Origin of the sequence: Allobosea sp. (assembly GCF_035944895.1) — a bacterium.
Taxonomy (GTDB): domain Bacteria; phylum Pseudomonadota; class Alphaproteobacteria; order Rhizobiales; family Beijerinckiaceae; genus Allobosea.
The window spans coordinates 108,504-221,928 of record NZ_DASZAT010000016.1; the positions used below are offsets into that span (position 1 = coordinate 108,504).

General features: G+C 67.3%; 104 protein-coding genes and 1 pseudogene (2 of these 105 only partly in view). 49 read left to right on the forward strand and 56 right to left on the reverse strand.

All coding sequences use genetic code 11. From position 1 onward, the window contains the following. The 4 genes from VGV58_RS27610 to VGV58_RS27625 all read left to right on the forward strand — a co-directional run. Positions 1–945: the 3' portion of a cation diffusion facilitator family transporter gene (locus tag VGV58_RS27610; RefSeq protein ID WP_326877271.1), read on the forward strand. Its footprint begins 510 nt before the window's first position; 945 of the gene's 1,455 nt are visible here — the last part of the coding sequence; its start codon lies beyond the left edge, outside the window; its stop codon occupies positions 943–945. A gap of 74 nt (positions 946–1,019) precedes the next feature. Then, complete coding sequence (gene pepN / locus VGV58_RS27615) at positions 1,020–3,659, forward strand: aminopeptidase N (RefSeq protein WP_326877272.1); 2,640 nt, start codon at positions 1,020–1,022, stop codon at positions 3,657–3,659. A gap of 453 nt (positions 3,660–4,112) precedes the next feature. After that, positions 4,113–6,314, forward strand: coding sequence for a PAS domain-containing sensor histidine kinase (locus VGV58_RS27620; protein ID WP_326877273.1), 2,202 nt, complete (start codon positions 4,113–4,115; stop codon positions 6,312–6,314). A gap of 245 nt (positions 6,315–6,559) precedes the next feature. Beyond that, a complete protein-coding gene (locus VGV58_RS27625) occupies positions 6,560–8,206 on the forward strand; it encodes a GGDEF domain-containing protein (RefSeq protein ID WP_326877274.1) in 1,647 nt (548 codons plus the stop codon). Between the two features lie 13 nt (positions 8,207–8,219). Here the strand turns inward: VGV58_RS27625 and VGV58_RS27630 are convergent, their stop codons facing one another. The 4 genes from VGV58_RS27630 to VGV58_RS27645 form a co-directional block, all read right to left on the reverse strand. Then, positions 8,220–11,177, reverse strand: a complete 2,958-nt coding sequence (locus tag VGV58_RS27630; RefSeq protein WP_326877275.1) for a bifunctional [glutamine synthetase] adenylyltransferase/[glutamine synthetase]-adenylyl-L-tyrosine phosphorylase — start codon at positions 11,175–11,177, stop codon at positions 8,220–8,222. Between the two features lie 43 nt (positions 11,178–11,220). Further along, the gene (locus tag VGV58_RS27635; RefSeq protein ID WP_326877401.1) at positions 11,221–12,702 is read right to left on the reverse strand and encodes a HAMP domain-containing sensor histidine kinase; all 1,482 of its coding nucleotides are present in this window, start codon (positions 12,700–12,702) and stop codon (positions 11,221–11,223) included. Between the two features lie 16 nt (positions 12,703–12,718). After that, on the reverse strand, positions 12,719–13,402 hold the full coding sequence (locus VGV58_RS27640) for a response regulator transcription factor (protein ID WP_326877276.1): 684 nt from the start codon (positions 13,400–13,402) through the stop codon (positions 12,719–12,721). A 191-nt stretch (positions 13,403–13,593) separates the two neighbouring features. Next, a complete protein-coding gene (locus tag VGV58_RS27645; RefSeq protein ID WP_414644141.1) occupies positions 13,594–14,832 on the reverse strand; it encodes a trypsin-like peptidase domain-containing protein in 1,239 nt (412 codons plus the stop codon). Positions 14,833–15,027: 195 nt separating this feature from the next. Between VGV58_RS27645 and VGV58_RS27650 the strand changes: the two genes are divergently transcribed. Continuing rightward, the gene (locus VGV58_RS27650; RefSeq protein WP_326877277.1) at positions 15,028–15,543 is read left to right on the forward strand and encodes a hypothetical protein; all 516 of its coding nucleotides are present in this window, start codon (positions 15,028–15,030) and stop codon (positions 15,541–15,543) included. Between the two features lie 6 nt (positions 15,544–15,549). Here the strand turns inward: VGV58_RS27650 and VGV58_RS27655 are convergent, their stop codons facing one another. From VGV58_RS27655 to VGV58_RS27740, 18 genes are all read right to left on the reverse strand, one after another. Then, positions 15,550–16,014: a cytochrome c-type biogenesis protein gene (locus VGV58_RS27655; RefSeq protein ID WP_414644149.1), complete on the reverse strand. Its 465-nt coding sequence runs from the start codon at positions 16,012–16,014 to the stop codon at positions 15,550–15,552. Positions 16,015–16,016: 2 nt separating this feature from the next. Then, positions 16,017–17,999, reverse strand: coding sequence for a heme lyase CcmF/NrfE family subunit (locus VGV58_RS27660; protein WP_326877279.1), 1,983 nt, complete (start codon positions 17,997–17,999; stop codon positions 16,017–16,019). Positions 18,000–18,009: 10 nt separating this feature from the next. After that, positions 18,010–18,483, reverse strand: a complete 474-nt coding sequence (gene ccmE / locus VGV58_RS27665) for a cytochrome c maturation protein CcmE (protein ID WP_326877402.1) — start codon at positions 18,481–18,483, stop codon at positions 18,010–18,012. A 41-nt stretch (positions 18,484–18,524) separates the two neighbouring features. Continuing rightward, positions 18,525–19,628, reverse strand: a complete 1,104-nt coding sequence (gene ccmI / locus VGV58_RS27670; protein WP_326877280.1) for a c-type cytochrome biogenesis protein CcmI — start codon at positions 19,626–19,628, stop codon at positions 18,525–18,527. 76 nt (positions 19,629–19,704) lie between these two features. After that, on the reverse strand, positions 19,705–21,081 hold the full coding sequence (locus VGV58_RS27675) for an ATP-binding protein (protein WP_326877281.1): 1,377 nt from the start codon (positions 21,079–21,081) through the stop codon (positions 19,705–19,707). 7 nt (positions 21,082–21,088) lie between these two features. Further along, positions 21,089–21,751 carry a response regulator transcription factor gene (locus VGV58_RS27680; RefSeq protein ID WP_326877282.1) on the reverse strand — a complete coding sequence of 221 codons (663 nt, stop codon included), beginning with the start codon at positions 21,749–21,751 and terminating at the stop codon, positions 21,089–21,091. Between the two features lie 46 nt (positions 21,752–21,797). Next, positions 21,798–22,124, reverse strand: coding sequence for a PepSY domain-containing protein (locus VGV58_RS27685; protein WP_326877283.1), 327 nt, complete (start codon positions 22,122–22,124; stop codon positions 21,798–21,800). Between the two features lie 52 nt (positions 22,125–22,176). Continuing rightward, a complete protein-coding gene (locus VGV58_RS27690; RefSeq protein ID WP_326877284.1) occupies positions 22,177–26,103 on the reverse strand; it encodes a baseplate multidomain protein megatron in 3,927 nt (1,308 codons plus the stop codon). Continuing rightward, positions 26,103–26,549, reverse strand: a complete 447-nt coding sequence (locus VGV58_RS27695) for an NlpC/P60 family protein (RefSeq protein ID WP_326877285.1) — start codon at positions 26,547–26,549, stop codon at positions 26,103–26,105. The genes VGV58_RS27690 and VGV58_RS27695 overlap by 1 nt, the downstream gene beginning before the upstream one ends. Beyond that, entirely contained in the window at positions 26,546–27,436 is an 891-nt protein-coding gene (locus VGV58_RS27700) for a DUF2163 domain-containing protein (RefSeq protein ID WP_326877286.1), read from the reverse strand. Before VGV58_RS27700 ends, VGV58_RS27695 begins: the two co-directional genes overlap by 4 nt. Before the next feature lie 10 nt (positions 27,437–27,446). Further along, on the reverse strand, positions 27,447–28,088 hold the full coding sequence (locus VGV58_RS27705) for a DUF2460 domain-containing protein (RefSeq protein ID WP_326877287.1): 642 nt from the start codon (positions 28,086–28,088) through the stop codon (positions 27,447–27,449). A gap of 33 nt (positions 28,089–28,121) precedes the next feature. Further along, the gene (locus VGV58_RS27710; RefSeq protein ID WP_326877288.1) at positions 28,122–28,730 is read right to left on the reverse strand and encodes a phage tail tape measure protein; all 609 of its coding nucleotides are present in this window, start codon (positions 28,728–28,730) and stop codon (positions 28,122–28,124) included. Then, positions 28,723–28,965: a phage tail assembly chaperone gene (locus VGV58_RS27715; protein ID WP_326877289.1), complete on the reverse strand. Its 243-nt coding sequence runs from the start codon at positions 28,963–28,965 to the stop codon at positions 28,723–28,725. The genes VGV58_RS27710 and VGV58_RS27715 overlap by 8 nt, the downstream gene beginning before the upstream one ends. Further along, positions 28,962–29,315 carry a gene transfer agent family protein gene (locus VGV58_RS27720; RefSeq protein ID WP_326877290.1) on the reverse strand — a complete coding sequence of 118 codons (354 nt, stop codon included), beginning with the start codon at positions 29,313–29,315 and terminating at the stop codon, positions 28,962–28,964. The genes VGV58_RS27715 and VGV58_RS27720 overlap by 4 nt, the downstream gene beginning before the upstream one ends. An 11-nt stretch (positions 29,316–29,326) precedes the next feature. Beyond that, the gene (locus VGV58_RS27725; RefSeq protein WP_326877291.1) at positions 29,327–29,737 is read right to left on the reverse strand and encodes a phage major tail protein, TP901-1 family; all 411 of its coding nucleotides are present in this window, start codon (positions 29,735–29,737) and stop codon (positions 29,327–29,329) included. A 20-nt stretch (positions 29,738–29,757) separates the two neighbouring features. Beyond that, a complete protein-coding gene (locus tag VGV58_RS27730) occupies positions 29,758–30,168 on the reverse strand; it encodes a DUF3168 domain-containing protein (RefSeq protein WP_326877292.1) in 411 nt (136 codons plus the stop codon). Next, entirely contained in the window at positions 30,165–30,509 is a 345-nt protein-coding gene (locus VGV58_RS27735) for a phage head closure protein (protein WP_326877293.1), read from the reverse strand. Before VGV58_RS27735 ends, VGV58_RS27730 begins: the two co-directional genes overlap by 4 nt. Continuing rightward, the gene (locus VGV58_RS27740) at positions 30,509–31,078 is read right to left on the reverse strand and encodes a head-tail connector protein (RefSeq protein ID WP_326877294.1); all 570 of its coding nucleotides are present in this window, start codon (positions 31,076–31,078) and stop codon (positions 30,509–30,511) included. The genes VGV58_RS27735 and VGV58_RS27740 overlap by 1 nt, the downstream gene beginning before the upstream one ends. Before the next feature lie 75 nt (positions 31,079–31,153). On the opposite strand from VGV58_RS27740, the gene VGV58_RS27745 reads away from it, so the two are divergent. Further along, positions 31,154–31,927, forward strand: coding sequence for a S1 family peptidase (locus VGV58_RS27745; protein WP_326877295.1), 774 nt, complete (start codon positions 31,154–31,156; stop codon positions 31,925–31,927). Between the two features lie 135 nt (positions 31,928–32,062). Next, positions 32,063–32,860, forward strand: a complete 798-nt coding sequence (locus tag VGV58_RS27750) for a S1 family peptidase (RefSeq protein WP_326877296.1) — start codon at positions 32,063–32,065, stop codon at positions 32,858–32,860. Positions 32,861–32,866: 6 nt separating this feature from the next. On the opposite strand, the gene VGV58_RS27755 is transcribed toward VGV58_RS27750, so the two are convergent. The 11 genes and pseudogenes from VGV58_RS27755 to VGV58_RS27805 form a co-directional block, all read right to left on the reverse strand. Further along, positions 32,867–34,108 (reverse strand): phage major capsid protein, encoded by a 1,242-nt coding sequence (locus tag VGV58_RS27755; protein ID WP_326877297.1) that lies wholly within the window; start codon positions 34,106–34,108, stop codon positions 32,867–32,869. 60 nt (positions 34,109–34,168) lie between these two features. After that, positions 34,169–34,669, reverse strand: a pseudogene (locus VGV58_RS27760) (HK97 family phage prohead protease); the annotation flags it as partial. Continuing rightward, positions 34,666–34,836 carry a hypothetical protein gene (locus tag VGV58_RS27765; RefSeq protein WP_326877299.1) on the reverse strand — a complete coding sequence of 57 codons (171 nt, stop codon included), beginning with the start codon at positions 34,834–34,836 and terminating at the stop codon, positions 34,666–34,668. The gene VGV58_RS27765 and the pseudogene VGV58_RS27760, both read right to left, overlap by 4 nt. Further along, positions 34,833–35,033 carry a hypothetical protein gene (locus VGV58_RS27770; RefSeq protein ID WP_326877300.1) on the reverse strand — a complete coding sequence of 67 codons (201 nt, stop codon included), beginning with the start codon at positions 35,031–35,033 and terminating at the stop codon, positions 34,833–34,835. Before VGV58_RS27770 ends, VGV58_RS27765 begins: the two co-directional genes overlap by 4 nt. Next, positions 35,030–36,202: a phage portal protein gene (locus VGV58_RS27775; RefSeq protein ID WP_326877301.1), complete on the reverse strand. Its 1,173-nt coding sequence runs from the start codon at positions 36,200–36,202 to the stop codon at positions 35,030–35,032. Before VGV58_RS27775 ends, VGV58_RS27770 begins: the two co-directional genes overlap by 4 nt. 32 nt (positions 36,203–36,234) lie before the next feature. Next, the gene (locus tag VGV58_RS27780) at positions 36,235–37,578 is read right to left on the reverse strand and encodes a DNA-packaging protein (protein WP_326877302.1); all 1,344 of its coding nucleotides are present in this window, start codon (positions 37,576–37,578) and stop codon (positions 36,235–36,237) included. Then, complete coding sequence (locus tag VGV58_RS27785) at positions 37,472–37,882, reverse strand: hypothetical protein (RefSeq protein WP_326877303.1); 411 nt, start codon at positions 37,880–37,882, stop codon at positions 37,472–37,474. Before VGV58_RS27785 ends, VGV58_RS27780 begins: the two co-directional genes overlap by 107 nt. Before the next feature lie 167 nt (positions 37,883–38,049). Further along, complete coding sequence (locus tag VGV58_RS27790) at positions 38,050–38,532, reverse strand: hypothetical protein (protein ID WP_326877304.1); 483 nt, start codon at positions 38,530–38,532, stop codon at positions 38,050–38,052. Positions 38,533–38,562: 30 nt separating this feature from the next. Then, the gene (locus VGV58_RS27795) at positions 38,563–39,144 is read right to left on the reverse strand and encodes an LOG family protein (RefSeq protein WP_326877305.1); all 582 of its coding nucleotides are present in this window, start codon (positions 39,142–39,144) and stop codon (positions 38,563–38,565) included. Beyond that, positions 39,141–40,523, reverse strand: coding sequence for a M20/M25/M40 family metallo-hydrolase (locus tag VGV58_RS27800; RefSeq protein ID WP_326877306.1), 1,383 nt, complete (start codon positions 40,521–40,523; stop codon positions 39,141–39,143). Before VGV58_RS27800 ends, VGV58_RS27795 begins: the two co-directional genes overlap by 4 nt. Before the next feature lie 88 nt (positions 40,524–40,611). Continuing rightward, positions 40,612–42,147, reverse strand: coding sequence for a helicase HerA-like domain-containing protein (locus tag VGV58_RS27805; protein ID WP_326877307.1), 1,536 nt, complete (start codon positions 42,145–42,147; stop codon positions 40,612–40,614). Positions 42,148–42,297: 150 nt separating this feature from the next. Here VGV58_RS27805 and VGV58_RS27810 point away from each other — a divergent pair, with 150 nt between their 5' ends. The 4 genes from VGV58_RS27810 (at position 42,298) to scpA (ending at position 47,843) form a co-directional block, all read left to right on the forward strand. Beyond that, complete coding sequence (locus VGV58_RS27810; protein ID WP_326877308.1) at positions 42,298–42,684, forward strand: DUF2267 domain-containing protein; 387 nt, start codon at positions 42,298–42,300, stop codon at positions 42,682–42,684. Positions 42,685–42,931: 247 nt separating this feature from the next. Continuing rightward, positions 42,932–44,857: a methylmalonyl-CoA mutase subunit beta gene (locus tag VGV58_RS27815; RefSeq protein WP_326877309.1), complete on the forward strand. Its 1,926-nt coding sequence runs from the start codon at positions 42,932–42,934 to the stop codon at positions 44,855–44,857. Further along, positions 44,854–45,681, forward strand: a complete 828-nt coding sequence (thiD, locus tag VGV58_RS27820; protein WP_326877403.1) for a bifunctional hydroxymethylpyrimidine kinase/phosphomethylpyrimidine kinase — start codon at positions 44,854–44,856, stop codon at positions 45,679–45,681. Before VGV58_RS27815 ends, thiD begins: the two co-directional genes overlap by 4 nt. Then, entirely contained in the window at positions 45,678–47,843 is a 2,166-nt protein-coding gene (gene scpA, locus VGV58_RS27825; RefSeq protein ID WP_326877310.1) for a methylmalonyl-CoA mutase, read from the forward strand. Before thiD ends, scpA begins: the two co-directional genes overlap by 4 nt. A 28-nt stretch (positions 47,844–47,871) precedes the next feature. Here the strand turns inward: scpA and VGV58_RS27830 are convergent, their stop codons facing one another. From VGV58_RS27830 to VGV58_RS27850, 5 genes are all read right to left on the reverse strand, one after another. Continuing rightward, on the reverse strand, positions 47,872–48,129 hold the full coding sequence (locus tag VGV58_RS27830; protein WP_326877311.1) for a hypothetical protein: 258 nt from the start codon (positions 48,127–48,129) through the stop codon (positions 47,872–47,874). A 106-nt stretch (positions 48,130–48,235) separates the two neighbouring features. Then, on the reverse strand, positions 48,236–49,024 hold the full coding sequence (locus VGV58_RS27835) for an ABC transporter permease (RefSeq protein ID WP_326877312.1): 789 nt from the start codon (positions 49,022–49,024) through the stop codon (positions 48,236–48,238). After that, positions 49,021–49,923 (reverse strand): ABC transporter permease, encoded by a 903-nt coding sequence (locus tag VGV58_RS27840; RefSeq protein WP_326877313.1) that lies wholly within the window; start codon positions 49,921–49,923, stop codon positions 49,021–49,023. The genes VGV58_RS27835 and VGV58_RS27840 overlap by 4 nt, the downstream gene beginning before the upstream one ends. Next, positions 49,920–51,095, reverse strand: a complete 1,176-nt coding sequence (locus VGV58_RS27845) for an ABC transporter ATP-binding protein (protein ID WP_326877314.1) — start codon at positions 51,093–51,095, stop codon at positions 49,920–49,922. The genes VGV58_RS27840 and VGV58_RS27845 overlap by 4 nt, the downstream gene beginning before the upstream one ends. Then, positions 51,092–52,186 carry a polyamine ABC transporter substrate-binding protein gene (locus VGV58_RS27850; RefSeq protein ID WP_326877315.1) on the reverse strand — a complete coding sequence of 365 codons (1,095 nt, stop codon included), beginning with the start codon at positions 52,184–52,186 and terminating at the stop codon, positions 51,092–51,094. Before VGV58_RS27850 ends, VGV58_RS27845 begins: the two co-directional genes overlap by 4 nt. 153 nt (positions 52,187–52,339) lie before the next feature. Between VGV58_RS27850 and VGV58_RS27855 the strand changes: the two genes are divergently transcribed. Beyond that, positions 52,340–53,071 carry a DUF3750 domain-containing protein gene (locus VGV58_RS27855; protein ID WP_326877316.1) on the forward strand — a complete coding sequence of 244 codons (732 nt, stop codon included), beginning with the start codon at positions 52,340–52,342 and terminating at the stop codon, positions 53,069–53,071. Between the two features lie 442 nt (positions 53,072–53,513). Here the strand turns inward: VGV58_RS27855 and VGV58_RS27860 are convergent, their stop codons facing one another. After that, positions 53,514–54,356 (reverse strand): lytic transglycosylase domain-containing protein, encoded by an 843-nt coding sequence (locus tag VGV58_RS27860; protein WP_326877317.1) that lies wholly within the window; start codon positions 54,354–54,356, stop codon positions 53,514–53,516. Then, complete coding sequence (locus VGV58_RS27865; protein ID WP_326877318.1) at positions 54,353–55,636, reverse strand: cystathionine gamma-synthase family protein; 1,284 nt, start codon at positions 55,634–55,636, stop codon at positions 54,353–54,355. The genes VGV58_RS27860 and VGV58_RS27865 overlap by 4 nt, the downstream gene beginning before the upstream one ends. A gap of 139 nt (positions 55,637–55,775) precedes the next feature. Between VGV58_RS27865 and VGV58_RS27870 the strand changes: the two genes are divergently transcribed. From VGV58_RS27870 to VGV58_RS27880, 3 genes are all read left to right on the forward strand, one after another. Next, positions 55,776–56,234, forward strand: a complete 459-nt coding sequence (locus tag VGV58_RS27870; protein ID WP_326877319.1) for an Lrp/AsnC family transcriptional regulator — start codon at positions 55,776–55,778, stop codon at positions 56,232–56,234. Between the two features lie 32 nt (positions 56,235–56,266). Beyond that, on the forward strand, positions 56,267–56,827 hold the full coding sequence (locus VGV58_RS27875) for a GNAT family N-acetyltransferase (protein ID WP_326877320.1): 561 nt from the start codon (positions 56,267–56,269) through the stop codon (positions 56,825–56,827). Positions 56,828–56,973: 146 nt separating this feature from the next. Then, positions 56,974–59,406, forward strand: coding sequence for a penicillin acylase family protein (locus VGV58_RS27880; protein WP_326877321.1), 2,433 nt, complete (start codon positions 56,974–56,976; stop codon positions 59,404–59,406). Positions 59,407–59,445: 39 nt separating this feature from the next. On the opposite strand, the gene VGV58_RS27885 is transcribed toward VGV58_RS27880, so the two are convergent. Together VGV58_RS27885 and VGV58_RS27890 are read right to left on the reverse strand one after the other, a co-directional pair. Further along, positions 59,446–60,447 (reverse strand): alpha/beta hydrolase, encoded by a 1,002-nt coding sequence (locus tag VGV58_RS27885; RefSeq protein ID WP_326877322.1) that lies wholly within the window; start codon positions 60,445–60,447, stop codon positions 59,446–59,448. Between the two features lie 120 nt (positions 60,448–60,567). Next, positions 60,568–61,674 carry an alpha/beta hydrolase gene (locus VGV58_RS27890; protein ID WP_326877324.1) on the reverse strand — a complete coding sequence of 369 codons (1,107 nt, stop codon included), beginning with the start codon at positions 61,672–61,674 and terminating at the stop codon, positions 60,568–60,570. Positions 61,675–61,800: 126 nt separating this feature from the next. Between VGV58_RS27890 and meaB the strand changes: the two genes are divergently transcribed. Next, the gene (gene meaB / locus VGV58_RS27895; protein ID WP_326877325.1) at positions 61,801–62,775 is read left to right on the forward strand and encodes a methylmalonyl Co-A mutase-associated GTPase MeaB; all 975 of its coding nucleotides are present in this window, start codon (positions 61,801–61,803) and stop codon (positions 62,773–62,775) included. Between the two features lie 62 nt (positions 62,776–62,837). Then, positions 62,838–64,214: a TIGR03808 family TAT-translocated repetitive protein gene (locus VGV58_RS27900; protein WP_326877326.1), complete on the forward strand. Its 1,377-nt coding sequence runs from the start codon at positions 62,838–62,840 to the stop codon at positions 64,212–64,214. 3 nt (positions 64,215–64,217) lie between these two features. Here VGV58_RS27900 and VGV58_RS27905 read toward each other — a convergent pair whose 3' ends face one another. The 3 genes from VGV58_RS27905 to VGV58_RS27915 are packed head-to-tail and all read right to left on the reverse strand — an operon-like array spanning position 64,218 to position 67,573. After that, positions 64,218–64,835, reverse strand: a complete 618-nt coding sequence (locus VGV58_RS27905; RefSeq protein ID WP_326877327.1) for a ParB-like protein — start codon at positions 64,833–64,835, stop codon at positions 64,218–64,220. Then, entirely contained in the window at positions 64,832–66,508 is a 1,677-nt protein-coding gene (locus tag VGV58_RS27910; RefSeq protein WP_326877328.1) for a SulP family inorganic anion transporter, read from the reverse strand. The genes VGV58_RS27905 and VGV58_RS27910 overlap by 4 nt, the downstream gene beginning before the upstream one ends. Positions 66,509–66,559: 51 nt before the next feature. Continuing rightward, positions 66,560–67,573: an asparaginase gene (locus VGV58_RS27915; protein WP_326877329.1), complete on the reverse strand. Its 1,014-nt coding sequence runs from the start codon at positions 67,571–67,573 to the stop codon at positions 66,560–66,562. Positions 67,574–67,729: 156 nt separating this feature from the next. Here VGV58_RS27915 and VGV58_RS27920 point away from each other — a divergent pair, with 156 nt between their 5' ends. After that, positions 67,730–68,569 carry an alpha/beta hydrolase gene (locus tag VGV58_RS27920; protein WP_326877330.1) on the forward strand — a complete coding sequence of 280 codons (840 nt, stop codon included), beginning with the start codon at positions 67,730–67,732 and terminating at the stop codon, positions 68,567–68,569. A gap of 49 nt (positions 68,570–68,618) precedes the next feature. Continuing rightward, on the forward strand, positions 68,619–68,855 hold the full coding sequence (locus VGV58_RS27925) for an Lrp/AsnC ligand binding domain-containing protein (RefSeq protein WP_061964496.1): 237 nt from the start codon (positions 68,619–68,621) through the stop codon (positions 68,853–68,855). Between the two features lie 3 nt (positions 68,856–68,858). On the opposite strand, the gene VGV58_RS27930 is transcribed toward VGV58_RS27925, so the two are convergent. Beyond that, the gene (locus VGV58_RS27930) at positions 68,859–69,845 is read right to left on the reverse strand and encodes a LysR substrate-binding domain-containing protein (RefSeq protein ID WP_326877331.1); all 987 of its coding nucleotides are present in this window, start codon (positions 69,843–69,845) and stop codon (positions 68,859–68,861) included. A gap of 172 nt (positions 69,846–70,017) precedes the next feature. Between VGV58_RS27930 and VGV58_RS27935 the strand changes: the two genes are divergently transcribed. From VGV58_RS27935 to VGV58_RS27955, 5 genes are all read left to right on the forward strand, one after another. Continuing rightward, a complete protein-coding gene (locus VGV58_RS27935; protein ID WP_326877332.1) occupies positions 70,018–71,619 on the forward strand; it encodes an ABC transporter substrate-binding protein in 1,602 nt (533 codons plus the stop codon). A 144-nt stretch (positions 71,620–71,763) separates the two neighbouring features. Beyond that, positions 71,764–72,741, forward strand: coding sequence for an ABC transporter permease (locus VGV58_RS27940; protein WP_326877333.1), 978 nt, complete (start codon positions 71,764–71,766; stop codon positions 72,739–72,741). Next, positions 72,738–73,667: an ABC transporter permease gene (locus VGV58_RS27945; protein WP_326877334.1), complete on the forward strand. Its 930-nt coding sequence runs from the start codon at positions 72,738–72,740 to the stop codon at positions 73,665–73,667. Before VGV58_RS27940 ends, VGV58_RS27945 begins: the two co-directional genes overlap by 4 nt. Positions 73,668–73,669: 2 nt before the next feature. Continuing rightward, positions 73,670–74,653 carry an ABC transporter ATP-binding protein gene (locus VGV58_RS27950; protein ID WP_326877335.1) on the forward strand — a complete coding sequence of 328 codons (984 nt, stop codon included), beginning with the start codon at positions 73,670–73,672 and terminating at the stop codon, positions 74,651–74,653. Further along, complete coding sequence (locus VGV58_RS27955; protein WP_326877336.1) at positions 74,650–75,666, forward strand: ABC transporter ATP-binding protein; 1,017 nt, start codon at positions 74,650–74,652, stop codon at positions 75,664–75,666. Before VGV58_RS27950 ends, VGV58_RS27955 begins: the two co-directional genes overlap by 4 nt. Before the next feature lie 20 nt (positions 75,667–75,686). Here VGV58_RS27955 and VGV58_RS27960 read toward each other — a convergent pair whose 3' ends face one another. The 3 genes from VGV58_RS27960 to VGV58_RS27970 are packed head-to-tail and all read right to left on the reverse strand — an operon-like array spanning position 75,687 to position 78,357. Then, positions 75,687–76,073, reverse strand: coding sequence for an LCCL domain-containing protein (locus VGV58_RS27960; protein WP_326877337.1), 387 nt, complete (start codon positions 76,071–76,073; stop codon positions 75,687–75,689). Next, positions 76,070–77,329 (reverse strand): vWA domain-containing protein, encoded by a 1,260-nt coding sequence (locus VGV58_RS27965; protein WP_326877338.1) that lies wholly within the window; start codon positions 77,327–77,329, stop codon positions 76,070–76,072. The genes VGV58_RS27960 and VGV58_RS27965 overlap by 4 nt, the downstream gene beginning before the upstream one ends. Beyond that, a complete protein-coding gene (locus VGV58_RS27970) occupies positions 77,326–78,357 on the reverse strand; it encodes an AAA family ATPase (protein WP_326877339.1) in 1,032 nt (343 codons plus the stop codon). The genes VGV58_RS27965 and VGV58_RS27970 overlap by 4 nt, the downstream gene beginning before the upstream one ends. A gap of 292 nt (positions 78,358–78,649) precedes the next feature. Between VGV58_RS27970 and VGV58_RS27975 the strand changes: the two genes are divergently transcribed. The 5 genes from VGV58_RS27975 to VGV58_RS27995 all read left to right on the forward strand — a co-directional run bounded on the left by VGV58_RS27975 (position 78,650) and on the right by VGV58_RS27995 (position 86,440). Continuing rightward, positions 78,650–80,944 carry an NADP-dependent malic enzyme gene (locus VGV58_RS27975; protein ID WP_326877340.1) on the forward strand — a complete coding sequence of 765 codons (2,295 nt, stop codon included), beginning with the start codon at positions 78,650–78,652 and terminating at the stop codon, positions 80,942–80,944. Positions 80,945–81,117: 173 nt separating this feature from the next. After that, a complete protein-coding gene (locus VGV58_RS27980) occupies positions 81,118–82,749 on the forward strand; it encodes a peptide ABC transporter substrate-binding protein (protein WP_326877341.1) in 1,632 nt (543 codons plus the stop codon). A 48-nt stretch (positions 82,750–82,797) separates the two neighbouring features. After that, positions 82,798–83,718 (forward strand): ABC transporter permease subunit, encoded by a 921-nt coding sequence (locus tag VGV58_RS27985; protein WP_326877342.1) that lies wholly within the window; start codon positions 82,798–82,800, stop codon positions 83,716–83,718. 3 nt (positions 83,719–83,721) lie between these two features. Beyond that, positions 83,722–84,843, forward strand: a complete 1,122-nt coding sequence (locus tag VGV58_RS27990) for an ABC transporter permease subunit (RefSeq protein ID WP_326877343.1) — start codon at positions 83,722–83,724, stop codon at positions 84,841–84,843. A gap of 1 nt (position 84,844) precedes the next feature. Continuing rightward, positions 84,845–86,440, forward strand: coding sequence for an ABC transporter ATP-binding protein (locus tag VGV58_RS27995; protein ID WP_326877344.1), 1,596 nt, complete (start codon positions 84,845–84,847; stop codon positions 86,438–86,440). Between the two features lie 145 nt (positions 86,441–86,585). Here VGV58_RS27995 and VGV58_RS28000 read toward each other — a convergent pair whose 3' ends face one another. After that, entirely contained in the window at positions 86,586–87,701 is a 1,116-nt protein-coding gene (locus tag VGV58_RS28000; protein ID WP_326877345.1) for a branched-chain amino acid ABC transporter substrate-binding protein, read from the reverse strand. A gap of 81 nt (positions 87,702–87,782) precedes the next feature. Between VGV58_RS28000 and VGV58_RS28005 the strand changes: the two genes are divergently transcribed. Both VGV58_RS28005 and VGV58_RS28010 read left to right on the forward strand, forming a co-directional pair. Beyond that, positions 87,783–88,430 carry a CGNR zinc finger domain-containing protein gene (locus tag VGV58_RS28005; protein ID WP_326877346.1) on the forward strand — a complete coding sequence of 216 codons (648 nt, stop codon included), beginning with the start codon at positions 87,783–87,785 and terminating at the stop codon, positions 88,428–88,430. A gap of 103 nt (positions 88,431–88,533) precedes the next feature. Beyond that, positions 88,534–89,391, forward strand: a complete 858-nt coding sequence (locus VGV58_RS28010) for a D-amino-acid transaminase (RefSeq protein WP_326877347.1) — start codon at positions 88,534–88,536, stop codon at positions 89,389–89,391. A gap of 119 nt (positions 89,392–89,510) precedes the next feature. On the opposite strand, the gene guaD is transcribed toward VGV58_RS28010, so the two are convergent. Further along, positions 89,511–90,827, reverse strand: a complete 1,317-nt coding sequence (gene guaD, locus VGV58_RS28015) for a guanine deaminase (protein WP_326877348.1) — start codon at positions 90,825–90,827, stop codon at positions 89,511–89,513. Positions 90,828–90,944: 117 nt separating this feature from the next. Between guaD and xdhA the strand changes: the two genes are divergently transcribed. From xdhA to VGV58_RS28080, 13 genes are all read left to right on the forward strand, one after another. Beyond that, complete coding sequence (xdhA, locus tag VGV58_RS28020; protein ID WP_326877349.1) at positions 90,945–92,420, forward strand: xanthine dehydrogenase small subunit; 1,476 nt, start codon at positions 90,945–90,947, stop codon at positions 92,418–92,420. Continuing rightward, positions 92,413–94,761, forward strand: coding sequence for a xanthine dehydrogenase molybdopterin binding subunit (gene xdhB / locus VGV58_RS28025; RefSeq protein WP_414644145.1), 2,349 nt, complete (start codon positions 92,413–92,415; stop codon positions 94,759–94,761). Before xdhA ends, xdhB begins: the two co-directional genes overlap by 8 nt. Continuing rightward, complete coding sequence (xdhC, locus tag VGV58_RS28030) at positions 94,758–95,624, forward strand: xanthine dehydrogenase accessory protein XdhC (protein ID WP_326877350.1); 867 nt, start codon at positions 94,758–94,760, stop codon at positions 95,622–95,624. Before xdhB ends, xdhC begins: the two co-directional genes overlap by 4 nt. Next, on the forward strand, positions 95,608–97,164 hold the full coding sequence (locus tag VGV58_RS28035) for an ABC transporter ATP-binding protein (RefSeq protein ID WP_326877351.1): 1,557 nt from the start codon (positions 95,608–95,610) through the stop codon (positions 97,162–97,164). The genes xdhC and VGV58_RS28035 overlap by 17 nt, the downstream gene beginning before the upstream one ends. Continuing rightward, on the forward strand, positions 97,157–98,233 hold the full coding sequence (locus VGV58_RS28040) for an ABC transporter permease (protein WP_326877352.1): 1,077 nt from the start codon (positions 97,157–97,159) through the stop codon (positions 98,231–98,233). The genes VGV58_RS28035 and VGV58_RS28040 overlap by 8 nt, the downstream gene beginning before the upstream one ends. After that, positions 98,230–99,153, forward strand: coding sequence for an ABC transporter permease (locus VGV58_RS28045; protein WP_326877353.1), 924 nt, complete (start codon positions 98,230–98,232; stop codon positions 99,151–99,153). The genes VGV58_RS28040 and VGV58_RS28045 overlap by 4 nt, the downstream gene beginning before the upstream one ends. 30 nt (positions 99,154–99,183) lie before the next feature. Continuing rightward, a complete protein-coding gene (locus tag VGV58_RS28050) occupies positions 99,184–100,257 on the forward strand; it encodes a BMP family ABC transporter substrate-binding protein (RefSeq protein WP_326877354.1) in 1,074 nt (357 codons plus the stop codon). 267 nt (positions 100,258–100,524) lie between these two features. After that, a complete protein-coding gene (locus VGV58_RS28055) occupies positions 100,525–101,694 on the forward strand; it encodes an ABC transporter substrate-binding protein (protein ID WP_326877355.1) in 1,170 nt (389 codons plus the stop codon). Positions 101,695–101,859: 165 nt separating this feature from the next. After that, positions 101,860–102,786, forward strand: a complete 927-nt coding sequence (locus VGV58_RS28060) for a branched-chain amino acid ABC transporter permease (protein ID WP_326877356.1) — start codon at positions 101,860–101,862, stop codon at positions 102,784–102,786. Further along, entirely contained in the window at positions 102,783–103,775 is a 993-nt protein-coding gene (locus VGV58_RS28065) for a branched-chain amino acid ABC transporter permease (protein ID WP_326877357.1), read from the forward strand. The genes VGV58_RS28060 and VGV58_RS28065 overlap by 4 nt, the downstream gene beginning before the upstream one ends. Beyond that, entirely contained in the window at positions 103,768–104,517 is a 750-nt protein-coding gene (locus VGV58_RS28070; RefSeq protein WP_326877358.1) for an ABC transporter ATP-binding protein, read from the forward strand. The genes VGV58_RS28065 and VGV58_RS28070 overlap by 8 nt, the downstream gene beginning before the upstream one ends. Before the next feature lie 3 nt (positions 104,518–104,520). Then, positions 104,521–105,219 carry an ABC transporter ATP-binding protein gene (locus VGV58_RS28075; RefSeq protein WP_326877359.1) on the forward strand — a complete coding sequence of 233 codons (699 nt, stop codon included), beginning with the start codon at positions 104,521–104,523 and terminating at the stop codon, positions 105,217–105,219. A gap of 15 nt (positions 105,220–105,234) precedes the next feature. Then, positions 105,235–105,693, forward strand: a complete 459-nt coding sequence (locus VGV58_RS28080) for a cupin domain-containing protein (RefSeq protein ID WP_326877360.1) — start codon at positions 105,235–105,237, stop codon at positions 105,691–105,693. A gap of 45 nt (positions 105,694–105,738) precedes the next feature. Here VGV58_RS28080 and VGV58_RS28085 read toward each other — a convergent pair whose 3' ends face one another. After that, complete coding sequence (locus VGV58_RS28085) at positions 105,739–106,107, reverse strand: hypothetical protein (protein WP_326877361.1); 369 nt, start codon at positions 106,105–106,107, stop codon at positions 105,739–105,741. Positions 106,108–106,305: 198 nt separating this feature from the next. Between VGV58_RS28085 and VGV58_RS28090 the strand changes: the two genes are divergently transcribed. Then, positions 106,306–106,686: a PilZ domain-containing protein gene (locus VGV58_RS28090; protein ID WP_326877362.1), complete on the forward strand. Its 381-nt coding sequence runs from the start codon at positions 106,306–106,308 to the stop codon at positions 106,684–106,686. A gap of 7 nt (positions 106,687–106,693) precedes the next feature. Here the strand turns inward: VGV58_RS28090 and VGV58_RS28095 are convergent, their stop codons facing one another. Beyond that, positions 106,694–107,935 carry a flavin-dependent oxidoreductase gene (locus tag VGV58_RS28095; protein WP_326877363.1) on the reverse strand — a complete coding sequence of 414 codons (1,242 nt, stop codon included), beginning with the start codon at positions 107,933–107,935 and terminating at the stop codon, positions 106,694–106,696. 282 nt (positions 107,936–108,217) lie between these two features. Here VGV58_RS28095 and VGV58_RS28100 point away from each other — a divergent pair, with 282 nt between their 5' ends. From VGV58_RS28100 to VGV58_RS28110, 3 genes are all read left to right on the forward strand, one after another. Next, positions 108,218–108,490 (forward strand): HU family DNA-binding protein, encoded by a 273-nt coding sequence (locus tag VGV58_RS28100; protein ID WP_066468590.1) that lies wholly within the window; start codon positions 108,218–108,220, stop codon positions 108,488–108,490. 118 nt (positions 108,491–108,608) lie between these two features. Then, positions 108,609–109,784 carry a vWA domain-containing protein gene (locus tag VGV58_RS28105; protein ID WP_326877364.1) on the forward strand — a complete coding sequence of 392 codons (1,176 nt, stop codon included), beginning with the start codon at positions 108,609–108,611 and terminating at the stop codon, positions 109,782–109,784. A 103-nt stretch (positions 109,785–109,887) separates the two neighbouring features. Beyond that, positions 109,888–110,487 carry a hypothetical protein gene (locus tag VGV58_RS28110; RefSeq protein WP_326877365.1) on the forward strand — a complete coding sequence of 200 codons (600 nt, stop codon included), beginning with the start codon at positions 109,888–109,890 and terminating at the stop codon, positions 110,485–110,487. A 6-nt stretch (positions 110,488–110,493) separates the two neighbouring features. On the opposite strand, the gene VGV58_RS28115 is transcribed toward VGV58_RS28110, so the two are convergent. From VGV58_RS28115 to VGV58_RS28125, 3 genes are all read right to left on the reverse strand, one after another. Further along, the gene (locus tag VGV58_RS28115; protein ID WP_326877366.1) at positions 110,494–110,916 is read right to left on the reverse strand and encodes a universal stress protein; all 423 of its coding nucleotides are present in this window, start codon (positions 110,914–110,916) and stop codon (positions 110,494–110,496) included. Positions 110,917–111,139: 223 nt separating this feature from the next. Further along, positions 111,140–111,460 (reverse strand): 2Fe-2S iron-sulfur cluster-binding protein, encoded by a 321-nt coding sequence (locus VGV58_RS28120; RefSeq protein ID WP_326877367.1) that lies wholly within the window; start codon positions 111,458–111,460, stop codon positions 111,140–111,142. A gap of 201 nt (positions 111,461–111,661) precedes the next feature. Then, entirely contained in the window at positions 111,662–111,997 is a 336-nt protein-coding gene (locus tag VGV58_RS28125) for an Hpt domain-containing protein (RefSeq protein WP_326877368.1), read from the reverse strand. A 261-nt stretch (positions 111,998–112,258) separates the two neighbouring features. On the opposite strand from VGV58_RS28125, the gene VGV58_RS28130 reads away from it, so the two are divergent. Then, positions 112,259–113,425, forward strand: partial view of an apolipoprotein A-IV repeat region-like domain-containing protein gene (locus VGV58_RS28130; protein ID WP_326877369.1) — the beginning only. 5,241 nt of this gene lie beyond the right edge of the window; 1,167 of the gene's 6,408 nt are visible here — the first part of the coding sequence; its start codon is at positions 112,259–112,261; the stop codon falls past the right edge of the window.

Here is a 113,425-nt window from a genome sequence, read left to right on the forward strand (position 1 = left end):
TTCGCCACCGATTTCGTCGGCACGGCGCTGGTGCTGCTTGGCCTGATCCTGACGCGGATGGGCGTGCCGATGGCCGACAGCGCAACTGCGCTGGCGCTCGCCGTGTTCATGATCGCCACCGCCATCAAGCTCGGGCGGCGCACGGTCGATACGCTGATCGACGCCGCGCCGAAGGGCGTCGCCGACCGTTTGCGCGAGGCGGCGCAGGGCGTTGCCGGCGTGGTCAATGTCGAATGGCTGCGGCTGCGGCCGGCCGGCGGCGTCGTGCAGGGCGAGATCGGCATCCAGGTGTCGCGCACGCTGCCGCTCGACCGCGTCAGCGCGATCAAGGACGACCTGCTGCGGGCATTGGCCGTCGTCGAGCCGGATTCGGCGCTGACCGTCACCGCCAACCCGGTCCAGGTCGACGACGAGACGGCGCTGGAACGCGTGCTGCTGATCGCGCTGAAGATGAAGGTGCCGGTGCACCATGTCAGCGTCCACACCATCGGCGAGCGGCTCGCCGTCTCGCTCGACATGGAGGTCGACGCGCTTCTGCCGCTCGGCGAGGCGCACGAGGTCGCCACGCGGCTGGAGAACGCGATCCGAGCCGAATTCGGCGGCGAGACCGAGGTCGACACCCATATCGAACCGATGGAGACCGGCCAGCCTTCCGGGCATAACGCGCCCTGGGAGGTGGTCGAGGCGATCGGCAAGGCGATCGCCCAGGAAGCGGCTCGCCTGGCCGAGACGGGCGGGCCGATCCGCGACATCCACAGCGTCCGCGTGCGCGAGACCCGCAACGGCCTCGTGGTCAACTATCACTGCCGCGCCGATGCGGCGCTCGATGTCGCCGCTGTTCACCTCGCTGTCGACAAGATCGAGCGCAAGGTTCGCGAAGCCCGGCCGGATGTCTGCCGCCTGGTCAGCCATGCCGAGCCGGCCGTGACGCCCGGCAAGCCCTAAGATCTGCCCTGACGGCTTCCGCCGTCACCCCGGGCCTCATAGATAAGAGCGACTGAAGGAAGCGAGCCGAGCCCATGCGCGCCGAAGACGCCCCGCTGATCCGCCTCGAGGACTATCGCCCCTCGGACTGGCTGATCGACACTGTCGATCTCGATATCGTTCTCGATCCGACGCGGACCAGGGTGCGCTCCCAACTGCAGTTGCGGCCAAACCCGGCCGGCCATGCCGGGGCGCCGCTCGTGCTCGACGGCGACGAGCTGACACCCGATTCCATCCTGCTGGACGAGGTCCCGCTCGACCCTTCCCTTTACTCCCTCTCGCCGCAGGGGCTGACGATCCAGGCGCCGCCGGCGCGGGCCTTCTCGCTCAGGATCGAGACGACGCTCGACCCCGGCGCCAATACCAAGCTGATGGGGCTCTACCGCTCCAGCGGCGTCTACTGCACGCAATGCGAGGCCGACGGCTTCCGCCGCATCACCTATTTCCTCGATCGTCCCGACGTGATGAGCGTCTACACGGTCCGTCTCGAAGCGGCGAAGGCGCAGGCGCCGGTGCTGCTCTCCAACGGCAATCTCGTCGCAGCGGCCGAGTTGCCCGGCGGCGAGCGCCATTTTGCCGTCTGGCACGATCCCCATCCGAAGCCGGCCTATCTGTTCGCGCTGGTCGGCGGCAAGCTCGACCATGTCCGGCAGCCTTATGTCACCGCCGACGGCCACAAGGTCGAGCTCGCGGTCTATGTCGAACCGGGCAAGGCCGGGCGCGCCGGCTGGGCGCTCGACAGCCTCGTGCGTTGCATGCGCTGGGATGAGCGCGTCTTCGGCCGCAACTACGATCTCGACGTGTTCAACGTCGTCGCCGTGTCCGACTTCAACATGGGGGCGATGGAGAACAAGGGCCTCAACATCTTCAACGACAAATACGTGCTGGCCGACCCGCTGACGGCGAGCGATGGCGACTATGCCTCCATCGAGGCGATCATCGCGCATGAGTACTTCCACAACTGGACCGGCAACCGCATCACCTGCCGCGACTGGTTCCAGCTCTGCCTGAAGGAAGGGCTCACCGTCTTCCGCGACCAGGAATTCTCCTCCGACGAGCGCTCGCGCCCGGTGAAGCGCATCGCTGATGTCCGCACCCTGCGCTCCACGCAGTTCTCCGAGGATGCCGGGCCCCTCGCCCATCCGGTCCGGCCGCGCGCCTACAAGGAGATCAACAACTTCTACACGCCGACGGTCTACGAGAAGGGCGCGGAACTGATCCGCATGCTCAAGGTACTGATCGGCAAGGACGCCTTCGCGCGCGGCATGGATCTCTATTTCGAGCGCTGCGACGGCACGGCTGCGACGATCGAGGAATTCCTCGACTGCTTCGTCGAGGCCTCCGGCCAGGATCTCGCCCATTTCGCCGGGTGGTACGAACAGGCGGGCACGCCGACCGTGGTCGCTTCCGGCAAATACGATGCGCAGGCGAAGAGCTATACGCTGCAGCTGGCGCAATCGACGCCGGCGACGCCCGGCCAGTCCGAGAAGAAGCCGGTGGTCATTCCCGTCGCGCTCGGCCTCGTCGGCAAGGGTGGCGACCTGCCGCTGATCAGCATCTCGCCGGCGCTGAAAGCCGGTGGCGTGATGGTGCTCGACCAACCCTCGCTGTCGGTGACCTTCACCGACCTGCCGGAAGCACCGACGCCGTCGCTGCTGCGCGGCTTCTCGGCCCCTGTCCGGCTCGAGCTCGACCTCGGCGACAGTGAGCTGCTGCGGCTGTTCAGTGCCGACAGCGATTCCTTCAACCGCTGGCAGGCGCTGCAGACGGTCGCGACACGGGCGCTGGTACGAGCCGGCAAGGGCGATGGCTCGACACTCGATGCGACCGCGACCGACCTCGCCAAGGCGCTCTCCAGCCTCCTCGCCGGCCCGGCCCTCGCCGATCCCGCCTTCGCCGCGCAGGTGCTGCGCTTGCCGGCTCCGGCCGACATCGCTCGCGAGATCGGCCGCGATGTCGATCCGGATGTCGTGCATGGCGCCCATCGCCGGCTCTCGGCTGCGATCGGCGCCGCGGTTGCGAACCAGCTTGCGGCCCTGCGCCAAGACCTCGCCGATCGGGGCCCCTATTCCCCGGCGGCGGCTCCGGCCGGACGGCGCGCCTTGCGCAACGAAGCGCTCGGCCTGATCGCACTGGGGGCTCCGGCCGAAGGTGCGCGGCTGGCGCTGGCGCAGTTCACCGAGGCCGACAACCTGACCGACCGGCTCGCGGCACTCGCCGCGATGACGCTGATCCCCGGAACCGAACGTGAGGATCTGATCGCCCGCTTCGGCGAGCTCTATGCCCGCGAGCCGCTGGTTCTCGACAAATGGCTGATGGCGCAGGCGCTGATCGCGGAGGACGGCACGCTCGCCCGTGTGAAGGGGTTGATGAGCCACTCCGCCTTCTCGCTCGGCAATCCGAACCGGGTGCGCGGCCTGATCGGCGGCTTCGCGGCGAACCTGACCCAGTTCAACCGCGCCGATGGCGAAGGCTATGCCTTCGTCGCCGACATCGTCATCGCGCTCGACCGGACCAACCCTCAGGTCGCCTCACGCCTGCTCGGTTCGTTCAAGAGCTGGCGCATGCTGGAGGCCGGCCGCCGGGCCAAGGCCGAGGCTGCGCTGCGCATGGTTGGAGCGACGCCCAACCTGTCCCGCGATGTCTCCGATATCGCCGCCCGCTCGCTAGGTTGAGCCGACGGTCAACGCGCTTCTTCTCCCTTTCGCCCTACGCGAAGGACCTATCGTGCAGGCTCCTCCCCTCCCCCTTGCGGGGAGGGTTTTCCCGCGCCTTCCACGGGCCCTTTTTGGCGCTTCGCCGCCCCCTGGGAATCGCCCGTTAACCGCCTGCTCAGCCAAAGGTTAACGAAGTCCTGCGCGCGCAGGATTCAACCGATTCGTCACCACAACCAGCGCGCGCAAAACAGCTTCGAGGGTGTAGTTTCCGCTAGACAAAGCGAGTCCTGCGGATTCAACTGGCTGTGATTCGGGGATGCGGCACGTCTCTCGATCTTACTGTCGGTACATCGCTTCCGAAGGGGGACGGGCATGACGCGTGCAGACGCGGCTTGCGCACACGTGCGCGCAAATTCAGTTCTGGGCGTAGCACGATCCCTGACGCATCCGCTTTATCAGCGCTTCGAGCAGATGGAACCGACCTTCCGGAAAGTCATTCCGGCACTTGTCGCAGGCTTCGTCCTGCTCCTCGCCTTCGGCGCCTACATCCAAACCTCGGCCCTGCGCGATGACGCGCTCGACGATGCCGCGGTCGATCTCGAAGCACTTTCCGCATTGCTTGCGCGTGAGATCGATCTTGCCTCGAAAGACGACAAGCGCCCGGACCGCGCCCTCGCCCCCCTGACGACCAAGCATATCGCCGGCCGCGGCCGCATCGTCTATGTCAGCGACGCCGCCGGCCGGCTGGTCGCCAGTGAGCCGGCGATTGGCACAAGCGAGCGCAACCTGGTCGACGTGCTCGGCCCCGGGCAGGCATTGACCGTCTTCGCCGACCGCGCCGGCGTGATGCCGATCACGCTTCCTGGCGGGATCGAGACACTCGCCACCGTGCGCAACCTCGCCGCCCCGCTCGGCCAGGTCGCTGTGCTGCATCCGGTCAAGCGCGCGCTCTCGATCTGGGACGAGCGCCGACGCTCCATCCTCGTTCTGTTCGGCTCGGCCGCGATCGTGCTCGCCGGTATCACCGCCGCCTTCGTGCTGCAATCGCGCCGCGCCCGCGCCGCCGATGAGGATTGCGACTGCGTGCGCGACCGCATCGACACGGCACTGAGCCGTGGCCATTGCGGCCTGTGGGACTGGGACCTCGCCAAGGGCCGGATGTACTGGTCGGATTCGATGTACGCCATGCTCGGCTATGACCGTGCCGGCGAGTTCATGTCCTTCGGCGAGGTCAATGCCTTCATCCACCCCGAGGATGCCGACCTCTATGGCCTGGCCGATGCGGTCAGCCGCGGCGAGACCGACCATCTCGACCAGGAATTCCGCGTCCGCAACGCCTCGGGCGAATGGGTCTGGCTCAAGGCGCGGGCCGAGCTCGTCACCGACCGGCGCACCGGCGCGCAGCATCTCGTCGGCATCGTCGTCGACATCTCCGAGCAGCGCCGCATGGCCGCCCGCACCGCCACCGCCGACGCCCGCCTGCGCGACGCGGTCGAGGCGATCTCGGAAGCCTTCGTGCTCTGGGACGCCGAACAGAAGCTCGTGCTCTGCAACGCCAAATACCAGCAGTTGCACATGCTGTCGCCCGAGCTGGTGCGCACAGGCACGACCTATGAGCAGATCATGAGCCACAGCGCCCAGCCGAGCATCGACCGCGAGCCGGTCCGCAGCGTGCGCGCCGGCTCCGGCAGCCATTCCTACGAGGCAAAGCTCTCGGACGGGCGCTGGCTGCAGATCAACGGCCGCCGCACCAAGGATGGCGGCTCGGTCTCGGTCGGCACCGACATCACCATGCTGAAGCAGCAGGAGGAGCGCCTGACCCGCTCCGAGCACGAGCTGCTCAAGACCGTCACCGACGTCAAGGCCTCGCGCCAGAAACTCGAAGCACAGGCGCAGCAGCTCGCGGAACTCGCCGAGCTCTATCTGGAGCAGAAGGCCGCCGCCGAAAGCGCCAACCGCGCCAAGTCCGAATTCCTCGCCAACATGAGCCATGAGCTGCGCACGCCGCTCAATGCCATCCTCGGCTTCTCCGAGATCATGGATGACGGGCTGTTCGGTCCGCTCGGCTCCGAGCGCTATGTCGAATATGTCCGCGACATCCGCTCCAGCGGCGGCTACCTGCTCGCCGTGATCAACGACATCCTGAACATGGCCCGGATCGAGGCCGGCAAGATCGAGCTCGAAAAGACCGATGTCGCGCTGGATCTCGTGGTCGGCGAGGCGATCAGCTGCCATCGCGAGGAGATCACCCGCAAGCGGCTCTCCCTCACCAGCGAGCTCGGCAGCGACATGCGCCTCGAGGCCGATGCGCATGCCCTCTTCCAGATCGTCGGCAACCTCGTCGACAACGCCATCAAGTTCACGCCCGAGGGCGGCCGGATCGCGGTCCGGCTCAAGCCGGCGCCGGGCGCCCTCAACCTCTATGTCGAAGATAGCGGCATCGGCATCCCGCGCGAGAAGCTCGGCCGGATCGGGCGCCCGTTCGAGCAGGTCGAGGGCGATCTCATCCGCAGCCATGGCGGCTCCGGCCTCGGCCTTGCCATCGCCCGTTCGCTGGCGGAACTGCATGGCGGCTCGCTGCGTGTCCGCTCGATCATGGGTTCGGGCACCATCGTAATGGTCCACCTGCCGCTTCGGCAGGACGCCGGCAAGGTCGTGGCGGAGGCCGCCTGAACCTGGCGCCCGGCGCTGCAGCCGCCATCAAGAAGGCATAAAACGTCGCGACCTTCTTAGATGCGGCTTAACCGCGCCCCTTGACGAAGCCTAAACCGCCCTGCGGCAAGCCTCGTTCTGCGATGCTCATATCGGCGGCCAGCCGGAGCGTCTCCTCGAGTTTTGGATCGATGCAGGGCAAGTTCGACAGCGACCGTCCACCAGCCTCCCAACACGCCGGCACAGCGCTCGGACGTTCGGCAGCCGTGACGATCGCCTTCCTGTCCGTGATGATCGCACTCGTCATCTCGGGGTTCATCTTCATCAGCTACCAGGAGGCGAAGGTCGAGGAAGAGCGCAAGAGCACGCGAACCTTGCGTGTGGCGCGCCAGGCCGTGATGGAAACCGGTGCAGCGGTCGCCGAGCTGATGATCCGGCGCGACAGCGAACCCAACCTGCTCAGATACGCGCAAACACTCAACCGGTTGAACACCTTCGCCGATGACAGCTTCCCCGCAACCGCCTTGCGCGGAAGCGACGAAATACCGACCCCCGTGATCATCACCGCACTCAAGGCCGGCTGGGCCGATGTCGTCTCCGCCGTCGCCGCGAAACAGCCCGAGATCGCGCAATCGCTCTACGGTGCTCGCGGAATCGAACGCCACGTCACGGTCCTGACCCGGGCGATCCTTGCGGATCTGACCAGGAAAGAAGCGCTCGAAGCCTCGTTCAACGCCAACATCGAGCGCGCAACGAGTATCGTGCTCGGACTTCAGATCATGACGGGCGCTTTCTGCATCCTGGCCTTCATGGGCGCCTCGCGCAGCAGCGCACGCGATGCCAGGACTCGCGACCTCGCCGTCGCCAATGCGAACGCGTCGCGCGAGCAGGTTTCGCGCCTGTTCGGCATGACCGAGATGCTGCAGAGCGCGCTCGACCACACCGACGCCAATGCCGTCCTGCGCGCGACGGCCGCCGAGCTCATCCCCGACCTCGGCGGGGCGCTCTACGTCTTCAACAACTCGCGCGACCGGCTGGCGCTCTCGACGACATGGGGACGGGAGGAGCTCGAGGCGCTGCCCGACTCCATCGGGCTGCAGCAATGCTGGGCCCTGAAGCGCGGCAAGCCGCATATGAACCGTCCCGGCTCGCATAACCTCTGCTGCGAGCATCACATCGTCAGCGACCGCGCCCTCGAAATCCCAATGATCGCCCGCGGCGAAATCCTCGGCCTGCTGCAGCTCTATTGCAGCGGCGCCGAAGCGGACCGGCGGCTCGAAGGGGCGGCCGGCATCGGCACTGCGCTTGCCGATGCAATGTCGCTCGCGCTCTCGAACATCGCGCTGCGCGATAAGCTGCGCAGCCAGGCACTGCGCGATCCACTGACCGGGCTCTATAACCGCCGCTACATGGAAGACGCGCTCGAACGGGTGGTGCGCCTCGCCGAACGCGAGCGGACCGAGGTCTCGGTGATCATGATCGACCTCGACCACTTCAAGCGCCTCAACGACCAATACGGCCACGCCAAGGGTGACGCCGTGCTGCGCGATTCCGCGGCGGCGATCATCAACCAGCTGCGCGAGACCGACATCGCCTGCCGCTATGGCGGCGAGGAGCTGATCGTCGTGCTGCCCAATTGCGGGCTCGACATGGCGGCGCAGAAGGCCGAGCGCATCCGGGCCAGCATCGAAGCCCTATCGGAACCGAATGGAGCGCAGGTCTCGGCTTCGCTGGGCGTCGCCTGCGTCCCCGCGACCTCGAACTCCAGCCGCGATCTGCTGGCCCATTCCGACGCAGCGCTCTATCGCGCCAAGCAGGAGGGCCGGAACCGGGTCGTACGTGCGCCATCGCACAAGACCAAGGGGGCGCGGATGGAGCAGAGTGGCGGCGCCGACTCGCTGGCGGCGGAGTAGAACGCAGCGCTGGTCAGGACGGCGCCCGTCCCGTCCCCAGGAGGCGCCGGAAGATCGCCCGCACGGCGCTGCGGGTTTCGTCGAGCTCGGCCTTCAGCACCTTGGCATCCGGCAGGCCAACCGCCGTCGCGATCCGGCTCAGAACACGCCCCGGCACCGCCTTGGGATCGAAGCTCTCCTCCACCGCGAAACGCTGCCAGAGCTGGACGTCGCCGATGAAGCGGGCCGCACTCGCGAGCCGCTCGGCGTCGGCAGTGGCGATGACTCCGGTCTCCCGCGCCGCGGCGAAGACGCCCGACGTGGTGCGGGCAAGCAGTTGCGGATGGCCGTGGCCATGGGCGAGCACAAGGTACTGCGCCAGGAAGTCGAGATCGGTCAGCCCGCCGGCTGCGAGCTTCAGGTCCCAGGCGTCGCTCTCGCCCTTCTCCTTGGCGATCAGCGCCCGCATCTCGGCGACGGCGGCCGCGACCTTGGCCGGCTCGCGCTTGCGCAGCAGGATCTCGCGGATCGCGGCTTCGACCTTCTCCCGCAGGCCGGCATCTCCAGCGACGACCCGGGCGCGGGTCAGCGCCATCTCCTCCCAGATCTCGGCCTCGCCCTGGTGATAGGCGGTGAAGCCGCCGAACTGCGTCGCCGCCGGGCTCTTGTTGCCGGCGGGTCGCAGGCGCATGTCGACCTGGTAAAGCGTGCCGCGCCGCGTCGGCACGGTCAGCGCCGCGACGAAGCGCTGGGTGAAGCGGACATGCCAGGTCACCGGATCGAGCGGACGCCTGCCGTCGCTGACCTCGGCATCCTCCGGCCGGTCGTAAAGCAGCATCAAATCGAGATCGGATGACGGGGTGAGCTCGCCGGCACCTAGCCGCCCCATGCCGAGCACGACAGCTTCCGCCCCCGCCACGAGGCCATGGTCGGCGGCCAAGGCGGCGCGGGTATCGTCGAAAGCAACGCGGATGCTGGCAGCGGCTGCTGCGGCATAGCCCTGCGCCGCCTGCTCGGCATTGATCACGCCGGAGAGCAGCCTGGCACCGACCAGGAAGTTCTCCTGCCTTGCGGCGTCGCGCATGCGGTCGAGCCCGTCCTCGACACTGGGCGGCGGCGTGCCGACCACAGCGCGAACGCGCTGCGCCACCCGCTCGGCATCGTGGCGCGGGGCGCTGAAGGCGGGGTCGATCACCGCGTCGAGCACATGCGGATAGAGCGCCGCGACCTTGGCAAGGCGCGGGGCGCTGCCGAGGATCTCGGCGAAGAGTTGCAGCAGCGCATCATGCGAGCGCAGCAGGGTTAGGAGCTCGACCGCGGCCGGCATGCGCACGAAGGCGTTGTCGAGATGGGCCAGCGCGCCATCGGGGTCGGTGGTGCGGCCGAGCGCAACGAGCAGCGCCGGCGTCAGCTCGGTCAGCACCTCACGGGCGCGAGCGCTGGTAACGGCGGCGCGGCGGCCGAAGTGCCAGCCGCGCACCGTCTCGGCCGCCGTCGCCGGCTGGCGGAAGCCGAGTTTGCCGAGGGTCGCCAACGTCTCGGGATCGTTCTCGGTACCGGTGAAGGAGAGCGAGCCGGCTTCGCTGGCGAGGCTGGGCGCGTCCTCGAACAGCAGGGCGTAATGGCCCTCGACGCGCCTGGCATGCGCCTCCAGATCCTTGCCGAAGGCCTTGGCCGAGGGGTAGCCGCAGAAGCGGGCGAAGGCGTCGAGATCGACGGCATCCGTCGGCAGGGTCTGCGTCTGCTCGTCATGGCGCATCTGCAGCCGGTGCTCGATGGTGCGCAGCCAGCAATAGGATTCAGTCAGCTCATCGCGGGCCTGCGGGCTGATCCAGTTCTCTTTCGTCAACTCACCGAGCATTTCGAGCGTACGAGGCCCGCGCAAGGCCGGACGCCGGCCGCCGAAGACGAGCTGCTGGGTCTGGACGAAGAACTCGATCTCGCGGATGCCGCCGCGGCCGAGCTTGACGTTGTGGCCGGGCAGGCTGAGCGTCTCGAAGCCCTTCACCGACTGGATCTGGCGCTTCATCGCATGGATGTCGGCGATGGCGGCGAAGTCGAAATACTTGCGCCAGATGAAGGGGGCGAGGTCGGCGATGAAGCGGCGGCCGAGCTCGATGTCGCCGGCGACCGGGCGCGCCTTGATCATCGCGGCGCGTTCCCAGTTCTGGCCGACTGTCTCGTAATAGGCGTAGGCCGTCGGCAGGGCGACGGCGACATGGGTAGAGCCGGGATCGGGCCGCAGGCGCAGATCGACGCGGAAGACGTAGCCGTCAGGCGTGCGCTCCTGGATGATGCGGGCGATCTGCTGGGTGAGCTTGACGAAGAAGCTGGTGGGCTCGGCGACGCCGGCGGCTTCGGCCATCTCCGGGTCGAAGAAGACGACGATGTCGATGTCGGAGGAGTAGTTCAGCTCACCGGCGCCATGCTTGCCCAGCGCCAGCACGACAAGGCCCGAGCCCTTGCCGGGCTCGGCCGGGTCGGGAAGCTCGATGCGGCCGAGGCCGGCAGCCTGGTGCAGCGCGTGCTCGCTGGCGAGCTTGACCGCCATGTCGGCGGTGGCGCTGAGCGCGGCGGTCACAGTCTCCACCGTCCAGACGCCGCCGATATCGGCGAGTGCGAGCAGGAGCGCCATCGCCTGCCGGAAGCGACGGAGTTCGCGCATCAGGTCGGCGGTCGCCGTCTCCGCCGTGGCGAAGGCGGCGATGCCGGAGAGCAGCGCGTCACGGCGCTCGCCGGGATCGGTGGTCAGCGAGGTGAGGAGCCCTTCCGGATCGCGCCGCATGATCTGGGTAAGGAAGGGCGAGTGCGCGAGGATGCCGGCGACCAGAGTTGCCGAAGCCTCGTTGGCTGTGAGATGCGCAACCAGCCGCTCGCCGGCATCGGCATCGAACAGGCGCTCGATCAGCTCCTCGCGCCAGAGCGCCTCGACCTTGCCGCGGGCCGGCAGGACAGGCGCCGCCTTCAGGCGTTCGCATAAGGGCTCGCCCACACTGACCTCCGCGTCGACCGGCTGAGCGAGCCTTAGCCCTTCGTCAAGCCGACTGGAACCCTGCCCCATCCGGTTGCGATGTCGAGCCCGCAGGCACCTCTGCGGGCTGCCTGTCCACAGAAGGCGCGGCAGGCAGCGACATCACGACATCGAGCCCAGGTGCGTTGTCCGACAGGCGGATCGCACCGCCATGCAGATGCGCGACGGCAGATGCCAAGGCGAGCCCGAGCCCGAAGCCCGGCTTGCTGCGGCTCTGGTCGAGCCTGACGAAACGCTCCAGCACGCGGCCGCGATCGGCCTCGGGGATGCCGGCGCCATGATCGGCGACACCGAGCTCGACCATGTCACCGACACGCCGCGCCGTCACCACGACCGTCGCCGGCGCATCGCCCTCCGGCTTGCCGTATTTCAGCGCGTTGTCGATCAGGTTGGCCAGCGTCTGGCCGATCAGCTCGCGATTGCCGGTGAGCGACAGGCCGGGCTCGACGGACGCCGACAGGGTGAGACCTGCCTCCTCCGCCAGCGGCTCGTAGAGCTCGGAGAGCCCGTCGACGATCTCGGCGAGGTCGAGCGGGGCCATGCTGTCGCTGAGCTGGCGGGTTTCGAGACGGGCGATCATCAAGAGCGCGTTGAAGACGCGGATCAGCCCGTCCGCCTCCTCAATCGCTCCGTCGAGCGCGCTGCGCAATTGCTCGGGCGATTGCGCCGTGCGCAGCGCCTCCTCGGCACGGTTGCGCAGGCGAGTCAGCGGCGTCTTGAGGTCATGGGCGATATTGTCCGTGACCTGCTGCATGCCGCTCATCAGCTCGCCGATGCGGTCGAGCATGGCGTTGAGGTTCCCGGCCAGCCGGTCGAGCTCGTCGCCTGTGCCGGCGATGGCCAGCCGGCCCTTGAGGTCGCCGGCCATGATCGAGCGGGCGGTATCGTTCATGCCGTCGATGCGCTTCAGCACGCGCCGCGCCACGAACCAGCCGGCGAAGCAGCCGAGCACGACGACGAGCAGGACCGACCAGCCGGCGGCACGCTTGATCACGACGCGCAGGCGCTCGCGCTCCTCGACATCGCGCCCGACCAGCAGGCGAAAACCCGCCGGCAGCATGAAGACGCGGACGATGGCGTGGTTGGTCTGGTCCAGCGCTTCCGAGGAGCGGGCATATTCGATCTCGCTCTCGCCCTGGCGGTCGAGCGTGCCCGGCGGCAAGGCCTCGATATTGCCGGCGATGCGCTCGCCCAGCGGGGTGGTGACGAGATAGAGCGAGGCGCCGGGCCCGCGCGAGCGCCGCTCGATGACCTGGACGAGCCGCCTGATGCCGCCGAGGCGTTGCTGCTCGGCCAACCCTTGAATCTCCGCGTCGATGGTCGAGCGGATCTGGTCGTCGAGCAGATTCTTGGCGTTCCAGGCGACATAGCCCAGCACGAAGATGGCGAAGGCCGCGAAGACGACGAGATAGATCGCCGTCAGCTTGAAGGCCGTGGTGCGGACGAGATGCGGCAGGAAGCGCAGGCGGCCGGTCGGCTGCTGCACTTCCCCCGCCCGGCCGTCAGCGAGCTGTGTCACGGACCATGTATCCCGCGCCGCGGATGGTGTGGATCATCGGGTGCTCGAAGCCCTTGTCGACCTTGGCGCGCAGGCGCGAGACATGGACGTCGATGACGTTCGTCTGCGGGTCGAAATGGTAATCCCAGACGTTCTCGAGCAGCATGGTGCGGGTCACGACCTGCCCGGCATGCTTCATCAGATATTCGAGCAGACGGAACTCGCGCGGCTGCAGCACGATCTCCTCGCCGGCGCGGGTGACGCGATGCGCCAGCCGGTCGAGCAGGAGATCGCCGATGCGATAGGTCGTCGGCTCGGAGGCCGGCGCCGCTCGGCGGCGCGAGAGCACTTCGACCCGGGCGAGCAACTCGGAGAAGGCATAGGGCTTGGGCAGATAGTCGTCGCCGCCGGCGCGCAGGCCCTTCACCCGGTCGTCGACCTGGGCAAGCGCGGACAGGATCAGCACCGGCGTGGTCTCGCCCTGCTCGCGCAGGGAGCGGATCACCGAGAGCCCGTCCATGCGCGGCAGCATGCGGTCGATGACGAGCACGTCATAACCGCCGCCCTGCGCCATGGCATAGCCCTCGAGCCCGTCCGGGGCATGGTCGGCAACATGGCCGGCCTCGCGAAAGGCCTTGACCAGATAGGCTGCCGCTTCGGCGTCGTCTTCAACGATCAGGAGTCGCATGGCGGCACGCTACCTCATCAAAACGAAAAGCGGCAGGCCGGAGGTGACGATCCGACCTGCCGCCGTGACGGCTGGTATTCCCGGCAGGGGGCGACGTGACAACCGGGAGAAACCATCCGCCCGGAACATGCTCTTGCAAGGTGGACTGACGCTACGCGCCCGAGCATGCCCCGACTTCGATGGGCCCCAGGTCAGGCCGCCGGCTGGCGACCGACCTCGAACGAGACCTCACGCTCCTTGCCATCGCGCCAGATCGTCAGGCTGGTCTTGGCGCCGGGCGCGAAGGTCGCGATCTTCTTCGACAGCTCGCGCGCATCGGCGATCTTCTCGCCGTTGACCGCGATGATGGTGTCGCCGCGCTTCAGTCCAGCCTTGGCGGCAGGACCGTTGGCCTGCGCCTCGGCGATCAGGGCGCCCTTGGCATCCTTCAGGCCGATCGCGTCGGCAACTTCGGCGGTGACCGGCTGGATCTGCACGCCGATGAAGCCGCGGGCGACCGAGCCATGCTCCTTGAGCTGCTCGACGACGCTCTGCACCGTGGCCGCCGGGATCGCGAAGGCGATGCCGACATTGCCGCCCGAAGGCGAGTAGATCGCGGTGTTGACGCCGACGACCTCACCCTTCTGGTTGAAGGTCGGACCGCCGGAATTGCCGCGATTCACCGCCGCATCGATCTGCAGGAAGTCGTCATAAGGGCCGGAGCCGATATCGCGTCCCTGGGCCGAGACAATGCCCGCAGTCACGGTGCCACCGAGGCCGAACGGGTTACCGACCGCCAGAACCCACTCGCCGATGCGGGGCTTGCCCGAGGCGAGCTGGACGAACGGATAGTTGCCGGACTCGTTGACCTTGAGCAGCGCGAGATCGGTGCGCGGATCGGTGCCGATCACCTTGGCCGAGAGCGTCTTGCCGCCGTCGGTAACGAGCTGGACCTCAGCCGCATTGGCGACGACATGGTTGTTGGTGACGACATAGCCGTCCTGGCTGATGAAGAAGCCCGAGCCCTGCGAAAGCTGCACGCGCGGCTGTTGCTGCTGCGGCCCACGCGGGCCCATGCCCTCCTCGCCGAAGCGGCGGAGGAAGCGCTCGAGCGGATGGCCGGGAGGCAGCCCCTCGATGCCGGCCGGGCCGCCCTCGTCATTGGCGCTGGCGACGACCTTGGCCTTGACGCGGACGGAGACGACGGCCGGCTTGACCCGATCGACGACGTCGGCGAACGACGGCAGCTGCGTCTGCTGCAGGCCCGAGAGCTGGACCGGCTGCGCATTGGCGGCGCCGTGGGTATTGAGGAAATTGTCGGCGAGGCCGGCCATCAGGCCGATGCTGAGCGTCGCAGCGCCGGCGACAATGGCGCCGCGCTTCAGGATCGAGCGGGCGGTGGCCGGCGAGCGGGTCGTGGTGTCGGGGGTATTGTTCTCTTGGGTGGTCATGGTTCTCACCTCGATGCGGGAGGCAGGGCCTTCCCTGCTTCGTGAGATGGACCATGACGGGCAGCGCCTTACCTGGATTTCGCCCGACGATGACAGTTTTGTAAGGTTGGCGCGCCGCCCGGGCGAGAGCCAGCTTGACGCCGGCGCGGCCACAATGCTCCCTACGGTCGATGCGCGCGATAAGAGCAGGCCGACATGAAGCACGCGATTGGATATATGGCCCTCGCCGCATTGCTGGCCGCCGGGGAGAGCGCCCTGGCTCAGGACATGCCGGCCTATGAAACCGGAGTGCGCCTTGCGCAGCGCCGCGGCTACGACAACGCCGACTGCTATGGACGGGTCTTCGCCAAGTATGCGGTAGTGGTCGAAAACCCCAACGGGAGGAGAAGCTGGTTCGCCGCCTCGACACCGGCCTACAACGCCGAGCAGCAACGCCGCTGCGGCGTCGACAGGCTAGGCGATCTGAGGCAGAGGCGACAGCAATCGGCCCCCGTCACATCGCAATATCGCGGCGGGGCGTACCAAGCCGGTCTCAGGATCGCTGCCGCGCGCGGCTATTCCGGCCCGGCCGCCGCTTGCTTTGCGCGGGTTTTCGCCAACCAGGCCAGCGTTGGCCCGTCTTCGCTCCGCGCCGGCCAGATGACATGGGGCGCCTATCTCACGCCGTCGATCAGAGGCGAAATGCACCGTCAGTGCGGCATCTCGGTCTGAGTCTGCTCAAGAATCGCCGCGCTTCATCAACTCGTCCAATCTCGCCTGCTCCTCGGCCGTCAGCGCGACGCTGGCCGGCGCGACACCACGGTTGCGCCGGCGCCAGAGGAAGACAGCTCCGAACAGCACGATCAGGAAGGGCGCGGCCCAGAGCGCGATGGTGCGCGCATTCATCGGCGGGCGCAGCAGGACGAAGTCGCCATAGCGCGCCACGACGAAATCGATCACGGCCCGGTCGCTGTCGCCGGCGGTGAGCCGTTCGCGCACCAGGATGCGCAGATCCTTGGCGAGCGGCGCGTCGGAATCGTCGATCGACTGGTTCTGGCAGACCAGGCAGCGCAGGCCGGAGGAGATCTCCCGCGCGCGCTGCTCCAGCGCCGGGTTCTTCAGCACCTCGTTCGGTTGCACGGCAAGGGCCGGCGCCGAGACGGCCAGCAGCCCCGCGAGGAGGAGCGGAAGCCTACGCATCAGGCTCATTCGGCGGCCTGCGGAAATGCAGCCGGCGCCGCCACGCGCCGCGGCGCGGCCAACCGGAAGCGCCGATCGGTGAGCGAGAGCGCACCACCCGCCGCCATCACCAGCGCACCGATCCAGATCAGCAGGATCAGCGGCTTGTCGTGCAGCTTGACCGCGATGGCGCCGCTGGCGTCCGGTTCGCCGAGGCTGATATAGGCCTGCCCGAGCCCGACGGTACGGATGCCGGCCTCGGTGGTCGGCATGGCGCGGGCCGTGTAGATGCGCTTCATCGCCTCGACCGGCTTCAGCTCGCGGCCATTGGCGAGGATACGGAAGCGGGCGGCGTCCTCGCGATAATTCGGCCCGGTGCGCGGCGTCACCGCCTCCAGCGTCACGGTGTAGCGGCCGCTGGTCAGACTCTCGCCGACCTTGAGCATGCCGATCGACTCGGTGCCCCAGGCCACGGCGGCGATGCCGATCACGCTGATGCCGACGCCGGCATGGCCGAGGGCTGTGCCCCAGGCCGAGCGCGGCAGGCCCTTCGCCCGCGACAGCATCGCCGACGCGCCGCTGGCGCGGCCGACGATGCGTTCGCCGACCTCCCAGAACGCCCCGACGACGAGGAAGACGCCGAGGCCGATACCGAGCGGCGCCAGCACCGGGCCGCCACGCACGAAGGCGAAGATCGCCAGCGTCGTAATGACGCCGAGCCCGAAGGCGACCTGGGCGCGCTGGGCGGCGCCAAGCAGATCGCCACGCTTCCAGGCCAGGGTCTGGCCGATCGGCAGTAGCAGCAGGAGCGGCACCAGCAGCGGCACGAAGGTGGCGTTGAAGAAGGGCGGGCCGACCGAGATCTTGTCGCCGGTGACCATCTCCAGCACGAGCGGATAGAGCGTGCCGATGAAGACGGTGGCGCAGGCCGTCGCCAGGAAGAGGTTATTGACGACGAGCGCGCTCTCCCGCGAGACCGGCGCGAACAGGCCGCCCTGCTTCAGAAGTGGCGCGCGCCAGGCGAACAGCGCCAGCGAACCGCCGATGAAGGCGATCAGGATGCCGAGGATGAAGAGGCCGCGCTGCGGGTCGCTGGCGAAGGAGTGCACCGAGGTCAGCACGCCCGAGCGGACGATGAAGGTGCCGAGCAGCGAGAGCGAGAAGGTCAGGATCGCGAGCAGGATCGTCCAGACCTTGAGCGCGTCGCGCTTCTCCATCACCACGGTCGAGTGGATCAGCGCCGTGCCGGCGAGCCAGGGCATCAGCGAGGCGTTCTCGACCGGGTCCCAGAACCACCAGCCGCCCCAGCCGAGCTCGTAATAGGCCCAGTAGGAGCCCATGGCGATGCCGAGCGTCAGGAAGGTCCAGGCCAAAAGCGTCCAGGGCCGGACGGCTCGGGCCCAGACCGCGTCGATCTTGCCCTCGATCAACGCCGCGACGGCGAAGGCATAGGTGATCGAGAAGCCGACATAGCCGACATAGAGCAGCGGCGGATGGATCGCGAGGCCGAGGTCCTGCAGGATCGGGTTGAGGTCCTGCCCCTCGCCCGGTGCCGGGACAAGCCGGCGGAACGGATTCGAGGTCAGCAGCGTGAAGGCGAGGAAGGCGACGCTGACGCTGCCTTGCGCCGCAAGCGCCCCGGCCCGCAGCTTCGGCGGCAGCGAGCGGCGCGACAGCGCGACCAACGCGCCGAACAGCACGAGAATGAGGACCCAGAGCAGCATCGAGCCCTCATGGTTCCCCCAGACGGAGGTCAGCCTGTAGATCAGCGGCTGCGTCGAGTGCGAGTTGGCGGCGACGTTCTCGACCGAGAAATCGGACGTCACATAGGACGCCATCAGGCAGCCGAAGGAAATCGCGACCAGCAGGAAATTGGCGATCGCCGCCGCAGGACCGACCGAGGCCAGGGCCGGATCGTTCCGGGCCACGCCCCAGAGCGGCACGATCGTCTGGACGACCGCGACGCCGAGCGCCAATGCCAGGGCGAAATGACCGATCTCGACGAACACAGGCGCGGCCCTATTTCGTGGCCGGCGCGGCAGGCGCGCCGGGCTTGGTTTCGCCGGGCTGCCAATGGCCCTGCTTCTTCAGCGCGTCGGCGACCTCGCGCGGCATATAGGTCTCGTCATGCTTGGCGAGCACGGAATCGGCACGGAACCGTCCCGGCCCCTCGAGCACGCCTTCGGTGACCACGCCCTGCCCTTCGCGGAAGAGATCCGGCAACAGGCCGGTATAGCTGACGAGGGTTCGGGTCTTGCCGTCAGTGACCGCGAAGCTGACGCGCTGATTGGCGCCGCGCTCGACCGAGCCGGTCTCGACCAGGCCGCCGAGGCGCAGGCGCGTGCCGGGCGTGAGGCCCTTCTCGACGATCTCGGTCGGGCCATAGAAGAAGACGATCGAATCCCGCAGCGCATAGGCGACGAGCCCGGCGGCAAGGCCGAGGACGACGCCGACCGAGGCGATCACGACGAGGCGACGCTGCTTGCGCGTCAGGCGCTTGCGCGGTGGCGTGACAGGGATACCGGCCTGAATGGTCATCGCGACGCCTCCGGGAGGCCGAGTTCGGTACGCAAGCCATCGAGAGCGGTCGCTGCCGCCTGATCGGACGCCAGACGCTGGCGAGCTGTGGAGAGCGATCTCTGCGCTGCCTCGCGATCTCCCAGGACGGCCTGCGAGCGGATCAGGCGAGACCAGTCGGCGAGGCTGCCGCCGCCCTCGGCGAGCCGGGCGGCAAGACCGTCGACCATGCCGCGGATCGCACCCATACGCTCAGCCTCCGGCAGGCTGGCGATCACATCGGCCGGAGCGGCAGGACGCTCCAGCCCTTCGAGACGAGCCCGGACGGTAGCGGTCCAGGGGGCGTCGGCCGGCGCTTCGGCGAGCAGAGCCTTGAGCGACGCGATCGCGGCCGGCAACTGCCCGTCCTGCTCCTGCGCGATCGCCATGAAGAACCGAGCCCGCGGATTGGCAGGATCGAGTTTCAGCGCCTCCGCGAGGCTTTCGCGCGCAGCCGCCGTGACGACGCCGCCCGCAGCGAGGATCTGGGCCTCGGCCTGGCCGCCCAATCGCTCGGTCGTCGCGCCGTCATAGCGGACCGCATTGGCGAAGGCCTTGGCGGCATCCTCGAAGCGGCCCTGGCGGAGATAGACGGGAGCGAGCACGTTCCAGCCCTTGCCGTCGGTGGGGTTCGCGGCGAGATGCGCCTCGATCCGCGCCAGTGCCAGCTCGAAATCCTGTGCCGGATTGCCCTTCATCCGCGCTGCGAGCGGCTGATCAGGAACCGTCGGCGAGCCATAGGCGCCATAGATCAACAGGGCCAGCAAGGGCACGCAGGACAGCGCGATGGCGGACGCCGCGCGGCGGCGTCGCAGTGCCGGCTCGCTCTCACCGGCGGGAACGGTCTCCGATGCCGTCTCGCGCAAAAGCCTGCGCGCGGCCTCGGCCTTGGCGGCCTCGGCTTCGGCGGCGCCTATCAGCTTGCGGCCGAGATCGCGATCGATCTCGGCAAGCTGGGCGCGGTAAAGCGCGGTCGCTCCGGCCGTGTCGGCGGAGAGTGCCGGCGCCCGGCGGCCGAGCGGCCAGAGCACCGCCATGACCGCAGCCCCCGTCATGGCCGCGAAGATGATCCAGATCAGCATTCGCCGTTCATAGCCGTTCGAAGGTGCCGGTTCATGTCCGAAGATGGCGACAAAGGGTCACGCGGGCAATGCGACGTCAAACCGCCGGCAGGACGAGACGGGCGCGCAGACCGCCGAGCGGCGAGCGCTCCAGCGAGAGACCGCCGCCATAGAGCTTGGCGAGATCGACGACGATCGAGAGGCCAAGCCCTGAGCCCGGTGTCGTCTCGTCGAGCCTGCGGCCGCGTTTGAGGACTTCGGCCATCGCCCCGTCGGGCAGGCCTGGCCCGTCATCGTCGATCAGCAGGACGAGGCGCCCTTCCGGAGCCTGCGCTTCCGGCACCAGGCTGACCTGGACTTCGGTACGCGCCCATTTGAAGGCGTTGTCGAGGAGGTTGCCCAGCATCTCCTCGAAATCCTGCTTCTCGCCGCGAAAGCGGACGCTGGCGGGCACGGTGTGGCTGCCATCGATCGCCCTGCCCTGCGCGATCTTCTCGAAGGTGCGGATCAGCGCGTCGAGCGAGGGAGAAATCTCGCAGATGCCGCCGAGCGCACCCGACAAGGCCGCGGCCCGGGCCCGGTCGAGATAATACTGGACCTGGTCGCGCATGATCGCGGTCTGGTGGCGGACCGTCTGGGAGAGGACGCCCTGGCTCGCCTCGGCCTCGTTCTGCATCACGCTGAGCGGCGTCTTGAGCGCATGGGCGAGATTGCCGACCTGGGTGCGGGCGCGCTCCAGGATCTCGCGATTGGCGTCGATGAGCTGGTTGAGCTCACCTGCAAGCGGGGCGAGATCGGGCGGATAGCGCCCAGCGATGCGGGTGCTCTCGCCGGTGCGCACCGTGCCGACCGCCGAGCGCAAACGCGCCAGCGGACGCAGGCCGAAGCGGACTTGCGCGATCGTCGAGGCGACAAGGGCAAGCCCGAGGAAGAGGAAGGTCAGCGTCAGCGCAAAGCGGAAATCGCGGATATCGCCGTCGATCTCGTCGGCGGGCGCGGCGACCCCGACGGTAAAGCGGCCATCCTCGCCGACATCGATCTCCCGTTCGAGCACGCGCAGACGCCGCTCGTCGGGCCCCGAGATGTAGCTCTCGCGCAGGCCGCGCGGATTCGGCTGCAGGTTCTGGTCGAGCAGTTTCGGCAATTGCCCGCCGACCAGGGAGCGCGAGGTGCGCACGGCCGGGCGCTCGCCGTCGAGCCGGATGATCTGCCAGTACCAGCCGGAGAGCGGCAGGTCGAAGCGCGGCTCACCGAGATCGCCAATCGCCTGGCGCTCGGCCTCGGGCGGCGCGGCGAGATCGGCGACCAGTTCCTTGATGTAGACGCTGAGGCGCTCGTCGAAGCCGCGCTCGGCCGAGCGGCGGTAGAAGGTCGTAAGGCCGAAGCCGGCGAGGATCAGCACCAGCGCGCAGCAGATAGCGGCCGAGATGAAGAGCCGGGCACCGAGCGAGAAGCGCTGCCGCGTGACCGGCATGGCGCCCTCAGGCTTTCGCGGCAGCGATATAGCCAAGGCCGCGTACGGTCTCGATGACGTCGACGCCGAGTTTTTTGCGCAGGCGGCCGACGAAGACCTCGATCGTGTTGGAATCGCGGTCGAAATCCTGGTCGTAGAGATGCTCGACCAGCTCGGTACGCGAGACCACACGGCCCTGATGATGCATCAGATAGGCAAGCAACCGGTATTCGTGCGAGGTGAGCTTGATCGGATTGCCGTCAACGACGACGCGGCTGGCGCGGGTGTCGAGGCGAACCGGGCCGCAGATCAGCTCGGCTGTCGCATGGCCGGCCGCACGGCGCAACAGCGCGCGAACGCGAGCCAGCAGCTCCTCGATGTGGAAAGGCTTCACGACATAGTCGTCGGCGCCGGCATCGAAGCCGGAGACCTTGTCGCTCCAGCGGTCGCGCGCGGTCAGGATCAGCACCGGCATGGTCTTGCCGGCCCGCCGCCAGCCCTGCAGCACGGCGACGCCATCGACCTTGGGCAAGCCCAGATCGAGAATCACCGCATCATAGGGCTCGGTCTCGCCGAGATAGAGGCCTTCCTCACCGTCGAGCGCCTTGTCGACGGCATAGCCGGCATTCTCCAGCGCATTGACGATCTGGCGGTTGAGGTCCTTGTCGTCCTCGACGACGAGCAGTCGCACGGCGGCTTATCTCCGATTGGCGGATCAGGAACGGGAAATAGCGGAACTAGCGGATATCCGCCACCTTGCCGGAGGCGCCGTCGAGCGTGACCCGGGCGACGCGGCCGTCGCGCTTCATCGTTGTCACCACATAGACGAACTCGTCGCCCTGGCGGCAGAGCCTGATCCGCAGGACTTCGCCAGGCGCAGCCTCGCGGGCATGGCGGGAGGCCACCGCCGGCTGCATGACCTTGCCGTCCGACACAGCCTCCCGCGTTTCCTGGGCGGACAGGCAGGAGATCGGCGGCGCGGCATCGACCGGCTCCACCGGTGAGGCGGTAGCGGTCACCAGCGCAAGAATCGCGACATTGGGGTCGAGCAGCATCATCGCCATTGGGCTAGCCCGGTACGCGTGAATGCGCCATGAACATCAGCGTGAAGCTAGCTCAGCGCACGACGATGTGTCCACGCCGAGACTGGCCGAGCCCGGCGACAACGCTGAGTTGCGCCAGCTCGACGTCCAATGTGGCCTGCGGACTGCCGAAATCTGCGAGTTCCTGCGCCGCTTCATAGACCACCGTCGGTGCGCTGACATCGACGATCCTGACGACCTCGCTGCCGGCGCGGATGGTCACGCGATAACGCTCGATCTCCTCGCCGAGCGGCACCTCGACCGCCTCCCAGGAATCACCGCCGACGCGGCTGCGCCGGACCCAGCTCAAGGCAATGCCGGACGGTACGCGTCTGGCCCGCGGGCGCACCGGGGCGAGTGGCCCCAGCGGCGCTGTTCCGACGGTGGCGGAGAGCTCGCGCATCGAGGCCGACGCGACATCGGCATTGGGCGGCCCGATCCGGTAGCGCAGATGCCGGCCGACATCGTCGAGACTCGTGGTCAGTGAAACCGCCGCACCGTCGAGGACGACCACGCGCGCTCCAGCCGCCAATGTCCGAGCTGCCGCCGCCTCCGAACCGCCGAGTCCACGCACCATCTGCGACAGCCGGAATGTCCGTGCACCGATCAGTTCGACCCGCGCCGCCGTCACGATCTCGACCTGCCCGGCAGGATCGATGAAGGCGAGCGCGTTGGCACCGGCGAGCGCCTCCTCCGCCGCGACCGAGGCAAGACCGCCGCCACGCAGACGGATATCGACGAAGGCATGCCGGTCCGTCCGCCAGAGGGGACCGGGCCTCAGTGCGGTCAAGGTCTCGCCCATGATCGAGGGTGCCGCGACGATGCCAGCCAAGGTGAACGGCATGCCCTCGGTGGCGCGCCAGATCGCAAGCCCGCCGGGCCAGGGATCGGCGAAGGCAGCGAGCGATTGCAAGGGCGGCGGCGTGTCCCGCACGATCGGCAGGTCGAGGATCAGCGCATCCGGTCGGCCTGCGATCCGCGGCGTCACCTTCGGTGGGCGTGTCTCGGCCGCTCCCGACGCCGCACCGCGATAGATTGCGGGCTCGACAGAACGCGCATTGGCGCGCCGCGTCGGGCCATCGCTGATGCGCGTCAGCCGGAACAGGCGCGGCCGGCCAGCGACCTCCAGCGAGACGACGTCACCCGCCTCGAGGTCGATACAGCGTGGCGATAGATCCAGCTCGAGCGTTTCGCGGCCCGCCCAGATCTCCTGCAACCGTTGATCGGCGAGCCTTTGCCCTTCGGCCCGGCGCGTGACCATCGGGAGTTCGACGGCATTTTCCCGCCGCGCGGCCCCGGCAAGACGGCGCGAGCGCGCCGTCACCTGACGGTAGTCGTTGTTGCCGTCGACATGGACGAGCCGCAGCTCGCGCGGCAGTTCGCTCTCCTGTGCCCGGCGCAATTCGAAGGGCTGGCTGTTGCGATCGAGCACGAGATCATCGCTCGACAAGGCGCGCGCGATCGTCGCGGCGCGACCGCGGAAGGCGAGCCTGCCGGACGAGATGACGGCATCGAAGCCGAAGGCTTGGGCGAGCGGCTCGAGCGCCTGGCGCGCCGAGATCGGCCGATCCAAGACATAACCGTCGGCGAAGCCGTCGATCGCGAGTTCGTCCGGCGCAGGCAGGCCGTAATCGGTCAGGAGCGCCCGGACCAGCCGGTCGAGCGTCACGCCTTCGAGACGGCCGTTGATCCAGTGGCCGGTCTCGTAATTCGCTCCGTCGGCCCAGACCGACGTCAGATCCGGGAAAGCCGGGAACGGCCTGGCGTCCCAGGTCCAGACGAAGACGTTTGCCGGATCGACCATGCGCGGGCCGAGCGATAGCCAGGTCGGATTGCGCTGCGGATCGAACCCAGGAAGTGCGGGATCGAAGCCCGACAGGATCGCCTCGAGACCGCGTGCCTGAACGAGGTCGTCACGTGCCTTCGTCGAGAAATGCGGATAGCCGCCATCGATCGATTTCGGATCGGGAAAGACATTCGGCGAATTGCCGCCCTTGTCGACGGCGGGCACACCGATTTCGGTCAGCCAGATCGGCTTCGAGCCGGGCAGCCAGCCGGTCGCGCCGATCTCCATGCCAGCGAAGCGCTCGACATGCTGGTTTGACCACCAATTCGGCAGGTCCTTCGGGCGAAAGATCCAGGGCTTGCCGAAGGCGCCATCGGTGATCGGCAGGCGCGCCTGCGCGTAGCGGCCGGACAGGCTGGAATAATACCAGTCATAGCCTTCGCCTGACGTCAGGCCATTGCGCAGATAGTCGACATCGGCGGGGCCGCGAGCGATAGCGAGGTCAGCATGATCGGGCGTGTCGCGCCAATCGGAGAGTGGCGCGTAATAGTCGATGCCAATCGCGTCGATATGCAGGCTCGCCCAGAGCGGATCGAGCGGAAAGCGCACCTCCAGCCCGCCATCGGTGACGTGGGCGCCGTATTCGGTCCAGTCGGCGGCATAGGTCAGCTTGGTCGGCGGCGGCAGGACGGCACGGACCTCGGCGGCGAGCGCGACCAGGCCGGCGACCATCGGATAGTGGCCGGGCGCGCCGCGCACCCGCGTCAGCCCGACGAGCTCGGAGCCGATGATGAAGCCCTCGACGCCGCCGGCCGCCTTGGCGAGCATCGCGGCATGCAGTACCGCACGGCGGAAGCTCCACTCGCCGGGTCGCGCGCAGACGACCCTGTCGCCGCCGAGCGAGAAATCCGCGGCCGTGGCCGACCCCAAGAAGCTCGCGATCTGCCCGGTCGCGATCGGCGTGCCGTCGGGAGACCAGGGCTGCCCCGGAGCAGGCGAGCAGGTGATGCGGCCGCGCCAGGGATAGGGTGGCTGCGAGGCGTTGCCGGTGTGCGGGTCGACCAGTGCGTTGCCGGCCGGCACATCCATCATCACGAAGGGATAGAGCACCACTTCAAGCCCGTAGACATGGCGAAGCCGCCGGATCAGTGCGATCACGCTCTCGTCCGAGGGCGTGCCGCCATAGGCCGGCTTGCCGTTTGACTGGCTCACCAGGCGCGCGCTTGCCCGGTCGAGTCCTGCGGCCGACCAGGGCATGTCCGGCGTATTCTTGTCGGCGATCTCGACGCGCGGCGCGACCGTGCAATGGTCGGCGCGCAGATCGTCGCCGAACCAGCTGACGACGAGGGAGATGCGCCGCAGATTCGGACAGAGCGCCAGCAGATGTGTGATCGCACCGTCGATATCGGTGGTGCTGTGCAATTGATGCCGGTTCTCGGCGATGCTGACGCCGGCTTCGGGCTCCTGGTTGACCAGGGTCGGCTGGTAGATGAATTCGCTCGCACCCGGGATCAGCGTCACCGCCCGGATCATCTGGCCTAGGCCCGGCACCGCGCGCACGACCTCGAACGAGAATTGCGGCACGCGATTGCCGTAGTCGGCGAGCGGGAAGCGCTCGAACACGACATAGGCCGTGCCGCGATAGGCTGGCGCGGCGCCGGCTTCCTTGGCCGCGATCAGCGGATCGGGCTCCTGGTTCTCGAAGCCGCGATGGATGCGCAGCCCCACGGTGTTGAAGTCGATTTCGCGCCCATTGGCCCAGATGCGGCGCACGAAGGCGATCGGCCCCTCGCAGACCGCGACCGCGAGATTGGCGTAGTAGCTGTAAGTGGTTTCGTAGGTCTTCTGCGCCTTCTGCCCGCCCTTGCCTCCGGCTTTGGAGCGGGTGACGGTGGTCGTCACCTCCTCCTCGAAGCGCGTCGCCCAGATCAGCTGGCCGCCGAGCCTGGCCCGGCCATAGACACGCGGGATCGGCGCGCCCTCGGTCGAGGCGAGGCCGTCGATCTCCTTGAGGCGCGGGCCTTCGACGATGCGGGTACCGCCCCCGCCGAAGAGGCTCTGGTCGAGGCTCGCGCCGGCGATCGCGCCAAGCGAACGGCCGATCATGGCACCGAACGGGCCGCCGACGGCGGCGCCGAGTACCGAGCCCGCGACCTGCAGAACGAGCGTGGCCATCAGGCGTCGAGCTCCGGAAAGGCGAAGACATGGCTGAGGTGGCGGCGCCACCAGCCGGTGAAGGCGACTTCGCCGACCGCGGCGCCGTCATGAGCGTGCAGGATGCGGTCCGGCTCGGTCAGGACGGCGCAATGCGCCGCCGGCAGATGCGCCCGCCAGCGGAAGAGCAGCACGTCGCCGGGACGTGCCTCCTCCGGCTTGAGTAAGACCAGATGACGTTCCGCAGCCTGCGCCAGCGTCTCGCCCGAGCCCTGCTGCGCCCAGTAAGGCGAATAAGGCGGCGTCGGCTCCGGCTCGCCGCCATAGAGATCGCGCCAGACGCCGCGCACCAGGCCGAGGCAATCGCAACCAACGCCGCGCAACGAGGCCTGGTGGTGATAAGGCGTGCCGAGCCAGCCGCGCGCTGCTGCGATGACACGCACCCGTGTCGCATCTGCGCCGGTCATCGGAACAGGCTCCCGCCATCGAACGGCCCCGCGCCGGGGTCGCCCGCCCCGGTGCCGCCGATGATGAAATCATTGCCCGGCAAATGCGGGAAACCGCGGAAGTTGGCACCGTTGCCGAACTTGTCACGGCAGGTGGCGAAACGCTTGTCGCAGCCTGGGAACGCCGTGAAGACATCGCCGGCAGCGATCGGGCGCGGCGCAGCCTGCCAGAGCTGCAGGATGACGGCGCCGTCGGCATTGCGATGGCTACGAATCTCCGTGGAGAAGCCTGTGTTCTGACCCGCCGCGAAAACCAGCCGCCCGCCGCTGAAATGCCCGTCCTGGAACCCGCCGAGGACCGGCGCCGTGATCGTGAGCCGGCCATCCGTGACAGAGACCGTTCCAAGCGCCGGAAGCGCCACGGCGCCGCAGCGGGTATCGCCGAGATCGGCGGAGCAGCCTGCGGTATAGAGCCGGCCGCGCTCCTCGTCGAAAGCTTTGCCGAGACCCCGGACCTCCGCGGTGAAACTGCTGTCGCTGCGCTTCACCTCGCCGACGAAGCCGGCCTCCAGCAGAGCGCGCTGGCTCGGATCGGCCCAGTTCACCAGCCAGAGCGCGACACGGGCGTCGTCATAGAGGCCGCGCGACAGGTCCTCCTCGCTGAGGCCGCTCGCCGCCAGGGCCCCGATCACCTCGCCACCACTGGTCGCAAAGCCGAGCTCCGAGCTGGCTTCTGCGGCTTCCAGCCCGGCGTTCGCGCGAAACAGGATGCTGTCGAACGAGAGATCGCGATCGTGATCGGTGAAGCCGAGCACCGCGCCGTCGCGGCGGGTCAGGCTCCAGCACCGGCAAAGCGTGGTCGCCTCGCCGGCGACATGCGCGGCGAGTCCCGGGGATAATGTCCGCATGACGAAGCCTTCAGTCGGCGATCTCGACGATCGGGATTCTGGGAATGTCGCCGGCCTCGAAGGCCGACAGGTCGACCTCGATCGCATCGATGTCGAAGCGAACGGGCACGTCGAAGGCAAAGCCGGCGCTGACGACCGAGCCGGCCGGGGGAGCATGGCCGACCGCGAAGGTGATCAGCCCGCTGGCATGATCGCAGGAGACGACCGCCGGCTGCGGCTGCGCCGCGCCGTCGACGGCGATCAGCACCGTCCCCGCGACCGGCTTGGCGATGCGGCGGACATAGGGCGCGTGCAGGCCGCCATAGAGCTTGCAGAGCTGGAAGACGCGCGTCGCGCCGTCGCCGACGCCGATCTGCTGGTCGTTTGCCACGGGTGTCGCCGAAGGCGCGCAGCTCTTCCAGTCGAGCCGATCGCGCCAGCGGAAACCGTAGAGCCGGCCGCGCCGCTCCTCGAAGAAGGCGACGACCTCTGCCAAGCCGTCGAGCGTGCGGATGCCGAAGCCGGCATCATAGCGCCGGCGCGAATGGGCCCAGCGGCTGTTGCGGACCTCCCGGCCCGAAGCCAGCGTCACGACCTGGGTCAGCCGCTCCGGCCCACCGCGGGCGCCGCGCGCGATCCCTGCGGGAAAGCGCACCTCATGGAAGCCGCTCATGCCGCTTCTCCCTGTCCAGTCATGGTATGCGAATCAGAGCGCGCGATTGCCGCGCGCCACGGCCCGCGCGATCGCCGCCGAGACCTGGGCCTCGGAACGGCGGAAACTGTCGGCATCGGGCGTCGAGACCTGAACGGTGACGCTGACCGGGCGCCGATCACCACCACCGCCGGCCCGCACACCGAGCTTGCCGTCTGGGCCACGCGACAGCGGCATGATCGCCTCCGCCCCGCGCTCGCCCATCAGCCCGAGCCCGCGCCCCATGGCAAAATAGGAGGGTGCAGAGACGACGCCGCCATCGGCAAAGAAGGAGACCGGCGAGCTGCCGCCCCCGCCGCCAATGCCGCCGGTGAAGAGCCCGGCCAGGCTGTTGATCCCGGAGCCGAGCCAGCTCGATATCGTGTTCTGCAGCGGCTTCAGCGCCGATTTCAGCAAGCTCTGGCTCAGCGACGTGCCGATGCTGCGCAGCACGTCCTCGAAGCGCTTGCCCTCGATGATCCCACTGGCGAACGCATTGGTGATCGACTTGCCGAAGGCTTGCGCCGATTTTGACAGGCTCTGGGTCAGCGTGTTCAGCGAGCGCAAGCCGCCGACATCGAACGAGGAGGAGGACGAGGAGAAGGAATCGTCTTCGTCAGCCATCGGCGCGGCCTTTCCAATCATCGTCACGGGAAACGGGGTCCGGGTGGGCCTGCATCAGCGCGTCGAGCGTCGTGCGCGACGGCGCTTCGGCCTCAGGCGGGCGATAGGCCTCGATCGCGGCAAGAATCTCGTGCGGGCTCGCCGCCCAGAAGGCATCCGGCGTCCAGCGCAGGCGCCCGAGCCCGAAGGCCATCACCTCGCGCCAAGGGAAGGGAAACGCCGCCGGAGCCTTCAAGCCGCCGGCGGCGACGGAGGGCGGACATCCGTCCCCTCGTCCGACGGCGCGAAAGTCACGTCGAGCAAGGTGATCGCGGCCGCGATGGCGCCGTTGAGCCCACCATCGAAGGACAGCGCCGCGACCTCGTCCGTAGCCAGCGTGCCGCCGGCGCCGCGAAGCCCGGCGGAGAGGATGCGCGTGATGTCGCGGGCCGAGAGCCTGCCGGCGGCGAAGCGCTCGCCCAAGGCTGGCAAGTTCTCGACCGAGAACGCGTCCTCCAGCTCGGCGAGCGCGCCGAGGGTGAGCCGCATCGGCAGCGCTCGCCCCTCGACCATCAGAGCGATTTCACCCCTGTAGCGATTGACCATGGGGCCTCTCCTCAGGCGAGCGTGAAGGAGAGCTGACCCGCCGATTCCAGCGAGAGCTCGAAGGTCACCTCGGCGGCATGGTCGCCGCGATATTCGAGTGTCGAGAGCTGGAACGGCCCGGCGATCACGCCGAAATCGGGGACGATCACCTGCCAGTCGCGGATGGCGCCGTCGAAGAAGATCTGGCGTACCAGCGCATCCGAGGCCTCGTCCTTGAAGATGCCGGCGCCGCTGATGCTGGCGCGGCGCATGCCGGCTCCGGCCAGCAATTCGCGCCAGCGCCCGGCCGACTCGGCATGGGTGACGTCGACCGCCTCGGCATTGAAGGCGATCTGGCGGGCGCGCAGGCCCGCCACGGTGACGAAGCTGCCGCCGGCATCAGCGGCCTTGAGCAAGAGATCCTTGCCTTTCTGGGCAGGCATGGGCGGTCCTTTCCTGGAGGTCAGAGCGCTTCGGTGACGGCCCGGAAGGTCAGCGTCACCGTCGGCAGATGGGTCTTGGGATCGCGGGCAAGCTTCGAGGACAGCCAGCCGAGATTGATCAATCGATGGCCTTCCGGCGCGAGCGCCGCGCCCTCCAGGCTGGCGACGATGCGGGCGGCTACCTCGAGCGCCTTGCGCGAGGAGGCGCTCTCCCCGGCCCAGACGACGAGCGAGAGCTTCTGCTCGCAGCCGCGGTCGCTGCCGGTCGACCAATCCTCGGCCGTGACCTCGCCATGGACGACGTAGAGCCCGCTCGCGGCACGCGGCGGCTCGTCGTGGATGCGTCCGGCACCGATCAGTGCCGTCAGCCCGATGTCGGAGGAAAGATGCGCGTGGATGGCGCTCCGCAATGGGAGGATGGCGTCGCTCATCGGCTCACCTCCTCGACCAGGCAGACAAGACGCCGGCGGCCGCCATCGGGATCGCCGACCGCGTGGATGTCGAAAACCTGGTCGCCATCGCGCAGGCGCTGGCCGGCATCGACGCCGGCACGCCAGCGCAGGGTGATGCGGTGGCTCGCCGCCTGCTCCGGCCGCTCGCCGCGCCAGCGCTCATTGCCCGAGAGCCATTCGACCTGTGCCCAGACCGCAGCGACAGTCTCGAAGCCTGTGAGCCGACCGCCGGCACCGTCCGGCGTCTCGACGGGGGCCTCCAGCAGCAGCCGACGGCGCAATGCGCCAACGGGGCGCGTCTTGCCGGCCTCCCTGATCATCACAGCCTCACGCGACGAAACGGGGCGACGAGCGCAGCGATCTCGGCCGGCAGCCGGGCGGCGTCGCGGCTGACCACGTCGCCGCGATGCTCGAACCAGCGGCAAGCCAACCGGAGCACGGCCTGCCGCAGCGGCGCCGGGACCGTGTCGCGCGTCGCGCCGAAGCCGGCGACGAGGTCGATCTCGATCGCGGCACGCGCACGACCGGGCGACGAAACCGGGCCGACGATCGCGATCAAGGGCGGGTCGGAGCCTTCGACCAGCATCAGCGAAGACGATGCAACGGCCAGCGCAGGACCACTCGCGGGATAGGCGCGCGCCACCGTGAGGCTGCGCACCGGCGAGAGCGGCAGGCGGATCTCGCCACTTTGCGGCCAGGCATCGAGGACGATTCGCCAGCCCTGCTCGATCAGCAGACGGCCGGACGCCGCCTCGATCATCAGCCTGGCCGCCGTGATCAAGGTACCGAGCAGCTCGTCCTCGTCGGCAGCGAGGATGCGCAGGAAATCCTTGGCTTCCGACAGCGAGACCGGCTCGATGGCCGGCGGCGTCAAAGCGAGCGGCGTCATGATCTCTCCTCTTTTCCGGTTTGAACGGCACCGGCGATGCGCTATCGAGCCCAGCCCGACAGCGGAGACGGCTCGATGCGTGGCAGAACGGCGATTGCTCTGGCGGCCCTGGCGACGGCATCTGCCGCGGCCTACCCCGCCTCGGCCGTGGTCGGCGGGCGCGAAGGCGGGCCTGTCGCCGGTGCGACCGTGATGGTTCTCAATGCGCGCGGCGGCGTCTGCACCGGCATCGTGCTATCGCGCCGCGCCATCCTCACCGCCGCCCATTGCGCCGATGCCCGCATCGACCTGCGCATCCACTGGCGCGAAGGCGGCGAGCCGGTCCTGGTCGAGCCGGCGGCGATCGCGCTGCATCCGGAATTCAACGCCAAATCCGTCACCAACCGGCAGCGCTCGATCGACCTCGCCTTGGTCAGGCTCAGCACGCCTTTGCCGGCGCGCTTCTCGACCGCGACGCTGGTCGATGGCGGCCTGCCGCGCGCCGGCTCGCCGGTGACGCTCTCAGGCTACGGCGTCGCGCGTGAGGGCGATGCAAAGACGACCGGCACCTATCGCTCCGCCGCGCTTGCCACCGTCGAGCCTTACGGACCCGGCAAGATCCTGCTCTGGGCCTCAGATCCGGCGACCGGCGGCAAGCGCCCGGGCGCCGGAGCCTGCCAGGGCGATTCCGGCGGGCCGATCGTCGCAGGCTCGGACGGCGTCGTCGCCGTCTCGAGCTGGTCGACCGGCCCCTCCGGCAAGCAATGCGGCCTGCTCAGCCAGGGCGTGCTGGTCGCGCCGCAACGCAGCTGGATCGACCGGACGCTGTCGGGCTGGGGCGAGAGCGCCGACTGGGCTACCGCCCCCTGACATCCCGATCACGCGAAGAGCACTGGACTGCGGCGCAGCAAACCCTAGACTGGCACCATGGCAATGACGGCCTCGACCAAGATGACTTTGAAGCGCGCAGCGACCGTCGCAATCGCTTTTTGTACCGCGCTGCAAATGACCGTACCGGCTCAAGCCGTGATCGGCGGCGTGACCTCGCGCGCGGTTGACGGCGTGCGCGCCTCGACCTTGCGGGTCGAAACCAGCCGCGGCGAGCTCTGCTCCGGCGCTGCGATCTCCTCCGAGCTCGTGCTGACGGCAGCCCATTGCCTGATGACCGGCGGCTCGGTGCGCGTGATCAGCCTCGACAAGCGCTTCCGCAATCGCACTCATATCGTCGCAGCGGTCCTGCCGCATCCGACCTTCGTGCCCGGCACGACGCCGCGTACGCAGCCCGGCGCGGACCTCGCGCTGCTGCGCCTCGCCACGCCGCTGCCGGCCGACATCCAGCCGCTGACGCTCGGCAGTGGCCTGTGGCAGGGCGAGACCGTCACCATGGCCGGCTTCGGCCTCGCCTCCGAGACGAACAAGAAGACTGCGCGCACGCTGCGCGAAGTCACCCTGGTCAACGCCGGCAACTACACCACCGCCAACACGGTCAAGGTCGCGGTCGATACCGAGAACCGAGGCGAGATCCTCGGTGCCGGCGCCTGCCGCGGCGATTCCGGCGGACCGGTGCTGCGAGGCCCGCCCGGATCGCGCGATCTCGTCGGCATCGTTTCCTGGTCGAGCGGGCCGCTGAGCTCGCGCGTCAAGATGATCTGCGGCGGCTTCACCGCGATCACCCCGATCAACGATCATCGCGCCTGGATCGCCGAGGCGAGCGAGCGGCTGCTCAATTACGGCGACGAACCACGCCGGGCGAGCGAAGATGCACGCCCGAGCGCGAGCTACAGCTGGTGGTTTGGCCGCTAGCGCGGATCAGGCCGAGAACTTCAGCCCCTTGATCGCGGCGAAATCCTGCACGCCGCCGCCGACGCGCTTGGTCGTGTAGAACAACACATGCGGCTTGGCGGAATAGGGATCGCGCAGGATGCGCACACCCGCCCGGTCGACGACGAGATAGCCACGGCGGAAGTCGCCGAAAGCGATCGAAACCGAATCCGTGGCGATGTTCGGCATATCCTCGGCCTCGACGACCGGGAAGCCGAGCAGCGTCGCCTGAGCGCCCGCCGCGGCCGGCGGCTGCCAGAGATACTGGCCGGTCGAGTCCTTGAACTTGCGCACCGCGGCTTGCGTCTTGCGGTTCATCACGAAGCTGGCGTTCTGGCGATAGCCGGCCTTCAACGCATAGACGAGATCGACCAGGATGTCGGACGGGTTCGAGGCGGCGAAGGCGCCGGCGACGCCGGTCTTCAGCGTGCCGATATTGCCCCAGCTCCAGCTCGTGTCGGCCACGGTCGGATAGGCGAGGAAGCCCTTGGGCTTGTCGACGCCATCACCGTTGACGAAGGCAGCCCCCTCCTGCTCGGCGAAAGCGCTCTCGACCTCCTCGGCGATCCACTGGTCGATATCGACGATGGCGTCGTCGAGCAGGGTCTGCGTCGCCGCCGGCATGGCGTAGAGCTCCATTGCCGGGAAGGAGAGCTCGGCCAAAGTCGGCGTGCCGGTCTGCGGACGCGCCGCCGTCTCCGCTACCCAGCCGGAGGCCGGACCGGTGGTCGAGAACGCCTTCTTGTAGGTGCCGGAGGAGATGGTGCGCACCGTCGCGATCGAACGGATCGGCGACACCGTCGCGAGGCGACGCAGGATCTCGCCCTCGACGGCCGAGGGCGCGAGATAGCCGCCATCCGGACCGGAACCGGCCGAAAGGGCCTTGGCCTCCAGCCGCTTCAGCCCGGTCGCCTCGCCATGTCGGACGTAAGCCGCGAAGGCGGCTTTGTGTTCAGCCACGGCCGGATCACGATCCTCGCTCGCGCCCAGAGCCGGACGGCGGCTGTCGAGGCTCAGCCGGTCGAGCCGGCGGCGGGTCTCGTCGAGCGCATCGTCGAGGCGGGCGAGCTTCTCGCCGGTGAGCACGTCGCCGCCCATGCGGGTCTCGAGCTCGGCCAGGCGCTCGTCATTGGTGGCGCGATAGGCCTCCAGCGTGTAGCGCAGATCGTCATAGATGGCGGCGGCCTCGCCGATCGCCTTGGTCTCGGGAGCCTGGTTCAGCGCAGTCATGGAATCTCCTGTGGTTCTGCGGCTTCAGGTGGATTTTCAGGCAAAGGCGGAATGGCAGGGCGGGCGCAGCGCCTTGACGACGCTGACCCGGGCCTGCGGCAGCATCGGGAAGGTGACGAGCGAGATCTCCCAGAGGTCGACCTGCTCCAGCCGGCGCAGGCCGGTGCGTGGCTCGCTACGGGCGCGCTGCGAGCGAAAGCCGATGGAGAGCCCGTCGACGGCGCCGTCGCGCATCAGCGCATGCAGTTCGCGGGCCCGCGCTACGGCGAGCGAGAGCCGGCCGCGGACATAAAGGCCACGCGAATCCTCGCGCAGCTCGAGCCAGCGGCCGATCGGCTGCGTCGGATCATGCTGCCAGAGCATCCGGATGCCAGCAGCTCCGCGGCGGGCGAGACTATCGCGGAAGGCACCGGGCTCGACCACGTCCTTGCCGAGATCGGCGATGCGGAACAGGCTGGCATAGCCCTCGAAAGCGCCGTCCGGCTCGATCCGGGCCAGCGGCTGCGCCAGAAACTTGGCTTCGCGTGCCAACACGGGATAGCCGGGAGCAAAGGCTTTCATCGTGCCCCTCCCCGCCCGCCACGGCCGGTGGCGTCGAGCTGCCCGAGCGTCTCGAAGAAGCGGCCGAACACCTCGCGCGGCGGACGGACGGGACGCGGCGCGGCCACGCCCGATCTGACAGCGGCCGGAGCCGGCCTGGGCGGCGATTTGCCACCGGTCTTGCTCATGAATCCCCTCCCTCATAGCGGGCGTTGAAGCGGGCTAGTTCACGCACGAACTCGTCGAAGCGTCGGTTGGCGGCGATCAGCTCGCGCAAAGCGAAGAGGGCGAGGCCCGAGGCACAGAAGGCCCAGAGCAGCAGCGCGAGATGGCCGAGATCGCCGCGTGCGACGATCCCCGCCGCGGCTTCGTCGAACGGACTCATGACGACACCTCCCCGCGGCCATAGCCGACCGCCTCGCGTTTCTCGTCCTCGCTGAGGAAACCGGCGGCAGAGACCCGTCGCCAGAGCGATTCCCGCTCATCCGCCAGCGCCTCGACCGCATCGAGATCGGGCTCGAGGCTGAGCGCATCGCCGAAAGCCGGGCCGAGCCATTGCGCCAGCGACTGCGCAGTGCGCCTGACCAGCGGGATCAAGGTCTGGCGCCAGAAGGCGCGGTTGGCCTCGGCGAAATTGGCGTGGGTGTTGTCGCCGGGCTGGCCGAGCAGCAAAGGCGGCACGCCGAAGGCGAGCGCGATCTCGCGCGCCGCGACGCCCTTGGCGGCGACAAAGTCGAGCTCGGCCGGTGACAGCGACAGCGGCTTCCAGTCGAGCCCGCCTTCGAGCAGGAGCGGGCGCCCGGCATTGCGCGCGCCCTGGAAACCGTCCTCCAGCTCCTGTTTCAGCCGCTCGAACTGGGCTTCGGTCAGCGTGCCGCCTTCGGGGCCGTCATAGACCAGTGCGCCGGACGGCCTGGCAGCATTGTCGAGCAGCGCCTTGTGCCAGCTGCCTGCAGCATTGTGGACGTCGAGCGAGCAGGCGGCCGCCTCGACCGGCGAGAGGCCGTAATGGTCGTCGACCGGATGGAACAGCGACAGGTGCAGGATCGGCGGCAGCGCGCCCTCGTCCTGGCGGAAGCGGATCGTCTGCGCGCCGACGGTATAGTCATAGGCCTCAGGCCAGCCGTCGCGACCGGGAACGACCCGCATCCGGTCGGGCCGGAGCGCATAGAGCTCGCGCGGCTCGCGGCCGATGCTCGCAGCCTCGACATAGGCATTCCCGGCGACGAGCAGATGGCCATAGAGCATCTCGCGGAAGGCGATGCCGCCCTGGCGCGGATTGGGCCGCTCGATCAGCGCCAGCGCCGGATGCTCCGGCATCTCGCGCCCGCCGACCTTGGCGATCAGCTGCGTCTGCGCCGCCGCCTCGGCGATCAGCCGGACGCAGCGATGCACCACCGGATTGCGCTGATAGCCCTCCCTTGCGAGGGCGCCATAGTCGCGCGGCGTCCAGACCGGGCGACCGGCCTCGTGCAGGGCGATCAACGGCCCGACGCGCGAGCGCTTCTGTTCCGGCGCGGCAGGGCCGCGCAGGCTGCGAAGGAAATTGAGCATGGATTTCTCGCTATTGTTGCGATCGCCGGGCGCTAAAGCCCCCTCACCCGCGGCCGGCCCTTCGGCCCGAGCATCAGATGCGTCAGTGCCCAGACCAGTGCGTCGAGCCGGTCGGGCGAGCGGCCGGAACTCAGACCGGTCGGCCCAAAGTCACACATCTCGTCCTCCAGCGCCGGAAAGGCGCCGGCATGGCGCACGCGCCCCTGCGCATAGAGCGCCGCCACCGGTTCGGCCCTGAGGAATTTTCCGCGCGAAGCCCTGACCGGCGTCACCGGCACGCCCGGATCGACCTCGCGGATGACGCTTGTCGCCATCTCGCCGCCCTGGTTGACCTCGACGACCAGCACATCGGCCTCAAGCCGGCGATAGATCGCGACGGCGGCAGCGGCCCATTCATGCGGCCTGGCGCCGGCGAGCGTCGCATCCGCCAGCACATGGCCGAGGCCGTCGCGATCAATGCCGGCCGCGACGAGCCCGCAAGAATCTGCCCGCTTCGACGAGGAGGCCGGCGGATCGATCGCCACAACGATCCGAGCCAGCGGCGGTGCTTCCCGCTCGCGACAGTCCTCGATCAAGGCTCGGCTCCAGAGCGCGTCGGCGCTCTCCTCGACGATCTCGCCTTCGAGCTCCTGCCGGCCGAGCCGCGTGCCGCCATAGGCTTGGCTCACGCTGTCGAGGAAGCTCTGTGCCAGGTTGAAGCGGTTGGCACGGGTTGCCGCGCGACTGACAGCGACGCGCGGGTCGTCGAGCAGCCGCTTGATCAGCGGTAGCGGGCGCGGCGTTGTCGTCACCACCTGGCGTGGTCGCTCACCGAGCCTCAAGCCGAGCTGAAGCATGTCCCAGGTCTCCTGAAGGTTCGGCCATTTCGCCAGTTCGTCGGACCAGGCCGCGCCGAATTGCGGTCCGCGCAAGCCTTCCGGGTCTTCGGCTGTGAACACCTGCGCGATCGCGCCATTGCCCCATTCGAGCCGGCGCCGCGACGGCGACCAGACCGGCTTCTCCCAGCGATGATGGATTGCCAGCAGCCCGGAGACGCCCTCGATCATCACGTCACGAACTTGAGCCTGCGTCTCACCGACGAGGGCGATGCGGCCGACGGGTTCACTGGCGATCGGAGCCAGCCCCAGCGCCATCCCTCTGACCCATTCGGCACCGGTCCGTGTCTTACCGGCGCCACGACCGCCAAGGACAAGCCAGGTCCACCAAGGCGGCAGGCGACGGGACTTCTGGTCGGGCCGCCCGTAGTAGGTCCACTCCTGATCGACGAGCCTAACCAGCTCCGGGGGTAGACCCGGCAGCAGCTTGAGGAACAGCTTCACCTGCGTGGTCGGCGATAAGGCGTTCCATGCGTCGTGCCAGCTCTCGGCGAAGCTCATCGACCCGGCGCAATCCTTCGGCGGGGCTGGGGTCATCGTCGGCCTTTCCTCCCTCCCCCGCTGCGGCAGAATCCAGCGCGACCAGCTCGCGTACGGTGCGGGCCAGGGTCGCCAGCGTCTTGGCGTCGGTTTCGCTCGCGGCGGTGCCGGCCGGCAATTCGGCCAGATGCGCCTCATGCGCTTCGAGCTGCGTCTGCGCCGCCTTCCAGAGCTTGCCGATCACGGCCTTGCGGCCGCCGCTCCGTGCAGGCTTGCGCTTCGCCGCCGGCCGGGCTGGGGCGCTCTCATCAGTCTCATCGGTCATCGGAAACCTCGGCCCGGCCCGGACACGCAAAAGCCGCCGGCTGGGCAGCGCGGCGGCTTCGTTCGTCTCAGGCGCAATTCGTGAGCGTTCCTGATCTCTATCCGATCAGCGTCACGATGTCAAGGACAAAATTCCTATCTCATTTTCAGATTGCATGGTGTGGCTTGTCACGCTGGCCGAGAGGGTAGCGGCCCGAGCGGGTTCCATTCGACACCAGCCAGCAGCATATTCAAGCGCATTGCCAAATTGAGAACGTAAGCTGACCGCTCAATGTCCCTGTCGAGATTATCGATATTATAGGGCTTCTGCTTTTTGCCTGACATTATCGAATAATCACCATCGGCCGATGCGACACCTAGTCCGTGCGCAAGGAAATTGCGATCCTCGGCCCACAAGCGACATACACTGGACAGCTCTTTGATCAGCAGAGTTTTCTCCTCAGAAACGCTCTTGCGCCCAGCAGACTTTACAAGAAGATCAACCTTCTTCCGCATATCGAGAACCAATGTAAGATCGATCTGATCCTCCGGATCCGATATCTTGAAAACAAAATTCAAGCAGTACCCAACAAAATTATCAGCAGCACCCCAGTTCAAAACGATCTTTCCTACCTTCGCAAATTGCTCCTCTGAAAGACCATGATGATACAAAGTCGCCCCCCTCCAGCATAAACAAAGGCATCAAACCTCCGTCTTCTCCACCCATTTGATCTGGGTCTGCGGCTTGTAGGCCTCCATCTTGTCGAGCAGCGCCGCCGGGTCGGTCTCCATCATCGCCATGTCGCGATGGGCCTGCCACATGAAACCGGCCTTCGTGGTGTTGTCGAGGAAGGCGGCGAGCGCATCGTAGAAGCCGTCGATATTGAGAAAGCCGAGCGGCTTGCCGTGGATGCCAAGCTGGCTCCAGGTCCAGATCTCGAAGATCTCCTCGAAGGTGCCGATGCCGCCCGACATGGCGATGAAGCCATCGGAGAGCTCGGCCATGCGCGCCTTGCGGATGTGCATGGTCTCGACCACCTCGAGCCGGGTCAGCTTGTTGTGGCCGACCTCCTTCTCGCGCAGCGCCCGCGGGATCACGCCATGGACCTCGCCGCCGGCTTCGAGCGCGGCATTGGCGACGATGCCCATCAGGCCGACGGCACCACCACCATAGACCAGCGTCAGGCCACGCCGGGCGATGGCAGTGCCCATGGCGCGGGCGCCCTCGGCATGGACGGGATCATGGCCCGGGCTCGAGCCGCAGAAGACACAAACGGATTTCATGAGGCGAGTTCTTGCAAGATGCGGGCCCAGGAGCGCTGGCCCTTGTGGAAGGAGGAGAGGTCGTATTTTTCGTTCGGCGAATGGACGCGGTCGTCGTCGAGGCCGAAGCCGACGAAGAGCGTGTCGAGCCCGAGCGTGCGCTTGAAGTCGCCGCCCACCGGGATCGAGCCGCCGCTGCCGATCGAGACGACACGGCCACCCCATTCCTCTGCGAGAGCCTTGCGCGCCTTCTGCAGCACGGGGGAATCGACCGGTACGGCCAGCGCCGGCGAGCCGGAATGGCTGATGAACTCGGCGGTCACATCCTCCGGCAGGCGCTCGCGCACGAACTGGTGGAAGGCGGCGGTGATCTTCGCCGGGTCCTGATCGCCGACGAGGCGGAAGGAGACCTTGGCCGAGGCCTTGGCCGGGATGACGGTCTTGCTGCCCTCGCCGGTATAGCCACCCCAGATGCCGTTGACGTCGCAGGTCGGGCGCGACTGGATCTGCTCGATGAGCATGCGGCCCTTCTCGCCGATCGAATGCTTCAGCCCGATCTGCCCGAGGAATTCCTTCTCGGTCAGGTTGAGATCGGCCCATTCGGCCTTCTGCGCATTGGTCGGCTCGTGCACGCCATCATAGAAGCCGGGGATGGTGATCCGGCCGGTTTCGTCATGGATCTCGGCGACGATCTTGGTCAGCACATGGATCGGATTCGCGGCCGCGCCGCCGAACAGGCCGGAATGCAGGTCGCGGTCGGCCGCGCTCAGGCGCACCTCCTGGTAGACCATGCCACGCAGCGTCGAGGTGATCAGCGGCGTGACGCGGTCCCACATGCCGGTATCGCAGACCAGCGCGAAATCGGCCTTCAGCTCGGCGGCGTTGGCCTTGATGAAGCCCGGCAGGTTGACCGAACCGGATTCCTCCTCGCCCTCGACCAGGATGGTCAGGCCGATCGGCAGGTCGCCGGTCTCGGCGAGCGTGGCGCGGATAGCCTCGATGAAGGTCATGACCTGACCCTTGTCGTCGCAGGCACCGCGGGCAAGGATCACCCTGCGCCCGGGCTCGATCTCCTTGACGGCCGGCTTGAACGGGTCGTTGTCCCAGAGCTCGAGCGGATCGACCGGCTGGACGTCGTAATGGCCATAGAACAGCGCATGCGGAGCGCCGGGCTTCGGGCGATGCGCCAGCACGACAGGATGGCCGCCGGTCTCGCGCAGCTCGGCCTTGAAGCCGAGGCCTTCAAGATCGGCGCGCAGCCATTCGGCCGCCTGGCGAGTCTGCGGATCGAAGGCCGGATCGGTCCCGATCGAGGGGATTTCGAGCCAGGACGACAGGCGCGTCAGCGAAGCATCGAGATCGGCGTCGAGGCGGGAGAGGATGGCGGGAAGCTGGGACATGGCGCTCACTGGAGGCTGATTCCGGTGGCGCCATCATGCCCAGTCGCGCGTCGGATGCCAGCCATCCGCGCGCATGACGGCAGACCGATTACCGCCGCCCGCCGGTCAACGACCCGAGCACGCCGCGCAGGATGGCGGTACCGACCTGCCGGCCGATCGAGGTTGCGGCCGAACGCGCCGCCGAGGTGATGATCTTCTCGGTCATGCTCTGCGGCAGCGGGCCGCCGCGGCTGCCCGGACCGGTCTTCGGACGCTCCTTCGGACCGCCGAGCCAGCCGCCGATCGTGTCGAGGATGCTGCCGCCCCCTTCGGTCGAAGCCTCGACCGGCGAACCGTCGGGCTTCAGCCCCTTGCGCTTCATCAGCTCTTCATAGGCCGACTCCCGGTCGACCATGGTGTCGTACTTGCCGGTGAAACCGGAGTCGCGCATGCACTGCGCCCGCTCCTGCGGCGTGACCGGGCCGACCTGCGCCATCGGCGGGGCGATCAGCGCACGCTCGACCATGGTCGGCGAGCCCTTGCCTTCCAGCGTCGAGACCAGGGCCTCGCCGACGGCGAGCTGGGTGATCGCCTGCTCGGTGTTGATCTTCGGGTTCTGCCGGAAGGTTTCGGCCGCAGCCCTGACCGCCTTCTGGTCGCGCGGGGTGAAGGCGCGCAAGGCGTGCTGGACGCGGTTGCCGAGCTGGGCCAGCACGGTGTCGGGGATGTCGAGCGGGTTCTGCGTGACGAAGTAGACGCCGACGCCCTTGGAGCGGATCAGGCGCACCACCTGCTCGACCGCAGTCAGCAGCGCCTTTGGCGCGCCGTTGAAGAGCAGGTGCGCCTCATCGAAGAAGAAGACGAGCTTGGGCTTGTCGAGGTCGCCGACTTCCGGCAGCTGCTCGAACAGCTCGGAGAGCAGCCAGAGCAGGAAGGTGGCGTAGAGCCTGGGATTGGCCATCAGCTTGTCGGCGGCCATGATGTTGACGATGCCGCGGCCGTCGCGGTCGGTCTTCATCAGGTCGTTGATGTCGAGCGCCGGCTCGCCGAAGAACAGGTCGCCCTTCTGGTTCTCCAGCACGAGCAGAGCGCGCTGGATGGTGCCGACCGAGGCGGAGGTAACGTTGCCGTATTTGGTCGTCAGCTCCTGCGCATTCTCGGCGATGAAGGACAGGATCGCGCGCAGGTCCTTCAGGTCGAGCAGCAGCAGCTTCTGCTCGTCGGCGATGCGGAAAGCGATGTTGAGCACGCCTTCCTGAGTGTCGTTGAGGTCGAGCAGGCGCGCCAGCAGCAGCGGCCCCATCTCCGAGATCGTGGCGCGGACCGGATGGCCCTGCTCGCCGAACACGTCCCAGAACACGGTGGTGAACTGGTCGGGCTGGTATTTGAGCTTGAGTTCCTCGGCGCGCTTGACGAAGGGCTGCTTGGAATTGCCGGGCGCGGCGATACCGGAGAGATCGCCCTTGATGTCGGCGGCGAAGACCGGCACGCCGTGCTTCGCAAACCCCTCCGCCAGCACCTGCAGCGTCACCGTCTTGCCGGTACCGGTCGCGCCGGTGACGAGGCCGTGGCGGTTGGCGAGCTTGAGCAGCAGCACCTCCGGCTTCTCGCTCTTGCCGATCAGGATCGTGCCGTCATCCGCCATGGTCGCGCCTGTTCCGTTGCCATAAGGTCGTGGACAGGGTGTAGCGAACCGAGACGTTGGGCGGAAGCATGAAGATCGCTTCCATCGCCGATAGTTTATGTATAAACTATTTTCAGAGCATCAGTAGGCTCGTCATAAGAGGACCGCACAATGGAAGAACTGATCTCCCGCATCATGGCTGCTTCGGGCCTTGACGAGTCGCTGGCGAAGAAGGCGATCGGCATCATCCTCGCCTTCCTGCAGAAGGAAGGCCCCGCGGCCGAGATCGGCCAGCTGATGGCGGCGCTGCCGGGCGCACAGGAGCTTGCCGAAGCCGAAGGCGGCGCCAAGGGCGGGCTGATGGGTGCGATCGGCGGCCTGATGGGTGGCGGCGGGGGCGTGATGGCGCTCGGCGGCCAGCTGATGGGCGCCGGCCTGTCGATGGGCCAGATCCAGAGCGTCTCGAAGGAGATGTTCGCCGTCGGCCGCGAGCAGGCGGGCGAGGACACCATGGGCGCGATCGTCGGCGCGATCCCGGGCCTCGGCCAGTTCGTCTGAGTCGACGTATCCAGCACGAGATATGATGACGCCGCCCCTATCGGGCGGCGTTTTTGTTTGCGGGCATAGGAGTTCCCTGTCGCGGGGATAGGCATTTCGGCACGGCTTTCCGACCAAGGGGGCATTTGCGTTCGCGCCGAGCCGTGGCAATCAGGACTTCGCGGTTGCACAATGGGCCGCCAACCGGCGTGTGTTCCACCGCCTGACGGAAATGGCGGGAGGAACGCGTGCAAGGAGTTCGCTGCTGATGACCTCGACAGTCCTCGCCGACCTGCCCTTCATGGACGCCTTCGCCACGCCGGGCGAAGCGCAGTGGCGCGCCGCGGTCGACAAGGTGCTGAAGGGCGCCGATTTCGAGAAGAAACTGGTCGGGCGGACGGCTGACGGTGTCCGGATCCAACCGCTCTACGAGGCCGCCGCCGAACAGGGCAGCCGCCCGCTGCGCGCTGAGGCCGGCCGCTGGCGCGTCGCGGCACGCGTCGATCATCCGGATACGACCGAAGCGGCCAAACTCGCCCTCGCCGAGCTGGAAGGCGGTGCCGATTCCCTGACTCTCGCTTTCGCTGGCGCGCCCGCGGCGCGCGGCTTCGGCCTCACGGCAACGACGGTCGAAGCGCTCGATGCAGCGCTCGACGGCGTGATGCTCGACCTTGTCCGCATGCGCATCGACCCTGCCCCCGGCGGCCGCAAGCAGGCGCTGCTCCTGGCCGATCTGGTCGAGAAGCGCGGCCATGCCCCCTCCTCGCTCCAGATCGATTTCGGCATGGAGCCGATCGGCGTTCTGGCGAGCTCCGGCGCGCTCGCCGTGCAATTGCCCGAGCTCGGCAAGCGCATTGCCGAGACCATCGTCACGCTGAAATCCCGTGGCTTCACGGGCCCGTTCCTCGCCGCCGATGGCCGGATCTGGCATGAGGCCGGCGCGACCGAGGCGCAGGAGCTCGGCGCCGTGCTGGCAACTGCGGTGACCTATCTGCGCCTGCTGGAAGCTGAAGGACTACCGCTTGCCGAGGCACGCGACGCCATCTCCTTCACCCTCGTTGCTGATGCCGACGAGTTCGTCACCGTCGCCAAGCTGCGGGCCGCGCGCCTGCTCTGGGACCGGGTGCAGCGCGCCTGCGGACTCGATCCTAAGCCCGTCTTCATCCATGCCGAGACCGCCTGGCGCTCGCTGACCCGGCGCGACCCTCACGTGAATCTGCTGCGTGGCACCATCGCTGCGTTCTCGGCCGGTATCGGTGGCGCGGATTCGATCGGCGTCCAGCCCTTCACCGCCGCGCTCGGCCTGCCCGACGGCTTCGCCCGGCGCATTGCGCGCAATACCCAGCTGATCCTGCTCGAAGAGGCCAATCTCTGGCGCGTCGCCGATCCGGCGGCCGGCGCCGGCGGCTTCGAGGCGCTGACGCAGGCGCTGTGCGAGCAGAGCTGGCGCAAATTCCAGGACCTTGAGGCGGAAAGCTCCGGGGACCTGACCGGCATCGTCGGTGCGCTCGCCAACGGCCATATCCAGAAGGGTCTCTCGCGCGAGCGCGACGCGCGGACCAAGGCGATCGCGACCCGGCGCGAACCGATCACCGGCACCAGCGAGTTCCCGAACCTGTCGGAAGCCTCGGTCTCGGTGCTGGCGCCGCCGCCCGCTGCTTCCACCGAACGCACCGGTAGCGGCGATGCGATCACCGTCGAGCCCCTGCCGAGCAGCCGCCTGGCCGAGCCGTTCGAGGCGCTGCGCGCCAGCGCCGACATCGCCGAAGCCGCCGGCGAGCGGCCGAAGGCCTTCCTCGCCACGCTGGGCTCGATCGCCGGCTTCACCGCCCGCGCCGGCTTCGCCCGCAACCTGTTCGAGGCCGGCGGCATCGCCGCACCTTCCGGCGACGGCTTCGCCAAGGCGGGCGCGACCGATCTCGACGCGCTCGTCGCGGCTTTCCGCGCTTCCGGCGCAAAGCTCGCCTGCCTGTGCGGCTCCGACGAAGCCTACGCCGCCGAAGCGACCCTCACCGCGACGACACTGACGGCAGCCGGCGCGACGGTCTGGCTCGCCGGCCGTCCCGGCGAACAGGAGGCGGCGCTGCGCGAGGCTGGGGTGACGAACTTCGTCTTCGCCGGCTGCGACGCCATCGCGGTGCTGCAGGATGCGCTGGCGATCGCCATATCCCCTGTCAGCACCAGCAAGGGATAAGCATGCCGATCGCCCTCACCATCGCCGGCTCCGACTCCAGCGGCGGCGCCGGCATCCAGGCCGACCTCAAGACCTTCGCCGCGCATCAGGTCTATGGCGCCAGCGTCATCGTCGCGCTGACCGCGCAGAACACCACCGCGGTGACTGCGATCCATCCGGTGCCTGCCGATTTCGTCGCCGCGCAGCTCGACGCCGTCTTCGACGATCTCAAGGTCGATGCGGTCAAGATCGGCATGCTCGCCACCGCCGAGCTGATCGAGACCGTCGCCGACGGGTTGGAACGCCACAACGCCAAGAACATCGTGCTCGACCCGGTGATGATCGCGGCCTCCGGCGGACGCCTCTTGCAAGAGGACGCGATCGAGGCGCTGAAGCGCCGCCTGCTGCCGCTCTGCACGATCGTCACGCCGAACCTGCCCGAGGCGGCTGCCCTGCTCGGCACCGCCATGGCGGAGACGGAGGACGCGGCAGCCCAGCAGGCAGAGGCGCTGCTCGCGTTCGGCCCGGCCAATGTCCTGGTCAAGGGCGGCCACGGCACCGGTGACGACAGCGTCGACATCCTGATCGGCAAGGACGGTCGCCGCGAGCGCCTGGTCGCGCCGCGCATCGCCACGCAGAACACCCACGGCACCGGCTGCACGCTCTCCTCCGCGATCGCCTCGGGCCTTGCCCATGGCATCGCCCTCAACGAGGCAGTGGCACTGGCCAAGCGCTACATCTCGGCCGCGATCGCGGCCTCGGACGCGGTCAAGGTTGGCCACGGCCACGGGCCGGTGCATCATTTCCACCATTGGTGGGACAGGCCAGACGGGAGCAAGCCATGACCGCGATCCCGGATTTCACGAAGCTCGCCTTCGCCGACACGGCAGGCGCCGCGGCCACTCCGCAGAGCACGGGCGAGCTCTGGCAGACGCCGGAGGATATCCCGGTCAAGCCGCTCTACACGGCCGCGGATCGCGACGGGCTGCCCTTCGTCGACACGCTGCCGGGCATCGCGCCCTATCTGCGCGGCCCCTACCCGACCATGTACGTCAACCAGCCCTGGACGATCCGGCAATATGCCGGCTTCTCCACGGCCGAGGACTCGAACGCCTTCTACCGGCGCAACCTCGCCGCCGGCCAGAAGGGGCTCTCGGTCGCCTTCGACCTCGCCACCCATCGCGGCTATGACAGCGACCATCCGCGCGTCGGCGGCGATGTCGGCATGGCCGGCGTCGCGATCGATTCGATTTACGACATGCGCACGCTGTTCTCCGGCATCCCGCTCGACCAGATGAGCGTGTCGATGACGATGAACGGCGCCGTCCTGCCGGTGCTGGCGCTCTACATCGTCGCGGCGGAAGAACAGGGCGTGCCGGCGGCCAAGCTCTCGGGGACCATCCAGAACGACATCCTCAAGGAGTTCATGGTCCGCAACACCTATATCTACCCGCCCTCGCCCTCGATGCGGATCATCGGCGACATCTTCGCCTACACCTCGGCGAACATGCCGAAATTCAACTCGATCTCGATCTCCGGCTATCACATGCAGGAGGCCGGAGCGACGCAGGACCTGGAGCTCGGCTACACCCTCGCCGACGGCGTCGAATATATCCGCGCCGGCCAGCAGGCAGGTCTCGGTGTCGATGTCTTCGCGCCGCGGCTCTCCTTCTTCTGGGCCATCGGCATGAACTTCTTCATGGAGGTGGCGAAGCTCCGGGCGGCCCGTCTGATCTGGGCCAAGCTGGTCAAGGATTTCGGGGCGCAGAACGAGAAGTCCCTGCCGCTGCGCACCCATTGCCAGACCTCCGGCTGGTCGTTGACGGCGCAGGACGTGTTCAACAACGTGCCGCGCACCATGATCGAGGCGATGGCGGCGACGCAGGGGCACACCCAGTCGCTGCACACCAACGCCCTCGACGAGGCGCTGGCGCTGCCGACCGACTTTTCCGCCCGCATCGCCCGCAACACCCAGATCGTGCTGCAGCAGGAGAGCGGCACAAATCGGATCATCGATCCCTGGGGTGGCTCCTATTATGTCGAGCGGCTCACCGCCGAGCTCGCCGCCAAGGCCTGGGGCCATATCCAGGAAGTCGAGGCGCTTGGCGGCATGGCCAAGGCGATCGAGGCCGGCATCCCCAAGCTCAGGATCGAGGAAGCCGCCGCCAAGACGCAGGCGCGCATCGATGGGCGCCAGCAATCGATCATCGGCGTCAACATCTACAAGCCCGAGAACGAAGCGGCGATCGACGTGCTCAAGGTCGACAACGCCTCGGTCCGCGCCCAGCAGCTAGACAAGCTCCGGCGGCTCAAGGCCGAGCGCAATGAGGCGGAGACGCAAGCCGCCCTCACCGCTCTCACCAACGGCGCGCAGGGCAACGGCAACCTGCTCGACCTCGCGGTCAAGGCGGCGCGGGCCAAGGCGACGGTCGGCGAAATCTCGCTGGCGATGGAAAAAGTCTTCGGGCGCCACCGCGCCGAGATCAAGGCAATCTCGGGCGTCTACAAGCGGGAGGTCGGCGAGATGAACCCTGCCGTGACGCGCGTGCAGTTGATGTGCGAGGCCTTCGAGGAAGCCGACGGACGCCGCCCGCGCATCCTCGTCGCCAAGATGGGCCAGGACGGACACGATCGCGGCCAGAAGGTGATCGCCTCGGCCTTCGCCGATCTCGGCTTCGACGTCGATATCGGCCCGCTCTTCGCCACGCCCGACGAGGCGGCGCGACAAGGCGTCGAGAACGACGTCCACATCATCGGCGTCTCCTCGCTGGCGGCGGGCCATCTGACGCTGGTGCCGGAGCTCAAGGCTGCACTCGCCAAGGCGGGCCGGCCCGACATCATGATCGTGGTCGGCGGCGTGATCCCGCCGCAGGATTTCGATGCCCTGATTGCGGCCGGCGCCTCGGCAATCTTCCCGCCCGGCACGGTCATCGCCGATGCGGCCGAGAAGCTGCTGGAGGAGCTCAACCAGCGGCTGGGCTACACACAGAAAAGCGCGGCGGAGTGATCCGCCGCGCTGCGCTCATTTTCAGGCCTCACCACTCGCGCCAGCGGCGATAGTAGCGCGGCGGCGGAGGCGGCGGTGGGCCGTAGAAGCGCGGGCCGTCATAGTGGCGGCGCCAGCGCGGCACGCCCCAGTAGCCATAGGTGGGCGGCGCGCGCCAGCCATAGCCGGGACCGTCATAATAGGCCTGCTGGATCAGGACACCGGCCTGCGCCTCGCTGGGCGATGCCGCGCTGATCCCGAGCGCGGCGGCAGCGATGAGGCCGGCAGAAGCGAGAGTGCGAAACATCGTGATGTCTCCTTGTGCCGGAGCGGAAAGGCTTCCCGCTCTGGCACGCACTATCGCGCTCTCAGGCTGAACCGGTTTTGAGCGGGATGTTCAGCGGGCGTTTAGCTCAGCGCCCCGCCAGCGCGTCCCGCTTCATCAGCAGCGACGCCCCGATCACCGCGACAGCCACCGCCGCGATCATGATCGTGCAGGCGGCGTTGATCTCGGGCGTTACACCCAGCCGGATCGCCGAATAGAGCCGCATCGGCAAGGTCGTCGCGCCCGGGCCGGTGGTGAAGCTCGCGATGACGAGGTCGTCGAGCGAGAGCGTGAAAGCCAGCATCCAGGCGGCGGCGACCGCCGGCCAGATCAGCGGCAGCGTCACCGTCCGGAAGGTTTCAACCGGGGTCGCGCCGAGATCGCGCGCTGCCTCTTCGAGCGAGCGATCGAAGCCGGCGAGCCTAGCCTGCACGACGATGCAGGCGAAGCCGAGGCTGAAGGTCGCGTGGGCGATGACGACAGTCCAGTAGCCGCGCTCGACATCGCCAGCGACGAAGAGCAGCAGCAGCGACAGGCCGGTGATCACCTCCGGCATCACCAGCGGCGCCATCACCATGCCCGAGAACAGAGTGCGCCCCACGAAGACCCGGTAGCGCGCCAGCGCCAGCGCCGCCAGCGTCCCCAGCACCGTCGCCAAAGTCGCCGAGACCAGCGCGACCCGGATCGTCAGCCAGGCTGCGTCGAGCAGGGGTTCGTTGCGCAGAAGAGCGCCGTACCAGTGCGTCGAGAAGCCGCCCCAGACCGTCACCAGCCGCGAGGCATTGAAGGAATAGGCGACCAGCGCGACGATCGGCAGGTAGAGGAAGGCGAAGCCAGCGACGAGCGCGGCGAGATGGAAGGCTCCAAAGCGCCTCATCGGGCCGCCCCCCTCGCCCGCTGCAGCAGCATCAGCGGCAGGACGAGGACGACGAGGAGCACGATCGCCACGGCCGAGGCCAGCGGCCAGTCGCGGTTCGAGAAGAACTCGTTCCAGAGCACCTTGCCGACCATCAGCGTGTCGGAACCGCCAAGCAGATCGGGGATGACGAACTCGCCGATCGCCGGAATGAAGACCAGAGCCGAGCCGGCGAGGATGCCAGGGATCGAGAGCGGCAGAGTCACTGTCAGGAAGGTTGTCAGCGGCGGCGCGCCGAGATCGGAGGCCGCCTCCAGCAAGGCGCCGTCGAGCTTCTGCAAGGTCGAAAACAGCGGCAGCACCATGAAGGGCAAATAGGAATAGACCATGCCGATCAGCACAGCCGCGTCGGTGTTGAGCAGGCGCAGGGGCTCAGCTGTCAGCCCGATCCCCATCAGCGCCATGTCGAGCAGGCCGTCTGGCCGCAGGATGCCGATCCAGGCGTAGACGCGGATCAGGAACGAGGTCCAGAACGGCAGGATGACGAGGACGAGCAGGATGCCCTGCCAGCGCTTGGGCGCCAGCGCCATCGCATAGGCGAGCGGATAGCCGATCGCGAGCGCGATCAGCGTGGTCAGCGCCGAGATGCGTAGCGAGGAAAGATAGCTCTGCCAGTAGAGCGGGTCGTCGCCGAGCAGGCGGAAATTCTCGATATCGAGCGCGCCGAGGAACTCGCCAAGCCGGCTGAAGCCGGGGAAATGCGGCGCATAGGGCGGCTGGTCGGTCGCAGCGTCCGAGAGCGCGATTCGGAGCACGATCACGAAGGGCGTGAGGAAGAAGGCGATGAGCCAGAGATAGGGAATGGCCGCCACCAGGAGACCGCGCCCCGTCCCACTGGCTCGGGGAACCGGCGTGCTCACGACGCCAGCACCATGCTGGCCTCGACGTCCCAGGAGAGCCAGACCTTGTCCTCCCAGGCGAAGGGCCGCTCGATCCGCCGCGTGCGATTGGTCAGCGAGACCTTGAAGAGCTTGCCCCCCTCGCCGCCGACCATGACCTGGACCATGGTCATGTCGCCGAGATAGCCGATGTCCCAGATCTCGCCCGCGACCTTGTTGACGCCCTGCGCGGGCTCGTCATGGCTGAGCGCGATCTTCTCGGGTCGCAGGCCGATGGTGAGCGCATCACCCGGCCGGCAGCTCGGCGCATCCTCGTCGAGCTCGATCACGCCGACGGGCACGTTCTCCAGCGTGATGAGGTCACCTTCCACAGTGGTGACACTGCCCTCGATCAGGTTGATGTCGCCGACGAACTCCGCGACGAAGCGGCTGGACGGCGCCTCGTAGATCAAATCGGGCGGCGCGATCTGCCGCAACCGGCCATGATCCATCACCGCCATGCGATCGGCCATGGTCATGGCCTCGTCCTGGTCGTGCGTGACGACCATGAAGGTCAGGCCGAGATCGGCCTGCAGGTCCATCAGCTCGTATTGCGTCTCTTCGCGCAGCTTCTTGTCGAGCGCGCCGAGCGGCTCGTCGAGCAGAAGCAGCTTGGGCTGCTTGACCAAAGCGCGGGCGAGCGCGACGCGCTGGCGCTGGCCGCCGGAGAGCTGGTCCGGCCGGCGCTTCTCCATGCCCTTGAGGCGAACCCGCCCGAGCATCGCCTCGACGCGCGCGGCGATCTCCGCCTTGGGCAGGCCTTCGCGCTTCAACCCATAGGCGATGTTGTCGCCGACCGAGAGATGCGGGAACAGCGCATAGGACTGGAACATCATGTTGACCGGCCGCTGGTGCGGCGGCACGGCGGTGATGTCGACGCCGTCGAGCAGGATCTCGCCCTCGTCGGGCTGCTCGAAGCCTGCGAGCATGCGCATCAGCGTGGTCTTGCCGCAGCCGGATGGGCCCAGCAGCGCGAAGAACTCGCGCTGATGGATCGCAAGCGACAGCCGGTCGACCGCGACCACCGCGCCGAAGCGCTTGGTAACATTGCGGAACTCGACCAGCGGCTTGGCCGCGGGATCGTTCCAGGGCTGGAAGTCGCGCCGGACACTCCCCGGCGAGGCGCGCCTTCCACCCGCCTCCGGCCTGTTCACCTGCCGCTCTTGACGCGGGTCCACAGCCGGTTGACCACCCGCTGCGTCTTCTGGTCGTAAGGCGTGATCGTGTAGAGGCGGCTCATCACCGCATCGGTCGGATAGATGCCGGGATTGTCGCGGACCTCGGCCGAGAGTAGCGGCTTCGCGGCGAGATTGCCGTTGGCGTACTGGATGAAGTCCGAGTTCTTCGCCGCCATCTCCGGCCGGTTGACGAAGTCAATGAACTGCAGGGCCGCGTCGGGATTGCCGGCATCCTTCGGGATCACAAAGGAATCGAACCACATCAGCGCGCCTTCCTTCGGGATCACATAATTGATCTCGACCTTGTTCTTGGCCTCGACCGCGCGCTTGCGAGCCTGCAGCACGTCGCCGGAGTAGCCGACCGCCAGGCAGATATCGCCATTGGCGAGCGCATTGATGTATTCTGACGAATGGAATTTCTGGATGTGCGGGCGGATCTTGCGCAGCAACTCGCCGGCTTTTTCGAGGTCAGCTTCCTTCTTCGAATCGGGATCGAGCCCGAGATAGCGCAGCGCCGCCGGGAACATCTCCTCGACCGCGTCGAGCACATGCACGCCGCAATTGGACAGCTTCTTCAGCTTCTCCGGATCGAAGACGATGCTCCAGCTGTCGATCACGGCGTCGTTGCCGAGCCGTTCCTTGATCTTGGCGGTGTTGTAGCCGATCCCGGTGGTGCCCCACATGTAGTTCACGGCGAACTTGTTGCCGGGATCGTATTTGGCCAGCCGCTGCTTGATCTCCGGCCAGGCGTGCTTGAGGTTTTGCACCTTGGCGGTGTCGATCGGCGTGTAGAGCCCGATCGGGATGTGTCTCGGCAGGAAGGAAGCGGTGACGACGACGAGGTCGTAGCCGGTCTTGCCGGCGAGCAGCTTGGTCTCGACCGTCTCCATCTGGTCGAAGGTGTCGTAAACGACGGTGATGCCGGTCTCTTTCTTGAAGGCGTCGAGCACCTCCGGATTGACGTAGTCCGACCAGTTGAAGATGCGCAGTTCCTTGTTTTCCTGCGCCCCAGCCGGGCCTGCCGCAAGAGCGAGCCCGAGAGCCGCCGCAGCGGCCAAGCTATGCATAACCGACGTCAAAGTGCGCAATCTGCCCCTCCTTTAGATTTCGCGGGCGCACGCTAGCAGCTTGCTGCAAAGCCTCAACCTCGATTTCGTGATCGGCGACGCTCCGTCGCGCCTTGTTGCGGCCCCGCCTCGCCCCCTATTTTCCGCAAAAGAATGATCCGGCGGTTTTTCCTGTTCTTCGCGCTCGTCTTCCTGCTGCCCCTCGGCACTCACGCCGCGTGGTGGCAGTTGCAGCCGCTTGCATCCGACTGGGCCCGCGCCGATTGGTCGAGCGCCGCGCTCCTCCCAGCTCCCAGCATTCAACCCGATGCGACCGTCCATATCTTCGCCGCCCGGGTCGGTCGCTGGCGCGGCGTCTTCGCCCACCATTCCTGGGTGGTGGTGAAGGAGAAGGACGCACCGGCCTATACCCGGTTCGATGTCGTCGGCTGGGGCAATCCGGTGCGCGTCAACGTCCGCGTCGCCGATGGGCGCTGGTACGGCAATGCCCCTGAGCTGGTCGGGGAGATCAAGGGCGCAGCGGCCGAGGCCCTGATCCCGCGCATCCGCGACGCCGTGAAGAGCTATGGCTACAGCGACTACGGCTCCTATGCCGCCTGGCCTGGGCCGAACTCGAACAGCTTCGTCCAGCATGTCCTCGCCGAGGTGCCTGAACTCGGCCGGGCCCTGCCGCCGACCGCGATCGGCAAGGACTGGCGCGAGAGCGGCCTCTATGCCGGCTTCACGCCGAGCCGCACCGGCCTGCAGGCCTCGCTCTACGGGCTCGCTGGCCTCACCTTCGGCTGGGTCGAGGGCGTCGAGATCAACCTGCTCGGGCTGGTCGCGGGCTTCGACCTGCAGCGGCCGGCTCTGAAGCTGCCCGGCTGGGGACGAGTGGGATGGTGAAACGAACGATTTAGTACCGTTGGGTGAGTTGCGGCTTTCAAGTCGGCGGTCATTCAGGTCTTCTCAATTTCCGCAACCTATCGACGGAATAATTGATGGAATCAATAAAGTCACTCAAACTGATTTTCTGTTGATGGTCCGCACTGATATAATCTAACTCAATGTCAAATTGACCCTGCCCCTTCTCTTGTGAAATGATATAATAATTTCCATTAGGGCACATAACTTCAGCTATCAGATCCTCAAAAGCGACATCCGAACCAATTACTACCTGAAATCCTTCCGGTATCTTTTCAGACATACTTCCCCCAATATGGTTACAACCCCTAAATTATCTCACTCGCGATCCGATTAAAGCAGAATGATGCCGTCATCGGGAGCCATCAACAAAACCTACCCCGCTCAGCTATTCCCTCTACGCATAACCTCAAAATGACCAACGCTAGTTCCGCAGCACCAGGCAGGCCCCGCCCGCCTGCCGCAGGCGATTGCACGCCAATGTCGCCTCGCGCAGGCTCTGTGCCGGCAGCCTGACGCGGTAGAAGCGGCCCCTGCCCCGGCCCGGCACGGCCGAGCCCAGGATCATGGTCGGCTTGCCCGCCAGCAGCGAGGCGAAGCGCGCCGCGACACGCTGATAGGAGGCGATGGCGCGCGCCTTCGAGATATTGCCGGCGAGCTGCACGCCGAACGGCCCATAGGCACCCTCGACCAGCACGGCTGGCGCGGTGATGCGGATCGAGGCGACCGTGGCGAGGCAGTCGGTCTCCTCGCGTGTCGCCGGCGGCGGCGTCTCGCCAGCGCCGAGCCGCCATTCCTCGACGGGGCGTCCGGTGATGAAGCGGACATAGGCCTGCGTCTCATAAGGCAGCATGCCGCCGCGCTCGACCCAGCGCGCGACGCGGTTCGGCCCACCATTATAGGCGGCGGCAGCGAGACCGAGATTGCCGAACTGGTTCTTCAACGCTGAGAGGAAGGCGGCCGAATGCGGGATCGCCGCCTCGGGATCGAACGGGTCGGCGAGGCCACGCTCATTCGCCGTGCCCGGCATGAACTGGGCGATACCCTGCGCCCCCGCTGGGCTGACGACGTTCGGCCGGAAGCTGCTCTCGCGCCAGATCAGCCGGGTGAAGAAGGCGACCGGCAGGTCATGCGTCTTCGCCGCGCCTTCGATCAGGCGGCAGATGGTCTGGGCCACGCTCTCGGTCTGCGGCTCGGCGGAAGCCGGGCCGCCGAGCAGCGTGGCGGCGAGCGCCGCGACGAGGATGCGGCGCCGCCCTGCTCTCACGCGGCGTCGAGCGCCTGGGCGAGATCCGAGATCAGGTCCTCGATATTCTCGATGCCGACCGAGATGCGGATCAGCGCGTCGGTGAGGCCGATCTCCTCGCGCAATTCGCGGGCGACGCCGGAATGGGTCATCGCCGCGGGGTGAGAAACCAACGTCTCGGTACCGCCAAGGCTGACCGCGAGCTTCATGATCTGCAGGTTGTCGAGCACGGCGAAGGCTTCCTTCTCGCCGCCCTTGACGTCGAAGGCGAAGGTCGAGCCGGGCTGGGTGCATTGCCGGTCGAACACGGCCTTGCGCGGATCGCCCTCGGCGAGGTCGCCGAGATAATGCACCTTGGCAATCTTCGGGTGCTTGCGCAGATAGTCGGCGACCTTGCGACCGTTCTCATTGGCGCGGTGCATGCGGATGTCGAGCGTCTCGAGCGAGCGCATCAGCATCCAGCAGGAGTTCGGATCGAGCTGCGTACCCAGCGAGCCGCGCCAGCTCTTCACCTGCCGCACCAGCGCCTTCGAGCCGCTGATCGAGCCGCCGACGAGGTCGCTATGGCCGCCGACATATTTGGTCAGCGACAGCAAGGTGAGATCGGCGCCGTGCTTCAGCGGCTTCTGGAAGATCGGCCCGAGCATGGTGTTGTCGACCACGACCGGCGGGCGATGCCCCTGCGATTTTTCCAGCTCGTCGGCGATCGCCTTGCAGGCCGAGAGATCTACGAGGCCATTGGTCGGGTTGGCCGGGGTCTCGACCAGGATCATCGCGACGCGGCCTTTGGCGGCGGCATCCTGCGCGACCTTGCGCATCTGCGCGACGTCGACGCCATCGGTGAAGCCGAAGGGCGTGACGCCGAAGGCGCCCATCTGGTTCTTCAGCAGAGTCTCGGTGCCGCCATAGAGCGGGCGGCTGTGGATGACGGTGTCGCCCGGGCGCAGGAAGGCGAAGCAGGTCGTCGCGATCGCCGCCATGCCGCTGGCGAAGACGGCGCAGGCCTCGGCCTCGTCCCAGATCGCCAGGCGATCCTCGAGGATCTCCATGTTCGGGTGGTTGAAGCGCGAATAGACCAGGCCCGACTTCTCGCCCGGCTTGAGCTGGCGGCGGCCGGCCGTCAGATCGAAGAAGTCCTTGCCCTGCTGGGCGTTCTCGAAAACGAAGGTCGAGGTCAGGAAGACCGGCGGCTTGAGCGCGCCTTCCGACATGGCCGGCGAATAGCCATAGCCCATCATCAGGGTCTCGGGATGGAGCCGGCGATTGGCGATCCGGTCCTTATGGTAGCTGTCGTCGCTCATGACTTACCTCCTCGCCGGCCGGCTCGGCCCCGCGACGCGAGCCTAGGACGATCCTAAGACCATTGCATGAACGATCATCCGTGCTCTAGAGCAAGATTTTGCAGCTTCCTGCTCGCTTGAGCGCCCAAAGGAGCAGATCATGCTCGATACGATCGACCGCCGCATGCTCACCCTCCTGCAGGAGGATGGCCGCATCACCAATCAGGACCTGTCGGAGAAGGTCGGCCTGTCGCCGACACCCTGCCTGCGCCGGCTGAAGCGACTGGAAGAGACCGGCGTCATCAAGGGCTACTCGGCGATCGTCGATCCCAAGGCCTATGGGCTGCCCTTCAGTGTCTTCGTCTCGGTCCGGCTCAGCCAGCAGAATACGGAGCAGATCGCCGAGTTCGAAAAGGCGGTCGAGAACTGGCCCGAAGTGGCCGAGTGTTATCTGATGACCGGCTCGCAGGACTATCTGCTGCGCGTGCTGACCGACGGTATCGAGGGCTATGAGCGCTTCCTGAAGCAGAAGATGACACGGCTGAAATGCGTCCAGTCGGTCGAATCCAACTTCGCCCTGGCGACGATCAAGAAGCGGGTCGGCCTGCCGCCGCTCTAAAAGCATAATCGAGACAAGAAGGCCGCAACGCCGTGGATATCAGAATTGAAACCTCGCGCCTCATTCTGCGCCCCTGGAGCGAAGCAGACATCGAGCAGCTCACGCTGGGCCTGAACGATATCGAGGTCGCAAAGTGGCTCGCCTTCGTTCCGCACCCCTACACGACCTCGCACGCCATGGACTGGGTCAAACGATGCCAGCAGATTGCGAGCGCAGGCACCGAGCCGACCGCCTACGAATTTGCGATCGAACTCAGCTCCGAGCAGCGTGTGATCGGCGGGATCAGTCTCAACAAGATCGATCGGAGGGCCGGGACGGCTGGCGGTGGAATCTGGATCGCCAACGGCTATCACGGGCGCGGCTACGGACGCGAAGCGTTCGGGGCGAAGATCCGGTTCGCTTTCCGCGACCTCGGTTTGACGAAGCTGGTCAACGGCTACTTCGACGGCAACGAGAGCTCCTGGGCGATGCAGCGCAAGCTGGGCTACCGGCCAGCCGGCGAAGTCGCCAGCCGCTGCATGGCCGACGGGCGGCCGACGATCGAGCATGTGACGACGTTGCTGCGCAGCGACTGGGAAGATCGCGAGGACTGACCGTCCAACCTCGCAAGGAACGATCCAGATCACATGCCGGCGCGGCAGGGCCGCCATGTGACCGCGAGCGGTGGCCAGCCTCCGCTCTCCCCCTAAGCTCCTCCGGCAAGGTCTGTCGCCAAAGACGGGCCGCACGGAGGAACACCATGAGCAGAGCAGATCGCGCCCACAGCGCAGCGTCGCTGTTTGCCATTGCCGCCGTCACCATCGCCGGATGCCTGCCCGCGAAGGCCGAGCTGTCGAGCGCTGTGAAGCGCTCCGAACAGACGGTCGCCGGTTTGCAGGGACCAGCGGAGCTGATCCTCGATCAATGGGGCGTTGCCCATATCTACGCTGCCTCGTCCCGCGATGCCCTCTTCCTGCAAGGCTACAATGCGGCGCGCGACCGGCTCTGGCAGATCGACCTCTGGCGCAAGCGCGGCCTCGGGCTGCTCGCCAAGGATTTCGGCCCGTCCTATGTCGCGCAGGATCGCGCCGCCCGGCTCTTCCTCTATCGTGGCGAAATGGACAAGGAATGGGCCGCCTATGGCCCCGACGCCAAGGCCTATACCGACGCCTTCGTCGCCGGCATCAATGCCCGCGTCGACGAGGTGCGCGCCGGCAAGCAGCCGCTACCGCTCGATTTCCGCGTCTCCGGCACTTTGCCGGATCGCTGGAGCGCCGAGGACGTGGTGCGCATCCGCAGCCATGGCCTGACCCGCAACGTGATGTCCGAGGTAGTCCGCGCCCGCGTCGCCTGCGCCGCCGGCATCGAGGCCGACCGCTTCCGCCGTGTGCTGGAGCCGGCGGTGAAAGCGAAGGTACCTGACGGGCTCGATCCCTGCGCGATCAAACCGGATATCCTCGACGACTACAATCTCGCGACCCGCGATGTCACCTTCGCCGCCCCGGGCGAGAAGCGCGCCGCGCTAGACCGTGATGCCATCTTCGCCGCCGCCGGTGACAGTGTCTCGACCATCGGCTCGAACAACTGGACGATCGCGGCGAGCCGCACTGCGACCGGCCGGCCGATCCTGGCGAATGACCCGCATCGCGCCCATGGCGTGCCGTCGCTGCGCTATGTCGTGCATCTCAACGCGCCCGGCCTCTCGGTCATAGGCGCCGGCGAACCGGCCCTGCCGGGCATCTCGATCGGCCATAATGGCGAGATCGCCTTCGGGCTGACGATCTTCGCGATCGATCAGGAAGACCTCTACGTCTACGAGATCAACCCGGCCAATCCGAGCCAGTATCGCTATGGCAGTGGCTGGGAGGAGATGAAGACGATCAGCGAGACGATCGAGGTCAAGGGTGAGGCGCCGCGCCAGATCGACCTGAAATTCACCCGCCACGGCCCGGTCATGAAGGCCGAGCCCGAGGAGAAGCGTGCCTTCGCCATCCGCACAGTCTGGTTCGAGCCGGGAACCTCGGCCTATTTCAATTCGGCCGAGTACATGACGGCGAAGGACTGGGCCGGCTTCAAGAAGGCCATGGCCGAATGGGGCGCGCCGTCCGAGAACCAGGTCTATGCCGACAACAAGGGCAATATCGGCTGGATCGTCGGCGGACGCGCACCGCAGCGGCCGAACCATGATGGCCTGATGCCGGTGCCCGGCGACGGCCGTTATGAATGGACCGGATTCCTGAAGGCCGGCGAGCTGCCGGAAACCTACAATCCGACCGAGGGCTTCTTCGCCACCGCCAACGAGATGAATATCCCCAAGGATCATCCGCTGCTCGCCAAGCGCATCGGCTACGAATGGTCTGATCCCTCGCGGATCAACCGGATCAAGGCCGTGCTCGGCAGCAAGAACAAGGTGACGCTCGCCGACGCGATGGCCCTGCAGAACGACGACAATTCGGAGAATGCCCGCAAGCTCGCCGCATTGCTGGCGCCGCTGTCATCGGACGATCCGGTCACGGCCGAAGGCCTGAAGCTGATCAAGGGCTGGAACCAGGAGATCGCAGTCGACAGCGCCGCTGCAGCCTTGTCCGAAGTCTGGATGAGCAAGCATCTGGGTCGGGCGCTGACGGCGAAGGCCGTGCCCGAAAAGGCGCGCAGCGTCATCGGCCCGCTCGATGTCGCGGCGGTCGTCGCCTATCTGGAAGAGCCCGACAGCGCGCTCGGTGCCGATGCGAAGGCGGCCCGCAACGCCCTGCTGCTCGAGACGCTGAAAGCGGCGATGGAGGAGTTGCGCCAGACGCTTGGCCCGGATGTCGCGGGCTGGAACTGGGGCAAGATCCATCACGCCCAGTTCGATCATGCCCTGTCGCCGCTCGCCAGCAGCCCGGACCGAGCGCAGCTCAATGTGGGCCGGCTCGCTATGGCCGGCTCGGCCTTCAGTCCGCGCGCAGCCTCCTACCGTACCTCGGACTTCAGGGTGATCGCGGGTGCCTCGTTCCGCATGGTGCTCGACGTCGGCAACTGGGACGAAAGCCGCTTCATCAACACGCCCGGCCAATCGGGAGACGCCTACAGCCCGCATTACCGCGATCTGGCGCCGCTCTGGGCCGCCGGCGATTATGCGCCGCTGCTCTATTCGCGCGAGGCGGTCGAGAAGGCGGCTCGCTCGGTGATTGCACTCAAGCCGGCCGGCTGAGCTGGCAGGAACCGGGGACGGAGGCTCAGGCCTCCGTTCTCAGGAGCGCGCCCGGTCGATGGCGCGGCGCACCACCTGCGTGACCTCGCTGTTCGACAGGAAGAGGTCGTGGCGCAGCAGGCTCCAGCCGCGGCCGGCCGTGTCGGCGACGCGCACCCCGAGCTGCTCCAGCCGCTCGCGGTCCGCGGCACCTGCGCGGGCGACGCCGCCGGCGATGCGCGAGGAAACGGCGAGCGCCCTGTCGCCGGGATCGATGATCACGGTCATGCGCTGGGCGATCGGGCCGAGCTTGGGCACGGTCTGCTCGAAGGCGTCGATGTCGACATCGGGCGAGGCCAGCACGACAGCGCCGATCCGGTCGGAGAGTCCCTCGAAATCGCGCAATTCGCGCAGGCCTTCCAGGGCCAGGAAGCTGCCCATCGAATGCGCGACGATGTTGATCCGCCCAATCGTCGGGTTGGCGACCAGCGCCTTCAGCGTCTGGACGAAACCGTCGCGCGACCAGAGCGCACTTTCGCGGTCATAGGCATAGGCGAGCAGGCCGCCGCCGGACGGCCAGGTGAACAGCGCGGTCCGGCCCTCGAAAGCGAGCGCATGCGAGAGCTGGCCGGCACTGCGCGCGGCCGATTCGAAGGTCTCGTTGAAGCCGTGGACATAGAGCAGCACGTCGCGACCGGTCGCAGCGTCCGAGAAGGCGCGAGCGGCATCGCTCGCACTGCGGCGGGTCACGCCGAGCACGGCCCAGTCGCCACTGACGACGGAACTCACCTGCGCGGCGACACCGCGGCCCGGCGCCGACAGCCTGACCTCAGCGAAGGTCAGCCCGCTGCCACGCTCGGAACCGAAATAGGGCGCGCGATCGCCGGTCGGCCTGCGCGTGGTCGCAACCAGCAGCTGCGGCTCCTTGCCGAAGCTCGACGAATCCGCCGGCCCGATGAACGGCGAGACGGAGGCCTCGCTCTGCGCGCAGCCGGCCAGTCCCGCCCCGAGCAGGGCGACGAAGGAGCGGCGTGAAACGGCATATCGCGAAGGCGAGGTCACTGGCGAGATCCAGGAATTGGGGGCGTGCGGACCTTCTGGCCGCGAATCCTTAAGGCCAGACCAACGCGGCCAGAATGGGGCGGTTACTGCATCGGTCAGAATTCGATGCATAAACGACAGCTACTCGTCACGTGCGACGAAGGATGGCGAGGCCTTCGCGTCGAGGCCGAGCATGCCGCTCCCCGCCCCGCCGTCCATGCCGTCGGCGCTGAGCCGTTTTCCGATCATCTCGACGATCCGCGGTGTGGTCGCGAACTTGCCGTGATTGTAGTCGTCGCTGGCGCGATCGCCCGACAGGTCGATGATCGTCGCCCCAGCCTTGCGCAGATCGGCGACGACGTCCGTATCCTTCTCCGAGATCGCGCCCAGCCTTTTCTTGTCCCCGGCGAACTGGCGCGAAAAGTCGAGCGCCCGATCATCCGAAGAAACGAAGACGGTCACCGGCCGCCTGATCGCAGCGAGCTGGGTCTTGAACACGTCGAGATCGATGTCGGGCGCCGCCAGCATGACATTGCGCAGCTTGCCGCCGAAGCTGCCGTCGCCGCGGATCGCCGCCTGCCGCAGGGTCTCGACCGTCAGCAGCGTCCCCATCGAATGCGCAAGGATGTCGAAGCGGTTGGCGCCGAGGTCGCGGGAGATCGCGCGAAGACCGGTCTCGAGCGCATCGCGGGAGAAGTCGGCGCTATCACGGTCGTAGGGGTAGGCGAAGATCTGCGCGCGCGATGGCCAGGTGAACAGCACCGGCACGCCCTTGAAGCCGGAATCGGTGACGATCTGGGCAAAGCGGAAGGCGGCGTCGGCGAAATTGGTGTTGAAGCCGTGGACGAAGACCAGCACCTCGCGCTCGGCCTGCGGGCGCCGGGCGACGTCCGCCCTCACCTGCTTCAGTATCTCCGGCTCGGTGAGCCGCTCGACGGCGCTGACGGTGAAATGGCTGGCCGGATCGCCGGCGCTGGTGACGCTGCCCGGCAATTCGACCTGACCGATCTGGTGAGCACGCGGCACGCTGATGTCGAGCCGGGCGAAGGCGACTGCCGGGCTGCGCTCGCCGCTGAAATATTCGGGCTGCCTGGTCGAAGCGCGCGAGGTCGCGACGAAGATGCGGACGGTGCCGACGGTGTCCCCGGGCTTCACGGCCGACACCACCAGCGAACGCGGCGGGCCGCCGCAAGCGGCGAGCGCGAATGACAACAGCGAGACCAGAACCAAGGACCGCAAGCCGGACACGCGACACGCTCTCCACACCCCGCGCGACTCGTCCCACCGTCCCCGCCGCTTGGCAAGAGCATGGATGATGCCAAGACCGCCAAAAGCCTCGCTTCCGCTACGGGCGCTCTCTTGCTACCAGCGGGCATGGTCGATCTCATGGCGCTCGGCGATGCGATTCTCAGGGGCGAGCGCGCGGCGCTGGCCCGAGCGATCACGCTTGCGGAGAGCCGGCGCGCCGACCATCGCGAGCAGGCACAGGCCCTGCTCTCCCAGCTCCTCCCGCATACCGGCAAGGCGATCCGCGTCGGCATCACCGGCGTGCCCGGCGTCGGTAAGTCGACGACGATCGACGCGCTCGGCAGTTATCTGACTGGCCAGGGCCACAAGGTCGCGGTGCTCGCGGTCGATCCGTCCTCGACGCGCAGCGGCGGCTCGATCCTCGGCGACAAGACCCGGATGGCGCAGCTTGCGATCGATCCCAATGCCTATATCCGGCCTTCGCCCTCCTCAGGCACGCTTGGCGGCGTCGCGGCCAAGACGCGCGAGACCATGCTGCTCTGCGAGGCCGCCGGCTTCGACGTCATCCTGGTCGAGACGGTCGGCGTCGGCCAGTCGGAGACGGCGGTCGCCGACCTCACCGATTTCTTCCTGGTGCTGATGCTGCCCAATGCCGGCGACGAATTGCAGGGCATCAAGAAAGGCATCATCGAGCTCGCCGACATGCTGGCGGTCAACAAGGCCGATGGCGAGGGCGCGACCGCCGCGCGCGCCGCAGCCGCGCAATACAAGGCGGCGCTGCACATCCTCGCGCCGACCTCGCCGCTGTGGTCGACGCCGGTGGTGACGATCTCCGGCCTGACCGGAGCCGGGCTCGATGCGCTCTGGGGGAAGATCGAGGATCATCGCGCCCGCTTCGAGGCCAAGGGGCTGATCGCCGAGAAGCGCCGCCGGCAGGACGTCAAATGGATGTGGGCGATGGTGCAGGATCGCTTGCAGGCCAAGCTCCGGCACGATCCTGCCCTGAAGGCGCGCACGCCGAAGCTCGAAGCGGCCGTCGCCGCAGGCGAGATGGCGCCGACCGCCGCCGCCGACGAGATCGCCAGGGCGCTCGGCCTGTAGTCGGTAGCCGCACCGAGGCGCGGCATGCCTCTTGAAAGCTCCGCGGCATGATGAAGGCTTCGATGACGCTTTCGCGCCGCGATTGGCTGCGCACGGCCCTTTTCGGCACGGTCGCGGCCTCGGCTGGTCCCGTCCTGGCACAGGCGCCGCGCGCCAGCGCTCCAGCTTCGCTTGGCACGCTCGGGTTGGAGGCGGCGCAGTTCGGCCTGCGGCCCGGCTCCGCCGAGGATCAGTCGCGTGCTCTCCAGGCCGCGCTGGTCGAAGCGGTCAAGCGCGCCGCGCCGCTGATCATCGCGCCCGGCCGCTATCGCATCGCCAACGTCGTCCTGCCGGAGAATGCCCGCCTGATCGGCGTGCCGGGCGCGACGCAGTTCATCGCGGCGCAGGCTGGGCCGATGCTGGTGGCGCGGCGGATCAAGCGCGCCGCCATCGCCGGCATCATGCTCGATGGGCTCGACATCAAGCTCGGCCAGCGCAGCGGCCTGCTCAATGCCGAGGAGGTGCTCGATCTCGCGCTGTCCGACTGCGAATTCGCCAATGCCGGCTCGGTCGGGCTGACGCTCAGCCGCACCGCCGGGCGCATCGAGCGCAACCGCTTCCGCTCGATGCGAGATTCGGCGCTGTTCTCGCTCGATTCGCGCGGGCTCTCGATCGAGGCCAACACGGTCGAGGATTGCGGCAACAATGGTATCCAGCTCTGGCGCAGCCAGGCGGGGGACGATCAAAGCCTCATTCGCGGCAACCGGCTCAACCGCATCCGCAGCGATGCCGGCGGCGACGGGCCGAACGGCAACGGCATCAGCCTTTTCCGTGCCGGCGGCGTCGTGATCGAAGGCAACACATTGCGCGACTGCGCGCTGACCTTCATCCGCAACAATTCCGGCTCGAACGTGCAGATTCTCGGCAATCAGGGCCGGCGCTGCGGCGAGACGGCGCTCTATTCGGAATTCGCCTTCGAGGGCGCGATCATCGCCAACAACCTGATCGAGGACTGCGCGCAGGGCGCCAGCGTCACCAATCTCGACCATGGCGGGCGGCTCGCGGTCGTCGCCAACAACATCATCCGCAACGCCCAGAAGGGGCTGGCGCCGAAAGGCAAGGAGCCCGTCGGCGGCTCGGGCCTGCATGTCGAAGCCGAGGCGGCAGTCACCGGCAACGTCATCGAGAACGCCAGCGATGTCGGCATCACGCTCGGCTGGTCCTGGGCGATGCGCAATCTCGTCGCGACCAGCAACGTCGTCAGGCGCACCGGCATCGGCATCTCGGTTTCGCTCGTTCCCAAGGAGCGCAATGCGCTGATCGCCAACAATGTGATCAGCGAGGCAAAGCTCGGCGCAGTGGTCGGCACCGAATTCGGCAAGGTCGTAACCGGCGACCTGACGAAGGGCGAAGACAAGCGCGCCGCCGGCATCCGTGTCGAAGGCAACTCGGTCGGCTGACGCTCAATCCAGGGGGCCGCACCAGCCCGGCAGATGCTCGGCATCGCGTGTCCGGGCCAGGTCGAGCGCCTTGCGCAGCGCCTTTGGAAAGAAGCGCTCGACAAGGCCGAGCTTGATCCGCCGCCGCAGAAAATCGGCCCAGAGGAACTCGCTGAACGGCGCCTCGGCCTTGGCATAGCCGCCAGCGAGCCGCAGCGCCCCTGCCAGCGAGCGATAGGGATCGTCAACGAGACCGGAGACCTTGCGCGGGATCTCGTCGCGGCCGCGCCTGTTCCCCTCGGCATCGAAGGGGTGCATCCAGCTGCGATTGTCGAGGACGCTCCAGAACTCATCCTTGCCGAGCCGCGACAGGTCGGCGACCACCGTGATCAGGACCTGCTCCTCACCCTCCAGATACAGGGCGAGCGCGAGATGGTGGTGGTCGATCAAATAAAGGTGGCGCTTGGGACCGATAACGACCGGGACGGCATGGCTGCCGAGGAAGTCAGCGCCCTTCTCCTCGCGTTCGGCCCGCCAATGGATGCGCTTCATCTCGACTTCGCGCATGCCGACGGTGATCTGCGTCGGCCTGAGCTCGACGATGGCGACGGGATGCAGCCGAGGCTCGACCGAGTAGCTCATGAAGCCTCCTTCGCGGTTGGGGCAAGCGCCCTCACCGCTTCCTCGACGCTGTGGAAGATGTGCTCTGCCCCGATCTCGGCGGTCACGCCGAAATCCTGCAAGGCGTGGAGCGCCCGCACCGACTCGGCCCGGGCGATGGCGAAGGTGCCGCCCTGCTTCCGGCAGGTCGCCGCCACGGCCAGCAGCCCTTGCGCCGCCGTATAGTCGATAGCCGGAATGCCGCCGGCATCGAGCACGAGCAGCGTCGGCCTGCGCTCCGCCAGCAGCGCCAGCACGCCGCGCCGGAAGATTTCGGCATTGGCGAAAAGCAGCGGCGCCGGAAAGGCGACCACCAGCACACCCTCGACCTGCTCGCCCTGGCGGCCGGGCTCGGGCGGCCACCAGATCGTCGTGCCGGGAATGCGCAACTGCTCGATCGGCTCGCTGCGCGTCGTCATCCAGACCCCGTGCAGCAGCGACAGGCCGATCCCGACGGCGACGCCGGTCTCGACCGGCAGCCAGACGATCGCGATGGCGGTGAGCAGCACGAGCGCGAATTCGGAGCGGGACTGGCCGGCGATCCGCCGGATGACGTCCACTCGGACGATGCGCTGCGCGACGAAGAGCAGGACCCCCGCCAGCGCCGCCACCGGCACCCGCGCCAGCAATGAACCGCCGGCGACGGCGAGCGCGAGCACGATCAGCGCCGCCGTCGCCGCAGCGAGCTGCGAGCGCCCACCGCTCTCGGCGACCACGGCCGTCCTCGGCGGGCTCGCGTTGACGGGGAAGGTGCTGGCCAGCCCCGCAAAAAGGTTCGCGGCGCCAAGGCCGATGAAATCGCGATCGACCTTTGGCTCGGCGCCATCGGGGTTGCGGAAGGAGCGGCTGACGGTAGCCGTCTGCATCATCACGACTAGTGCGATGACCAGCGCGAGCGGCACGAGGCTGCGGATATCAGCCCAGTCGAGCACAGGCGGCGCGAGGCTCGGCCAGCCGGACGGCAAGGCGCCGAGCACTGCGACGCCGTGCACCTCCAGTCGGAAGAGCACGACGGCCGCTGTCGCGCCCACAAGCGCCAGCAATGCCCCCGGCACGCGTGGCGCGAGGCGCTCGCACAGGTTCACGATCGCGAACGTCGCGACACCGAGCGCCAGCGAGATCGGGTTGATGCCGCCGAGCCCGTGCCAGAGCGCGGCAAGCTGGTCGGCGATGTGATGACCGCCACCGGGAATACCGAGCAGGCCAGGGAGCTGTGATACGGCGATGTGGACGGCGATGCCGGCGAGGAAGCCGGTCAGCACCGGCACGGATAGCAGATCGGCGACCCAGCCGAGTCGGAGCAGGCCAGCGACGACGAGCGCAAGCCCGACAAGGAGCGCGAGCAGGGTCGCAGCACCCGGCGGGATCGCGCCGCCCGCGGCCAGTGCCGCGAGCCCGCTGACGAAGATCGGCGTGATCGTCGAATCCGCTCCGGCGGTCAGCAGGCGGCTCGCGCCGAACAGGACGAAGCCGAGCGTCGCCGCGACGAAGGCATAGAAGCCGACCTGCGGCTCGAAGCCGCCAAGCCGTGCCGTTGCCATCTGCTCGGGAATGGTGATCGCCGCGAGCGTCAGCCCGGCGAGCAGGTCACGGCCGAAGCCGCCGGCGCGGCCCGGCGCGGAAACAGTCTCATCGGGTGTGGAAGCAGGCGGCATCTGGCGGGACCGGAGGCGGGCGGCGAACCTCGCGCCACCTCGCATTCGCCGTCAAGCGCGCCGCCGCAGCGCCTCCGCCGCGCGGACACGGCCGACCTCGATGCCGTTCCAGTTCTTCATGACCGTCTCGCGGAAGGGCGCGAAAGCCTCCTCGTCGCCACCCTGCCGCGGCAGGAAGCGTTCGACCAGCGCGGCCATGGCGATTTCGGTGGCGCGGCCGGCACCGTCATCGCATTTCAGCGCGATGCCGTAGCCGAGCTCGGGCAGCGTGCCGCAATAGACACCCTCGGCCCCAGTCTTGATGAAGGCGCGGGCGCCGAAGATCTCCATGAAGCGGGTGTCGAAGCGGCCGGTGCCGGCGACCATGAACGGGTTGGCGGCGACCGCCTCGCGAATGCGGCGCGCCGCCTCGGCACGCTTGGGGCCAAGGCCATTGCCGGTGCCGAAGCGGGCAAAGCCGAGTGCCAGCGACTTCAGCGGCACGGCATAGGTCGGGATAGAGCAACCATCGGTGCCGGACAGCTCGGCCTTGTGCGCAGCGCCCGTCACCTCTTCCAGCGCGGCGCGCACCGCCTGCTGCACCGGATGAGTGCCCTTAACATAGCCGGTGGGGTCCTCGTCGATACCGCAGGACAGGCAGACGAAGCCGGCATGCTTGCCGGAGCAGTTGTTGTTGAGCGCGCTCGGCTCGCAGCCGGCCTTGGCGAGCGCTCGCGCCGCCGCCTCGCCCATCGGCCAATGCGCGCCGCATTCGAGACAGCCGGCGTCGCGGCCGGCTTTCTTCAGCATGGCGAGCGAGGTTTCGGCATGACGTTCCTCGCCGGAATGGGAGGAAACCGCGAGCGCGATCTCAGTCGGCGTCAAACCGAAGCGGTCGGCGGCGCCGCTCTCCAGCAGCGGCAGGGCCTGCAGCGCCTTGACCGCCGAGCGCGGGAAGACCGGGCGCTCGACATCCCCCAGCGAGAGCACCACTGCCCCGTCCGCATCGACGACGATCGCTGAACCGCGATGACGCGATTCGACCGTGCTGCCACGGGTGACTTCGGCGAGAACGGGATTGTCCATCTGGCATCTCCGGCGGAACGAGCATCGCCTTGTCGCGTTTGTCTCTCGACCTGTCAAAGCCCATGGCGCACAGTGCAGGCATGGGCGAAACAGCGCCCTCACCCACCCGCGAGCTTGAGCAGATGCCGTGCTTCACAAGGGCATGGCGAGGATCCGATGAGCGACACCAGCACGGCCCCCGACTACGAGACCGAATACAACAACCGCGCCCGCGTTCCCGAGCACCCCGGCCTCATCGCCGGCTGGGCTCGCGATGCCGCCGCCTATCGCGAGATCGCCGTCAGCGAGCTCGGCATCCGCTATGGTGAGGGCCCGCGCCAGAGCTACGACCTGTTCAAGCCGGAGGCGGTGAAGAGCCAGGCGATCGTGCTCTTCATCCATGGCGGCTACTGGCAGGCGCTCGATCCGAGCTTCTTCTCGCATATGGCACGAGGGCTGAACCAGCGCGGCGTTCCCGTCGCGGTCGTGGGCTATGATCTCTGCCCGCAGGTCGAGGTCGGCCATATCGTCTGGGAGCTGCAGCAGGCGGCCGCGGCGATCTGGCGGCGCTACAACCTGCCGGTGGTCGCGGCCGGACACTCGGCCGGCGGCCATCTCTCCGCCTGCCTGCTGGCGACCGACTGGGGCAATGTCGACGCCAAGCTGCCGGAACATGTCGTACCCGCCGCCTATGGCATCTCCGGCCTCTACAATCTCAAGCCCCTGACCGAGACCAGCATCAACAAGGCGCTCGGCCTGACGCTGGAGGGCGCCGAGCTCGAAAGCCCGCTGTTCTGGCCGGCGCCGTCCGGGCTCGTCATGGACGCCGTCGTCGGCGGGGCCGAGAGCGCCGAATACCTCAAGCAGAGCCGCCGGCTAGCCGATGTCTGGGGGCTGGAAGGCGTGCGCACCCGCTATGAGGAGATCGACGGCGCCAACCATTTCACCGTGATCGCGGGCTTGGCCGATCCGCAGGACGCAATGACGCGCCGCATCGCCGAACTCGCAGGCGCTTGACCCGCCCGCAGCAGGCTCTATCCAGAGGCGACAGATTCCGGAGCGCGCGATGCAGACCTTCTTCGTCGAGATCAAATGCAGGCTCGGCAAGACCTATGAGGTCGCCAGCGAACTCGCCGATCGCGAGATCGCCTCGGAGATCTATTCAACCGCCGGCAACTACGACATCCTCGCCAAGTTCCATGTCGCGGCCGATGTCGACATCGGCCATTTCGTCGCCCAGAAGGTCCAGTCGATCCCCGAGATCGCCGATACCCACACGATCATCACCTTCAAGGCGTTCTGAACGCTACCTGATCGGCATGGTCAGGCCGTCTTCCGGCTGCATCGCGATCAGCAGGTCGGCAAAGCGACGCGCCGCCGGCGCGACAGGCCCGGCGGACGGGAACAGCAGCATCGTGCGATAGGCGATGGCCGGCGCGAAGCGGCGGGCGACCAGCCCCCGCATGCCACCCAGCGTCAGCGGAAACGGATTCAGCAGGGCAAGGCCGACGCGTTGCCTGACCATCTCCGCGACGAAAGCCGCCGCCGTGCCCTCCCCGACCAGCCGCAAGGCCACTCCGGCATCGGCAAAGGCCTGCTCCACCTTGATGCGCTCGGGAAAGCGCCGTGCCAGGGCGATGATCGGCACGTCGGCGAGATCCTGCGGGGTCAGCACCTCGCGATCGGCGAGCGGATGTTCCTCCGGCATCAGGACATGGGCGACCGCCTCGCGGATGATCTTACCGTCAATACCGATATGCGAAGCCGACATGTCGACCAGCCCGAGATCGACAGCGCGGTCCGCAACCTGCGTGATCACGGTCGAGCTGGTGTCGATCTCGACATTCGCGACGACATCCGGTTCCAGCCGGCGGAACTCCGCCAGCACCGGCGGCAGGACGAATTGCGCCAGGGTCGGCGGGGTCGCGATACGCAACACGCTGGCCTGAACGGACTGTCCAGGCCAGCTGTTCAGCCTTTCCAGTGCAGCGAAGATCGGCTGTGCCTCGGCGTCGAGCGCAAAGGCGTCTGCAGTGGGCACGAGCCTGCCGCCTTCACGCGCGAACAGCGGACGGCCGACATGGGCTTCCAGCGCGGCGAGCGCCCGCGATACGGCAGGTTGCGAAATCCCGAGCATCTGGGCGGCCGCTACCGTCTTGCGGGTGGCGATCATCGCCTGCAGCACCTCGAGTTCGCGCAGGCTCGGGGGACGGCGCCCGCTGGTCGATGCTGGAAGGCGAGTGGCTCTTGCCGTGTTCACCATGGACCTGCCCACCCTATCCGCGCCCCGCATCCATCTATGCGCTTAGATTATATACTGACGTAAGCCATATAATTTACAGGTATAATAAATCGTTCTACAAACCCGTCCGGGCGAGAACAGGGGCAGACCGGCCAATCCGGCGACTCGCCACGCGCGGCTCAGTTGTGAAAGATGGCGCCTCAAAGCCATCGGGAGGTTCAGAATGAAAACGCTCAGCGCCAAGGGGCTGAAAGCTCTCAAGCTCGCCATTCTGGCGGCTCCGGTCATGACCATCGCCGGCATCGCATCGGCCCAGGAGCTCAAGATCGGCCTGTCGGCCGAGCTCAGCTCGCTCGACCCGCATTATCACAACCTCACCCCCAACAACCTGATGGCGCGCCACATCTACGAGCCGCTGGTCGGGCAGGATGAGAAGCAGCAGCTGAAGCCGGGGCTCGCCGAGAGCTGGAAGGCGATCGACGACACCACCTGGGAATTCAAGCTGCGCAAGAACGTCAAGTTCCATGACGGCTCGCCGTTCACCGCGGACGACGTGCTCGCCACCATGCAGCGCGCCCCGAACGTGCCGAAGAGCCCGTCGAGCTTCAACGCCTATGTCCGCGGCAAGGAGTTCAGCAAGGTCGACGACTACACGATCCGGATCAAGACGACCGAGCCGGCTCCGCTGGTTCCGACCGATCTGTCGACCTTCGGCGTCATCTCGGCCAAGTGCAAGGACACGACCACCGAGGACTTCAACCTCGGCAAATGCGCCGCCGGCGGCACCGGCCCGTACAAGCAGGCCGAATATGTCGCGGGCGACCGCGTCGTGCTGACCCCGAACGAGAACTACTGGGGCGGCAAGGAGCCCTGGTCGAAGGTCACCTTCCGGATGATCACCTCGGCGCCGACCCGCGTCGCGGCGCTGCTCGCCGGCGATCTCGACGTGATCGAGAACGTGCCGACCTCGGACGTCGCCCGCCTCAAGGGCGATGCCAAGCTCAACGTCTCGAGCACGGTCTCGAACCGGGTGATCTATTTCCACATGGATCACTTCCGCGAGGTCTCGCCCTTCATCAAGGGCAAGGACGGCTCGGAGATCAAGAACCCGCTGCGCAACCTCAAGGTCCGCCAGGCGCTGTCGATGGCGATCAACCGCCCGGGCATCGTCGAGCGCATCATGGAGAAGGAGGCGATCCCCGCCGGCCAGCTCCTGCCCGACGGTTTCTTCGGCACCTCCAAGAAACTGAAGCCGGTCGCCTTCGACCTCAACGGCGCCAAGAAGCTACTCGCCGAGGCCGGCTATCCCAACGGCTTCAAGATGAAGCTGCATGGACCGATCAACCGCTATCTCAACGACACCAAGATCATCGAGGCCGTCGCACAGATGTTCTCGCGCCTCGGCATCGAGACCGAGGTCGAGACGCTGCCGTCGGCGAACTTCTTCACCCGCGCCTCGCAGGGCGGCCAGGGCAATGTGCCGGAGTTCTCGTTCATCCTGGTCGGCTGGGGCGCCGGCACCGGTGAATCCTCGGATTCGCTGAAGGCGCTGCTCGCCACCTTCGATCCGAAGAAGGGCATGGGCGCGACCAATCGTGGCCGCTACTCCAATGCGGCCTTCGACGCCAAGCTGGACGAGGCCCTTCGCACGGTCGACGACGCCAAGCGCAACACCGCTTTGGCCGAGGCGATGGAGATCAGCATGAACGATGTCGGCCTGATCCCGACGCATTACCAGCTGAACACCTGGGCCTCGCGCAAGGGCGTCAAGGTGCAGGCCCGCACCGACGAGTACACGCTCGCGACCGGCATCCGTAAGGAATAACCGGCTTCCGTCGATCCGGTCCGGACCGGCTTGAAGCCTGGTCCGGACCGCGCGACACTCTTTCCTTGTTGAAATGCGAAGGCGCAATCCTGCCAGCGCGCTGGCGGGAGGGAGCCTCGTACCCGCTCCGGAAGGCACCGGACCATGCTGGCATTCGTCCTGCGCCGCCTGGCGCAAGCTTTCTTCGTCATCGCGGCGATGCTCGTGATCGTCTTCTTCGGCGTGAACGTCGTCGGCGATCCCATCTACATGCTGATCTCGCCGGAGATGGACCAGCAGCAGATCGCCGAGACGGCCCGGGCGCTCGGGCTCGACCGGCCGATCTGGGAACAGTTCCTGGTCTTCCTGAAGAATGCCGCCCAGGGCGACCTCGGCCGCTCCTTCGTCCATGGCGAATCCGCGATCAAGCTGATCCTCAGCCGCATGCCGGCAACGCTGGAGCTCGCCTTCGTCGCACTGGTGCTGGCAGTCGTGATCGGCCTGCCGCTCGGCCTCTATGCCGGCCTGAAGCCGGAGAGCCGACTGTCGCGCTTCATCATGGCGGTCTCGATCCTCGGCTTCTCGCTGCCGACCTTCTGGGTCGGGCTGATGCTGATCCTGACCTTCGCGGTCAGCCTCGGCTGGCTGCCGGCGACCGGACGCGGGCCGACCGTCTCGATCTTCGGCCTCGATACCTCGCTGCTATCGCTGAAGGGCTGGCAGCATGTCGCCCTGCCCGCCTTCAACCTGGCGCTGCTCAAGATCTCGCTGGTGATCCGCCTGGCGCGGGCCGGCGCACGCGAGGCCGCGCTGATGGACTACGTCAAGTTCGCGCGGGCCAAGGGCCTGTCGCAGAGCCGGATCATCGGCGTGCACATCCTCAAGAACATCATGATCCCGATCGTCACCGTGCTCGGTCTGGAGTTCGGCTCGCTCGTCGCCTTCTCGGTGGTGACCGAGACGATCTTCGCCTGGCCAGGCATGGGCCGCCTGCTGCTCGAGGCGATCACCCGGCTCGATCGGCCGGTGATCGTCGCCTATGTCATGGTCGTCGTCGTGCTGTTCGTCACCATCAACCTGCTGGTCGACCTGATCTATTCGGCGCTCGACCCACGCGTGCGCCTGACGGAGGCGACATCATGAGCGACGCCGCCCTGCCCTCCGCCGCGGCCCAGCCACCGGCCGCCCCCGCCAAGGAGGAGACGCCGTTCCGGCGCTTCGTCCGCTCCTTCGTCGAGGACCGGCTGGCACTGTTTGGCCTCGCGCTCTTCATTCTGATCGTCCTGCTCGCGATCGCTGCGCCGCTGATCGCGCCGCAGAACCCGTACGATCTAGCCAGCGTCGACGTAATGGATTCGCGCCAGCCGCCGGGCTCGGTCTCGGGCGAGGGCTTCACCATGTGGCTCGGCTCCGATGGCGTCGGCCGCGACCTGCTCTCGGGCATCCTCTACGGCCTGCGCATCTCGCTGATGGTCGGCGCCTTCTCCGGCATCCTGGCGGCGAGCATCGGCGCGGCGATCGGCCTGATCGCCGCCTATGCCGGCGGGCGGACCGAGAATGCGATCATGCGGCTCGTGGACCTGCAGCTCTCCCTGCCCTCGGTGCTGGTCGCGCTGATCCTGGTCGCGGGCCTCGGCAAGGGCGTCGACAAGATCATCATCGCTCTGGTGATGGTGCAATGGGCCTATTACGCCCGCACCGTGCGCGGCTCGGCGCTGGTCGAGCGGCGCAAGGAATATGTCGAGGCGGCGCAGTCGCTCGGCCTCTCCCACGCCCGCACCGTCTTCCGGCACATCCTGCCGAACTGCCTGGCACCGGTGATCGTCATCGTGACCGTGCAGACGGCGCATGCGATCTCGCTGGAGGCGACGCTGTCCTTCCTCGGCGTCGGCCTGCCGCAGACCGAGCCTTCGCTCGGCGTGCTGATCGCCAACGGCTTCCAGTACATGCTCTCGGGCAGCTACTGGATCTCGGTCTTCCCCGGCTTTGCGCTCTTGATGACGATCGTCTCGATCAACCTGGTCGGCGACCGCCTGCGCGACGTGCTCAACCCGCGGCTGGAGAAGTGAGCATGGCGCCCGTTCTCGAAGTCAGCGGCCTCAAGACCCATTTCTTCACCCGCGCCGGCACGGTGAAGTCGGTCGACGGCGTTTCCTTCAGGGTAGACCGCGGCGAGGTGCTCGGCCTCGTCGGCGAATCCGGCTCGGGCAAGTCGGTCACCGGCTTCTCGGTGATGGGCCTGATCGATCCGCCCGGGAAAATCGTCGAGGGCTCGATCAAGCTCAACGGCAAGGAGCTGGTCGGGCTCGACGAGGAGGGCTTCCGCAAGGTCCGTGGCCGCGAGGTCGCGATGATCTTCCAGGACCCGATGATGACGCTGAACCCGGTCCTGCGCGTCGATACGCAGATGATCGAGGCCGTCACCGCCCATGACAAGGTCTCGCACAAGGCGGCCCGCGAGCGCGCTCGCGACGCGCTCGCCAAGGTCGGCATCCCCTCGCCCGAGGAACGGCTCAACGCCTATCCGCACCAGTTCTCCGGCGGCATGCGCCAGCGCGTCGCGATCGCGATCGCCCTGCTGCACCGCCCGCCGCTGATCATCTGCGACGAGCCGACCACGGCTCTCGACGTCACCATCCAGAGCCAGATCCTGGCGGAGATGCAGAGCCTCTGCGCCGACACAGGCACGGCGCTGGTCTGGATCACCCATGACCTCGGCGTCGTCGCCGGCCTCGCCGACCGCATCGCGGTGATGTATGCCGGCCGCATCGTCGAGACCGGCGCGGTCGATCCCGTGCTCGACAGCCCGCTCCATCCCTATACCAACGGCCTGCTCGGCTCGCTGCCGGCCGAGGGCGAGCCCGGCGCACCCTTGCGCCAGATCCGGGGCTCGACGCCGTCGCTGGCACGCCTGCCGCAGGGTTGCGCCTTCGCAGCCCGCTGCGATTATGCGCAGGCCGACTGCCTCGCCAGCGCCCCTGACGTCACCCCGTTCCCGGGCGAGCGCGGCGTGCGCTGCCACCACCCGCTGAACCTCGCCGGAGTCGCGGCATGAGCACGCCGATCCTCACGCTCGAAGGCGTCTCGAAGCGCTTCACCAAGCCACTCGACGCCGCCTCGAAATTCGCCAACCTGCTCGGCGCCAATTACAGCGAGCAGACCGTCCACGCCGTCGACAGCGTCGACCTCTCGATCCGCCAGGGCGAAGTGGTCGGGCTCGTCGGCGAATCCGGTTGCGGCAAGTCGACGCTCGGGCGCGTCGTCGCCGGCGTCCACCATGCCAGCTCCGGCCGCGTCTCCTGGCGCGGGCGCTACACCGACGAGATGTCGGCGGAAGAGCGAAAGGCGGCGACACTCGCCATCCAGATGATCTTCCAGGACCCGATGTCCTCGCTCAACCCGCGCCTGCGCGTCACAGACATCGTCGGCGAGGCGCCGGTGGTGCATGGGCTGGTTCCGAAGGCACAGCAGGACGCCTATGTCGCCGAGATGCTCGACCGGGTCGGTCTCGACTCGACCTATCGGCGCCGCTATCCGCACCAGTTCTCCGGCGGCCAGCGTGCCCGCATCGGCATTGCACGGGCGCTGGCGGTCAAGCCGCAATTCCTCGTCTGCGACGAGAGCGTCGCCGCACTTGATGTATCGATTCAGGCCCAAGTCCTGAATCTTTTCATGAAGCTGCGCGACGAACTTAATCTGACTTATCTTTTCATTAGCCATGATCTCTCGGTGGTCCGCCACCTCTCCGACCGCGTCGTGATCATGTATCTCGGCCGCGTCGTCGAAGCCGCGCCCGCGAGCGAATTGTTCAAGGGCCCGCAGCATCCCTATGCGCAGGCGCTGCTCGCCAATGTCCCGACGATCAGCGCCCGCAAGAAGCGCTTCGCCCCGCTGAAGGGCGAGATCCCCTCGCCGCTGCACCCGCCGACCGGCTGCCATTTCCATCCGCGCTGCCCGCAAGCCGGGCCGCGCTGCAAGGCCGAGCGCCCGGCGCTGAAGGAGATCGCGGCGGGCCATGTCGCCGCCTGCCATCTGCACGATGGCGGCGTCGGTGCGCTGGCGGCCTGAGCTTCACCAGCGCCGTTGTCTCAGAGTGGCGAGAGCTGCCAGGCGTACTGGTAGCGGCCATACTGGGTGCTGGTGACGCCATTGCGCTCGGTGCCGGGGAACTCCTCCGGCGGCGCCACTACGGTCACCCTGAACACGGCCGTCTTGCCCGGCTTGAGCAGGCCCATATGGACGGCGGCCGCGCCGAGCGTCGAGTCGCCGCTGTAGATATCGGTGCCCCAGAGCTGGCCTTCCAGGACGCCCGTGATGCGGAAATAGTAGACGGCGCCGACCTTCTCGCAGAGTCCGTGCATGTTGGTCGGCGCATCCGAAGCGATCGAGTTCTGATCGAGCAACGTCTTGAGCTGCCGGGGCGACAGTTTTCCCTGCTTGTCGAAATAGGCGACGAGATCCTGAACCACCTTCATGATGCGCCTCCCGCTTGCATGACGACGACCCGTCCATAGGACGGCTGGAACGAGGCCGAGGGCTTCGGCAGCGCCCACAGCACCGCATAGGGCACAGCCTCGCTGGGATAGGTGATGTCACCATCGGTGATGACGATCGCTGCGCTGACGCGCGGGTCGTCCGCCAATGCGGCGAGGGCCGGCGTCAGGTCGCTGCCGCCATAACCGCTGATCTGGTAGTCGGCGAGCGCCGCTGGCGAGAGCACCGCGTCCGAGGTGACGACGGTGTCGCACTGGACGACGCGGATATCGTCGACCCCGGCCGCATCGCAGAAATCGGCGATGGCGCCGAGCGCCTTCGGAATGTCGTCGCTCATCGAGGCGCTGGTGTCGAGGATGACGTTCAGCATCCAGGAATGGCGCTTGCGTCCGGGCATCACGACGTCGCCATGGTCGTTGCCGCGGCGCGAGGCACGGTTGAAGGTGCGCTCGCCGGGCGCGGCACCGTCGAGCCAGGCCTGAAGCGCGACATGCCAGGGCGTGTGGAAGAAGCCGCGCTGCGCCCGCACGCTCTGCTGCTGGCCGCCTGGGCTGTCGCCCCGGCCGCGCAAGGCACCCATCGCCTTCGCCAGCACCATGCCCCGCGCCGCGAGATCGCGCATCGCCCGTGCCCGCTCGGCCTGGTCGGCGCTGTCCTCGGGGAAAAGCTCGCGTTCGCGCTGGGCGTCGAGCGCATCGCCCATCGCGCCGGCAGGCGCCTGACGCGCCGCACCGAGCACCTGCTCGACGGTCACGACCTGGCCTTCCCAGACTTGAGTCCGCGACGGCATGTAATTGCCGCTGCGGCGCATCTCCAGCACGATGTCCTCGGCCGAGCGCTCCCGTGCGCCTTGCATATCGAGCCCGCCGGCCGGGATTTTGGTGGTGCCGAGCGCATGCCGCAGCATGTCGTTGATGATGTAGTCGTGGGCGTAGTTGAACTCGAGCGCGGCACTGCCACGGGCCCGATCATGGGTCCGCAGCGCCAGATGCAGCAGCTCATGGGCGAGCACGAAGACGAGATCGTCGCCCGAGAGCCTGGCCGTGAAGGCCGCGTTGGCCAGGAGCCGGCCGGACGCAAAGACACCCATGGTCGGCACGCGCTCGTCGATCTCGACGCGCACAGCGGCGGCAAGCCCGGCCAGATGCGGGAACGGCACCGTCACCAGCCGCAGGCCCCGCATGATCCGCGCATGGGTGGCCCGGTCGGCAACCGAAAGATCGGGCGCCGTGCTCATGCCGCGACCTTGCGCAGGAGTTCGTACATCGCCCGGTCCGCGCCGAGCGCGCCCCAGATCTCGACCATGTCGTTGAGGATGAGAAGCTGGTGTTCGTGCGACAGGCTGCGCAGGAAGCGGTTGATCACCGCCGGCTTGATGCCCTCGGCGCGGCCGTCCCTGACGAATTGGCGGATGCAGTCGAGGATGAACCAGCGGGCCGAATCGCCCTTCGGCAGCAGCTCCGGCTTGCGCAAATACTCGTCGAGCGGGCGCACCGCCCCGATCGAATCCTCGGCGAGCGCGCAGAACACCACCGCGTCCTCCGGCGAGAGTCGGCCGAAGGCGAGCGCACGCCGCAATTCATTGCCGAGGAAGCCGGCTTTCTCGGCCATGTCGAGCGCCCGTGACAGCAGGGTCCAGGCGCGGGGCGTCGAGAACGGCACGGGCTCGGCCGGCACCGGCCGCATCAGCGCGTCGGGGATCGTCGCGATGAAGTTGCGGATCTCGGCACGGACCCCGGCACGCTGGGCCCAGGCGAGCCAATCGGCGGTATCGACGCGCAATTGCAGGATGTTGACACGGTTGACCAGTGCCGAACTCATCGCCCGCACCAAAGCGCGGTCCTGCAGGCGGTTGCCGGCAGCGACGACCCAGGTGCCTTTCGGCAGGGCATGCTCGCCCAGCCGCCGTTCCAGCAGCAGCGAATAGAACGCCTTCTGGACATCGGGCGAGCAGGCCGGCAATTCGTCGAGGAACAGGCAGAACGGCTCGGGCTTCTCCGGCAGCAGCACGCGCGGCGGGCAGAAGACCGAGCGCTCGCCGACGATGCGCGGAATGCCGCTCACATCCTCCGGGGCGATCTGGGTACCGAGCAGCGAGCGACAGGGCAGACCCGCCTCGCGCGCGGCCTCATAGACCAGCTCGGACTTGCCGAGGCCGGGCGGCGAGAGCAGCAGGAAGCTCTGCTCATGCGCCATGCATTGGATCAGCTGCTTGGCCTGTCGCAACGAGACGACTTCCTCGAAGGCGGAACGCGTCGCTTCCATCAACCCCTCCCAAGAGCGCCCTGCCGGGCTCACATCCGCGGGTACGGCAAGAGGTAGTCTGCAACAGCCGAGGCCTTTGAAATCATTATTTCTTTGTAATGTTTAGTTTTGTTTCACGGTTGTTTCACGGGTCGTCCACCTCCACGTTTTCGGCGGCCCGGCCGCATTTGCCGGCGAAGCGCGGCCCTGTTTTCACGGCGGCACAAGTCTTTCGCCGCCCGCTCCGGCTTGACGCCCACCCGTTTCCGCGCGACCTCCTCAACTCACAACGGTAGCGCAGAGGAAGCGTGGGATGGCTAAGAGCACCTTGTCGGCGGACCTTCGTTCGGGCGCGCTCGTCTACCACCGCCTTCCCAAGCCCGGTAAGCTCGAGATCCAGGCGACAAAGCCGCTCGGCAACCAGCGCGACCTCGCGCTCGCCTATTCGCCTGGCGTCGCCGCCGCCTGCGAGGCGATCGTCGAGGATCCCGGTCAGGCCGCCGAACTCACCTCGCGCCAGAACCTCGTGGCGGTCATCACCAACGGCACCGCCGTGCTCGGCCTCGGCGACATCGGCCCGCTCGCCTCCAAGCCGGTGATGGAGGGCAAGGCCGTCCTCTTCAAGAAATTCGCCGGGATCGACTGCTTCGACATCGAGGTCGAGCAGAAGAACATCGAGAAGTTCGTCGATGTCGTCGCCGCGCTGGAGCCGACCTTCGGCGGCATCAATCTCGAGGACATCAAGGGCCCCGAATGCTTCGAGATCGAGGAGCAGCTCAAGGCCCGGATGAACATCCCGGTCTTCCATGACGACCAGCACGGCACCGCGATCATCGTCAGCGCCGCCGTCCTGAACGGGCTCGACCTCGCGGGCAAGAAGATCGGCGACGTCAAGATCGTCGTCTCCGGCGCCGGCGCGGCTGCGCTGGCCTGCCTCAATCTCCTCGTCTCGCTTGGCGCCCGTACCCAGAACATCTGGGTCACCGACCTCGACGGCGTGGTCTACAAGGGCCGCAACACGCTGATGGACCGCTGGAAGGAGGTCTATGCCCAGGAAACCGACGCCCGCACGCTCGCCGAGGTCATCCCCGGCGCCGACATCTTCCTCGGCCTGTCCGCCGCCGGCGTTCTGAAGCCGGAGATGGCCAAGGAGATGGCGCCCAAGCCCCTGATCCTGGCGCTCGCCAACCCCAATCCCGAGATCACGCCGGAGGATGCCCTCGCGGTGCGCCCCGACGCGATGATCTGCACCGGACGCTCGGACTATCCGAACCAAGTCAACAACGTCCTCTGCTTCCCCTACATCTTCCGCGGCGCGCTCGACGTGCAGGCGACGACAATCAACGAGCCCATGAAGCTCGCCGCGGTCCGCGCGATCGCCGCGCTGGCGCGCGAGGCGACGTCCGACATCGCGGCGCGTGCCTATGGCGGCGAAGCCTCGACCTTCGGCGCAACCTCGCTGATTCCGAACCCGTTCGATCCGCGCCTGATCCTGCGCATCGCGCCGGCAGTGGCCGAGGCGGCGATGGCGACCGGCGTCGCCAAGAAGCCGCTGATCGACCTGGAAGCCTATCGCGAGGACCTGTCGCGCTTCGTCTTCCGCTCCGGCTTCCTGATGAAGCCGCTCTTCGCCAAGGCCAAGGCTGACCCCAAGCGCGTGATCTATGCCGAGGGGGAGGACGAGCGCGTGCTGCGCGCCGCCCAGATCGCGATCGAGGAAGGCATGGCGATCCCGATCCTGATCGGCCGCCCCTCGGTGATCGAGACCCGCGTCAAGCGCTTCGGCCTCACGATCCGGCCTGGCATCGATTGCGAGCTGATCAATCCCGAGGACGATCCGCGCTATCGCGACTACGTCCAGACCTATCTCGACATCGCCGGCCGGCGCGGCATCACGCCCGAGGCGGCCCGTTCGCTGGTGCGCACCAACAACACGGTGATCGCCGCGCTCGCCGTGGTGCGCGGCGAGGCGGATGCGATGATCACCGGCCTGGAAGGGCGCTTCCTCTCGCGGCTGCGCCATATCCGCGACATCATCGGGCTGGAGCCCGGCGTCTGCGACATCGCGGCGATGACGCTGATCATCACCAGCAAGGGCGCCTTCTTCCTCGCCGACACCCATGTGAAGCACGACCCGACGGCCGAAGAGATCGCCGACATGACGATCCTCGCCGCGGGCCATGTCGAGCGCTTCGGCATCGCCCCGAAGATCGCCCTGCTCTCGCATTCGGATTTCGGCGCGGCCGACACGCCGTCCTCGATCAAGATGCGCAAGGCGGTCAAGCTGATCCAGGAGCGTGCGCCTGAACTGGAATGCGATGGCGAGATGGAGGCCGACACCGCCCTCGTCGCTGCAATCCGCGACCGGGTATTGCCCTCCTCGAAGCTGAAGGGCGTCGCCAACGTCCTGATCTTCCCCAATCTCGACGCGGCCAACATCGCCTACCAGTTCGCCAAGGTGCTGGCCGACGCGCTCCCGGTCGGCCCGATCCTGATCGGCGCCGCCAAGCCGGTGCATATCCTCACCGGCTCGGTGACGGCACGCGGCGTCGTCAACATGACCGCGGTCGCGGTCGCGGAGGCGCAGGGGCGCGCAGCCGCCGGCTGACCTTGCGAGAAGCCTTGCTGAAGTCGTTTCTGAGCCAGCTTTCGAAAGCAGGCCAGTGACTTAAGCTGAGCAGTTGATACCGGCTTTTCACTCTTGGCGGGCGGCGCGCGATAGGCTCATACTTCGTTTCAGGAGCGGGAAAGGGGCCCGTGCGAAACGTTCGGAGAGCTCTCATGCGTGAGATCCACCGTCAGTCCGGTATTCGGCGCGCCATCCGGCCGCTCGCGCTGGCGAGCGGCCTTTTTCTTGCGCTCGCAGGCTTTGCCGGCGCCGCCATGGCGCAGGTCGTGTTCCATCGCGGCAATGACGGCGACCCCGAGACGCTCGATTCGCACAAGACATCGACGGTCAGCGAGGCCCATCTGCTGCGCGATCTCTCCGAAGGCCTGGTGATCCACCACATCAACGGCGAGGTCGTGCCCGGCGTCGCCGAGAGCTGGACGATGGCTCCCGATGGCAAGAGCTACACCTTCAAGCTGCGCGCCAACGCCAAATGGTCGAATGGCGACCCGGTCACGGCGAATGATTTCGTCTTCTCGTTCCAGCGCATGGTCAATCCGGAGACCGGGGCGAAATACGCCAACATCCTCTACCCGATCCTCAACGCCGAGAAGATCAACAAGGCAGGCGAAGGCGCCAAGCTCGAAGACCTCGGCGTCAAGGCTATCGACGAACATACGCTCGAGATCTCGCTGGAACGGCCGACGCCCTATTTCCTGGAACTGCTGACCCACCAGACCGGATTGCCGGTCCATCCGGCGTCCCTCCAGAAGTTCGGCAAGGACTTCGTCAAGCCGGAGAACTGGGTCTCGAACGGCGCCTACACGCTGAAGGAATTCGTGCCGAACTCGCATATCCGGCTGGAGAAGAACAAGAACTTCCACGACGCCGCGAACGTGAAGATCGACACGGTCATCTACTATCCGACGCCCGACTTCTCCGCCGCCGCCCGCCGCTTCCAGGCCGGCGAATTGCAGATGACATCGGACATCCCGGCCGACCAGGTCCAGCAATTGCGCGAGAAGCTCGGCAAGGAGCAGGTCCGGATCTCGCCCTATCTCGGCACCTATTTCCTGATCATCAACACGGCCAAGAAGCCGTTCGACGACATCCGGGTACGCCGCGCGCTGTCGATGGTGATCGATCGCGAATTCATCGCCGAGGAGATCTGGGGCGGCACCATGCTGCCGGCCTATGGCGTGATCCCGCCGAATATCGGCAACTACGGCGAACGGGCCGAAGCCGACTTCAAGGGCGCCTCCCCGCTCGATCGCGAGGACGAGGCCAAGAAGCTGCTCGCCGCCGCGGGCTTCGGGCCGGGCGTGCCGCTCAGGGTCCAGCTGCGCTACAACACCACCGACAACAACCGCCGTACCGTGATCGCCATCGCCGAGCAGTGGAAGGCAATCGGCGTCGAGACCAGCTTCATCAATACCGACGGCAAGACCCATTTCGCCCTGCTGCGCGACGGCGGCGATTTCGACATCGCCCGCTATGGCTGGATCGGCGATTATTCCGACCCGCAGAACTTCCTGTTCCTGTTCCAGAGCGACAATACCGGCTTCAACTCCGGCAAGTACAACAACCCGAAATTCGATGCGCTGATGAAACAGGGCGCCGAAGAGGTCGACATCGCCAAGCGCGCCGCGATCCTGCGCGAGGCGGACGCGATCCTCGCCGCCGAAGTGCCCTGGATCCCGGTGCTCTACTATTCCTCGAAGAACCTGGTCTCGCCGAAAGTGCAGGGCTTCCAGCAGAACCTGCGCGGCGCGCTGCCAACGCGGTTCATGAGCCTGAAGCCATAGCAATCAGAGGCTCCTGGCCCGTTCGGCCAGGAGCCTGAGACCAGCTCTATGCTCACCTACATCCTGCGCCGTCTCACCGCCGCGATCCCGACCCTGTTCGTGATCGTGACGATCTCGTTCTTCCTGATGCGGGTCGCGCCCGGCGGGCCGTTCGATCTCGAACAGCCGCTGGAAGCCAAGGTGATGGAGAACCTGCGGCGCATCTACAAGCTCGACCAGCCGCTGTTCCAGCAATACCTGACCTATCTCGCCGCCCTGCTGCGCGGCGATTTCGGTCCCTCCTTCTATTTCCGCGACTTCTCGATCGGCGAATTGTTTGCGCAGGGCCTGCCGGTCTCGATGCGGCTCGGTGCGTCGGCATTGCTGCTGGCGCTCGCGATCGGCGGGCCGCTCGGCGCACTCGCCGCCTTCCGCCAGAACGGCACCGCCGACCATGCGGTGATCGGCTTCGCCACCGCGGGGATCACCATCCCGAACTTCGTCGTTGCGCCGGTGCTGCAGATCGTCTTCGGACTCACGCTCGCCTGGCTGCCGGTCGGCGGCTGGAATGGCGGCGCCTTCCGCAACAGCGTACTGCCGATCGTGACGCTCGCTCTCCCCCAGATCGCCGTCATCGCTAGGATGACGCGCGCGGCGATGATCGAGACCCTGCGCGCCAACCATATCCGCACGCTCAGGGCTCAGGGCCTTTCGACCACGACCATCGCGCTGCATGCGGCGCGCGGCGCGGCGCTGCCGGTCGTCTCCTATCTCGGGCCGGCGGCAGCGAGCCTGCTCACCGGCTCGGTCGTGGTCGAGACGATCTTCGGCATCCCCGGGATCGGGCGCTATTTCGTCGAGGGCGCGCTCAATCGCGACTACACGCTGGTGATGGGCACGGTCGTCGTGGTCGCGATCTTCGTGCTGCTCTTCAACCTACTGGTCGACGTGCTCTATGCGTTGCTCGACCCACGCGTCAGGCTGGAGTGAGCGATGAGCGATACCTCCGCCTGCCCCACTCCGCCCATCGGCCGCTCGCTCTGGCAGGACGCCCGCATCCGCCTGCTGCGCAACCGGGCCGCCGTGGCGAGCCTGATCGTGCTGGTGCTGATGACGCTCGCCTGTCTCATCGGGCCATTGCTGACCGGCCATCCTTACGACCGGGTCTATCAGGACTATGTCCGCGTCCCCGCCAGCCTCTCCTCCTATCCGAAGGCCGAGGCCCTGCCCGCCGCCGTGCAGCGCATCGCCGCACGGGTCAGGGCGACGCCAAGCGAGATCGTGGCGCAGGGGGATCGCATCAGGCTGGTGCTGACCGCGCCGCGGCCGATCGACCAGCGCCTGCTGGTCTATTTCGACCGCTCCGACCAGTTCGGCACGCCGGTCATCACAGCCAATGAGCAGGAAGGACGCCGGCTCAGCCTGGAGGTCCCGATCAAGCGCCAGTACTTCCTGTTCGGCACCGATTCCAACGGCCGCGACCTGCTCACCCGCACATTGATCGCCGGCCGGGTCTCGCTCGCCATTGGCCTGCTCGCCACCGGTGTCGCGCTGGTGATCGGCGTCGCCTATGGCGCGACCGCCGGCTATCTCGGCGGGCGCATCGACATGGTGATGATGCGCATCGTCGACGTGCTCTACTCCCTGCCCTTCATCTTCTTCGTCATCCTGCTCGTCGTCTTCTTCGGCCGGAACTTCATCCTGATGTTCCTCGCCGTCGGGGCGATCGAATGGCTCGACATGGCCCGCATCGTCCGCGGCCAGGCACTCTCGATCAGGCGGCAGGACTATGTGCTGGCGGCCGAGGCGCTGGGCGTCTCGACCGGCGGCATCCTCAGGCGCCATGTCATCCCCAACACGCTCGGGCCGGTCGTCGTCTATGTCACCCTGCTGGTGCCGAAGGTGATCCTGCTCGAAAGCTTTCTCTCCTTCCTCGGCCTTGGCGTGCAGGAGCCGATGACGAGCTGGGGCGTGCTGATCTCGGACGGGGCTCACGCCATCCAGGCGACGCCTTGGATGCTGATCTTCCCCGCCGCCTTCCTGGTGACGACGCTGTTCTCGCTCAACTTCCTCGGCGACGGCCTGCGCGACGCGCTCGACCCCAGGGATCGCTGAGATGGGAAACGAACCCATCCTCGCTATCCGCAACCTCAAGGTCCGCTTCCGCACTAATGACGGCCTGTGCGAGGCGGTGCGCGGCATTAATCTCGATGTCGGTCCTGGCGAGTTCGTCGCCGTCGTCGGCGAATCCGGCTCCGGCAAGAGCCAGAGCGTAATGGCGGCGATGGGCCTCCTCGCCAGCAATGGCGAGGTCACCGGCGCGATCCGCTATCGCGAGGTCGATCTCCTCAAGCTGCCGCCGACAGTGCTGAACAGCTATCGCGGCAAGAAGCTCGCAATGATCTTCCAGGAGCCGATGACCTCGCTCGATCCGCTCTTCCGGATCGGCACGCAGATGGCGGCGCCCCTGCGCAAGCATCAGGGCCTGTCGCGCAAAGCGGCGCGGGCGCGGGCGCTGGAGCTGTTGAAGCTGGTGCGCATTCCGCACCCGGAGCGCCGTCTCGATTCCTACCCGCACGAACTCTCCGGCGGGCAGCGTCAGCGCGTGATGATCGCGATGGCGCTCGCCAACGACCCCGACATCCTGATCGCCGACGAGCCGACGACGGCGCTCGACGTCACCATCGAGGCCGAAATCCTGGCGCTGATCGCCGAGCTCCGGCAGCGGCTCGGCATGGCCGTAATCCTGATCAGCCACGACCTCGGCCTCGTCCGCAAATATGCCGAGCGCGTCTATGTGATGAAGGCTGGCGAAGTCGTCGAGAGCGGCCCGGCGCAAGCGATCTTCGCGGCACCGCAGCACTCCTACACCAGGGCTTTGCTCGCAGCCGAGCCTCACGGTCACAAGGAGCCGCCACCTGCCGATGCGCCCGTCCTGCTCGAAGCCCGCGACCTGCGCGTCTCCTTCGACCTGTCACGCGGCTTCCTCAAGCGCGAGAAAGTGACACTGCACGCCGTCGACGGCATCGATTTGACCGTGCGGCGCGGCCAGACGATCGGCATCGTCGGTGAATCCGGTTCGGGAAAGTCGACACTCGGGCGTGCTCTGCTCAAGCTCCTGCCCTCCTCCGGGATCGTCCGCTTCGAGGACCGGGCGCTGGCGCCGCTCGACCGCGCCGCGATGCGCCCCTTGCGCCGCAGCCTGCAGGTCGTATTTCAGGATCCGTTCGGCTCGCTCTCGCCGCGTCTCACCGTCGGTGAGATCATCACCGAGGGGCTGCTGGTGCATGAGCCAGCTTTGTCACGCACCGAGCGCGAGCGGCGGGCGGCGGCGGCGCTAACCGAGGTCTGCCTCGATCCGGCGCTGCGCAACCGCTATCCGCACGAATTCTCCGGCGGCCAGCGCCAGCGCATCGCCATCGCACGCGCCATGATCCTGCATCCTGCGCTCGTCGTGCTGGACGAGCCGACCTCGGCGCTCGACCGCACCGTGCAGCAGAGCATCGTCGCCCTGCTCAAGGATCTGCAGGCGGCGCACGATCTCTCCTATCTCTTCATCAGCCATGACCTCGCCGTCGTGCGCGCCATGGCCGACGAGATCATGGTGATGAAGGACGGCCGAGTGGTCGAGCGCGGGCCGACCGAAGCGATCTTCGAGGCACCGCAGCAGCACTATACCCAGCGCCTGATCGCGGCGGCGCTGAAGTGCTGAGACGAAAAACGCCGCCTCGCTGTTGCGATGCGGCGCCCTATCGGTGTCCGGCCAGGGGAGGCCACCGACACCGGCTAGAGTATTGTTATTATCGCATTTTCTTTACGCGAATCGGTATCCACTTCGCTCGAAAATGCTCTGACCATCAGTTCTCGACATAACTGATCTTGCCGTCCGCACCCTTCTTCCAGGTGTAGACGGTGTAGTCGAGATTGGTGCGGTCGCCCTTCTTGTCATAGGACATGTCGCCGAGCACGGTCTTGAAGGTCATGCCCGAATGCATTGCGGCGGCGATCTTCTTCGGATCGAGCGATTTCGCCTGCTCGGCCGCCTGCTTCATGATCTGAACCGCGGCGTAGGAGTAGAGCGTGTAGGCCTCGGGATTGATGCCCTTGGCCTCGAAGCGCTTGACCACCTCGGCCGCAGCAGGACGCCGGCGCGGATCGGGCGGGAAGGTCATCAGCGTGCCCTCAGTGCCCGGGCCGCCGATGACGGCATATTCGTCGGAGGTGATGCCGTCTGCGCCCATCACCACCGTCGTCAGACCCTGGTCACGCATCTGCCGGACGATCAGGCCGAGCTCAGTGTGCAGCCCGCCCCAATAGAGCAGGTCGGCCTTGGCGGCCTTGACCTTCGAGACCAGCGCCGAGAAATCCTTCTCGCCGGTGTTGACGCCCTCATAGAGCGCTTCCTTGATGCCGGCGGCATGCAGGCCCTTGCGTGTCTCGTCGGCAAGGCCTTGGCCATAAGTCGTCTTGTCATGGACGACGACGATGACCTTGCCCTTGAAGGTCTTCGCGATATGGCCGGAGGCGACGACGCCCTGCTGGTCGTCGCGACCGCAGGTGCGGAACACGTTCCAGAGGCCGCGCTCGGTGATCTTCGGATTGGTCGCCGACGGGCTGATCATCAGCATGCCGTTCTCGGCATAGACCTCCGACGCCGGCATGGTGACGCCGGAGTTGAAGTGGCCGACGACGAGCTTGACGCCGTCGCCGACGAATTTGTTGGCGACCGAGACGCCCTGCTTGGGATCGCCGACGTCGTCTCCGCTCGAGAGCACGATCGTCTGGCCGAGAATGCCGCCAGCGGCATTGATGTCGGCCACTGCCTGCTCGACCCCGTTCTTCAATTGTGCACCGAAGGCGGCGCTCGCGCCGGTCATCGGCCCGACGACGCCGAGCTTCACCTGCGCCTGGGCTGCGCCTTGCGACATCGCGAGCGCGCCTGCAGCAAGCATCGCAATCAGATTGGTTCTCATCTCCGCTCTCCTCCACGGTTCAAACCGTGGCCGGACGCTACGTCGCTTGCATTAACCTGTAAATCTGAGATAGCTGGTTACATGACAGTCGATCGTACAGGCGGTCCCAGCCGCGCCGGCTCCTTGCCGCTCGTCGCCAGCGAGCTCGCCTTCGACTTCACCAACACCACGTCGGATCGCGGCGGGCCGAACGAGCTCGAGCATCTGCGCGAAGGGCGCGATGTCGTGATCTGGGCCCGGCATGCCAAGGTGATCAGCGACGGCGACCGCGATGCGGGCTTGGCTGCGGTCGAGGCGGATGCCGCGCTGGCGGGGCACCTGCTCGCCGAGGCACTGGATCTGCGCGACACGATCTACCGAATCGGCGCCGCGCTCAGCCGCCGCCAGCCTCCGGCGGAAGAGGACCGGACGCAGCTCGCGGCCATCCACGCCCATTGCCTCTCCTGCGCCAAGCTTGCGCCCTTCGGCGACGGCTTCGTCTGGCGCTGGGATGCCTGCCAGACGCTCAGCGAGGCGATCCGCGGGCCGATCGCGCTGTCGGCGCTCACCGTGCTGACCCAGCAGAACCTCGCCCGCATCAAGCAATGCGAAGGCGACCACTGCGGCTGGCTGTTCTTCGACACCACCAAGAACCGGCTGCGGCGCTGGTGCGAGATGGCAGTCTGCGGCAATCGCGCCAAGGTCCGCGCTTTCCGCCAGCGCCATTTCGAGGCGAAGACGGTCACCTAGCGTCGCCCTGCATCCGACGCCGGTCGGCAAGCCGGCATGATATCTCGCCTCATGCGCCCGGCTCGGCTAGGAAGGTTCGTCCTTCCTGCATGAGACCTTCCCCATGAGCCGCACCGTCTACGTCAATGGCGCCTACCTCCCAGAGGAAGAGGCGACGATCTCGATCTTCGACCGCGGCTTTATCTTCGGCGATGGCATCTACGAGGTCTCGGCCGTGCTCGGCGGCAAGCTGGTCGATTGCGAGGCGCATCTGGCGCGGCTCGAACGTTCGGCTGGCGAAATCGGGCTCGAGCTGCCCTGCTCGCGCGCCGAGCTCGTCGCGATCCATCACGAGCTGATCGCCCGTAATGCGCTCGATGAAGGCAGCATCTACCTGCAGGTCTCGCGCGGCGCCGCCGATCGCGACTTCCCCTTCCCCAAGGGTGTGAAGGCGTCCCTCGTCCTGTTCACGCAGGCACGTCAGTTCGCCAACACGCCGTTGGCCAAGACCGGCATCAAGGTCGTCAGCACGCCGGACCTGCGCTGGGCCCGCCGTGACATCAAGAGCGTCAACCTGCTCGCGCCGGTGCTGGCCAAGCAGTTCGCCGCCGAGAACGGCGCGCAGGAGGCCTGGATGATCGAGGACGGCGTCGTCACCGAAGGCGCCTCGTCGACCGCCTGGATCGTCAAGGGCAAGACGCTGATCTCGCGCCCGCTCTCGCACAAGGTGCTGCCCGGCATCACCCGCACGGCCGTGCTCGCCTTCCTGGCCGAGAGCGGCTTCACCTTTGAGGAGCGCGAGTTCACGCTCGACGAGGCCCTCGACGCCGAAGAAGCCTTCATCACCTCGGCGACTAGCCTGGTGATGCCGGTGACGACGATCGACGGCCACAGCATCCACAATGGCGCGCCGGGCCCGGCGACGATCCGCCTGCGCGAGATCTATCTCGACCACGCCCGCAAAGGCGGCGTGCTGGGTTGATCACCCCTCACCGGTCGTCCCGGGCGTAGCGCAGCGGAGACCCGGGACCCATTCCGGAACGGGTCAGGCATGGATCCCGGATCAGCGCCGCTATCGCGGCTTGTCCGGGATGACAAACGTCAGGATTGTTGGAGCAGCTCCACCCGTTCCCCCGCGACATAGGTCGCGGCGACATTGCGCTCGTCGCCGAGCGTGACCAGCACGAAGAGTTCTTCCGCCAGATCGCGCACCGTCTCCAGCCGGTGCGCCATCACCCGCGTCGCGGCGGGATCGAGCACGACCATATCCGCTTCGCGCCGCGGCTCGAACGAGCCGATCAGATGATCGAGGCCGAGCGCGACCGCATTGCCGAGCGTGATCGCATGCAGCGCCTCGAAGGCCGAGAGCGACTGGCCCTGAAGCTGGAGAATCTTGTAGGCCTCGGCCATGGTGCGCAGCATCGAATAGGAGGTTCCGCCGCCGATATCCGTGGCGACCGCGATCTTGACGCCTTCGTGCCGGGCTCGCGCCCAATCGAACAGGCCGGAGCCGAGGAAAAGGTTCGAGGTCGGGCAGAACACCGCGATCGCGCCATGCTGGGCGAACGCCCGCCACTCGCGCTTGGTCATGTGGATGCAGTGGCCGAGCAGGCTCTTCTTACCCAGCAGGCCGTAGTCCTCGTAGATGCCGGCATAGTCGGCAGCGTCGGGATAGAGCTCCCTGGCGAAAGCGATCTCGGCCCGGTTCTCGTTGATATGGGTCTGGACGAAGCAGTCCGGGTGCTCAGTGACCAGCCTCTGAGAAGCCGCCATCTGCTCCGGCGTCGAGGTCACGGCGAAGCGCGGCGTTATCGCATAGAGCTGACGGCCCTTGCCGTGCCAGCGGCCGATCAGCGCCTTGCTGTCGGCATAGCCGCTTTCGGCCGTATCGGTCAGCGCCGACGGGGCGTTGCGGTCCATCATCACCTTGCCGGCGATCATGCGGGTGTTGCGCCGGTGCGATTCGGCGAAGAAGGCCTCGGCCGACTGCTTGTGCACGGAGCAATAGACCGCCGCGGTGGTGGTGCCGCTCGCCAGCAACTCGTCGAGCAGGAAGGCGCAGAGCTTCTCGGCATGACCCTGCTGGGCGAGCTTCTGCTCCTCGACGAAAGTGTATTTGTTCAGCCACTCCATCAACTGCGCGCCATAGGAGGCGATCACTTGCGTCTGCGGCATGTGGAGATGCGCGTCGATGAAGCCCGGCATGATCAAATGCGGGCGATGATCGCTGATGACTGCGCCGGCCGGCAGGGTCGGCAGCAGGTCCTTCGCCTCGCCGGCAGCCTTGATCAGGCCGTTCTCGATGACGAGCAGACCGTCCTCGACATAGCGATGCGCGGCCTCGCCGATCTCGTGCGGATCGCCGACGAACCAGAGAAGCCGGCCGCGCAGGGCTAAGGTCGCACCGTCTTTGCTCAAGGCTCACCGCTCCGGCTCAAAACCAAGTCATATCTGCACCAAATCAAAGCTTCCGGCCAAGCCGCGAACGTGCCTAATCTTGGGGCATGAATCCGATTTGCGAGCGGCAGTGCCGCCATGCGTGAGAGCGTGCGTTTCCTGCTCGGCGATGAGCTGGTCGAGATCGCGTCCTGCGATCCGACCCGCACCGTGCTCGATTGGCTGAGACTCGACCGGCGCCGTACCGGCACCAAGGAAGGCTGCGCCGAGGGCGATTGCGGCGCCTGCACCATCGTCGTCGGCCGGCTCGACGGCGAGCGGCTGCGCTATGAGGCGATCAATGCCTGCATCCGTTTCCTGCCGACGCTGGACGGCTGCCATGTCCTGACCGTCGAGCATCTGAAGAGCACTGACGGAACGCTTCACCCGGTACAGCAGGCGATGGTCGACTGCCACGGCTCGCAATGCGGCTTCTGCACGCCCGGCTTCGTGATGTCATTGCTGGCGCTCTGGCTGAACGAGCGGGCGCCTTCCGTCCAACGCATCGAGGATGCGCTCGCCGGAAACCTTTGCCGTTGCACCGGCTACGAGCCGATCATCGCGGCGGCGCAACGCATGGATGGCGCCGAGCGTGAGCAGGACCGCTTCGTCGCAGCAATGCCCACCATCATTGCCCGACTAAAGGCGCTTGCGGATAACGAGACTATCGCGATCGGCGATGGGCAGCGCGACTTCTACGCCCCCGCCACCGTCGCGGCGCTGGCCGAGCTCATCGGCGCCCATCCGCAGGCTACGCTCGTGGCCGGCGCGACCGATGTCGGCCTCTGGGTCACCAAGGGCATGCGCCGGCTCAATCCGGTGATTTCTCTCGGCCGGATCGACGAACTACGGGCGATCTCTGACACAGGCGACCATCTGCGCTTCGGTGCGATGGCGAACCAGATCGCAGTGCGCGAGGCGCTCGCCGGCATCTCGCCACAGCTCGACGAGATGATGCGCCGTTTCGGCGGTGAGCAGGTCCGCAATGCCGGCACGATCGGCGGCAATATCGCCAATGGCTCGCCGATCGGCGACCTGCCGCCGGCCCTGATTGCACTCGGTGCGACCCTGGTGCTGCGCAGGGGCGGCGAGCGCCGCAGCCTCCCACTCGAAGCCTTCTTCCTCGACTATCGCAAGCAGGACCGGCAGCAGGGCGAATTCGTCGAGGCCGTGCTGGTGCCGAAGCTACCCGCAGGCACGCTCTTCCACATCTCCAAGATCTCGAAGCGCTTCGACGAGGACATCTCCGCCGTCTGCGGGGCCTTCTATCTGGAGCTGGATGCAGCCGGCGGCATCAGCGATGCGCGGCTCGCCTATGGCGGCATGGCCGGCATCCCGAAGCGGGCCAAGACTGCGGAAGCAGCCCTGCTCGGCCGCTCCTGGGACGACGCTGCAGTTGCCGACGCTATCGCGGTGCTCACGCAAGACTTCAAGCCGCTGACCGACATGCGCGCCTCGGCCACTTATCGGCTCAAGGTCGCCGGCAATCTGTTGCGGCGCTTCCTGATCGAAACGACGACGCCTGAGACCTCGACCCGCGTCGCCGGCCTGTTGGCGGAGGCCACCCATGGCTGACGCACGCAAGCGGCTCGACGCGATGGCGACACGGCCGATCGTCGGCTCGCCGCTGAAACATGATTCAGCCGAGAAGCATGTCGCCGGCGAAGCCCTCTATATCGACGACATCCCCGAGCCCGCCGGTCTCGCCCATGCCTGCCTCGGCCTTTCCACCATCGCGCATGGCCGACTGCTGTCGCTCGACCTCTCGGCCGTAGAAGCCGCACCGGGGGTGCTATCGGTCCTCAGCGCCGCCGACATCCCCGGCGCGAACGACATCTCCTCGACGCACAAGCATGACGAGCCGGTCTTCGCGACGGCGGACATCCTGCATCACGGCCAGCCACTCTTCGCGGTCATCGCTGAGACGCGCGAGCAGGCCCGCCATGCCGCGTTGCTGGCCAAGGCGGCTTACGACGAAGCGCCTCCCCTGCTCGACGTCGCCGCCGCGCGCGCCGCCGGCTCCGATCTCGTCACCGAGCCGCTCAAGCTCGAACGCGGCGATCTCGCCTCCGCCCTCGCCGCCAGCCCGCACCGGCTGAAGGGCTCGATGGAGATCGGCGGGCAGGACCATTTCTACCTGGAAAGCCAGATCTCCCTCGCCATCCCCGGCGAGGACCAGGACATGCTGGTGCTGTGCTCGACGCAGCATCCGAGCGAGGTCCAGCACATGGTCGCAAACGTGCTCGGAGTCGGCGCGCATGCGGTCACGATCGAGGTCCGGCGCATGGGCGGCGGCTTCGGCGGCAAGGAGACGCAGGCCAATCTCTTCGCCTGCGTCGCCGCGCTCGCCGCCCGCAAGCTGAAGCGGCCGGTGAAGCTCAGACCCGACCGCGACGACGACATGATCATCACCGGCAAGCGCCACGACTTCGTCGTCGATTACGAGATCGGCTTCGATAATGACGGCCGCATCCATGCGGTCGATACGGTCTATGCCGCGCGTTGCGGCTGGAACGCCGACCTCTCCGGTCCGGTCACCGACCGGGCGCTGTTCCACATGGACAACTGCTATTTCTACCCGGCGGTGCGAGCCCGTTCGGAGCCCCTGCGCACCCATACCGTCTCGAACACCGCCTTCCGCGGCTTCGGCGGGCCGCAGGGCATGGTCGGGGCGGAGCGCTTCATCGAGGAGGTCGCCTACGCCACCGGACTCGACCCGCTGGAGGTGAGGAAGCGCAATCTCTATGGCGGCGCAAGCCGGGAGATCACGCCCTATCACCAGCCGGTCGAGGATATGATCGCCGGCGAGGTGATCGACGACCTCGCGCATTCCTGTGACTACCGCGCCCGGCAGGAGGCGATCCGCGCCTTCAACCGGCAGAGCAGGATCATCAAACGCGGTATCGCGCTGACCCCGGTCAAGTTCGGGATCTCCTTCACCGCGACCTGGTACAATCAGGCCGGCGCGCTGGTGCATGTCTACACCGACGGCACGGTGGCGCTGAACCATGGCGGCACCGAAATGGGCCAGGGGCTCTACCAGAAGGTGGCGCAGGTGGTGGCGCAGGCCTTCGGCATCGGGCTGGAGCAGATCAAGATCACCGCGACGACCACCGGCAAGGTGCCGAACACCTCGGCCACCGCCGCCTCCTCCGGCTCCGACCTCAACGGCATGGCGGCGCTCGACGCCTGCGAGACGATCAAGCAGCGGCTCATCGCCTTCGCCGCCGCACACTGGCGGGAAAAGCCGGAGGCGATCGCCTTCCTGCCCGGCAGGGTGCAGATCGGCGCCCACGAGATCGGCTTCGTCGAGCTGGTCAAGGCCGCCTATATGGCCCGCGTCCAGCTTTCGGCCACAGGCTTCTACGCGACGCCAAAGATCCATTGGGACCGCAAGGCCGGGCGCGGCCACCCCTTCTACTATTTCGCCTATGGCGCGGCGGCCGCCGAGGTCGCGATCGACACGTTGACCGGCGAATACAAGACCCTGCGCGTCGACATCCTGCATGATTGCGGCAATTCGCTGAATCCGGCGATCGACAAGGGCCAGATCGAGGGCGGCTTCATCCAGGGCATGGGCTGGCTAACCACCGAGGAACTGGTCTGGGACGAGAAGGGCCGGCTCAGGACGCATGCGCCCTCGACCTACAAGATCCCGGTCGCCTCCGACCGGCCGCGCATCTTCAACGTCGCGCTGCTGGAGAAGGCCCCCAATCGAGAGCACACCATCCATCGTTCCAAGGCGGTCGGCGAGCCGCCCTTGATGCTGGCGATCAGCGTGCTGCATGCGCTCTCCGATGCAGTGGCCAGTGTCGGCGACCACCGCTTCTGCCCGCAGCTCGACGCGCCGGCAACGCCGGAGCGCGTGCTCGACGCGGTCGACCGGGTGCGGGCCCTGGCGGAGGCGGCGCGATGACCCCCGCCGCCTTCCTCGCCAGCAGCCTCGGCGAAGGCGCCATCATCGTCCGCATCGCGGAGGCGCAGGGCTCGACCCCGCGCGAGGCCGGCGCCACGATGATCGTCAGCGCCCGTGGCAGCGCCGGCACGATCGGTGGCGGCCAGCTCGAATTCCATTGCATCGACCTCGCCCGCACCCTGCTCGACAGCGGCGGACCGCAACAATTGATCGATATCCCGCTCGGCCCGCAAATGGGCCAATGCTGTGGTGGGCGCGTGCGGGTCGCGATGGAGCCCGCCTCCGCCGCACATCTCGAAGCGCTGAGGCAGGACGAGGCGAAAGCCGCCGCCGAGCGGCCGCAAGTACTGATCTTCGGCGCCGGCCACACCGGCAAGGCGCTGGCACGAAGCATCGCTTTGTTGCCGGTCTCAGCAATCCTGATCGACGATCGGCCCGGCCAGTTCGACGAGGTTCCGGCAACCGTTGCGTGCCTGCAGCTCGACGATCCCGAGACTGCGCTGGCCGCGGCGCGGCCCGGCTCCGCCTTCGTCGTCCTGACCCATAGCCACGCGCTCGATTATCGCCTGGCCGAGGCAGCCCTGCTGCGCGGCGATGCGGCTTATGTCGGCATGATCGGCTCGGGTACGAAGCGCGCCCGTTTCGAGGCGAGCTTCCGCCGCCGCCACCCCGGCAGCACGGCATTGACCGGACTCACCTGCCCGATCGGCGGATCGGATGTGCATGACAAGCGTCCGGAGGTGATCGCCGCCTTGACGAGTGCCGAGCTGGTGCGTTGCTTGCTTGGCGAGAAGGCGGGCCTCGCGGGGAGGTCCGCCACGGGACGCGCGAGGGCACGGAACCGCCATGACGCAGCCGCCTGAGCAGACGGCACCTTCGCGGCTGGCGCTCGCCCATGTCTCGAAGAGCTTTCCGGGCGTGAAGGCCAATCAGGACATCAGCCTTGCCGTCCGTCCTGGCGAAATCCATGCCCTGCTCGGCGAGAACGGCGCCGGCAAGTCGACCCTGGTCAAGATCATCTATGGCGTGCAGCGCGCCGACGAAGGGCAGGTCAGCTTCGACGGCAGGCCGGTCGAAATCGCCTCGCCCAAGGCGGCGCGCAAGCTCGGCATTGGCATGGTCTTCCAGCATTTCTCGCTGTTCGACGGCATGACCGTGCTGGAGAACATAGCGCTCGGCCTCGACGAGACGGTGCCGGCGGAGGAGCTGAAGGCGCGGATCAAGGCAATCCTCGACAGCTATTCGCTGCCGCTCGATCCGGATCGGGAGGTGCATACGCTTTCGGTCGGCGAGCGCCAGCGCATCGAGATCGTGCGCTGCCTGCTGCAGAAGCCGAAGCTGCTGATCATGGACGAGCCGACCTCGGTGCTGACCCCCCAGGAGGTCGAGCGCCTGTTTGAGACACTGCGCCAGATCGCTCGGGAAGGCTGTTCGATCCTCTACATCAGCCACAAGCTGCACGAGATCAAAGCGCTGTGCGAAGCCGCGACCATCCTGCGGGCTGGCCGGGTCGTCGCAGCCTGCGACCCGCGTATCGAGACAACGCAGCACATGGCCGAACTGATGATCGGCGCCGAGCTGAAACACCTCCAGCGACCAGCCGCCAGCAAGCAGGGCGCGGCGCGGCTCAGCGTCGAGCGCCTGGATATGCCGGGCGAGCCGCCCTTCGGCACCAGCCTGAAGGGCATCTCCTTCTCCGCCCAGGCCGGCGAGATCCTCGGCATCGCCGGCGTCGCCGGCAATGGCCAGGCCGAATTGCTGCTGGCGCTCTCGGGCGAGCATCTCGCCTCCCGCAACGAGGCGATCAAGCTCGACGGCCGGCCGATCGGCCTCGCCGATGCCGGCGCCCGCCGCTCCGCCGGCCTCGCCTGCGTGCCCGAAGAGCGTAACGGCCATGCCGCCGTGCCCGACTTCTCCCTCGCCGAGAACGTCGTACTGACCGCGCGCCATCGCCTGCCGCTCGCGCCCTCCGGGCTGATCAGGCAGGGGGCGGTCGAGCGCTATGCCGGCGAGGTCATCGCTCGCTTCGATGTCCGCACCACCGGGCCGGCGGCGCTCGCCGGCTCGCTCTCCGGCGGCAACCTGCAAAAATTCATCATGGGCCGCGAGATCGGACAGCGCCCCGACGTGCTGGTGGTGGCGCAGCCGACCTGGGGCGTCGATGCCGGCGCCGCCGCGGCGATCCGTCAGGCGCTGGTCGATCTTGCCGCGCAGGGCTCGGCCATCGTGGTGATCTCGCAGGATCTGGACGAGCTGCTCGAGCTCTCCGACCGGCTCTGCGTCATCAACGAGGGCCGGCTGTCGCAGGCGCGGCCGGTCGCGGGCCTGAAGCTGGAAGAGATCGGCCTGATGATGGGCGGCATCCACGGCGAGAGCCACGAAGCGGAGCCCGCGCATGCTTGAGTGGCGGCGCCGGCGCGAGCCCAGCAAGGCGATGCTGTATCTCAGCCCGCTGATCGCGATCGGGCTCACCATGCTGACCGGCATGCTGATCTTCGGCGCGATCGGCTATGACGGCCTGCGCGCGGTCACGGCGATCTTCGTCACGCCGCTGCTCGAACCGCAACGTTGGGCCGATCTCGGCGTCAAGGCCGCGCCGCTGATCATGATCGCGCTCGGCCTCGCCATCGGCTTTCGCGCCAATGTCTGGAACATCGGCGCCGAGGGGCAATACGTGATGGGCGCGATCGCCGGCACCGGCGTCGCATTGCTGACCCATGACATGACCGGCTGGTGGATCCTGCCGGCGATGGCACTGGCCGGCATTGCGGGTGGCGCGGCCTATGCGGCGCTCCCTGCCCTGCTCAAGGTGCGCCTGCAGGTCAGCGAGATCCTGACCAGCCTGATGCTGACCTATGTCGCGGTGCAGTTCCTGTATTACCTCGTGCGCGGCCCGTGGAAGGATCCCGACGGCTTCAATTTCCCGCAGACCAAGATGTTCAGCGCCAGCCAGACGCTGCCGGCGGTCGCGGAAGGCTCGCTGGTCCATCTCGGCGTGCCGCTCGCCATCCTGCTCGCGCTCGTCGCCTGGTTCGTGCTGGGCAAGACCGTCGCCGGCTACGCTGTCCGCGTCGTCGGCCGTGCGCCCGCAGCGGCCCGCTATGGCGGCTTCGATGCGAACCGCGTTACCTGGGCGGCGCTGCTCGCCGGCGGCGGGCTCGCGGGCCTCGCCGGCCTGCTCGAAGCCGCCGGCCCGTTCGGCCAGCTCACGCCGCAATTTCCGGTCGGGTACGGCTTCACCGCAATCATCGTCGCCTTCCTCGGGCGGCTCTCGCCCCCCGGCATCGTCTTCGGCGCGCTGGTGCTGGCGGTGACCTATGTCGGCGGCGAGATCGCGCAGAGCACGGTGCGCCTGCCTGCCGCAGCGACGGGCATGTTCCAGGCTCTGCTGCTGTTCTTCCTGCTCGCGACCGATGTGCTGGTGCGCTACCGGCTCGCCTGGAAGGCGCGGCCAGCGAGGAGCGCGCCATGACCGCGGCAATCCTCGTCTCGATCTTCATGACGCTCGCCGCCGCGGCGACGCCGATCCTGCTCGCGGCTCTGGGCGAGCTCGTCACCGAGAAGGCCGGCGTTCTCAATCTCGGCGTCGAGGGCATGATGCTGTGTGGCGCGGTCGCCGGCTTCGCCGTCGCCTACTCCACCGGCAGCGTTCCGCTCGGGCTCATCGCCGCGACGCTGGCGGGCGTCGCAGCTGCGATGATCTTCGCGTTGCTGACGCTCGGCCTGGGCTCCAACCAGGTCGCGACGGGCCTTGCCCTGACGATCTTCGGCATCGGCGCCTCCTCGCTGATCGGCGCCGGCTTCGTCGGGCGCACGATCGAGCGGCTAGGCCCCCTCTTCCCGGCCGATTATGCCGCCCATCCCTGGCTGCGCCTCGTCTTCGGCCATGACGCGATCGTCTATCTCTCGCTCGCGCTCGTCCTTGCGGTCAGCCTGTTCCTGCGCCGAACCAAGGCCGGGCTGATCCTGCGAGCCGTCGGCGAGAACGCCGATTCCGCCCATGCCATCGGCTATCGCGTGCTGGCGATCCGCACCTCCGCGACCGCCTTCGGCGGGGCGCTCGCGGGCTTGGGCGGCGCCTATTTCTCGCTGGCGCTGACGCCGATGTGGGCCGACCGGCTGACCGCCGGGCGCGGCTGGATCGCGCTCGCGCTCGTCGTCTTCGCTGCCTGGAAGCCAGGCCGGCTCCTGATCGGCGCCTATCTCTTCGGTGCCGTCGCGACCTTCGAATTGCAGGCCAAGGCCGCCGGCCTCAGCTTCATCGCGCCCGAGGTGCTGGCGATGACCCCCTACCTTGCGACGATTGTGGTTCTGACCATGATGTCGCTAGGACGGAGAACCGGCGGACGCGACGCGCCCGCCTGCCTCGGCAAGCCCTTCCCGGCGCAGTAAACGCCGCAACCGACAACGGGGAACCTGACCATGTCGACCATCATCACCCGCCGCACTCTTCTTGCCGGCGCCGCCGCGAGCTCGGCCTTGCCGCTGGTCGGCGCGCGCGCCCAGGCGCCGTTCGGCGTCGGCTTCGTCTATGTCGGCCCGATCGGCGACCATGGCTACACCTGGACCCACGACCAGGGCCGCCTCGCGCTGGAGAAGGAATACGGCGCAAAGATCAAGACCAGCTTCATCGAGAACGTCGCCGAGGGCCCGGATGCCGCTCGTGCCATCCGCCAGTTGGCCCAGGCCGGCAACCAGCTGATCTTCACGACCTCGTTCGGCTTCATGAACCCGACGATCCAGGTCGCCAAGCAGTTCCCGAAGATCTTCTTCGAGCACGCCACCGGCTATCAGCGCGCCGAGAACGTCGCGACCTACAATGCCCGCTTCTATGAGGGCCGCGCCGCGATCGGCACCATCGCCGGGCACATGTCGAAGACCGGCCAGGCCGGCTATGTCGCCTCCTTCCCGATCCCCGAGGTGGTGATGGGCATCAACGCCTTCCATCTCGCGGCGAAGAAGGTGAACCCCAACTTCAAGACCAAGGTGATCTGGTGCTCGACCTGGTACGACCCGGCCAAGGAGGCCGATGCGGCCAAGGCGCTGATCGACCAGGGCGCCGACATGATCACCCAGCACACCGATTCCGCCGCCCCGCTGCAGGCGGCCGAGCAGCGCGGCGTCTTCGCCTTCGGCCAGGCCTCGGACATGAAGGCGTTCGCGCCGAAAGCGCATCTCTCGGCGATCGTCGACGACTGGTCGGGCTACTACATCAAGCGCGTCAAGGAGGCGATGGACGGCACCTGGAAGACCGGCGACGTCTGGCACGGCCTCAAGGAAGGCATGGTCAAGCTCGCGCCCTATAACGACGCCGTCACGCCGGCAGCGCGCGCCGCCGCGGACGAAGTGCAGAAGGGCATCGCAGCCGGCACGCTCCACCCCTTCACCGGCGAGCTCAAGGACCAGAAGGGCACGCTGCGCCTCAAGGCCGGCGAGACCGCCAGCGACGAGATGCTCTCGAAAATGGACTGGTACGTCGACGGCGTGCAGGCCTGACGGCCATCGAGGACACGTCATGCTCGGGCTCGTCCCGAGCATCTCACCCCAGAGGAGGCGCTGCGCAGCGCCTTCTCATCCAGAGATTCTCGGGTCTGCGCTTCGCTCCGCCCGAGAATGACACTTCCCATCGCGTACGAAAATTACCCGCAGGAACCCCCTTGCAGATATTTTAAGCTTGAAACAATATGGCCGCCGACGCCGCATGGACGGGATGGGGAACTCCGCCGGCGGTCGCATCTGGCTCGTCCCGGGAGGACATCGGATATGACGCTCAAATTCACTCTGTCGCTTGGCACCGGCGTGCTCGCGCTCGGGCTCGCCGCCGCCCAGGCGCAGGAACCCTTGAAGATCGGCGTGGTCAGCGTGCTGACCGGTCCGGCCGCCGCGCTCGGTCAGCAGGTGCGCGACGGCTTCCAGCTCGCGGTCGACCAGAACGGCGGCAAGCTCGGCGGCGTGCCGGTGCAGATCACCGTGATCGACGACGAGCTGAAGCCCGATGTCGCGGTCGGCAAGGTCCGCAGCTTCGTCGAGGGCGGCAAGGTCGACTTCGTCGTCGGCCCGGTGTTCTCGAACATCCTCGGCGCGATCGCCAAGCCGGTACTGGACTCCGGCGCGATCCTGATCAGCCCGAATGCCGGCCCGTCGACCATGGCCGGCAAGGCCTGCCACCAGAACTTCTTCGTGACCTCGTATCAGAACGACCAGGTCCACGAGGTGCTGGGCAAGTACGCCCAGGACCAGAACTACAAGAAGGCCTACATCATCGCGCCGAACTACCAGGCGGGTAAGGACTCGCTCGCCGGCTTCAAGCGCTATTTCAAGGGCGAGGTCCTCGACGAGGTCTATGTCCCGCTGAACGCACTCGACTTCTCGGCCGAGCTCGCCAAGATCGCCTCGGCCAAGCCGGACGTGGTCTTCGCCTTCCTGCCCGGCGGCCTCGGCGTCAACTTCGTCAAGCAATGGTCGCAGGCGGGCCTGACCGGCAAGGTGCCGTTCCTCTCCGCCTTCACGGTCGACGAGTCGACGCTGCCGGCGCAGCAGGACGCGGCGGTCGGCATGTTCGGCGGCATGACCTGGGCGCCCAACATGGACAACCCGCAGACGAAGAAGTTCGTCTCGGCCTATGAAGCCGCCTACAAGATCGTACCGGGCTCCTATGCCCAGCAGGCTTTCGACGCGGCGCTCCTGATCGACTCCGCGGTCAAGGCCGCCGGCGGCACCGCCGACAAGGACAAGCTGCGCGCCGCAATCAAGAAGGCCGACTTCACCTCGCTGCGTGGCAAGTTCAAGTTCAACACCAATGGCTACCCGATCCAGGACTTCTACCTGGTCAAGGTCGCTAAGCGGGCCGACGGCAAGTTCCAGACCGAGATCGCCCAGAAGGTGTTCGAGGACTACGCCGACCCGCATGCGAAGGATTGCGCGCTGAAGTGAGGGTTTTGACCTTCACGACGACCTGAATGGTCATCCCGGGCGGGCTTACGCCCGACCCGGGGTCCATGCCAGACCGATCGATGTTCAGGCATGGATCCCGGTTTTCCGCTTCGCTGCGGCCGGGATGACGGCACCTGTTGTTCTCGAGCCGAGTTGCCAAAGCGCATGACCACCGGCCTCCTCATCGTCCAGATCCTGAACGGGCTGCAGTTCGGCATCCTGCTGTTCCTGGTGGCGGCAGGGCTGACGCTGGTCTTCGGCGTGATGGACTTCATCAACCTGGCGCATGGCGTGCAGTACATGCTCGGCGCCTACCTTGCCGTGACCTTCGTCGCACTGACCGGCTCCTTCGTGCTCGGGCTGGTGCTGGCGCTGGCGGCGGCGCTGGTCTTCGGTCTCGCGCTCGAATTCCTGGTTTTCCGCCATCTCTACGAGCGGGACCATCTCGACCAAGTGCTGGCGACCTTCGGGCTGATCCTGCTGCTCAACCAGGGCGTCAAGATGATCTGGGGCGCCGCTCCCCTCTCCGTGCCGCTGCCTGCGTTCCTGACCGGCAATGTCGCGCTGATGGATGGCATCCTCTATCCGACCTACCGCTTCGCCCTGATCGGCTCGGGACTCGCGGTCGGCGCCCTGCTCTGGTTCATCGTCGAGAAGACCCGAACCGGCATGCTGCTGCGCGCCGGCGCCTCGAACGCCTCGATGGTCTCGGCGCTCGGCGTCGACATCCGCAAGCTGTTCATGATCGTCTTCGCCTTCGGCACCATGCTGGCGGGCTTCGCCGGCGCGATGGCGGCGCCGATCCTCTCGGTCGAGCCCGGCATGGGGGACACAGTGCTGATCCTCGCCTTCGTCGTCATCGTCATCGGCGGCATCGGCTCGATCCGCGGCGCCTTCGTCGCGGCCTTGATCGTCGGCCTGGTCGATACGCTCGGCCGCTCCTTCATGAACGACCTGCTGCGCCTGTTCATGAGCGCCCCTTCGGCGCGGGCGACCGGTGCGGCCCTGTCCTCGATGCTGATCTACCTGCTGATGGCAGTGGTGCTGTTCGTGCGGCCTGAAGGCCTGCTGCCGGCGCGGGGGCGGACATGAGCGCGGCGCCCGCCACCGCCGAGGTCGCCAGCGTCGCGCCGCCGCGCGAGCGCGCCAAGATCCTGCTGCCGGCCATCCTGTTCCTGCTGCTCGCCCTGGTGCCGCTCGCCGTCTCCATCGGCATGCCGGCCGGCTGGCTCGCTTTGCTGACGCGGGCGCTGATCTTCGCCATCGCGGCGCTCTCGCTCGACCTCATCCTCGGCGTCGGCGGGCTCGTCTCCTTCGGCCATGCCGCCTTCCTCGGCATCGGCGCCTATGTCACCGGCATCATGATCACCGAGGGCAGGAGCGAGGCGCTGGTGATCCTGCCGGTCATCCTCGCCGTCTGCGCCCTGTTCGGCGCGATCACCGGGGCAATCTGCCTGCGCACGCGCGGCGTCGCCTTCATCATGATCACCCTCGCCTTCGGCCAGATGGTCTATTTCCTGGCGCAGGCGCTCTCGGCCTATGGCGGCGATGACGGGCTGACGCTCTACGAGAAGAGCACCGTCCTCGGCTTCAACCCGTTCGCGAACCGGACCTCGTTCTATTACAGCGTGCTGATCGCGCTCGCCGGCGCCTATCTGCTGGTGCGCGGCCTTGTCGCCTCGCGCTTCGGCCGGGTGCTCAGGGCGGCGCGGGAAAACCCGACCCGCGTCAGCGTCACCGGCTTCGACGTCACCCGCGTGCGCCTCATCGCCTATGTGATCAGCGGCATGCTCGCCGGCCTCTCCGGCTTCTTCCTCGCCAACCACACCGAGTTCGTCAGCCCAGCCTTCATGTCCTGGCAGCGCTCGGGCGAACTGATCTTCATGGCGGTGCTCGGCGGCGTCGGCTCGCTGCATGGCGCGATCATCGGCGCCATCGCCTATCTGATCGCAGAGGATGCCCTCTCGCATCTCACCGAGCATTGGCGCGTGATCTTCGGGCCGATGATCATCCTGTTCGTGCTGTTCACCCGCGGCGGCATCGTCGGGATGCTGCGCAAGCTGGGCCCGCGTCATGGCTGAGCCGGTCCTCATCCTCGATGGCGTGCGCAAGTCCTTCGGCGCGCTGAAGGTCACCGATGGCGTCAGCCTCGCCGTCTCCCCCGGCGAACTCCACGCCCTGATCGGCCCGAACGGCGCCGGCAAGACCACGCTGGTCCACCAGATCTCCGGCATGCTGACGCCGGACCACGGCACGATCCGCTTTCGGGGCCAGGACGTCACGGCGTTCAACGCCGAGAAGCGCGCTCGCCAAGGGCTGGCGCGGACCTTCCAGATCACCTCGACCATCGCCTCGCTCTCGGCGCTGGAGAATGTCGCGCTCGGCGTGCAGGCCAAGGCGAGCCATCCGCTCTCCTTCTTCCGCAATGCCGCCAGCGACGAGCGCCTGAACCGCCCTGCCCGCGCCGCGCTCGACGCGGTCGGCTTGTCGGAACGCGCCCATGTCCCGGCCGGCAGCCTGTCGCATGGCGAGAAGCGGGCGCTGGAGATCGCCATGGCGCTGGCGCTGGAGCCGGCGGCGATCCTGCTCGACGAGCCGCTCGCCGGTGTCGGCAAGGAAGAGGGCGAGCGCCTGATCGCTTTGCTCAAGAGTCTGAAGGGCCGCTACGCCATGCTGCTGGTCGAGCACGATATGGAGGCGGTGTTCGCGCTCGCCGATACGGTGACCGTGCTGGTCTATGGCCGCGTCATTGCCTCGGGCGATCCCTCCGTCGTCAGGGCCGACCCGGCCGTGCGCGAAGCCTATCTCGGCGAGGAGGGCTAGCCCGTGCTGACGGTCGAGAACCTCGATGCCGGCTATGGCGAGGCGCAGATCCTGTTCGGCGTCGATCTTTCGGTCGGCGCCGGCGAGGTCGTGACCCTGCTCGGCCGCAACGGCATGGGCAAGACCACGACAGTGCGCTCCATCATGGGGCTGATCCGCCCGCGCGCCGGGCGCGTCAGCTTCGGCGGCGTCGACCTCACCGGGAGCGCCCCCTTCCGGCTGGCGCAGGCCGGCATCGGCCTCGTTCCCGAGGGGCGCCAGGTCTTCCCGACGCTCTCGGTCGAGGAGAACCTGATCGCCACCGCCGCCAGCCGCTTCGGGCCGGCGCGCTGGACGCTGGAGCGCGTCTACGCCTTCATGCCGCGCCTCAGGGAGCGTAAGGCCAATCGCGGCAACCAGCTCTCCGGCGGCGAGCAGCAGATGCTGGCGATCGGCCGGGCGCTGATGACCAATCCCAAGCTCGTCATCCTCGACGAGGCGACCGAAGGGCTGGCGCCGATCATCCGGCAGGAGATCTGGTCCTGCCTCGCGGCGCTGAAGGCCGAGGGCGAGTCGATTCTGGTGATCGACAAGAACGTCGACGCGCTCGCCAGGATCGCCGACCGGCATGTCGTGCTGGAAAAGGGCCGCGTCGCCTGGCGCGGCAGCAGCGACGATCTGCGCAGCGACAGCGCGGTCAAGGACCGCTTCCTGCATCTTTGAAGAAGGAGACCGAGGATGAAACCGCTCACTGCCGGCGTAACCAAGGCCAATGAGGGGATCGACGCGATCTCCTGGAACATCCTCGGCCAGACCTATGTGCCGAAGATGCTGAGCGAGGACAGCTTCTCCTGGCACGCCATCTTCCCGCCCGGCACCTTCGTGCCGCCGCACATCCATCCGACCCAGGACGAATTCATCTACATGCTCGAGGGCCGGCTCGACCTCGTGCTCGACGGCCAGGAATCGCATGCCCTGCCCGGCGACCTGATCAAGCTGCCGCGCAACATCCCGCATGGGCTGTTCAACAAGAGCGACGCGCCGGTGAAGTGCCTGTTCTGGGTCGCTCCCACCGGCCGGCTCTACGACCTGTTCTGGGCGATCCATTCGATGAAGGAGCAGAACCCAGCCGAGGTCGTCGCCCTGTCGGCGCGCTACGAGATCGACTTCCTGCCGCCTCCGCCCGACGGCGCCTGAGACCCTCCTTTCTGATCAGGCCGTTTGGCCTGATCAGATTCGGCGCTAGCGCCGCCGGCAGAGCTGCGACTCCGCCTTGGTGGCGGGGCGCACGATCCTGCTTGCGACGAGCCTGGTCGGCGGCCCCTCCTCCAGGGTTCCGGCCAGGACCACCGTGCCGGCATACAGGGCGCTGCCTTGACCGGTGTTTCCGAGCAGCAGCTGCTTGTGCTGCGCTTCGCCAAGCCTGGAGAGGTCGGGCGCGGTCCTGGCAAGCCGCCGGTGCGAGGGCAGCAGCACGCTGTCCCGCGACGGGCACGGCGGCCTGAAGCAGCGAAGCCCGTTGTCGCAGGTGACGAACTCGACTTCGGCGGATTGCGCGGTCGGGGCGAGCAGTCCGACCGACAGCAATATGATGATCGACGCCCTCATCATGACCTCTTCCTCAACGCATCGGCCCCCGAGGTCGTACCGTAGAGCGGTGATGCTTGCCGAACGTCAGTCGAATGGACGAGGCCTCCCATCCGCCGTGCTGCGCGCCACGCGGCGATTAAGGTTAAGGAAGAATTGCTGCTGCAACCAGGAGCATAAGCAGGCATGATCTCAACCTGAGCTTGAACAAGGGCCAGGCCCATGCCCGCCGCCACCACCACCTCGGAACGCCGCCGCTCAGTCCGCAACCGGACCCTGATCGGTGGTAAGGTCATCTTCAACCAGCGCCAGTCGACGCTGGACTGCACGGTCCGCAACCTGTCGGACGACGGGGCCCTCCTGGTGTTCTCGGATGGCGTCGCCCTACCGGAGCTGTTCGAGCTCTATTTTCCAGTGAAGCGGGAAAGCCGGATGGTGCGCAGCCGCTGGCGCGACGCCGAACGCGTCGGCGTTTCCTTCGCCGCAGCCGCGAAGCAGGACGATGCGCCGGTTCCGCTCGACCTGATGCGGCGGCTGCGCCAGCTCGAGCAGGAGAACGCGGCGCTGAAGGCCCGCATCGTCGAATTGACGGAAGGCGCTTGAGTTTCCTTCAGCCTTTCGCCGGCTGCGCGACCGAGAGCACGGTCTTGCCGGCATAGGCCTTCACGATCTGCTCGCGCTTGCCATAGGGCAGGACGCGCTCGACATCGTCGAAGCCATTGGGCGCGAGCGCCTCGACCGCATCGATGACGCGCTCGGGACCGCCGGCACGGTTCATCGCGACGATCTCCGCTGTCGCCGGCAGACGCAGCGCCTCGTAGGCGGCGAGCGCATGGCGCGGATGCTCGGCCTTGACCAGGAGGTCGGCGAGACAGCGCGCGTCGAGGATCGCCTGCGAGGCGCCGTTCGAACCGACCGGATACATCGGGTGGGCGGCGTCGCCGAGCAACGTCACCCGGCCATGGCTCCAGCGCGGCAGCGGATCGCGGTCGCACATCGGATATTCCCAGAAGGTGCCGCTCGCATGGATCAGGGCGAGGATGTCCAGCCCGGGCACGGTGAAGCGCTTGGCGAAGGGCAGCACGTCCTCGAGCCGCCCGGCCTTCGACCAGGCCTCCTTCGGCGGCGGCTTGGCGGGGTCACCGGTGCGGATGTTGACGACCCAGTTGGTCAGGCGGGTGCCTGGCTTCTTGCCCTCGGCGATCGGGTAGAGCACCAGCTTGCCGGCCATGCCGCCGGCGATGATCATGCTCTCGCCATCGAGGAAGGCTGGCCAATCGCAGGCGCCGCGCCACATCTGGACACCGTTCCAGCGCGGCCCGCCCTGATTCGGGAAGTAATGCGCGCGCACCGTCGAATGGATGCCGTCGGCGCCGATCAGGATGTCGGCGCGCGCGGTCTCGCCGCCCTCGCCCAGCCTGGCGTCGGCAAAATGCGCGGTCACGCCGCCCTCGTCCTGCAGGAAGCCCTGCAGGCGGCGACCGGTACGGATTGCATCCGGCCCCAGCCGCTCGATCACCGCGTCGCGAATCACGCCCTGGAGCCGGCCACGATGGATCGAGAACTGCGGAACCGGGGCGCCGGCGTGCAGGCCGCGCAGCTCGCGCCAGACGGTCTGGCCGAAGCGGTTCATGTAGACCAGCTCGCGCGTGCGGATCGCGACGGCATCGAGAGCCGGCAGCAGGCCCAGCTCTGCCAGCTCGCGGATCGCGTGCGGCAGCGTGTTGATGCCGACGCCGACCTCGCGGATTTCGCTCGCCTGCTCGTAGACGGTCGCGGCGATGCCGCGCGCATGCAGCATCAGGGCCAGTGACAGCCCCCCGATGCCGCCGCCGATGATGATGGCTTTCATGCCGTGTTTCGCTCCCCTGAATTATTTCAAGCTTCAAATAATATCGGGTGTTTTGTCAATCGCTCCACAAAGCTGGTGAAAACCGCCCCAATTTCGCGGCTTTTGACAGGAACGAAGCCGATTGCTGTGCGTATGTACGGCCGATGCCGTCGTGTTTCGGCGGCAAGCATGCCAAATGGCGATTTCGTGCGCGAGAGCGCGTCGATTCGCCGCGTTGCGCCCGTATCCGTTGGGATTCGGCGCAGCGTCAATTTTAACAACATTGGTCTCCAGGAGGTTTTCATGACCAAGAACGAACTGATCGCCGCGATCGCGGACGAGACGGGCAAGACCAAGGCCGATGTCTCGGCCATCCTCGGCTCGCTCGCCGGCGTCGTCGCCAAGACGCTGAAGTCCGGTGGCGACGTCACCCTCGGCGGCATCGGCAAGCTCGCCGCCGCCAAGCGCGAAGCCCGCGAGGCCCGCAACCCGTCGACCGGCGCGACCATCAAGGTCCCGGCCAAGACGGTCGTGAAGTTCAAGGTCACCAAGGACCTGGCCGACGCCGTCGCCTGATCCTTGCCAGACAGCGGCGGCCCAGAGCCGGCCCCGATCAGCCTGCATCGCAAGTCGATCGGACGGGCCCTAGGCCGCCGCAGCTTGACCTTGAGACGTTGCTGGCCACAGTAGCGCGATGTTCCTCCGCCTCTTCACCGATCTGCGCGCCGCCAAGGTCCCGGTGACCCTGCGCGAATATCTGGCGCTGCTCGAAGGCGTCGAGGCCGAGCTCGCCGACTATCGCGTCGATGAATTCTACTATCTCGCCCGCACCTGCCTGGTGAAGGACGAGCGCCATCTCGACCGCTTCGACCGCGTCTTCGCCCAGGTCTTCAAGGGCATGGAGACCCTGGGCGAGGCCTTCGAGCAGGTCGGCATCCCCGAAGAGTGGCTGCGCAAGCTCGCCGAGAAATTCCTGACCGACGAAGAAAAGGCCCAGATCGAGGCGCTCGGCTGGGAGAAGCTGCTCGAGACGCTGAAAGAACGCCTCGCCAAGCAGAAGGGCCGCCATCAGGGCGGCTCGAAATGGATCGGCACCGCCGGCACCTCGCCCTACGGCGCCTATGGGTACAATCCCGAAGGCGTGCGCATCGGCCAGGACAAGAACCGCAATTTCCGGGCGGTGAAGGTCTGGGACACGCGCGAGTTCAAGGATTTCGACGATACGCGCGAGCTCGGCGTGCGGAACTTGCGGATCGCGCTGCGCCGCCTGCGCAAATTCGCCCGCACCGGCGCGGCCGAGGAGCTCGACCTCGACCAGACCATCACCGAGACCGCCAAGCACGGCTATCTCGACGTCAAGCTCCGGCCCGAGCGGCACAATGCGGTCAAGGTGCTGCTCTTCCTCGATGTCGGCGGCTCGATGGACTGGCATATCGAATTGGCCGAGGAGCTGTTCTCGGCGGCGCGGGCCGAGTTCAAGCATTTCGAGCATTTCTACTTCCACAACTGCCCCTATGAGCGGGTCTGGAAGGAGAATCGGCGCCGGCATGACCAGGTGATCCCGACCTTCGACGTGCTGCGCACCTACCCGGCAGATTACCGCCTCGTCTTCGTCGGCGACGCCTCGATGAGCCCCTACGAGATCGCCATGCCGGGCGGCTCGGTCGAGCACTGGAACGAGGAGGCCGGCGAGGTCTGGATGCGGCGACTGACCGAGCGCTTCCCGAAATCGGTCTGGCTCAACCCCGTCCAGCAGCATCTGTGGGGCTACACCCAGTCGATCCGTCAAATCGGCGGGCTGATGGGCGGACGGATGTTCCCGTTGACTCTCGACGGCCTGGATGGGGCGATGAAGGCGCTGACGCGGTAGGCACCCCGCTCGTCATGCTCGGGCTCGACCCGAGCATCGCTTTCAGGAAATTCTCGGGTCTCCGCTTTGCTCCGCCCGAGAATGACGGCTAGAGCATGCCGCCATGAACCCCGCCGACGACGACACCACCCTGCCCTTCTGGCGCCAGCGGCCGAAGCCGATCGGCTTCGAGATCGCCTATCGGCTCAAGGGCGACACGCTGGAGATCGATTCGACCCGCAAGGTCGACCAGGTCAGGCTGTCTGCCGTCGAGCAGGTGCGCTTCATCTATGCTCCCAGCAACGTCTCGTCGAAGGGCTTCCGGACCCAGTTGCGCCTGAGCGATGGCAAGAGCATTACTTTCGGCAACCTGTCCTGGCGCTCGCTCACCGATATCGAGCGCGACGATGCGCGCTATCACGCCTTCGTCGCGGCGCTGTCCGCCGCGATCGTGCGCGCCAACCCCAAGGCGCGCTTCCTCGCCGGCAAGCCCTATCTGCTCTGGCTGGCGCTGGCGCTCGCCGGCGGCGGCGCCATGCTGATGCTGACCTTTTTCAGCCTGCGCGCCCTCCAGCAGGGCGCGACCGCCGCAGCGGGGCTCGGGCTCGTGCTCGCCGCGGCCTCGTTCTGGCAGGTCTGGCCGATGATCAGGCTCAACCGGCCAAGAGACCTCGCGAGCGGCGAGGTCCCCGACGATCTCGTCCCGGGCCGACAGACGCCCTGAAGGCTACTACCTGACCACCAGCACCGAGCACTTCGCCCGGCGCACGATGGTCGAGGCGTTCGAGCCGATCACATAGGCGAGCATGCCGGGCTCATGCGAGCCGATGACGATCAGGTCGGCGCCGCTGGCATCGGCCTCGGCCAGCACCTCGCCATGGACCGAGCCGACCAGGACCTTGGCCGAGACCCGTTCGGCCGGCAGGTTCACCTTGGCGGCGATCTCGGCAAGCTTGGCTTCGGATTCGGATTGCTGACCGGCGTCGAAGTCCGCCGGCACAAATTCCATGTAGGTGATCGGAACCAGCGAGCGGACATAGACCAGTCTGATCGAGCCTTCGGACTGGATGGCAAACCCCTCGGCCGCCGTGATGGCGGGACCTGCCAGCTCGGCCTCGGCGAGATCGACCGGGACCAGAATCGATTTGTACATCGCATCCTCCTCCGGCGTGGCCCGCCCGGCCGCATGGTCGAACGATCGGAACCGACGCCTGCACACTATGTCGGAGCACAATCCCCCAAGGGAAGAGCGTCGCGTCGTCGCGAGCCGCTCCGGCGTCCGATGATGTGATCATCGTGGAAGAATGCGTGTTCGTCCTTGCGGTCGATCAATCAATGTGGCGCAGCAGTACCCGCTACCGTCCTTTCCGGGGGGCTCAGCCCTGGCGGGCCGGCGTGCGCACCACGAGGCCATCGAGCTCGTCGCGCACCCTGATCTGGCAGGACAGGCGCGAATTCGGGCGGACGTCGAAGGCGAAGTCGAGCATGTCCTCCTCCATCGGCTCGGCGTGACCGGCTTTCTCGCTCCAGGCATCGTCGACATAGACATGGCAGGTGGCGCAGGCGCAGGCGCCGCCGCATTCCGCCTCGATGCCCGGCACGCCGTTGCGGACCGCGACCTCCATCACGGTCGACCCCGTCTCGCCCTCGACCGTGCGGCTGGTACCCTGGGCGTCGATGTAAGTGATCTTCGGCATCGTGAACTCCGGCCGCCTGGCGACGGCTGCGCGGCTGGCGCGGTCGGGAGGAACCGGCCGGGCTTCCTGGCGGGCCACGGGCAGGTTCGCGAGAGGGGCATTGTTCGCGAGCAGGGAGCCCACGGACATCGCATCTCTAGAAGATTTCGAAAGCGCGCGAAACGGCGATCTCCGCCGTGCCGCCCCGGCCGTCCTGCGGCGTCAGGCCGCGCAGTCGAGCCGGGAGATCACCGCACGCGCCTCGGCGGCGGCGAGCGTCAGCGCGTCCAGCGCATCCTCGCGCGGCGCGGCGCCGACGACCGTCAGCTGCTGCTCGATCCGGTCGGCGGCTTCGGCCACCTGCCATGCGCCGATGGCGCGGGCGGCTCCCTTCAGGGTGTGGGCAGCATCGCGGCCGACGCTGGCGTCGCCGGCATGGATGGCCCGCAATTGGCGGGCGCATTGCTGGGCGAACAGCGTCAGCAGCTCGCGCTCCAGCTCGGCATCGCCGCCGCTCTGGCGGGCGAGATGCACGAGGTCGATGGCAGTCTGGGACATGGGGAACTCGGTTTTCTCTCGGGCTGCGGAACTCACGCAGCCTTCTGACCCTCCATCAAGCGCCGTTATGGTGAATGAGGCGTTAACGACGTTTGTGAATCAGAAGGTCAAACGGGTTTCAATCCCTGCTTGCCTCAACTACCCTTCGAGACAGTAAACGATGGGCGTCGTGTCGCTTGTAGGATCCGGCTGGAGGCTGCCGGTTCCCGCTCTGCGGCGGACAGTGGCGCCCGTCGCAAGTAGCGTAGCGAGGCGGCATTCATGACCCGGCAGAACAAGCTCCAGGATCCGACCGAAGCGGCAATGTCGGCGATCGAGGAGGCGCTGAGGCTCGATCCGTCGAAGACCGAGGGTCAGGCTCCGGCCGAACCAAGGCTGCCCTCGACGGGGGAGAACGAGCTCAGGATCGAGCTGCCTCGCGTCGAAAGCGCTCCGGCCAACGCCGAACCTGTATCCGAACCGCTTCCCGCCCCCTCCCGTCCCGCCATCGCGCCGGACACCAGCCGCGTCGCCAATGACGACCGCCGGGATTCGTCTTCGCTCGTCCAGGCCTTCGCCGCCCGGCCCTCCGGCCGGCCCTATTGGCTTGCCGCCCTTACCACCCTGATCTGGGCCGGCGGGGTCGGCTTCACGCTGGTCAGCCGCTACGGCTCCTTCACGGAGGGCCTGCCGGCCGGCATGGCCGCCTGGGGGCCGGGCCAATGGGCGCTACTGGCGCTGGGCGCCGGCACGCCGGTGGTGTTCTTCTTCGTGCTGGCGGCGCTCTATCGCCGGACGCAGGAAATGCGCCTGGTCTCGCGCGCCATGACAGAGGTCGCGCTGCGCCTGGCCGAGCCGGAAGTCGTCGCGACTGATTCCGTGCTGTCGCTCAGCCAGACCATCCGCCGCGAGGTCGCCGCGATGGGCGATGGCATCGAGCGCGCGGTTGCCCGCGCCGGCGAGCTCGAGACCATCGTCCGCGGCGAGATCGCGACGCTGGAACGCGCCTATGCCGACAACGAAATCCGTCTGCGCTCGCTGATCGACGAGCTGGTGACCCAGCGCGAATCCGTCGTCGGCAATGCCGAGCGGGTGAAGTTCGCGATCTCGGGCGCGCATGAGAGCATCACCAAGGACCTGGAGACCGCCAGCCGCTCGATCTCCGAGGCTGTCGCCGAGGCCGGGGAGCGCGTGACCTCGCGCCTGACCGACAAGGGTGACCAGATCACGCTGGCGCTCGGCCATGCCGGCGAACGCATGGTCGACGAGATCAGCGGCCGCGGCAACGATCTGGTCGAGCGCCTGCAGTCGACCTCGCACGACGTCAGCGAGCGCATGACGAGCGCCAGCCAGTCCGTCACCGCCGTGCTCGACAACCGCGCCCAGGAAATCGCTGGTTCGCTGGAGCGCACCGGCGCCGTTCTCACCGAGGGCCTGACCGCCGGCGCC

Bases quoted from the DNA above. Each gene is read 5' to 3' on its own strand.
- pepN (WP_326877272.1), top strand. From the start codon at position 1,020: ATGCGCGCCGAAGACGCCCCGCTGATCCGCCTCGAGGACTATCGCCCC.
- VGV58_RS27620 (WP_326877273.1), top strand. From the start codon at position 4,113: ATGGAACCGACCTTCCGGAAAGTCATTCCGGCACTTGTCGCAGGCTTC.
- VGV58_RS27640 (WP_326877276.1), bottom strand. From the start codon at position 13,402: ATGCGACTCCTGATCGTTGAAGACGACGCCGAAGCGGCAGCCTATCTG.
- VGV58_RS27645 (WP_414644141.1), bottom strand. From the start codon at position 14,832: ATGACCACCCAAGAGAACAATACCCCCGACACCACGACCCGCTCGCCG.
- VGV58_RS27650 (WP_326877277.1), top strand. From the start codon at position 15,028: ATGAAGCACGCGATTGGATATATGGCCCTCGCCGCATTGCTGGCCGCC.
- ccmI (WP_326877280.1), bottom strand. From the start codon at position 19,628: ATGCTGATCTGGATCATCTTCGCGGCCATGACGGGGGCTGCGGTCATG.
- VGV58_RS27675 (WP_326877281.1), bottom strand. From the start codon at position 21,081: ATGCCGGTCACGCGGCAGCGCTTCTCGCTCGGTGCCCGGCTCTTCATC.
- VGV58_RS27685 (WP_326877283.1), bottom strand. From the start codon at position 22,124: ATGGCGATGATGCTGCTCGACCCCAATGTCGCGATTCTTGCGCTGGTG.
- VGV58_RS27690 (WP_326877284.1), bottom strand. From the start codon at position 26,103: ATGGCCACGCTCGTTCTGCAGGTCGCGGGCTCGGTACTCGGCGCCGCC.
- VGV58_RS27695 (WP_326877285.1), bottom strand. From the start codon at position 26,549: ATGACCGGCGCAGATGCGACACGGGTGCGTGTCATCGCAGCAGCGCGC.
- VGV58_RS27700 (WP_326877286.1), bottom strand. From the start codon at position 27,436: ATGCGGACATTATCCCCGGGACTCGCCGCGCATGTCGCCGGCGAGGCG.
- VGV58_RS27705 (WP_326877287.1), bottom strand. From the start codon at position 28,088: ATGAGCGGCTTCCATGAGGTGCGCTTTCCCGCAGGGATCGCGCGCGGC.
- VGV58_RS27710 (WP_326877288.1), bottom strand. From the start codon at position 28,730: ATGGCTGACGAAGACGATTCCTTCTCCTCGTCCTCCTCCTCGTTCGAT.
- VGV58_RS27720 (WP_326877290.1), bottom strand. From the start codon at position 29,315: ATGGTCAATCGCTACAGGGGTGAAATCGCTCTGATGGTCGAGGGGCGA.
- VGV58_RS27725 (WP_326877291.1), bottom strand. From the start codon at position 29,737: ATGCCTGCCCAGAAAGGCAAGGATCTCTTGCTCAAGGCCGCTGATGCC.
- VGV58_RS27730 (WP_326877292.1), bottom strand. From the start codon at position 30,168: ATGAGCGACGCCATCCTCCCATTGCGGAGCGCCATCCACGCGCATCTT.
- VGV58_RS27735 (WP_326877293.1), bottom strand. From the start codon at position 30,509: ATGATCAGGGAGGCCGGCAAGACGCGCCCCGTTGGCGCATTGCGCCGT.
- VGV58_RS27740 (WP_326877294.1), bottom strand. From the start codon at position 31,078: ATGACGCCGCTCGCTTTGACGCCGCCGGCCATCGAGCCGGTCTCGCTG.
- VGV58_RS27745 (WP_326877295.1), top strand. From the start codon at position 31,154: ATGCGTGGCAGAACGGCGATTGCTCTGGCGGCCCTGGCGACGGCATCT.
- VGV58_RS27750 (WP_326877296.1), top strand. From the start codon at position 32,063: ATGACCGTACCGGCTCAAGCCGTGATCGGCGGCGTGACCTCGCGCGCG.
- VGV58_RS27755 (WP_326877297.1), bottom strand. From the start codon at position 34,108: ATGACTGCGCTGAACCAGGCTCCCGAGACCAAGGCGATCGGCGAGGCC.
- VGV58_RS27765 (WP_326877299.1), bottom strand. From the start codon at position 34,836: ATGAGCAAGACCGGTGGCAAATCGCCGCCCAGGCCGGCTCCGGCCGCT.
- VGV58_RS27770 (WP_326877300.1), bottom strand. From the start codon at position 35,033: ATGAGTCCGTTCGACGAAGCCGCGGCGGGGATCGTCGCACGCGGCGAT.
- VGV58_RS27775 (WP_326877301.1), bottom strand. From the start codon at position 36,202: ATGCTCAATTTCCTTCGCAGCCTGCGCGGCCCTGCCGCGCCGGAACAG.
- VGV58_RS27780 (WP_326877302.1), bottom strand. From the start codon at position 37,578: ATGAGCTTCGCCGAGAGCTGGCACGACGCATGGAACGCCTTATCGCCG.
- VGV58_RS27785 (WP_326877303.1), bottom strand. From the start codon at position 37,882: ATGACCGATGAGACTGATGAGAGCGCCCCAGCCCGGCCGGCGGCGAAG.
- VGV58_RS27795 (WP_326877305.1), bottom strand. From the start codon at position 39,144: ATGAAATCCGTTTGTGTCTTCTGCGGCTCGAGCCCGGGCCATGATCCC.
- VGV58_RS27800 (WP_326877306.1), bottom strand. From the start codon at position 40,523: ATGTCCCAGCTTCCCGCCATCCTCTCCCGCCTCGACGCCGATCTCGAT.
- VGV58_RS27805 (WP_326877307.1), bottom strand. From the start codon at position 42,147: ATGGCGGATGACGGCACGATCCTGATCGGCAAGAGCGAGAAGCCGGAG.
- VGV58_RS27810 (WP_326877308.1), top strand. From the start codon at position 42,298: ATGGAAGAACTGATCTCCCGCATCATGGCTGCTTCGGGCCTTGACGAG.
- VGV58_RS27815 (WP_326877309.1), top strand. From the start codon at position 42,932: ATGACCTCGACAGTCCTCGCCGACCTGCCCTTCATGGACGCCTTCGCC.
- scpA (WP_326877310.1), top strand. From the start codon at position 45,678: ATGACCGCGATCCCGGATTTCACGAAGCTCGCCTTCGCCGACACGGCA.
- VGV58_RS27830 (WP_326877311.1), bottom strand. From the start codon at position 48,129: ATGTTTCGCACTCTCGCTTCTGCCGGCCTCATCGCTGCCGCCGCGCTC.
- VGV58_RS27835 (WP_326877312.1), bottom strand. From the start codon at position 49,024: ATGAGGCGCTTTGGAGCCTTCCATCTCGCCGCGCTCGTCGCTGGCTTC.
- VGV58_RS27850 (WP_326877315.1), bottom strand. From the start codon at position 52,186: ATGCATAGCTTGGCCGCTGCGGCGGCTCTCGGGCTCGCTCTTGCGGCA.
- VGV58_RS27855 (WP_326877316.1), top strand. From the start codon at position 52,340: ATGATCCGGCGGTTTTTCCTGTTCTTCGCGCTCGTCTTCCTGCTGCCC.
- VGV58_RS27865 (WP_326877318.1), bottom strand. From the start codon at position 55,636: ATGAGCGACGACAGCTACCATAAGGACCGGATCGCCAATCGCCGGCTC.
- VGV58_RS27870 (WP_326877319.1), top strand. From the start codon at position 55,776: ATGCTCGATACGATCGACCGCCGCATGCTCACCCTCCTGCAGGAGGAT.
- VGV58_RS27880 (WP_326877321.1), top strand. From the start codon at position 56,974: ATGAGCAGAGCAGATCGCGCCCACAGCGCAGCGTCGCTGTTTGCCATT.
- meaB (WP_326877325.1), top strand. From the start codon at position 61,801: ATGGTCGATCTCATGGCGCTCGGCGATGCGATTCTCAGGGGCGAGCGC.
- VGV58_RS27900 (WP_326877326.1), top strand. From the start codon at position 62,838: ATGACGCTTTCGCGCCGCGATTGGCTGCGCACGGCCCTTTTCGGCACG.
- VGV58_RS27905 (WP_326877327.1), bottom strand. From the start codon at position 64,835: ATGAGCTACTCGGTCGAGCCTCGGCTGCATCCCGTCGCCATCGTCGAG.
- VGV58_RS27910 (WP_326877328.1), bottom strand. From the start codon at position 66,508: ATGCCGCCTGCTTCCACACCCGATGAGACTGTTTCCGCGCCGGGCCGC.
- VGV58_RS27915 (WP_326877329.1), bottom strand. From the start codon at position 67,573: ATGGACAATCCCGTTCTCGCCGAAGTCACCCGTGGCAGCACGGTCGAA.
- VGV58_RS27920 (WP_326877330.1), top strand. From the start codon at position 67,730: ATGAGCGACACCAGCACGGCCCCCGACTACGAGACCGAATACAACAAC.
- VGV58_RS27925 (WP_061964496.1), top strand. From the start codon at position 68,619: ATGCAGACCTTCTTCGTCGAGATCAAATGCAGGCTCGGCAAGACCTAT.
- VGV58_RS27930 (WP_326877331.1), bottom strand. From the start codon at position 69,845: ATGCGGGGCGCGGATAGGGTGGGCAGGTCCATGGTGAACACGGCAAGA.
- VGV58_RS27935 (WP_326877332.1), top strand. From the start codon at position 70,018: ATGAAAACGCTCAGCGCCAAGGGGCTGAAAGCTCTCAAGCTCGCCATT.
- VGV58_RS27940 (WP_326877333.1), top strand. From the start codon at position 71,764: ATGCTGGCATTCGTCCTGCGCCGCCTGGCGCAAGCTTTCTTCGTCATC.
- VGV58_RS27945 (WP_326877334.1), top strand. From the start codon at position 72,738: ATGAGCGACGCCGCCCTGCCCTCCGCCGCGGCCCAGCCACCGGCCGCC.
- VGV58_RS27950 (WP_326877335.1), top strand. From the start codon at position 73,670: ATGGCGCCCGTTCTCGAAGTCAGCGGCCTCAAGACCCATTTCTTCACC.
- VGV58_RS27955 (WP_326877336.1), top strand. From the start codon at position 74,650: ATGAGCACGCCGATCCTCACGCTCGAAGGCGTCTCGAAGCGCTTCACC.
- VGV58_RS27960 (WP_326877337.1), bottom strand. From the start codon at position 76,073: ATGAAGGTGGTTCAGGATCTCGTCGCCTATTTCGACAAGCAGGGAAAA.
- VGV58_RS27965 (WP_326877338.1), bottom strand. From the start codon at position 77,329: ATGAGCACGGCGCCCGATCTTTCGGTTGCCGACCGGGCCACCCATGCG.
- VGV58_RS27970 (WP_326877339.1), bottom strand. From the start codon at position 78,357: ATGGAAGCGACGCGTTCCGCCTTCGAGGAAGTCGTCTCGTTGCGACAG.
- VGV58_RS27975 (WP_326877340.1), top strand. From the start codon at position 78,650: ATGGCTAAGAGCACCTTGTCGGCGGACCTTCGTTCGGGCGCGCTCGTC.
- VGV58_RS27980 (WP_326877341.1), top strand. From the start codon at position 81,118: ATGCGTGAGATCCACCGTCAGTCCGGTATTCGGCGCGCCATCCGGCCG.
- VGV58_RS27985 (WP_326877342.1), top strand. From the start codon at position 82,798: ATGCTCACCTACATCCTGCGCCGTCTCACCGCCGCGATCCCGACCCTG.
- VGV58_RS27990 (WP_326877343.1), top strand. From the start codon at position 83,722: ATGAGCGATACCTCCGCCTGCCCCACTCCGCCCATCGGCCGCTCGCTC.
- VGV58_RS27995 (WP_326877344.1), top strand. From the start codon at position 84,845: ATGGGAAACGAACCCATCCTCGCTATCCGCAACCTCAAGGTCCGCTTC.
- VGV58_RS28000 (WP_326877345.1), bottom strand. From the start codon at position 87,701: ATGAGAACCAATCTGATTGCGATGCTTGCTGCAGGCGCGCTCGCGATG.
- VGV58_RS28005 (WP_326877346.1), top strand. From the start codon at position 87,783: ATGACAGTCGATCGTACAGGCGGTCCCAGCCGCGCCGGCTCCTTGCCG.
- VGV58_RS28010 (WP_326877347.1), top strand. From the start codon at position 88,534: ATGAGCCGCACCGTCTACGTCAATGGCGCCTACCTCCCAGAGGAAGAG.
- xdhA (WP_326877349.1), top strand. From the start codon at position 90,945: ATGCGTGAGAGCGTGCGTTTCCTGCTCGGCGATGAGCTGGTCGAGATC.
- xdhB (WP_414644145.1), top strand. From the start codon at position 92,413: ATGGCTGACGCACGCAAGCGGCTCGACGCGATGGCGACACGGCCGATC.
- xdhC (WP_326877350.1), top strand. From the start codon at position 94,758: ATGACCCCCGCCGCCTTCCTCGCCAGCAGCCTCGGCGAAGGCGCCATC.
- VGV58_RS28035 (WP_326877351.1), top strand. From the start codon at position 95,608: ATGACGCAGCCGCCTGAGCAGACGGCACCTTCGCGGCTGGCGCTCGCC.
- VGV58_RS28040 (WP_326877352.1), top strand. From the start codon at position 97,157: ATGCTTGAGTGGCGGCGCCGGCGCGAGCCCAGCAAGGCGATGCTGTAT.
- VGV58_RS28045 (WP_326877353.1), top strand. From the start codon at position 98,230: ATGACCGCGGCAATCCTCGTCTCGATCTTCATGACGCTCGCCGCCGCG.
- VGV58_RS28050 (WP_326877354.1), top strand. From the start codon at position 99,184: ATGTCGACCATCATCACCCGCCGCACTCTTCTTGCCGGCGCCGCCGCG.
- VGV58_RS28055 (WP_326877355.1), top strand. From the start codon at position 100,525: ATGACGCTCAAATTCACTCTGTCGCTTGGCACCGGCGTGCTCGCGCTC.
- VGV58_RS28060 (WP_326877356.1), top strand. From the start codon at position 101,860: ATGACCACCGGCCTCCTCATCGTCCAGATCCTGAACGGGCTGCAGTTC.
- VGV58_RS28065 (WP_326877357.1), top strand. From the start codon at position 102,783: ATGAGCGCGGCGCCCGCCACCGCCGAGGTCGCCAGCGTCGCGCCGCCG.
- VGV58_RS28070 (WP_326877358.1), top strand. From the start codon at position 103,768: ATGGCTGAGCCGGTCCTCATCCTCGATGGCGTGCGCAAGTCCTTCGGC.
- VGV58_RS28080 (WP_326877360.1), top strand. From the start codon at position 105,235: ATGAAACCGCTCACTGCCGGCGTAACCAAGGCCAATGAGGGGATCGAC.
- VGV58_RS28085 (WP_326877361.1), bottom strand. From the start codon at position 106,107: ATGATGAGGGCGTCGATCATCATATTGCTGTCGGTCGGACTGCTCGCC.
- VGV58_RS28090 (WP_326877362.1), top strand. From the start codon at position 106,306: ATGCCCGCCGCCACCACCACCTCGGAACGCCGCCGCTCAGTCCGCAAC.
- VGV58_RS28095 (WP_326877363.1), bottom strand. From the start codon at position 107,935: ATGAAAGCCATCATCATCGGCGGCGGCATCGGGGGGCTGTCACTGGCC.
- VGV58_RS28100 (WP_066468590.1), top strand. From the start codon at position 108,218: ATGACCAAGAACGAACTGATCGCCGCGATCGCGGACGAGACGGGCAAG.
- VGV58_RS28105 (WP_326877364.1), top strand. From the start codon at position 108,609: ATGTTCCTCCGCCTCTTCACCGATCTGCGCGCCGCCAAGGTCCCGGTG.
- VGV58_RS28110 (WP_326877365.1), top strand. From the start codon at position 109,888: ATGAACCCCGCCGACGACGACACCACCCTGCCCTTCTGGCGCCAGCGG.
- VGV58_RS28115 (WP_326877366.1), bottom strand. From the start codon at position 110,916: ATGTACAAATCGATTCTGGTCCCGGTCGATCTCGCCGAGGCCGAGCTG.
- VGV58_RS28120 (WP_326877367.1), bottom strand. From the start codon at position 111,460: ATGCCGAAGATCACTTACATCGACGCCCAGGGTACCAGCCGCACGGTC.
- VGV58_RS28125 (WP_326877368.1), bottom strand. From the start codon at position 111,997: ATGTCCCAGACTGCCATCGACCTCGTGCATCTCGCCCGCCAGAGCGGC.